The organism is Wolbachia endosymbiont (group B) of Aricia artaxerxes (assembly GCF_964026975.1).
In the GTDB taxonomy this organism is placed as follows: domain Bacteria; phylum Pseudomonadota; class Alphaproteobacteria; order Rickettsiales; family Anaplasmataceae; genus Wolbachia.
The window spans coordinates 1,038,086-1,153,428 of the sequence record NZ_OZ034718.1 but is presented as its reverse complement, the minus strand read 5'-3'; the positions used below and the strand labels follow the sequence as shown (position 1 = coordinate 1,153,428).

The 115,343-nt window shown below is 34.0% G+C and carries 89 protein-coding genes and 15 pseudogenes (2 of these 104 running past the window's edge); 63 read left to right on the top strand and 41 right to left on the bottom strand.

What is annotated here, in order from left to right; translation table 11 throughout:
- The 7 genes and pseudogenes from AAGE00_RS05195 to trxB form a co-directional block, all read left to right on the top strand.
- Positions 1-178, top strand: the 3' end of a protein-coding gene (locus AAGE00_RS05195; protein WP_213863722.1) for an AAA family ATPase. It extends 629 nt beyond the left edge of the window; only the last 178 of its 807 coding nucleotides appear in the window; the start codon falls outside the window, past its left edge; its stop codon occupies positions 176-178.
- 187 nt (positions 179-365) lie between these two features.
- Positions 366-518, top strand: a pseudogene (locus tag AAGE00_RS07970) (IS630 family transposase); the annotation flags it as partial.
- 561 nt (positions 519-1,079) lie between these two features.
- On the top strand, positions 1,080-1,598 hold the full coding sequence (locus AAGE00_RS05185; RefSeq protein WP_341815184.1) for a hypothetical protein: 519 nt from the start codon (positions 1,080-1,082) through the stop codon (positions 1,596-1,598).
- Positions 1,599-1,684: 86 nt separating this feature from the next.
- Positions 1,685-2,644 carry an IS5 family transposase gene (locus AAGE00_RS05180; RefSeq protein WP_341815149.1) on the top strand — a complete coding sequence of 320 codons (960 nt, stop codon included), beginning with the start codon at positions 1,685-1,687 and terminating at the stop codon, positions 2,642-2,644.
- Positions 2,645-2,675: 31 nt separating this feature from the next.
- Entirely contained in the window at positions 2,676-3,392 is a 717-nt protein-coding gene (locus AAGE00_RS05175; RefSeq protein ID WP_341815183.1) for a hypothetical protein, read from the top strand.
- A 157-nt stretch (positions 3,393-3,549) separates the two neighbouring features.
- Positions 3,550-4,149, top strand: a complete 600-nt coding sequence (locus AAGE00_RS05170) for a peroxiredoxin (protein ID WP_007302702.1) — start codon at positions 3,550-3,552, stop codon at positions 4,147-4,149.
- Complete coding sequence (gene trxB / locus AAGE00_RS05165; protein ID WP_213863721.1) at positions 4,136-5,083, top strand: thioredoxin-disulfide reductase; 948 nt, start codon at positions 4,136-4,138, stop codon at positions 5,081-5,083. The genes AAGE00_RS05170 and trxB overlap by 14 nt, the downstream gene beginning before the upstream one ends.
- 190 nt (positions 5,084-5,273) lie before the next feature.
- On the opposite strand, the gene AAGE00_RS05160 is transcribed toward trxB, so the two are convergent.
- Positions 5,274-6,233, bottom strand: coding sequence for an IS5 family transposase (locus tag AAGE00_RS05160; RefSeq protein WP_341815149.1), 960 nt, complete (start codon positions 6,231-6,233; stop codon positions 5,274-5,276).
- Between the two features lie 102 nt (positions 6,234-6,335).
- On the opposite strand from AAGE00_RS05160, the gene AAGE00_RS05155 reads away from it, so the two are divergent.
- Complete coding sequence (locus AAGE00_RS05155) at positions 6,336-7,985, top strand: ankyrin repeat domain-containing protein (RefSeq protein WP_341815182.1); 1,650 nt, start codon at positions 6,336-6,338, stop codon at positions 7,983-7,985.
- A 144-nt stretch (positions 7,986-8,129) separates the two neighbouring features.
- Here the strand turns inward: AAGE00_RS05155 and ubiB are convergent, their stop codons facing one another.
- Positions 8,130-9,551: a 2-polyprenylphenol 6-hydroxylase gene (gene ubiB, locus AAGE00_RS05150; protein ID WP_213863719.1), complete on the bottom strand. Its 1,422-nt coding sequence runs from the start codon at positions 9,549-9,551 to the stop codon at positions 8,130-8,132.
- Positions 9,548-10,279, bottom strand: coding sequence for a metal ABC transporter ATP-binding protein (locus tag AAGE00_RS05145; RefSeq protein ID WP_341815181.1), 732 nt, complete (start codon positions 10,277-10,279; stop codon positions 9,548-9,550). Before AAGE00_RS05145 ends, ubiB begins: the two co-directional genes overlap by 4 nt.
- On the opposite strand from AAGE00_RS05145, the gene AAGE00_RS05140 reads away from it, so the two are divergent.
- Entirely contained in the window at positions 10,271-11,146 is an 876-nt protein-coding gene (locus AAGE00_RS05140) for a zinc ABC transporter substrate-binding protein (RefSeq protein WP_007302707.1), read from the top strand. The two genes, AAGE00_RS05145 and AAGE00_RS05140, sit on opposite strands and share 9 nt — an antisense overlap.
- 549 nt (positions 11,147-11,695) lie before the next feature.
- On the opposite strand, the gene rpmG is transcribed toward AAGE00_RS05140, so the two are convergent.
- Positions 11,696-11,896, bottom strand: a complete 201-nt coding sequence (gene rpmG / locus AAGE00_RS05135; RefSeq protein WP_012481745.1) for a 50S ribosomal protein L33 — start codon at positions 11,894-11,896, stop codon at positions 11,696-11,698.
- 149 nt (positions 11,897-12,045) lie between these two features.
- On the opposite strand from rpmG, the gene AAGE00_RS05130 reads away from it, so the two are divergent.
- From AAGE00_RS05130 to AAGE00_RS05110, 5 genes are all read left to right on the top strand, one after another.
- The gene (locus AAGE00_RS05130; protein WP_007302710.1) at positions 12,046-13,794 is read left to right on the top strand and encodes an Rne/Rng family ribonuclease; all 1,749 of its coding nucleotides are present in this window, start codon (positions 12,046-12,048) and stop codon (positions 13,792-13,794) included.
- A gap of 73 nt (positions 13,795-13,867) precedes the next feature.
- On the top strand, positions 13,868-15,781 hold the full coding sequence (gene dnaK, locus AAGE00_RS05125) for a molecular chaperone DnaK (RefSeq protein WP_019236356.1): 1,914 nt from the start codon (positions 13,868-13,870) through the stop codon (positions 15,779-15,781).
- A gap of 72 nt (positions 15,782-15,853) precedes the next feature.
- Positions 15,854-16,138 carry a BolA family protein gene (locus AAGE00_RS05120; RefSeq protein WP_012481743.1) on the top strand — a complete coding sequence of 95 codons (285 nt, stop codon included), beginning with the start codon at positions 15,854-15,856 and terminating at the stop codon, positions 16,136-16,138.
- 7 nt (positions 16,139-16,145) lie between these two features.
- On the top strand, positions 16,146-17,378 hold the full coding sequence (gene metC, locus AAGE00_RS05115) for a cystathionine beta-lyase (protein WP_012481742.1): 1,233 nt from the start codon (positions 16,146-16,148) through the stop codon (positions 17,376-17,378).
- Positions 17,347-18,909: a Mur ligase family protein gene (locus AAGE00_RS05110; RefSeq protein ID WP_007302714.1), complete on the top strand. Its 1,563-nt coding sequence runs from the start codon at positions 17,347-17,349 to the stop codon at positions 18,907-18,909. The genes metC and AAGE00_RS05110 overlap by 32 nt, the downstream gene beginning before the upstream one ends.
- A 358-nt stretch (positions 18,910-19,267) precedes the next feature.
- Here the strand turns inward: AAGE00_RS05110 and miaA are convergent, their stop codons facing one another.
- Positions 19,268-20,161, bottom strand: coding sequence for a tRNA (adenosine(37)-N6)-dimethylallyltransferase MiaA (gene miaA, locus AAGE00_RS05105; RefSeq protein ID WP_019236354.1), 894 nt, complete (start codon positions 20,159-20,161; stop codon positions 19,268-19,270).
- Positions 20,162-20,236: 75 nt separating this feature from the next.
- On the opposite strand from miaA, the gene AAGE00_RS05100 reads away from it, so the two are divergent.
- Entirely contained in the window at positions 20,237-20,707 is a 471-nt protein-coding gene (locus AAGE00_RS05100) for a hypothetical protein (protein ID WP_019236353.1), read from the top strand.
- Positions 20,708-20,834: 127 nt separating this feature from the next.
- On the top strand, positions 20,835-21,449 hold the full coding sequence (locus AAGE00_RS05095) for a RadC family protein (protein WP_213863718.1): 615 nt from the start codon (positions 20,835-20,837) through the stop codon (positions 21,447-21,449).
- On the opposite strand, the gene AAGE00_RS05090 is transcribed toward AAGE00_RS05095, so the two are convergent.
- The 4 genes from AAGE00_RS05090 to AAGE00_RS05075 form a co-directional block, all read right to left on the bottom strand.
- Positions 21,366-22,700 (bottom strand): recombinase family protein, encoded by a 1,335-nt coding sequence (locus AAGE00_RS05090; protein WP_341815179.1) that lies wholly within the window; start codon positions 22,698-22,700, stop codon positions 21,366-21,368. The two genes, AAGE00_RS05095 and AAGE00_RS05090, sit on opposite strands and share 84 nt — an antisense overlap.
- 31 nt (positions 22,701-22,731) lie before the next feature.
- On the bottom strand, positions 22,732-23,691 hold the full coding sequence (locus tag AAGE00_RS05085; protein ID WP_341815149.1) for an IS5 family transposase: 960 nt from the start codon (positions 23,689-23,691) through the stop codon (positions 22,732-22,734).
- 86 nt (positions 23,692-23,777) lie between these two features.
- Positions 23,778-24,176 carry a recombinase family protein gene (locus AAGE00_RS05080; protein ID WP_341815178.1) on the bottom strand — a complete coding sequence of 133 codons (399 nt, stop codon included), beginning with the start codon at positions 24,174-24,176 and terminating at the stop codon, positions 23,778-23,780.
- 268 nt (positions 24,177-24,444) lie between these two features.
- Complete coding sequence (locus tag AAGE00_RS05075) at positions 24,445-24,798, bottom strand: hypothetical protein (RefSeq protein ID WP_341815177.1); 354 nt, start codon at positions 24,796-24,798, stop codon at positions 24,445-24,447.
- A gap of 139 nt (positions 24,799-24,937) precedes the next feature.
- Here AAGE00_RS05075 and AAGE00_RS05070 point away from each other — a divergent pair, with 139 nt between their 5' ends.
- The gene (locus AAGE00_RS05070; RefSeq protein ID WP_341815149.1) at positions 24,938-25,897 is read left to right on the top strand and encodes an IS5 family transposase; all 960 of its coding nucleotides are present in this window, start codon (positions 24,938-24,940) and stop codon (positions 25,895-25,897) included.
- A gap of 29 nt (positions 25,898-25,926) precedes the next feature.
- Here AAGE00_RS05070 and AAGE00_RS05065 read toward each other — a convergent pair whose 3' ends face one another.
- From AAGE00_RS05065 to AAGE00_RS05050, 4 genes are all read right to left on the bottom strand, one after another.
- Positions 25,927-26,523 (bottom strand): hypothetical protein, encoded by a 597-nt coding sequence (locus AAGE00_RS05065; protein ID WP_341815176.1) that lies wholly within the window; start codon positions 26,521-26,523, stop codon positions 25,927-25,929.
- Between the two features lie 287 nt (positions 26,524-26,810).
- Positions 26,811-27,479, bottom strand: a complete 669-nt coding sequence (locus tag AAGE00_RS05060; RefSeq protein WP_265024777.1) for a RadC family protein — start codon at positions 27,477-27,479, stop codon at positions 26,811-26,813.
- A gap of 206 nt (positions 27,480-27,685) precedes the next feature.
- Complete coding sequence (locus AAGE00_RS05055; RefSeq protein WP_265032143.1) at positions 27,686-28,048, bottom strand: helix-turn-helix domain-containing protein; 363 nt, start codon at positions 28,046-28,048, stop codon at positions 27,686-27,688.
- Positions 28,032-28,586, bottom strand: coding sequence for a helix-turn-helix domain-containing protein (locus AAGE00_RS05050; RefSeq protein WP_341815175.1), 555 nt, complete (start codon positions 28,584-28,586; stop codon positions 28,032-28,034). Before AAGE00_RS05050 ends, AAGE00_RS05055 begins: the two co-directional genes overlap by 17 nt.
- 121 nt (positions 28,587-28,707) lie before the next feature.
- Here AAGE00_RS05050 and AAGE00_RS05045 point away from each other — a divergent pair, with 121 nt between their 5' ends.
- Entirely contained in the window at positions 28,708-29,673 is a 966-nt protein-coding gene (locus tag AAGE00_RS05045) for an Rpn family recombination-promoting nuclease/putative transposase (protein WP_264706885.1), read from the top strand.
- 176 nt (positions 29,674-29,849) lie between these two features.
- Positions 29,850-30,809, top strand: a complete 960-nt coding sequence (locus tag AAGE00_RS05040) for an IS5 family transposase (protein WP_341815149.1) — start codon at positions 29,850-29,852, stop codon at positions 30,807-30,809.
- Between the two features lie 315 nt (positions 30,810-31,124).
- On the opposite strand, the gene AAGE00_RS05035 is transcribed toward AAGE00_RS05040, so the two are convergent.
- Together AAGE00_RS05035 and AAGE00_RS05030 are read right to left on the bottom strand one after the other, a co-directional pair.
- Positions 31,125-42,977: an ankyrin repeat domain-containing protein gene (locus tag AAGE00_RS05035; protein ID WP_264686029.1), complete on the bottom strand. Its 11,853-nt coding sequence runs from the start codon at positions 42,975-42,977 to the stop codon at positions 31,125-31,127.
- Between the two features lie 202 nt (positions 42,978-43,179).
- The gene (locus AAGE00_RS05030) at positions 43,180-44,427 is read right to left on the bottom strand and encodes a hypothetical protein (protein WP_264686030.1); all 1,248 of its coding nucleotides are present in this window, start codon (positions 44,425-44,427) and stop codon (positions 43,180-43,182) included.
- Between the two features lie 752 nt (positions 44,428-45,179).
- Between AAGE00_RS05030 and AAGE00_RS05025 the strand changes: the two genes are divergently transcribed.
- The 5 genes and pseudogenes from AAGE00_RS05025 (at position 45,180) to AAGE00_RS05005 (ending at position 54,173) form a co-directional block, all read left to right on the top strand.
- Entirely contained in the window at positions 45,180-46,517 is a 1,338-nt protein-coding gene (locus tag AAGE00_RS05025; protein ID WP_096097233.1) for a hypothetical protein, read from the top strand.
- Between the two features lie 7 nt (positions 46,518-46,524).
- Positions 46,525-48,723 carry a hypothetical protein gene (locus AAGE00_RS05020; protein ID WP_096097234.1) on the top strand — a complete coding sequence of 733 codons (2,199 nt, stop codon included), beginning with the start codon at positions 46,525-46,527 and terminating at the stop codon, positions 48,721-48,723.
- 649 nt (positions 48,724-49,372) lie between these two features.
- Positions 49,373-51,316, top strand: a complete 1,944-nt coding sequence (locus tag AAGE00_RS05015) for an ankyrin repeat domain-containing protein (protein ID WP_341815174.1) — start codon at positions 49,373-49,375, stop codon at positions 51,314-51,316.
- A 356-nt stretch (positions 51,317-51,672) separates the two neighbouring features.
- Entirely contained in the window at positions 51,673-52,980 is a 1,308-nt protein-coding gene (locus tag AAGE00_RS05010; protein WP_019236482.1) for a hypothetical protein, read from the top strand.
- Between the two features lie 365 nt (positions 52,981-53,345).
- A pseudogene (locus AAGE00_RS05005) lies at positions 53,346-54,173 on the top strand (IS982 family transposase).
- Positions 54,174-54,225: 52 nt separating this feature from the next.
- Here AAGE00_RS05005 and AAGE00_RS05000 read toward each other — a convergent pair.
- The 6 genes and pseudogenes from AAGE00_RS05000 to AAGE00_RS04975 all read right to left on the bottom strand — a co-directional run bounded on the left by AAGE00_RS05000 (position 54,226) and on the right by AAGE00_RS04975 (position 59,835).
- Positions 54,226-55,185, bottom strand: coding sequence for an IS5 family transposase (locus AAGE00_RS05000; RefSeq protein ID WP_341815149.1), 960 nt, complete (start codon positions 55,183-55,185; stop codon positions 54,226-54,228).
- 283 nt (positions 55,186-55,468) lie between these two features.
- The gene (locus AAGE00_RS04995) at positions 55,469-57,025 is read right to left on the bottom strand and encodes a recombinase family protein (protein WP_096097267.1); all 1,557 of its coding nucleotides are present in this window, start codon (positions 57,023-57,025) and stop codon (positions 55,469-55,471) included.
- Positions 57,026-57,027: 2 nt separating this feature from the next.
- Positions 57,028-57,450, bottom strand: coding sequence for a DUF2924 domain-containing protein (locus tag AAGE00_RS04990; protein WP_019236408.1), 423 nt, complete (start codon positions 57,448-57,450; stop codon positions 57,028-57,030).
- A 17-nt stretch (positions 57,451-57,467) separates the two neighbouring features.
- Positions 57,468-58,037, bottom strand: coding sequence for an ankyrin repeat domain-containing protein (locus AAGE00_RS04985; RefSeq protein ID WP_019236409.1), 570 nt, complete (start codon positions 58,035-58,037; stop codon positions 57,468-57,470).
- Positions 58,038-58,745 carry an ankyrin repeat domain-containing protein gene (locus AAGE00_RS04980; protein ID WP_230609168.1) on the bottom strand — a complete coding sequence of 236 codons (708 nt, stop codon included), beginning with the start codon at positions 58,743-58,745 and terminating at the stop codon, positions 58,038-58,040. It abuts the gene before it with no gap.
- A gap of 276 nt (positions 58,746-59,021) precedes the next feature.
- Positions 59,022-59,835 (bottom strand): annotated as a pseudogene (locus tag AAGE00_RS04975) (IS982 family transposase).
- 227 nt (positions 59,836-60,062) lie between these two features.
- Here AAGE00_RS04975 and AAGE00_RS04970 point away from each other — a divergent pair.
- Positions 60,063-60,392: pseudogene (locus AAGE00_RS04970) on the top strand (IS481 family transposase); the annotation flags it as partial.
- 225 nt (positions 60,393-60,617) lie between these two features.
- On the opposite strand, the gene AAGE00_RS04965 reads toward AAGE00_RS04970, so the two are convergent.
- Complete coding sequence (locus tag AAGE00_RS04965) at positions 60,618-62,378, bottom strand: hypothetical protein (RefSeq protein WP_230609167.1); 1,761 nt, start codon at positions 62,376-62,378, stop codon at positions 60,618-60,620.
- A gap of 395 nt (positions 62,379-62,773) precedes the next feature.
- On the opposite strand from AAGE00_RS04965, the pseudogene AAGE00_RS04960 reads away from it, so the two are divergent.
- From AAGE00_RS04960 to AAGE00_RS07965, 4 genes and pseudogenes are all read left to right on the top strand, one after another.
- Positions 62,774-62,971, top strand: a pseudogene (locus tag AAGE00_RS04960) (IS5/IS1182 family transposase); the annotation flags it as partial.
- 201 nt (positions 62,972-63,172) lie between these two features.
- Positions 63,173-63,472, top strand: coding sequence for a transposase (locus AAGE00_RS04955; RefSeq protein WP_064085359.1), 300 nt, complete (start codon positions 63,173-63,175; stop codon positions 63,470-63,472).
- Positions 63,473-63,887: 415 nt separating this feature from the next.
- Complete coding sequence (locus AAGE00_RS04950; protein ID WP_230609163.1) at positions 63,888-64,061, top strand: DDE-type integrase/transposase/recombinase; 174 nt, start codon at positions 63,888-63,890, stop codon at positions 64,059-64,061.
- Between the two features lie 104 nt (positions 64,062-64,165).
- Positions 64,166-64,303 (top strand): IS3 family transposase, encoded by a 138-nt coding sequence (locus AAGE00_RS07965; protein ID WP_353272237.1) that lies wholly within the window; start codon positions 64,166-64,168, stop codon positions 64,301-64,303.
- A gap of 43 nt (positions 64,304-64,346) precedes the next feature.
- Here AAGE00_RS07965 and AAGE00_RS04945 read toward each other — a convergent pair.
- From AAGE00_RS04945 to AAGE00_RS04930, 4 genes and pseudogenes are all read right to left on the bottom strand, one after another.
- A pseudogene (locus AAGE00_RS04945) lies at positions 64,347-64,695 on the bottom strand (ankyrin repeat domain-containing protein); the annotation flags it as partial.
- Positions 64,696-64,698: 3 nt separating this feature from the next.
- Positions 64,699-65,175: a hypothetical protein gene (locus tag AAGE00_RS04940; RefSeq protein WP_230609162.1), complete on the bottom strand. Its 477-nt coding sequence runs from the start codon at positions 65,173-65,175 to the stop codon at positions 64,699-64,701.
- Between the two features lie 7 nt (positions 65,176-65,182).
- Complete coding sequence (locus AAGE00_RS04935) at positions 65,183-66,394, bottom strand: DNA modification methylase (RefSeq protein ID WP_230609160.1); 1,212 nt, start codon at positions 66,392-66,394, stop codon at positions 65,183-65,185.
- A 70-nt stretch (positions 66,395-66,464) separates the two neighbouring features.
- Positions 66,465-66,965 (bottom strand): crossover junction endodeoxyribonuclease RuvC, encoded by a 501-nt coding sequence (locus AAGE00_RS04930; RefSeq protein ID WP_265024759.1) that lies wholly within the window; start codon positions 66,963-66,965, stop codon positions 66,465-66,467.
- Between the two features lie 648 nt (positions 66,966-67,613).
- On the opposite strand from AAGE00_RS04930, the pseudogene rhuM reads away from it, so the two are divergent.
- Positions 67,614-68,575 (top strand): annotated as a pseudogene (rhuM, locus tag AAGE00_RS07960) (RhuM family protein).
- Positions 68,576-69,588: 1,013 nt separating this feature from the next.
- Here rhuM and AAGE00_RS04900 read toward each other — a convergent pair.
- Positions 69,589-71,721, bottom strand: a pseudogene (locus AAGE00_RS04900) (AAA family ATPase).
- Positions 71,722-72,024: 303 nt separating this feature from the next.
- Entirely contained in the window at positions 72,025-72,984 is a 960-nt protein-coding gene (locus tag AAGE00_RS04895; RefSeq protein WP_341815149.1) for an IS5 family transposase, read from the bottom strand.
- Positions 72,985-73,086: 102 nt separating this feature from the next.
- Between AAGE00_RS04895 and AAGE00_RS04890 the strand changes: the two genes are divergently transcribed.
- From AAGE00_RS04890 to AAGE00_RS04850, 9 genes and pseudogenes are all read left to right on the top strand, one after another.
- Positions 73,087-73,575 carry a sigma-70 family RNA polymerase sigma factor gene (locus tag AAGE00_RS04890; RefSeq protein WP_341815173.1) on the top strand — a complete coding sequence of 163 codons (489 nt, stop codon included), beginning with the start codon at positions 73,087-73,089 and terminating at the stop codon, positions 73,573-73,575.
- A gap of 52 nt (positions 73,576-73,627) precedes the next feature.
- Positions 73,628-73,870: pseudogene (locus AAGE00_RS04885) on the top strand (AAA family ATPase); the annotation flags it as partial.
- A 116-nt stretch (positions 73,871-73,986) separates the two neighbouring features.
- The gene (locus AAGE00_RS04880; RefSeq protein ID WP_341815149.1) at positions 73,987-74,946 is read left to right on the top strand and encodes an IS5 family transposase; all 960 of its coding nucleotides are present in this window, start codon (positions 73,987-73,989) and stop codon (positions 74,944-74,946) included.
- A 43-nt stretch (positions 74,947-74,989) separates the two neighbouring features.
- A pseudogene (locus AAGE00_RS04875) lies at positions 74,990-75,565 on the top strand (AAA family ATPase); the annotation flags it as partial.
- A 23-nt stretch (positions 75,566-75,588) separates the two neighbouring features.
- Positions 75,589-76,146, top strand: a pseudogene (locus AAGE00_RS04870) (AAA family ATPase); the annotation flags it as partial.
- A gap of 116 nt (positions 76,147-76,262) precedes the next feature.
- Positions 76,263-77,222, top strand: a complete 960-nt coding sequence (locus AAGE00_RS04865; protein WP_341815149.1) for an IS5 family transposase — start codon at positions 76,263-76,265, stop codon at positions 77,220-77,222.
- A 43-nt stretch (positions 77,223-77,265) separates the two neighbouring features.
- A pseudogene (locus AAGE00_RS04860) lies at positions 77,266-77,523 on the top strand (hypothetical protein); the annotation flags it as partial.
- A 31-nt stretch (positions 77,524-77,554) separates the two neighbouring features.
- Positions 77,555-78,055: a hypothetical protein gene (locus tag AAGE00_RS04855; protein WP_265024762.1), complete on the top strand. Its 501-nt coding sequence runs from the start codon at positions 77,555-77,557 to the stop codon at positions 78,053-78,055.
- A 103-nt stretch (positions 78,056-78,158) separates the two neighbouring features.
- Entirely contained in the window at positions 78,159-78,386 is a 228-nt protein-coding gene (locus AAGE00_RS04850) for a hypothetical protein (RefSeq protein ID WP_341814055.1), read from the top strand.
- A gap of 135 nt (positions 78,387-78,521) precedes the next feature.
- Here the strand turns inward: AAGE00_RS04850 and AAGE00_RS04845 are convergent, their stop codons facing one another.
- Positions 78,522-79,592 (bottom strand): hypothetical protein, encoded by a 1,071-nt coding sequence (locus tag AAGE00_RS04845; protein ID WP_265024763.1) that lies wholly within the window; start codon positions 79,590-79,592, stop codon positions 78,522-78,524.
- Positions 79,552-80,787 carry a hypothetical protein gene (locus AAGE00_RS04840; RefSeq protein WP_265024764.1) on the bottom strand — a complete coding sequence of 412 codons (1,236 nt, stop codon included), beginning with the start codon at positions 80,785-80,787 and terminating at the stop codon, positions 79,552-79,554. Before AAGE00_RS04840 ends, AAGE00_RS04845 begins: the two co-directional genes overlap by 41 nt.
- A 146-nt stretch (positions 80,788-80,933) precedes the next feature.
- Here AAGE00_RS04840 and AAGE00_RS04835 point away from each other — a divergent pair, with 146 nt between their 5' ends.
- From AAGE00_RS04835 to AAGE00_RS04765, 15 genes are all read left to right on the top strand, one after another.
- Positions 80,934-81,617: a hypothetical protein gene (locus AAGE00_RS04835; RefSeq protein ID WP_265024765.1), complete on the top strand. Its 684-nt coding sequence runs from the start codon at positions 80,934-80,936 to the stop codon at positions 81,615-81,617.
- A 13-nt stretch (positions 81,618-81,630) separates the two neighbouring features.
- Entirely contained in the window at positions 81,631-83,556 is a 1,926-nt protein-coding gene (locus AAGE00_RS04830; protein WP_265024766.1) for a DUF4815 domain-containing protein, read from the top strand.
- Positions 83,557-83,573: 17 nt separating this feature from the next.
- Positions 83,574-84,752 carry a hypothetical protein gene (locus AAGE00_RS04825; RefSeq protein ID WP_265024767.1) on the top strand — a complete coding sequence of 393 codons (1,179 nt, stop codon included), beginning with the start codon at positions 83,574-83,576 and terminating at the stop codon, positions 84,750-84,752.
- A 4-nt stretch (positions 84,753-84,756) separates the two neighbouring features.
- On the top strand, positions 84,757-84,960 hold the full coding sequence (locus AAGE00_RS04820; protein ID WP_114516972.1) for a hypothetical protein: 204 nt from the start codon (positions 84,757-84,759) through the stop codon (positions 84,958-84,960).
- Positions 84,947-86,380 carry a hypothetical protein gene (locus AAGE00_RS04815; RefSeq protein ID WP_265024768.1) on the top strand — a complete coding sequence of 478 codons (1,434 nt, stop codon included), beginning with the start codon at positions 84,947-84,949 and terminating at the stop codon, positions 86,378-86,380. The genes AAGE00_RS04820 and AAGE00_RS04815 overlap by 14 nt, the downstream gene beginning before the upstream one ends.
- A gap of 10 nt (positions 86,381-86,390) precedes the next feature.
- A complete protein-coding gene (locus tag AAGE00_RS04810) occupies positions 86,391-86,942 on the top strand; it encodes a hypothetical protein (RefSeq protein WP_341815172.1) in 552 nt (183 codons plus the stop codon).
- Positions 86,935-88,101: a phage tail sheath subtilisin-like domain-containing protein gene (locus AAGE00_RS04805; protein WP_341814054.1), complete on the top strand. Its 1,167-nt coding sequence runs from the start codon at positions 86,935-86,937 to the stop codon at positions 88,099-88,101. The genes AAGE00_RS04810 and AAGE00_RS04805 overlap by 8 nt, the downstream gene beginning before the upstream one ends.
- A gap of 11 nt (positions 88,102-88,112) precedes the next feature.
- Positions 88,113-88,619, top strand: a complete 507-nt coding sequence (locus tag AAGE00_RS04800; RefSeq protein ID WP_341815171.1) for a phage major tail tube protein — start codon at positions 88,113-88,115, stop codon at positions 88,617-88,619.
- Between the two features lie 82 nt (positions 88,620-88,701).
- A complete protein-coding gene (locus AAGE00_RS04795; protein ID WP_262986551.1) occupies positions 88,702-88,956 on the top strand; it encodes a phage tail assembly protein in 255 nt (84 codons plus the stop codon).
- Positions 88,957-89,071: 115 nt separating this feature from the next.
- Positions 89,072-91,351, top strand: a complete 2,280-nt coding sequence (locus tag AAGE00_RS04790) for a phage tail tape measure protein (RefSeq protein ID WP_264954164.1) — start codon at positions 89,072-89,074, stop codon at positions 91,349-91,351.
- Complete coding sequence (locus tag AAGE00_RS04785) at positions 91,351-91,707, top strand: phage tail protein (protein ID WP_213863735.1); 357 nt, start codon at positions 91,351-91,353, stop codon at positions 91,705-91,707. The genes AAGE00_RS04790 and AAGE00_RS04785 overlap by 1 nt, the downstream gene beginning before the upstream one ends.
- Entirely contained in the window at positions 91,704-91,844 is a 141-nt protein-coding gene (locus tag AAGE00_RS04780; protein WP_410542144.1) for a tail protein X, read from the top strand. The genes AAGE00_RS04785 and AAGE00_RS04780 overlap by 4 nt, the downstream gene beginning before the upstream one ends.
- Before the next feature lie 86 nt (positions 91,845-91,930).
- Positions 91,931-92,890: an IS5 family transposase gene (locus AAGE00_RS04775; protein ID WP_341815149.1), complete on the top strand. Its 960-nt coding sequence runs from the start codon at positions 91,931-91,933 to the stop codon at positions 92,888-92,890.
- Between the two features lie 31 nt (positions 92,891-92,921).
- Positions 92,922-93,041, top strand: a complete 120-nt coding sequence (locus tag AAGE00_RS04770; protein ID WP_341815170.1) for a tail protein X — start codon at positions 92,922-92,924, stop codon at positions 93,039-93,041.
- Complete coding sequence (locus AAGE00_RS04765; protein ID WP_341815169.1) at positions 93,042-93,788, top strand: phage tail protein; 747 nt, start codon at positions 93,042-93,044, stop codon at positions 93,786-93,788.
- A 12-nt stretch (positions 93,789-93,800) separates the two neighbouring features.
- Here AAGE00_RS04765 and AAGE00_RS04760 read toward each other — a convergent pair whose 3' ends face one another.
- Complete coding sequence (locus tag AAGE00_RS04760) at positions 93,801-94,760, bottom strand: IS5 family transposase (RefSeq protein WP_341815149.1); 960 nt, start codon at positions 94,758-94,760, stop codon at positions 93,801-93,803.
- Positions 94,761-95,262: 502 nt separating this feature from the next.
- Between AAGE00_RS04760 and AAGE00_RS04755 the strand changes: the two are divergent.
- A pseudogene (locus AAGE00_RS04755) lies at positions 95,263-95,963 on the top strand (IS6 family transposase).
- Positions 95,964-96,046: 83 nt separating this feature from the next.
- Here AAGE00_RS04755 and AAGE00_RS04750 read toward each other — a convergent pair.
- From AAGE00_RS04750 to AAGE00_RS04730, 5 genes and pseudogenes are all read right to left on the bottom strand, one after another.
- Positions 96,047-97,450 carry a phage portal protein gene (locus tag AAGE00_RS04750; protein ID WP_213863747.1) on the bottom strand — a complete coding sequence of 468 codons (1,404 nt, stop codon included), beginning with the start codon at positions 97,448-97,450 and terminating at the stop codon, positions 96,047-96,049.
- Between the two features lie 128 nt (positions 97,451-97,578).
- Positions 97,579-97,776, bottom strand: coding sequence for a type II toxin-antitoxin system RelE family toxin (locus AAGE00_RS04745; RefSeq protein WP_019078751.1), 198 nt, complete (start codon positions 97,774-97,776; stop codon positions 97,579-97,581).
- A 93-nt stretch (positions 97,777-97,869) separates the two neighbouring features.
- A complete protein-coding gene (locus AAGE00_RS04740) occupies positions 97,870-98,157 on the bottom strand; it encodes a hypothetical protein (RefSeq protein ID WP_007302904.1) in 288 nt (95 codons plus the stop codon).
- A 39-nt stretch (positions 98,158-98,196) separates the two neighbouring features.
- Positions 98,197-98,430, bottom strand: coding sequence for a gpW family head-tail joining protein (locus AAGE00_RS04735; protein ID WP_213863749.1), 234 nt, complete (start codon positions 98,428-98,430; stop codon positions 98,197-98,199).
- A 1-nt stretch (position 98,431) separates the two neighbouring features.
- A pseudogene (locus AAGE00_RS04730) lies at positions 98,432-99,088 on the bottom strand (terminase gpA endonuclease subunit); the annotation flags it as partial.
- An 89-nt stretch (positions 99,089-99,177) separates the two neighbouring features.
- Here AAGE00_RS04730 and AAGE00_RS04725 point away from each other — a divergent pair.
- Positions 99,178-99,878: pseudogene (locus AAGE00_RS04725) on the top strand (IS6 family transposase).
- Here AAGE00_RS04725 and AAGE00_RS04720 read toward each other — a convergent pair.
- Positions 99,873-100,043 carry a hypothetical protein gene (locus AAGE00_RS04720; protein WP_264953188.1) on the bottom strand — a complete coding sequence of 57 codons (171 nt, stop codon included), beginning with the start codon at positions 100,041-100,043 and terminating at the stop codon, positions 99,873-99,875. The pseudogene AAGE00_RS04725 and the gene AAGE00_RS04720 sit on opposite strands and share 6 nt — an antisense overlap.
- 580 nt (positions 100,044-100,623) lie before the next feature.
- Here AAGE00_RS04720 and AAGE00_RS04715 point away from each other — a divergent pair.
- The 3 genes from AAGE00_RS04715 to AAGE00_RS04705 all read left to right on the top strand — a co-directional run bounded on the left by AAGE00_RS04715 (position 100,624) and on the right by AAGE00_RS04705 (position 110,042).
- The gene (locus AAGE00_RS04715) at positions 100,624-106,164 is read left to right on the top strand and encodes an ankyrin repeat domain-containing protein (RefSeq protein WP_341815168.1); all 5,541 of its coding nucleotides are present in this window, start codon (positions 100,624-100,626) and stop codon (positions 106,162-106,164) included.
- Positions 106,165-106,323: 159 nt separating this feature from the next.
- Positions 106,324-107,271, top strand: a complete 948-nt coding sequence (locus AAGE00_RS04710) for an IS5 family transposase (RefSeq protein ID WP_341815167.1) — start codon at positions 106,324-106,326, stop codon at positions 107,269-107,271.
- A 26-nt stretch (positions 107,272-107,297) separates the two neighbouring features.
- A complete protein-coding gene (locus AAGE00_RS04705; RefSeq protein ID WP_341815166.1) occupies positions 107,298-110,042 on the top strand; it encodes an ankyrin repeat domain-containing protein in 2,745 nt (914 codons plus the stop codon).
- A gap of 319 nt (positions 110,043-110,361) precedes the next feature.
- On the opposite strand, the gene AAGE00_RS04700 is transcribed toward AAGE00_RS04705, so the two are convergent.
- Positions 110,362-111,321, bottom strand: coding sequence for an IS5 family transposase (locus AAGE00_RS04700; RefSeq protein WP_341815149.1), 960 nt, complete (start codon positions 111,319-111,321; stop codon positions 110,362-110,364).
- A 102-nt stretch (positions 111,322-111,423) separates the two neighbouring features.
- Between AAGE00_RS04700 and AAGE00_RS04695 the strand changes: the two genes are divergently transcribed.
- The 4 genes from AAGE00_RS04695 to AAGE00_RS04680 all read left to right on the top strand — a co-directional run bounded on the left by AAGE00_RS04695 (position 111,424) and on the right by AAGE00_RS04680 (position 113,461).
- Positions 111,424-111,666: a hypothetical protein gene (locus AAGE00_RS04695; RefSeq protein WP_341815165.1), complete on the top strand. Its 243-nt coding sequence runs from the start codon at positions 111,424-111,426 to the stop codon at positions 111,664-111,666.
- 52 nt (positions 111,667-111,718) lie between these two features.
- Positions 111,719-112,249, top strand: a complete 531-nt coding sequence (locus AAGE00_RS04690) for an ankyrin repeat domain-containing protein (protein WP_265024771.1) — start codon at positions 111,719-111,721, stop codon at positions 112,247-112,249.
- Positions 112,250-112,315: 66 nt separating this feature from the next.
- Entirely contained in the window at positions 112,316-112,537 is a 222-nt protein-coding gene (locus AAGE00_RS04685; protein WP_341815164.1) for a hypothetical protein, read from the top strand.
- 15 nt (positions 112,538-112,552) lie between these two features.
- On the top strand, positions 112,553-113,461 hold the full coding sequence (locus tag AAGE00_RS04680) for a patatin-like phospholipase family protein (RefSeq protein WP_265024773.1): 909 nt from the start codon (positions 112,553-112,555) through the stop codon (positions 113,459-113,461).
- A gap of 123 nt (positions 113,462-113,584) precedes the next feature.
- On the opposite strand, the gene AAGE00_RS04675 is transcribed toward AAGE00_RS04680, so the two are convergent.
- The 3 genes from AAGE00_RS04675 to AAGE00_RS04665 all read right to left on the bottom strand — a co-directional run.
- Entirely contained in the window at positions 113,585-114,508 is a 924-nt protein-coding gene (locus tag AAGE00_RS04675; protein WP_341815163.1) for a helix-turn-helix transcriptional regulator, read from the bottom strand.
- 91 nt (positions 114,509-114,599) lie between these two features.
- Positions 114,600-114,827 (bottom strand): hypothetical protein, encoded by a 228-nt coding sequence (locus AAGE00_RS04670; protein WP_341815162.1) that lies wholly within the window; start codon positions 114,825-114,827, stop codon positions 114,600-114,602.
- Between the two features lie 82 nt (positions 114,828-114,909).
- Positions 114,910-115,343: the 3' end of a recombinase family protein gene (locus AAGE00_RS04665; protein ID WP_264704331.1), read on the bottom strand. It continues 1,234 nt past the right edge of the window; the window shows 434 of its 1,668 coding nt (coding positions 1,235-1,668); its start codon lies off the right edge, out of view; its stop codon occupies positions 114,910-114,912.

The following is a 115,343-nucleotide window of genomic DNA, read 5'->3' as shown; positions in this document are numbered from 1 at the left end:
ATCTGTTTATGAGGAAGCCTTATCTACTGTTAGAAAATCAGAGCCAGCACAGTCAGTGTTAAGGTTGCCACCTAGTTTACATCAAAAATTGAGGGAAATAGCCTTTATAACAAAAGATACAGTTTCTAACATTGGATTCAGGGCTTTAACGGAATACATTAAAACTTTAGAGAAATAAGAAACCAATCAAAATGAAGAAGAGAGGTTTGTTTCCTTGATTGTCTTTCAACTATTTTTCTGAAGTTGGAGGTTCGATAGGTTGCTGTGTAAAAGATTAGGAAGTAGTTTTGTTAGTGTTGAAAATTATAGCTCTTTTCCTAATAGTCGGAACATGATGGAATAGGTAAAGTAGTGAGGAGATGTGAATGCCAGCAGCATATAGTTATGATTTAAGGAAAAAAGCATTGGATGTAGGGGAAAGTAGAGCATTTGTAGCCAAGAGGTTTAAAGTTAACATTCTATGAATGGCAAAAAGGTGCAAGAAAATAGGCGATTTTAAATCAAAATGTAGATCCAATAGAGCGTGATTGATATCTTGCTAGTAATAGTGTAACAGCTTTTATTAAGATATTTTTTGCCATATGGCAGCAATAACAAAGTTAGAAAATTGATGGCTGAATATGTTGGCATTGATAAACAGTATATTATGCTTCAAGCAATATTTACTTTAGTAGCTTCTACAACTTTTTTTAGTATATTGGTGCTATGTACCAACAGCAGTATTTGCACTTGCTACGTGTTTCTTTGTTAAAAATGATGTACATGCTGCATTTTCTGCAAAAGAACTTTCTCCTGAGTTTGCCGAAATTATTACTGAAAAAGTAGTAAATAATGTTGAGCTCAATGCAGAAGACAACTCTCAATCGAGAAGCTACTTGTATGAGACTGTGTTATATAGCGAAACTAGATTTCACTTTTACACACCTAGATAAGGGGTAAAAGCAGATACTAGAATGACGAAATCGTTATTCTGCTACGCATTATCGCCGTATAACTATAGCTATATATGAACTAAAAAAGTAATATTCACTAGATCTTAATATTTTAGATCTATATTTCAATAAAATATTACAATTAGTATGAATGATCCATTTAAAAGTGAGGATTATAAAAAAAATCTCGATTCTCTGATCAAAGCTATAAAGCTAGGGAATTCAGAGAAACAATATGGTAAAACAGTAACAGATTTATCTCATGCTTTAGAGGGTTTTACAGATAAGGCAGAAGATGTAGCTAAACTTGTTATACGTGATGACTTGAATAATTGTGTAAAGAAGGCAAATAAAAAGCCATTAATTCTTAGGATATTCAATAGAATATTAGGAAGAGATGTTTCGATTAGGAATATAAGTAATTTTATAAAAGATAAATTGCCTCCTTCAACTGCTAGAACAGCAATCGAATATACAGATGTTATTCAAAAAATTTCAGATTTAGAGCGAATAGAAAGAAGTCAAGATAAATATAGGTCATATGGAATAAATTTAGAAAATAGACAGCAAAAGAAAAATCTCTTATATGAGCGAGAAGATTCAGGTTATGGAGGTTCATTAAACGAAGATCCTGAGTGGCTTTGTTGCATAGCTAGTGTTGGTTGAGGTTATTGTAAGAAGAAAAGCTTTTTAATATATGGCTACTAACGAATTTTGTTGTAAAATAGGCATTTTTCAAACAAGTACAACTTATGCCACAAAAAATGAGAGTAAGTAACCAAAGAGAATATAACGAGTTTCTCAAAAAAAGAGGAAATGTTTTTCATTTTGTTAATCAAGCCATAGAAAATTGGTATGAAAATAGTCCAAAAGTTGCAGGTGGCAATAACACTTATAGTGATAAAGTTGTAATTTTAATACACATAATAGTTCATCTTTTTAGAATTGGCTTGAGACAAGCTGTAGGTTTTGTAAAAGGTTATATGGTACAAATAGGCAAAAAACTTAAGATTATCAGCTATACACAAGCTTCCAGAAGATTTAAAAAGCTTAATTTGAAGATTGATGACCATAGAAGCAATAAAGATGATCTGGAAAATGTTGAAATTGCCGTAGATAGCACTAGAGTTAGTATCTACAATAATAACGGTGGGCATAGTAAGCTTAATATTCGAAAAAGAAAATACAGTGGTTATGGTCAAGTAAGAAAATTACATGTTGTTTTAAACATAAATGATAAGAAAGCAATAAGCATGAACTACACTAGTGGTGTTGCTGTAGACTATTTGCCGGTCTGCGATATGTTAGAAGAAGTCAGTGATAAATATAACATTTGTTCTATTCGAGCAGATGCGGCTTATGATATAAAAAGTGTGTATAAAGAATGCAGAAAATACAATATTGTGCCTATTATTCGCCCTAGGAAGGATACTAAAATTTGTTTAGCTGACTACTTATCAGAAAGAAACAAGTATATTAGTAGAATTAGGTCATATGAGAATTATGAAGATGGTATTAATGAATGGAAGAAAAAAGTTAAGTATGGAGCACGGTCTTATATTGAAGTCTTTTTCTATAGGTTGAAGCAAATATTTGGGTTTGGCTTGAAAAATAAATCAGAGGTAAATCGTGAAAAAGAGCTGTTAATTAAGTGCTACTTATTGAACAAATTTACTGATATAGGTATGGCTGAATTTAAATTAGCTGCGTAAATTCACTGTGATTTACATGCCTATCAGTGCTATGCAACAAAGCCATCCTGAGTATGAAGAAATATCAAATTATCAAGAGGAAAAGAGCAAATCTTTAACAAAAGATTTGCGTAATCTACAATCAATTAAAGAGGAGCCGATTTATGCAACAATTCCTAAAGAACATATAGAAGCAAAAAGAGAAAATAGGAAGAAACAACAACTTCAATCTCTTGCACCACCAAAACCACCAAGAGTACCACCAGTACCAGAGAAAATGTTTACTATCAATCAAAAAATTAGACAAGAACCGAAAAAAGATAAACCTGCAGTACCACCAAAGCCTAAAGATTTAGGCGAAAAAGTAAGCACAGAGCAAAAAATAGTAGTGGAAAAATCAGCTGAGAGTAACCCTACACTACCACTAAAATCTGAAAATCAAGATGGTAAAGAATCAGCAAAAAAAGCTGATGGACCAAAAGTACTAGTAGTTGCTATGAAAAAAGAAGTGACTCGCGAGAGTAGTAAAGTAAAGGCATTAAAAGAAAGATTTGAGCGAAATCAAGTAAAGAACGTGTTGCCTGCTGAAAACAAAACTGCTTCAGTAACACAAACGGATATCAGTGTGAAGAGAAAACAATCTCGTTCATTTCCAGTAGGGAATAAAAAATCTTCGATCAACCATCTTGCCAGCAAAAATTTACCTTCCACGAATGTAAGTGTAAAAGAAATGGTTAAAAAATTTGAAGGGAGAAAAGGTGAAAGATAGTAATATTTGGGTATTTCCCTACTCATGAAAATTAGCTCTTATCATAACATTTTCACAGCCATAAGAGGAAGTTTTTATAAGATTGGGGCTAAAGAAAACTTGCATGTAAATGTATCAAGGTATAAAATTATAAATATTAAGAATGAATAGGTTAGTTATGAATCTTGTAACAAAATCCGCTATCGATTTTACTGCTTCGGCTGTTCTTGCTAGTGGAAAAATAGTTGATGATTTCTGTTTAAGTAAACATATAAAGGATAAGTATGCTGTCCTTTTTTTCTATCCACTTGATTTTACTTTTGTCTGTCCAACTGAGTTGATATCATTTAGCAACAAAATAGAAGATTTTTCAAAACGTGATGTTGAAGTGATAGGAATAAGTATAGATTCAAAATTTTCACACTATAAATGGCGAAACACTCCAGTTAATGATGGTGGTATTGGAGAGGTTAGCTACAATTTAGTGTCTGATATCAAAAAGTCTATATCAAGAGACTATGGGGTCTTATATGATGACTCAATTGCACTAAGAGCAACTTTTGTTATTGATGATAAATTTGTTGTACGTCATCAATCGATAAATGATTTTCCTTTAGGGCGTAATATCGATGAATTCATTAGAATCATTGATGCAATAAAACATAATGAAGAGCATGGTGAAGTATGTCCAGCAGGGTGGAAAAAAGGCAAGCCTGCGATGCAGGCAAGCGATGAAGGAGTGGCTGATTATCTAAACTCACACAGTGCAGAATTATAAATTGAGTACAAAAGTTCTTATTATTGGATCTGGAGCAGCGGGTTATGCTGCTGCTATATATGCAGCACGTGCAAATTTAGAGCCAATTGTAGTAACAGGAATGCAACCTGGTGGTCAGCTTACAATTACTACGGATGTTGAAAACTATCCAGGTTTTATTTCTATACAAGGTCCAGAACTCATGGAACAAAAGAGGTTGCATGCAGAGAAGGCGGGAGCAAGAATAATAGACGATGAGATAAAAAGTGTAGAACAACTTGAGGATTCTAATGAGTATAGATTTAGATCTTGTGGTAATGCTAGTGACTACTATTCGAATGCAATTATAATCGCAGCTGGTGCGCAAGCGAAGTGGCTTGGCCTGGAGAGTGAAAAGAAATTTCAAGGTTACGGAGTTTCGGCATGCGCAACTTGTGATGGTGCATTTTTTAGAAATAAAGTTGTAGCTGTGGTTGGTGGTGGAAATACTGCTGTTGAAGAAGCAATATTTTTAACTCGATTTGCTAAGGAAGTTATACTGATACACAGGCGTGATAACTTAAGAGCAGAGAAAGTAATGCAAGACAGGCTCTTTAAAAATGATAAGATAAAGGTAATATGGAATCATACCGTAGAACAGGTTCTTGGAGAAGAAAATCCAAAAAAAGTTACTGGCATTACAATTAAATCGACGAAAACCAATACAGTTCAGGAATTAAAAGTGGATGGAGTGTTCATTGCAATTGGGCATGCGCCAAATACAGGTATTTTTAAGGGCTTTGTTGAAATGGATCAGCAAGGTTATATAATTACGAAACCTGGAACAACTCTAACCAGTAGGGCAGGGGTGTTTGCCGCTGGCGATGTTCAAGATAAGGTATATCGCCAGGCAGTAGTTGCAGCAGGTACAGGGTGCATGGCTGCACTTGATGCAGAAAAATTTTTGGAATCATAATTAGTTCTAAAATTTTTAACTAAATTACTTGCAATTTTCTTTGTTTTTTTTATAATTATGTTAATAAATTATAGGTTGAGGAGAATTTAGTATGCTTTCGGGAAGTAATGTAGATTTTAGAAGAAGGGTTGTTAGTGATGTAGGATGGCTTTGTTGCATAGCACTGATAGGCATGTAAATCACAGTGAATTTACGCAGCTAATTTAAATTCAGCCATACCTATATCAGTAAATTTGTTCAATAAGTAGCACTTAATTAACAGCTCTTTTTCACGATTTACCTCTGATTTATTTTTCAAGCCAAACCCAAATATTTGCTTCAACCTATAGAAAAAGACTTCAATATAAGACCGTGCTCCATACTTAACTTTTTTCTTCCATTCATTAATACCATCTTCATAATTCTCATATGACCTAATTCTACTAATATACTTGTTTCTTTCTGATAAGTAGTCAGCTAAACAAATTTTAGTATCCTTCCTAGGGCGAATAATAGGCACAATATTGTATTTTCTGCATTCTTTATACACACTTTTTATATCATAAGCCGCATCTGCTCGAATAGAACAAATGTTATATTTATCACTGACTTCTTCTAACATATCGCAGACCGGCAAATAGTCTACAGCAACACCACTAGTGTAGTTCATGCTTATTGCTTTCTTATCATTTATGTTTAAAACAACATGTAATTTTCTTACTTGACCATAACCACTGTATTTTCTTTTTCGAATATTAAGCTTACTATGCCCACCGTTATTATTGTAGATACTAACTCTAGTGCTATCTACGGCAATTTCAACATTTTCCAGATCATCTTTATTGCTTCTATGGTCATCAATCTTCAAATTAAGCTTTTTAAATCTTCTGGAAGCTTGTGTATAGCTGATAATCTTAAGTTTTTTGCCTATTTGTACCATATAACCTTTTACAAAACCTACAGCTTGTCTCAAGCCAATTCTAAAAAGATGAACTATTATGTGTATTAAAATTACAACTTTATCACTATAAGTGTTATTGCCACCTGCAACTTTTGGACTATTTTCATACCAATTTTCTATGGCTTGATTAACAAAATGAAAAACATTTCCTCTTTTTTTGAGAAACTCGTTATATTCTCTTTGGTTACTTACTCTCATTTTTTGTGGCATAAGTTGTACTTGTTTGAAAAATGCCTATTTTACAACAAAATTCGTTAGTAGCCATATATTAAAAAGCTTTTCTTCTTACAATAACCTCAACCAACACTAGCTATGCAACAAAGCCATGTAGGATTACGAACTCAAAATCAAACAACTTCAGGACAATCAACAAAAAAATTATTTAAAGCTATTGATGATGAAAATCTAGGAGATTTTGAGCGAGCTCTAGCAGAAGGTGCGAATGTTAATGCGTTTGATAAGGGATATACACCATTAATGACTATTATCATGAATGGTGATGATAGTCCTACACACTTGAAAATGATGACGTTGCTTTTGCAACATCAAAGTTTAAAGATTAATGCTCAAGAAACTAAAGAAAACAATACAGCTCTACATCTAGCCTTGCGCATGGAAAATAGAAATTTTGTACAGATTTTACTTAGACATACTGGTTTGAATGTGAATATTAAAAATATTCATCGTATAGATTTTCAAGGTAATTTCTCTCATACTCCTGAAGAATATATTAGAAAAATTGGACAAGTACAGGATAAAAATTTTTCGCACCTTACGATAGAAATACAAAAAGCACAAACAGGAAAAGAATTATTAGATGTTCTTTCTAACAGAAATATTGACCGAGCAAAAAGACTATTAAATCAAGAACTCAACCCTAATTGTTGGAAAAGAAATTCAAATGAAGAAATAGAAACACCACTTAGCCTGATTATCAAATCATGTTTACAAGGAATAACAGAAGATAACGAGGAAGTATTGACTAAACTTTTAAAACATAAAGAGCTAGATTTTAGTCAAATAAAACCAATACCAGCTATAGAGCAAAATTCAAGATTGAAGCAAATCATTGAACAAGCTATGAAAGAGCGATTAACTGATGCTATTAATAGAAAAGATTTGGGTGATGTAAAAGAATTAGTAGAAGATCACTGCTTCATAAATCGTGCAATTGTCAACGCTGTGTTGGGGAATGTTAATAATCCAAGTGAATCTATTAAAAATTATCTCAATGAGAAATTTCCTGCAAGTGCAGAGCAACCTGTAGCAAATACACATAATGTTCAATCAGAAATAAACGATGAGTTTATTGCTCAAGAATTGCAGCGACTTGAAAACCTGGAAGGTGAACTTGAAAGAACAAAGGCTCAACTTGCAGAAAAAGAGCAAGAGTTGAATAGGACCGTAGATGAAAGAACAAGAGACACTGACAAAATTTCACAGTTAGAAAAGGAGTTGAGACAAGTAAGGCAGGGTAATCAGGAAAGAATTCACACTCTCACTGATCAAGTAGCTCGACTTACTAGAGAAAAAAGTCAACTTAAAAACCTTAGAGATGAGCTTGAAAGAACAAAAACTCAACTTAGAAAAAAAGAGCAAGAGTTGGATAGGGTTGTAAGTGAAAGAGACACTAACAAAATTTCACAGTTAAAAAGGGATTTTAGGCAAGAGAGATTAGAACTTCAAGCTCAAAATCAAGACTTAAAGAACAAAAACAGAAAACTTTCAGAAGCAAACATTTATAATAGAAGGCAAAGTAACTATGCCTCTGCCTCTTTTGTGTTATCTGGAGCGTTTGCTATTGGTGCATGTTTAACAATATCGAATTTAGAAATATGTATTTCACTTGCTGTAGCTGCATTTGTCTTCCTTACAATTGGATGCTACTGTTCATATAAAGCAAGTACAGTACTGAGTGATGTGATAAGCACTGAATTTGGTAATGTTATCAGTTTAAGATAGAGTTAAGGTTTTTACTTCTTGTCTAAACTCTTCTGAAAATTTTTGTACATCCTGAAAATACCTTGATAATTCGAGTGAATGTGAACCTGAGTGGTTTCAAGACTTAAATAGTTGATTGTAAACTTGCTTTTATTATCTTTTAGTTCAAGAAATTAAAAGTTTAACGATGAGAATTATAATTACAGACCAAAGTAAAAAGTAGGCTTTTCCATTTGATTTATTTTTTACCTGTAATTTTTTGTCAGCTATTAGGTTTAATTTTTCTATAAGGCTAAATATTCCCTGAATTGCTTTTATGGGATAAGAGCTTTTAATTTTTTCCCTATACCCTATTTTACTTTCATGTTGATTGTTTATCCATGTTTCAACTACTTTCCACATATTGATTTCTGGATAGACTTTCCTACATGTTCCTTCTAATAAAATCATAGTTTTCTGCAGCAATAACAATTGTGTTTGAACTTTCATATCAAAATCACCAGTTATTTTTAGTAGCTGAGTAAGTAATCGAGCAAATGAAATCTTCTGTATAGGCTGTCCAACAATGGGCTCACCTATTGCTCTGCAAGCTGTAACAAAATTTCTATGCTGTGATGGAACATAACCGGCTCTAAAGTGCATTTTTGCAACGTGATCATAATCCCTATTTAAAAAGCCTTTGAGTATCTCTATAACGTAATAGCATGTCTCACGATCTATTCTACCCATGATTCCACAATCCAGGGCAATAATATTGTTATTACTATCGATCATTAAATTTCCAGGATGCATATCAGCATGAAAAAAACAATCCCTATATACCTGATTACAAAAAGATTCTATAAGATTGATAGCTATTTGCTTTCGGTTATTCAGCTTTTCAACTTCGTATATTGGTATAGCTTCCATCCATTCTAATGTTAAAACCTTTTTTGAAGTTCTACTCCAATCTATTTCAGGTACGTAGAAACCTCTGTCATGTTTAGTATTTTCCTTCAGTTCCGAAGAGTGGGCAGCCTCAAAACGTAGATCTAACTCTAATCGGCAAATTTCAGCAAAAGTTTTGACTAATTCAATTGGCTTCAGCCTTTTTGATTGTTCACTAAATTTTTCTGCAATTTCTGCAAGCCAAGAAAGCATTTTTATATCCCTTGAGAATGTTTTCTCAATATTTGGCCTTAAAACCTTTACAGCAACTTCCTTACCCGCAGTTGTAACTGCTCTATGAACTTGAGAAATTGATGCTGCTGCAATTGGCTTTTCAGAAAAGCTTGAAAAAATATCGCTTAATTTACAATTAAACTCACTTTCTATAGTTTTAACTGCTATTTTATACGAAAATGATGGCAATCTATCACATATCAATAGCAAGTTATTTGTTATGTCCTCATTTAAAATATCAGTGCGTGATGAAATGGATTGACCAAATTTAATGAACACCGGACCTAATCTTTCAAGAGCACGCTTTAGTTTATGACCTTGTATTTTATTTATTGATTTTTTTGATGGTGGAAGTAAATAAGGTAACACATTGTAACGTGTTAGCACTGTAGTTATTTGCAGAAGACGTAGAATATTTTGAATCATTTCGCTGCGTAACTGCCAAATATTTCATTTATCTCCATAATTTCATCAGGTTTACCTTGATAATAGATAGTATTATTTATGCAAATTATGTAATCTGAGGATGGTAGAGCAGAGTTAAGGTCATGAGAAGTCATGAGAATCGACACTGATCGTTCTTTTGCGATTTTATTTATAATATCATAAAATTTAGATCGTGCGTTAATATCCATTGCACTGACTGGCTCATCTAAAATGATCAAATCAGATTCTGAAATTAAACAGCGTGCAAGCAGCAGTAATTGTGTTTGTCCTGCAGAGATTTCTAATACTTGATTTTTTAGGATGTTACCGATACCAACCAATTCTATTGCTTCTGTAACAATGGGTTGATTTTTCTTCAATTTCTTCGAGGAGCTATTGAAAAGGAAAGACTCAACTGTTATTGGCATCAAATTACCAATACTAAAATTTTGTGGCATATAGCTAATTTTTATATTGTCAGCGAATACAATACTGCCAATAAAACCTTTATTTATACCAGCAACTGCTTTCACTAAAGAGGTTTTACCTCCGCCATTTGGACCAAGTATTGTAACTATATCTCCTCTTTGTACTGATATGTTGATATTATCAAGAACTTTTTTATTATCGTATGAAAGAGTAAGGTTTTCTATTTTTAGAATGCAGTTATTGACACTACTTAATTTTTTGGCAAGAATTGACTTCTTCTCAACATTTATATGAGACATTTACTGTTTTTTTTTCTATTACTTTCATTTACATTATACTACAATAGTGCCTTTTCATCCAATTTAAAAATTGTAGCTACAATCAAACCTATACACTCACTTGTAGCTTCTGTTACAGATGGAATTTCAAAGCCAGAACTACTAATGTACGAAGTAGTGTCTGAACATAACTACATGCTCAGGCCTTCAGACGCAAGTAAATTAGAATCTAGCAATATTATATTTTATATCGATGATTCTTTGGAAACATTCATTAAAACTTTCGCTAAAGAAAATAAGAAGTTAATACCGCTATCAAGTGCAATCGATCTACTTCCTGCTCGAACACATTCATTTTCTAGTCACATTCAAGATGAAAAAGATTTGCATATTTGGCTGAGTCCTGAAAATGCAAAAAGTATGATACTTTCTATCAGTGCAACATTATCTAATATAGATAAAGAAAATGCCTATCGATACAATACTAACGCAGAGGAGGCTATAAGAAAGATAGACCAAGAAGTAGAAAAAATTACGAAAGAATTGGATGAGTTAAAAAATCAAAAATACATAGTTACTCACGATGCTTATCAATATTTCGAAAAATATTTTGATTTAAGTTACCCAAGCGCCATTCTTTCTATAGAAGAAGATTCTTACATAGGTATGAAGAGTTTAATGAAATTAAAAAAGGTAATGAAAGAGGAAAACGTTAAATGTATTGTTTCTCATTCACGAGAGGATAGCATAAAGCCTAATGTCTTTTCTAGTGACGTAAAAATGGTGATTCTTGATCCTATTGGATCAGATGTAGAGCCTGGAAAGGATGCATATCTAGATATAATCAGCAGCATTGCACAAAATTTCAAGTCTTGTTTCACTGAGTAATGAGTTCTTTTATCTATTCAGGTAGCATTGCAAACTTAGTGCTTTCTATTCCAATCACAACTATACCGACATTATCTACCAGAAGTATATCATCCCAGTATCAAGTACTGGGATGACACCTTCTACTACGCAAATTACCACAATGTCCGCACGGCTATACACGTGATGCTGGAATTCTTAGCACACCTTTTGATTTATGAAAAATCAGTGTCTGCATTTACTTCTATTTTTTTATCTATTTTATTTTGCCATTTTACTGCTTACTCTGTATTCAAATTACATGAACCTTTTTATATTAGGCAAGCTCAGGTTATTTTTACGTTTATATATTGATCCGATCTAGTCCAATAAACCCTCTAAGGAAAACCCTTAGATTTTTGACCTACTAACGTGTGACACTTTAGGTTTTAGAGCGTTTTCTGTGTTTTATACTTTATGTTTATTAATTGTGTAATGATCAACACTATGAGTTTCACCTTCCCTTCCATTATATCTCTGAGCTCTATTATTAGAGTATAACTTGATTATAAACTATATATAACAATAAACTTACTTTAATTTTTCTTCTTTAAATAATACGTGTCTTCTGACCACTGGGTCATACTTCCTAAACTCGAGCTTTTTGGGAAGGTTCTTAGGATTACGTTTTTTTACACAAAAATAGCCTGTTAGTTTCTCTTCTCCAGTTTTTGTTGTTTTAGTTGCAGTGCTAACTAGCTTGACAAGCAAAGAAGCATTTTTTTTCGCCATAATTGTTAGTGATATAATAAACTCTATGCAAGTTTAGAACGCAAAACACTGAAAGTCAACCCAATAATGCAGGTCGCAAAATTCTTGACAATCAATAATATATTAAGTAGTATAAGAACATTTCAGAATGGAAAGTAGACGGTAAATAAGTGGTGAGTGATGGCAAAAGGTTATTGTTGATAGAAAGTACTACCTGTTCTAACGAGGTAAGGGTTGCCCTACTAGTTAATGGTAGGGTTGTAGAGTTTGAACAAGAATTCAAGGAAAAAAAACAATTAAGAGGTAATATATACGTTGCTTATGTAAAGCGTATAGAGCCTGCTTTGCAGGCCGTGTTCATTGAGTATGGAAAAAATAAGCAAGGTTTTTTGTCTTTTTCTGAGATATCTCTAAATTACTTTAATATTCCAGAAAAAGAGAAGGAAATTTTCCCTGATGAAGACTATTCGAGCGGTGTGGACTGTTCAAATGATAATTGCACAGAAGAAGGCCTAGATTCTACAGCTAGTAATGAATCCAGCAGTGGTTTTGTGAGGGGGGTACCTTTACATAGAAAATATAAGTTACAAGATGTGATTTCAGTAAATCAAAAGTTATTAGTTCAATTAACTAAGGAAGAACGAGGAAATAAAGGAGCTTCATTTACAACATACGTAACTTTGGTCGGTAGATACTGTGTTTTCATGCCCAATTCCATAAGTAGGGGTGGAGTATCTCGCAGAATTGAAGATACCAACGTTAGAAAACAGTTAAAGGATATATTAAATTCAATAAATTTACCAAAAGGCTCAGGTTTAATAGTAAGAACTGTTGGTGCAGGAAAAAGTAAGAAAGAAATTGAGCAAGATTACAATAATTTGACCTTATTATGGCAAAATATTCAGCAAAACTTCTCTTCTTTAAATGTTCCATCATTAATTTACAACGAAGCAGATGTAGTTATGAGATCTGTACGTGACTTTTGTAGTAATGATACAGAAATTATAGTATCTGATAGAGAAGTTTGTGAAGCGGTAAGAAAATACACTAAAAATGTGTTACAAGGAAAATTGCGTCCTAGATTATATAGAGGTTCTGTTCCAATCTTTACTTACTATCGAGTCGAAGATCAAATTTCTGAATTATATAGCAATAGAGTAGAATTGCCATCTGGTGGGTCTTTGGTGATAACCTTAACTGAGGCATTTGTTTCAATAGACGTAAATTCAGGGAAAATGACAGGAGAAGATAACATAGAAGAAACAGCTTATAGAACTAATATGGAGGCATTATCTGAAATATCAAGGCAAGCGAATCTCAGGGGCTTATCAGGGTTAATAGTTGTTGATTTTATTGACATGTTGAAACTTGAGTATTGTAAAAATGTTGAATTTGCTATCAAGCAGGCGTTTAAAGATGATAAAGCTAAAGTTCAATTTAGCTTTATCAATGACTTTGGTTTAATGGTCTTTTCAAGACAAAGAATTAAACCAAATATACAGGAAATTAATACTACAGAGTGCTTACACTGTAAAGGTATTGGAAGAGTGAAATCAAACGAAGTGGTTGTTGCATCGATACTAAGGGATTTGCAACATATTGCTAATAAAAATCAAAATAAGTCCTTTGATTTAATAGCACGCAGTGCAGTTATAGCGCACATTTTTAATAATAAGCGTGATATGGTTTCTACAATCGAAAAAGAGTTCAATATTACATTAAATGTTAGTATTGATAATAGTTTAGATGCAGATACATTTATTTTAAAGCAAGGAGACCATATTAATTTTAATGATTATAAGCCATTGCAGAATTCTGGATGTCAAATTGTGAATAGCAGGGATAAAGAAGCTGGTAAACTACCGGGCAACTTTTGGTTAACTAAATGGCTTTCGCGCCTTTTGGGCTCTAACAACTAAACGGGACTTGTAATTAACGAGTTTTATACTTATATATTTTACATCAGATAATATTTAAAAGGGAGTATTCATTATGGGAAGAGCAATAGGTATAGATCTTGGAACAACAAATTCTTGTGTTGCAATAATGCAAGGCAAGGATGCAAAAGTAATCGAGAATAAAGAAGGAGCAAGAACTACTCCGTCTATAGTTGCATTTACTTCGTCTGGAGAAAGGTTGATTGGTGCTCCAGCAAAAAGGCAAGCAACTACCAATGCAAATAATACTTTTTTTGCAACTAAGAGATTGATAGGTCGCCAATATAGCGATCCTGAAATGAAGAATCTAGGTGTACCGTATAAGGTATTTGCAGCAAAAAATGGTGATGCATGGGTTAAAACAACTGATGGTAAAGAATACTCTCCTAGTCAAATTGGTGCATTTATACTACAAAACCTGAAAGAAGCAGCTGAGGCTTATCTTGGGGAAGAAGTAAAGGATGCTGTGATAACAGTGCCGGCGTACTTCAATGATTCTCAACGTCAAGCAACAAAAGATGCAGGAAAAATTGCTGGATTAAATGTCCTCAGAATAATTAACGAACCAACTGCTGCAGCACTTGCTTATGGTCTTGATAAAAAGCACGGACACACAATAGTAGTGTATGATCTTGGTGGTGGTACATTTGATGTTTCAGTTCTTGAAATAGGTGACGGAGTTTTTGAAGTAAAGGCTACAAATGGTGATACTCACCTTGGAGGGGAAGACTTCGATAATGCAGTAGTAAATTATTTACTGGGTGAATTCAAGAAAAGTAATGGCATTGATTTGAAAAACGATCCAATGGCTATGCAAAGAATCAAAGAAGCTGCAGAAAAAGCAAAGGTAGAATTGTCAAGTGCAATGGAAACAGAAGTAAATCTACCGTTTGTTACAGCTGATGCAAGTGGCCCAAAACACTTAAATATGAAGCTAACAAGAGCAAAGCTTGAAAGTTTAGTGAATGATTTAATTGAAAGGACTATAATTCCTTGCAAAAAAGCTCTTGAAGATGCTGGTTTGTCTGCTAGTCAAATTGGTGAAGTAGTTCTTGTTGGTGGCATGACTCGTATGCCAAAAGTCATAGAGAAAGTTAAAGAATTCTTTGGCAAAGATCCACACAGAGGGGTTAACCCTGATGAAGTTGTAGCAATTGGAGCTGCAATACAGGCGGGAATCATTCAAGGTGATGTAAGAGATGTATTACTACTTGACGTAACTCCACTTTCTCTTGGTATTGAAACTCTAGGGGGAGTGTTCACTCCACTTATTGAACGTAATACTACTATTCCCACAAAAAAATCTCAGGTGTTTTCAACTGCAGAAGATAACCAAACAGCCGTTACAATTAAGGTACATCAAGGTGAAAGAAAATTGGCGATTGATAATAAACTGCTTGGTCAGTTTAGTTTAGAAGGAATACCACCTGCTCCTCGCGGGGTTCCTCAAATTGAGGTGACATTTGATATAGATGCAAATGGAATAGCGCATGTTTCTGCAAAGGATAAAGCTACTGGAAAAGAGCAAAAAATACGTATTCAGTCTTCAGGTGGTTTATCGGAGGATGAAATAAATCGGATGGTGAGAGAAGCTGAGGAAAAAGCACAAGAAGATGAAAAGCGTAAGAAATTTATTGAAGTGAAGAATCAAGCGGATAGTTTAGTTCATTCTACAGAAAAATCTTTGACAGAATATGGTGATAAAATTTCTCCAGAAGATAAATCTGCTATTGAGAATGCAGTTAATGAATTAAAGGAAGTTAGTAAGTCTGATAATATTGATGATGCTGATTCAATACAACAGAAGGTTACTAATCTTTCTCAACTTTCTATGAAGCTTGGAGAAGCTATGTATAAGGAATCTCAACAACAACAAGGTGGAGAAAGCTCATCCACAACAAATAATGAGGAAGAAAAAGTAGTAGATTCTGATTATCAAGACATGGATAATAAAGAAGAGAATAAGTAATTCGATTGTCATCCCAGTGCCCAGATACTGTGGGATGACAAGAGGAGCGTATTGTTGCTTAAAGGAACTATTGTGGATATTATTAAGACAATAGAAGAAAAATTACGCGATTCAATAGGTGTAATTGATATTAATATTATCGATGAATCAGCAAAGCATGTAGATCATTATTTTGTTTCTTCTTCGACACTACCTTCACATATCAAATTAGTATTAATATCTAACGACTTTTCTGGAATGAGCTCTTTAAAGAGGCATAAATTGATCTATGAATTATTAAAGAGTGAAATAGAGCGATTACATGCGATTTCTCTTCACTTGTATACGCAAAGCGAATACAATCTAAAAAATAAATAGTAGAAACGTGAGAGAAGAGTCTTTATTAGTTAAAGCAGGAAGAAAATTTAATGATTATAAAGGGTCGATGAACCCACCAGTTTATCATTCTTCTACTATATTATTTCCTACTTACAAGGACTACTTAAATGCAGCAAATGGAGAAAGTATATACGATGTAATCAATGATGGTGTTGCAAGGGATTACAGTTACAGTAATGTTGGTACGCCTACTGTTCATTATTTTTCAAATGCACTGGCTGAAATTGAGGGTAGGGGACAAGCACTCATCTACCCTTCTGGATTATTTGCACTTACTTTTGCTATTTTGACTTTCACTAAAGCAGGTTCACATGTCCTGATACAAGATAATAGTTATTATAGGCTAAAGAGATTTGCCGAAAATGAGCTACCAAAAAGAGGAGTAGAAGTAACTTTTTATAATCCGACACAGGATATAACTGATTTAGTTCAGAGTAATACTTCACTCATCATGATTGAGACTCCTGGTTCTATAACGTTTGAGATTTCAAATATAGAGCATATAGTAAAAGTTGCTAAAGCACGTGGAATCGTAACCGTTTGTGACAATTCATGGGCCACTCCTTTGTTGTTTAAGCCGCTTGATTATGGAATTGATGTTGCACTATACGCGGTGACAAAGTATCTAGCCGGTCACTCAGATTTAGTGATGGGAGCTATGGTTGCTGAAGGTAAAATTTTTAAATTGCTTTATGAGAGCTATAAAAATTATGGAGTCACCATTCAATCGCATGACTGTTACCTTGCACACAGGGGACTTAGAACACTGCAAACACGCATGAGGAAGCATCAAAGTACAGCAATGCAAGTAGCAAAGTGGCTGGAAAAACATCCAAAAATCAAAAAAGTCTTATACCCCGCACTTTTTTCCTATTCTCAGCATGATTTATGGAAAAGTTATTTCAAAGGGGCAAGTAGCGTATTTAGTATAGTACTCGATAGAGAATATTCATGTGAGGAACTAAGCTGCATGGTTGATCACATGAAAATTTTTGGCATCGGTGCTTCTTGGGGAGGATGTGACAGTTTGATATTACCAATAGAACATAGATCTATGTCAAGATCTGTAATGAATTCAGATTATGGTGGAAGTTTTGTGCGAATATTTTGCGGACTAGAAGATCCTGAAGATTTGATTTTTGACTTGAATACTGCATTAATAAGACTGCCATGTTCAAGTGTTAAAGATGATTGTGAGACTGAAAGAGCTACTGCATAACATTGTAAATGCTGACTTTGATATTGAAATCAAAGGCGTCACATGTAATCCTAAGAGAGTTAAAGAAGGTTACCTTTTTGTTTGTGTGTCAGAAAGGAGTAAAGAACACGTAACATGTCTTCCTAATGGATGTGTACACAACTGTGTAGACGTTGTAATACAAGGGGCCAAGAAAGATGTCATCCCAGTGCTCAGACACTGGGATCCAGAAAATTTAATTGTAAACAAGCATACTAGACAATTGTATAATGAAAACTGGATTCCAGTGTCCGCTACTCGAATGACAAGTACTCCAAGTTTTGCAGTGCTTTACCACTCGGACCCTCAAGGAATATACAGTGAAATAGTCAGCAGGTTTTATCAATTCAAACAACCTAAATATGTTGCTGCTGTAACTGGTACGAATGGTAAAACTTCAGTGGTGGAATTTTGTCGCCAGATTTGGCAAGATAATGTAGCGTCTATAGGAACACTGGGAACATGTGTCAATAATAATAGAAAAGATAATAGCCTTACAACGCCAAGTGCAGATGATCTTTATTCCACATTGCGTGACATAAATAATAAGAACGTAGAACACTTAGCATTAGAAGCTTCAAGCCATGGAATCGATCAATACAGAATCCATGGACTCAGGCTCAATGCTGCAGCTTTTACTAATTTCTCTCAAGATCATTTGGACTATCACAAAAGTATCGATGAGTATTTTGAGGCCAAGAAAAGGTTGTTTGATGAGGTATTGCCAAAAGAAAAAACAGCGATTTTAAATGCAGATATAGGCGAATATGGAGAGTTGCTCAACATAGCTGAAAAGCGTGGCAACAAAGTTATAACCTATGGAAAAAAAAACTCTGACATTACTTTATTAAAGCAGATACCCACTGCCAATGGTCAATACCTGACAATTCAAATCGGTGATGAAATTTATAACGCATTTTTTCCGATTTTTGGGCAATTTCAAGCATATAATTTGTTGTGTGCAATCGGTATAGTTATTTCATCTGGTATGGACTATCAAAGAATGTGTATAGATAAACTCGCTTCTCCATCTGGAAGAATGGAAAAAGTGAACACTTTTGCATTTGTCGATTACGCTCATACTCCAAGTGCACTCAAACAAGCTCTGTTGTCTTTAAAATGGCACTTCAATAAAAAGATAGTTCTAGTGTTCGGTTGTGGCGGGAATCGTGATCAAACAAAACGTGCAGAGATGGGTAAAATAGCACAAATGCTTGCAGGTAAAGTTATAGTCACAGATGACAATCCGCGCGATGAAGATCCGGGGAAAATTCGTCACGATATTTTGTTACATTGCCCTGATGCACTGGAGATAGGAGATAGAAAAAAAGCTATAGAGAAAGGTATAAATATAGCACATGATGAAAATATGATTCTGCTAGTTGCAGGAAAAGGACATGAAAGATTCCAAATAATAGAAGGCCAATCCCTTGAATTTAGTGATGTTGAAGTTATTAGAGAGGGCCAAAAATTTGCTACTGCTGTTTTGCTCTCTCCTTCATCCAACGCCTGAATGGCTTTTTTCCTTAAGTCATAACTGTACGCTGCTGGCATTTTTACCTTCTTGTTACACTAAATCACTATCTTATCTTGTTCCTACTATTATGAGAAGAGCTATACAAGGATATGAAAGTGGAGATTGTGGTTACAAGATTAGTGAGAGAATATAGAAAAATTTAGGATGAAATATTGCGTGATATAGTTCATTTAGTGATAAAGGCTCTTACAGGTATAGTAGCGCTTCATAAGTAAGAATATTTTTACAAAGAATTTAATAATCACAATTTAGGCAATGATGAAAGTTCTTTAAGAAAAAAGTTTAATACTATCAAGAAAAGTTTGCATAGGCATAGCAATATAATACATAATAATCAAAATATTCCAAATTCTGTCAATTTATTTGCACAGTCAATCACTTGAGAATTCGGAAATTGATTTTTAAACCAAGTGTACTGGCGTTTTGCATAATGCCTTGTGTTTGTTTGAGCAATCTGTATTGCTTCGTCTAAAGTAATCTCCCCTTTTAAGTATCTTATAATTTCTGGTACTCCATGTGCTTTCATAGCTGGCAAATGTGGAGATGGGTTCATGCTAAGTAGGTTTTTTACTTCATCAATTGCTCCATTTTCAACCATTTCAATAAAACGAGAATTTATTTTTCGGTATATATCCTCACGTTTAGGTAGAATTGTATATACCTTAAAATTATTGAACAAAGGAGGCTGTCTATTTTCTTGCCATACAAAGATTGTCTTGCCAGTTTCAGTGATAACTTCAAGTGCTCTTGAGAGGCGATGTGAGTCATTAATAAATATTTTACCTTGAATCCTTGGATCTTTGCTTAGCACTAATTTGTAGAATTCCTCTTTACTTAAATTTTTTCTAAGTTCATTTACGTTTTCTCTCACTTCCTGGCTTATTTGTGGAATCGATGATAATCCCTTGATTAAGCTGCTAATGTAAAGCCCACTTCCTCCAGTGATGATCGGTATTCGTGAATTTTTCAGCGCGTTGTTAACTTCCCTATTTAAATCCTCTATCCATAAACCTACGGAATAATTTTCTCTTGCTGAAACATAACCGTATAGCCTATAAAATTCTTTCTGCTTTGGTGGTTGAGCAGTAATTACGGGAATCTCTTTGTATACCTGCTTTGAGTCACAGTTTATTATGCTAATGTTTTTATGCTTTTTTATCAAGTTATCGCATAATTCTGATTTACCTGAGGCTGTAATTCCTGTAATAATTACTATATTATCTTTCATTTATATTAATTTAACTAACCTATGATAGGGTGTAGTAAAAATTTGGATTCTACAATCTAAAATTTGGAGACTTTTATGGCAGAAAATGATAACGATAACTCGTTTACTAAGCGTTTTACAAATAGGACTTCTAATGAGACAAGAGGAGGTTTTTCCAGTAAGTATTCATCTCAAAATACCAAAGAACATGCACTAGGAGCAAAAGGAAAAATTTCTGAATTGGCAAACAAAAAAGCTGAAGCCAAGGAAGCTTTTTCTGAAAGTGGCGGCATAAAGAGTAAAAGCAGAACTATCAATGAAAGATCCTTTGCTGATGCAACAAGAAGAAGTAGATCAGATCTCATATATCTAGTTCGTGGTAAAGATCGAGGAAGATCAGCTTGGCACTATGTATTAGTTGATAAAGATAAAAGAGAAATGTTTCTGGCAAAAAGTAGAACTGGCTCTATAGATGTTGCAGATTATGGAGAGATTTTATATTCAGGATGGGGAGATGATCCACCACAGACGATAGTCGATAAAATCAATGAGGAGTTCGGATTGTAGTAAATCTGTTGTAAAAGCAACAAGGACAACATTGCAAATTTAGAGTTCAAAAGGGTTATTCCTCGAGAACTACTGCGTCAGAAAGCTGGCGTTGAATTTGTATATAATGTTGACCTTGGAGGTTTTTATGAATAATAGTGAGAGAAAAGAAAAATTGGAAACTCGTATTCTATCAAGCAGAGGCAGGTCTTTATTGGATCACGAGCTACTAGAACGTACTCTGTCTGGATATGCAGAAGGAAGAGAAGTGGCAAAAAGGCTAATTGAGCTCTTTAGTAGTTTAGGAAGGGTAATTAATGCTGATTTTCATGAGCTAAAAAACGTTACAGGAATGAATGATGGAGCAATAGCAAATATCTTTTGTCTGAAAGAGATTTTTGATAGGATACTGAAAGGTAAGTTAAAAAAATTGTCAATTCTTGATAATAGAGAAGAGCTACTAAAATACTTTAAAGCAGCAATAGGGCAGTCACGAAAGGAAAGCTTACGAGTGGTATACTTAGATCGAAGTGGTCATTTAATATATGAGTATATTCAAGACTGTGGAACTATAGACAGAGTACCTCTGTATGTGAGGGAAATAATAAAACAGGGATTACTGATTGATGCAGCATCTGTTGCAATTTCACATAATCATCCAAGTGGAGATATAGAACCATCAAAAGAGGATGAGGATAATACACCTACGACAATGTTGCAAATTTTTATTTTCCTTTCCATTATGTCCAGAAGAGTTCGGTAGCTCTTTTACGCGAAATACCACATTTACGTCCTCAAGGTTAATTTCAATTCTCTTGACCAATGTTCTGATAATATCACGTTTAGTTAACCAGTCTGCGTTATCAAGGTTTAACGTAATATTGGAAGAAAAGTCTTCTAAATTGGCCACAACCAGAGTTACCTCCTGTTCTAATTCCTTTTGATAAAATATCTTTTTCTTCTCTTCTTTAATTGTTTTTAAGCTTTGTTTCATTGCTTTAATTCGTGGTTCAAATTCCTCTTGATTGATATATTCTTGAGCATAACTATCGATAAGTCTAGCAATACCACGTTTTAATTTATTTTCTTGTTTCTCTAGCAGGTCACTTTTTTGATCCAATGATGATTTTTTTAGTTCTGAAAGCCTACGCTTGTATTCTTCTAAAATCCTGTTTGGATTTTTCAATAACTGCTTAACCTCTTCCCACACAGCTGTTTCTAATGCATCTGAGCGAATGGGTTTATTGTCACAAATCTTATTACCACCAAAACGGTAAGAATCTTTACCACTACAACGGTAATATGCATAATGACCACCTTCTTCTTCTCGTCTACTTCTCATGCAAGTTCCGTAACATCCGTAATTACAACGCTTACATATGACTAAACCTTGTAGTAAGTACTTTGCTCCTCTTTTTCTTGTCCTTGCTACTTTTCTATTTTCAGCTAATTGTTCTTGAACAATATCAAATATATCTTCATCTACTATATTTGGCACTTTAATATAAATCCAATTTGCTTTTTCAACAGGATAGACAGAGTGGTTACTTTTTGGCTGCTCACAAGAGCCTTTCTGTGGTCTTACTTGCTTTAATCTTACTCCTAACCTTCTTCTACCAAAAGCTGCTTGTCCTTTGTAAGCAGGGTTTTTCAACATACTCCAAATTGTACCTTTATTCCAGCGTTCTTTTCCTTTTTGTGTCTTAATGGACATAGTATTTAGCCGACGACATACTTCCCCAATACTTGTTCTTTCTCTGCCTATCCACAAAAATACTTTACGAACGACATCAGCTTCTTTTTCGTTAATCTCAAATAAAGCTTGTCCTCCTCCCATATGCTTATCTATATAACGATAACCATAAGGAGCTCCTCCCATTACATTTACATAGCCTTTGTTAGCTGCATAGATTTTACCACGACGACTTCGTTCCATAATTTTCGCACGTTCATATTCTGCTATCATACCTTGCATTTGTAACAGTAATTGAGATTCTGGGTGGCTTTGTTGCATAGCACTGATAGGCATGTAAATCACAGTGAATTTACGCAGCTAATTTAAATTCAGCCATACCTATATCAGTAAATTTGTTCAATAAGTAGCACTTAATTAACAGCTCTTTTTCACGATTTACCTCTGATTTATTTTTCAAGCCAAACCCAAATATTTGCTTCAACCTATAGAAAAAGACTTCAATATAAGACCGTGCTCCATACTTAACTTTTTTCTTCCATTCATTAATACCATCTTCATAATTCTCATATGACCTAATTCTACTAATATACTTGTTTCTTTCTGATAAGTAGTCAGCTAAACAAATTTTAGTATCCTTCCTAGGGCGAATAATAGGCACAATATTGTATTTTCTGCATTCTTTATACACACTTTTTATATCATAAGCCGCATCTGCTCGAATAGAACAAATGTTATATTTATCACTGACTTCTTCTAACATATCGCAGACCGGCAAATAGTCTACAGCAACACCACTAGTGTAGTTCATGCTTATTGCTTTCTTATCATTTATGTTTAAAACAACATGTAATTTTCTTACTTGACCATAACCACTGTATTTTCTTTTTCGAATATTAAGCTTACTATGCCCACCGTTATTATTGTAGATACTAACTCTAGTGCTATCTACGGCAATTTCAACATTTTCCAGATCATCTTTATTGCTTCTATGGTCATCAATCTTCAAATTAAGCTTTTTAAATCTTCTGGAAGCTTGTGTATAGCTGATAATCTTAAGTTTTTTGCCTATTTGTACCATATAACCTTTTACAAAACCTACAGCTTGTCTCAAGCCAATTCTAAAAAGATGAACTATTATGTGTATTAAAATTACAACTTTATCACTATAAGTGTTATTGCCACCTGCAACTTTTGGACTATTTTCATACCAATTTTCTATGGCTTGATTAACAAAATGAAAAACATTTCCTCTTTTTTTGAGAAACTCGTTATATTCTCTTTGGTTACTTACTCTCATTTTTTGTGGCATAAGTTGTACTTGTTTGAAAAATGCCTATTTTACAACAAAATTCGTTAGTAGCCATATATTAAAAAGCTTTTCTTCTTACAATAACCTCAACCAACACTAGCTATGCAACAAAGCCATTCTGGGTTACCGTTAATCTCATAATTTAAAAAAACCACTTTTGCTCCTGCTTTTTCAAATTCTTCAATCAGCACCATTTGATATGCATATTTTCTAGATAAACGATCAGGAGAATGAATGTAAATCTTATCAATTTTACCTTCTGTTACTTTATCACGTAATTTTTCTAAATCAGGGCGGACTAAATGAGATCCACTGTAGCCGTTATCAATAAATTTATACTCACTTAACAATCTGTATCCGTCCAGATTAATTTGCTTCTCTAAAGCTGCAATTTGACTTTCTATCGTATTTCCTTCTACTTGTTTCCCCGAAGAAACTCTCGCATATAAACATACTGTTACCATTTGACCCTCCTTGAATCCCATTTTTATGTTTTAAGTTTTTTTGACTTATTTCCTTTGACACTACCTTTTCATAAGCATCTGATAAGCATTGTTCTGCTAACCGATTAGGTTCATAGCTACAGCTAATTTGGATAGCTAATCTCTTGTTTCTCATGACTTTTCCTTGAAATAATATGTTCATATCATTCCTTAAAGCCGATGGTTAATTGATTATTAGCGCTATAAGTAAATCGGACTCTTGGTTCTGGACACAGAAGTTTTCGAGAAATGGTTTTCTCTAGTTTTATTTTTATGTTTTTTGCAACATTGTCGGTAGTGTAAAAGCACTATTATCAGACACATCAACGTAATTCCTTTCACCTTCTTTTCCAATTCTAACTTCAACCTTACTATTTCCTATTTCTATAACATCACCTCCTAATTTTACCTCTCCTGTGGTTAATCCTAAATTTTTTGTACCTTCCAATATTCTTGCAATATTTACCTTACTACTCTCAGAAAATTTCATAAAAAACGTCTGATTATCCATTTCCACGTCTTCTATGATTCCTTCATTTTCAATAGCACTTTCACCGATTTCTCTCAGTTCTTTAAGCCACTCATCTATCTGTGGACGAACCTCTTGATAGAGTTTGTTATGCATCTCACTTATTCCCTTATCCTGCAAGGCTTTGTTGCATAGCTAGTGTTGGTTGAGGTTATTGTAAGAAGAAAAGCTTTTTAATATATGGCTACTAACGAATTTTGTTGTAAAATAGGCATTTTTCAAACAAGTACAACTTATGCCACAAAAAATGAGAGTAAGTAACCAAAGAGAATATAACGAGTTTCTCAAAAAAAGAGGAAATGTTTTTCATTTTGTTAATCAAGCCATAGAAAATTGGTATGAAAATAGTCCAAAAGTTGCAGGTGGCAATAACACTTATAGTGATAAAGTTGTAATTTTAATACACATAATAGTTCATCTTTTTAGAATTGGCTTGAGACAAGCTGTAGGTTTTGTAAAAGGTTATATGGTACAAATAGGCAAAAAACTTAAGATTATCAGCTATACACAAGCTTCCAGAAGATTTAAAAAGCTTAATTTGAAGATTGATGACCATAGAAGCAATAAAGATGATCTGGAAAATGTTGAAATTGCCGTAGATAGCACTAGAGTTAGTATCTACAATAATAACGGTGGGCATAGTAAGCTTAATATTCGAAAAAGAAAATACAGTGGTTATGGTCAAGTAAGAAAATTACATGTTGTTTTAAACATAAATGATAAGAAAGCAATAAGCATGAACTACACTAGTGGTGTTGCTGTAGACTATTTGCCGGTCTGCGATATGTTAGAAGAAGTCAGTGATAAATATAACATTTGTTCTATTCGAGCAGATGCGGCTTATGATATAAAAAGTGTGTATAAAGAATGCAGAAAATACAATATTGTGCCTATTATTCGCCCTAGGAAGGATACTAAAATTTGTTTAGCTGACTACTTATCAGAAAGAAACAAGTATATTAGTAGAATTAGGTCATATGAGAATTATGAAGATGGTATTAATGAATGGAAGAAAAAAGTTAAGTATGGAGCACGGTCTTATATTGAAGTCTTTTTCTATAGGTTGAAGCAAATATTTGGGTTTGGCTTGAAAAATAAATCAGAGGTAAATCGTGAAAAAGAGCTGTTAATTAAGTGCTACTTATTGAACAAATTTACTGATATAGGTATGGCTGAATTTAAATTAGCTGCGTAAATTCACTGTGATTTACATGCCTATCAGTGCTATGCAACAAAGCCATCCTGCAATAGATCGTAACTGAATATTGCTCCATTTAGCATCAATTCACATATTATGTCTTCCTTCTCATTTTTTTTGCATTTGATCAAAGGCATTTTCGATATTACTGTATCAGCAAAACTCTTCTGCCCTTCGCTATACGCATTTATCCTGATTCCAGCACTTAGTGCTTGGTCTATAGTCTTGTTCAGTTCTTCTACGCTTTTTGCCTTTACTACTCTACTTTTAAACCATCTTAATTCTGCATTTTCACTTGCACTTGGCTCTATCTTGCTTAAGGCTGGAATAAACGGATTTTGACGATTTGAAGATTTTTTGTTATAAACCTCACGTCCTTCTCCAAGATTGATTGATTTTTCAGAAACATCGCTAGGGGAAGGCACACCTTCAGGCTTCTCAAACCTGCTTTTATCATCAAATATTTTCGGATCAGTCTCATCTACAAGTATAAGCTGCTGATTTTTTTTGCTAGTACGCCTAATAGCACTATATAGTCCTTTTGGTAATTTTTTAGAATCAATGATTAACTCATAAGTATTTCCATCCATATCATCAAATGATACTGTTTTTTTAGTAGTCATATACCCTCCTATATTAAGCATATTATTCAAGTCTATAGAGCAATTTATTGCTTTACGATTAACTTAATACGCAAATTATAAAAAGATCTTGTATATTCTGCAACTATTTATAATAAAAGAATAGCTTTTTCAGGACTTTTATTCTTTAACTACAACTTAATATACAAACTATACAAAGATCTTTTATATTTTGTAATTCTCCAATACAGATTCTTGACTAAGTCTTTTTGCTACTTGATTTTATATTTCATTGTGTAGCCAAACTTCTCAAGCAATTGAAATTTGGTTTATAACAGCTCTCTTTCCTTAAAACTGCAATATCCTTTGTCTGTCATAATAATGTGATCCTCTAGTTCAATTCCCACTCCTTGACATGCTGATACTAATTCTCTAGTCATTACTTTATCATCTTCTGATGGTTCTAAACTCCCTCCTGGATGGTTATGAGCTAATATTATTGACGCTGCTTCCATTGATAACGCCTTTTTTACCACTTTCCTTTCAGATAAGTGTACTTCATCTATTGTACCAAAATACACTTCATCTCTTATCAAACGGTTCTGCTTATCCAAATATATTATCAGGACAGCTTCTTTTGCTGAAAAGCCTATGTTTACCCTTACATACTCTATCAGCTTTTCTTGGCTATCCATTACAGGGCCTCTTTTTAACCCTTCTCTGAGTGCTCTTTTATAAGCTTCTTTAACACATTCAATTGCTGCAGCTGCATGTTCGGTCATTCCTTCTATCATTTTCAGATCATCGATTTCTCGTCCTAAAATTTCTCCTATTCCTGGGCAGTTATCCATTAGAGTTTTAGTAACATCTTGTGCTTGCTTTCTGTCGTGAACTGCTCCTAGAAGCACTGACACTATCTCACGATCAAATAGAGCACTTCCTCCTCCACTCTGTAATACTCTCTCTATTTCTTCTGTAAGTTTTTTACCATTATTCATAAAATATACTCCTCGTTAATAACAAATTGTTTTTAATTATTTACTGCTGTTTTTTATCAGCATTGGCATAAAGCCATAGCTTCCGAGTGAAGTCAAATCAATTTTTCAATCTTTTTTACTTATTTTTTTATGAATAGGTTAAAATCTTAATAGATATTTATTTTTATCTAATTGAAAATTAATTCTTCATGTAAAAAAAATTGTTATTAATCAATTATTTTAGAAATAGCATCAGTAGAAAAACCTAACTGAAGTAAATTATTTGCAACTTTCATTTCCTCTATTTTATTAATCTTCTCTTTGTAAATTTGCTTTCTTTGCAAGAAAAATTCTACCCATATATTTAGCTCATCTCGTGATTCTTGGTTGTCAATTTTTCTATATTCTCTTGCCAAACTTAATAATTCATTTTCTCCTTCACAATCACTTTCTTTGTATTCCTTTATTAGATCTTCAGCATCTACTGACAATTCTTTTGCTATTTCCCATAACCTTTCACTTAAAATGGTGACACTACCTTGTTCATAGTGATGTATCTGTGAGGGTCCTATATTAAGCTTTTTTGCCAATTCTTCTTGTGTATATCCTCTTCCATTTTTTTATCTCTTGTCCTCCGTTTTGGCTTGTACAGCCGATATTCTCTCTATCAGCATATTCTTCAATTGGTAAGCCTGTTGCTCGATAGATAATGTCATTATCAAACCCTGCTTTAACTAGATTCTTTGCAATTTTTATTCTTGCTGCTTTTATATTACTTTCTTCCTCAGCTCGGATAGATTTGGTTAATGCATAAATTGCTTTGTGTCCTCCTGTTTTTTCTATAAAATTAGACATTTCCTGGGTCTTAGCTTTGTCGAAACAACTACTTTCTTTTAGTACTTTTCGTCTAGGAAAGAGATTTCCAACAGGAATTGATAATGCCCCTGCTAATATTTTTAACTTTTCAATTGGAATGCCACATGTTCCTTGTTCATATCTTAGCAGTGTATGATAGTTTATGTTTGCTTTGCCTGCTAAGTTTTTCAGGGTATATTTTCTTTTTAACCTCCAGCTCCTTACTTTTTGCGCTATTTGGTACCTTATGGAAACAGTAGTATGCTTTGCCATACAGAAATAGATATTATACAGGTTAATACTACCAAATAAAGATATACAAAATGTTTGCATTTTAGTTGAATATTTCTTCACAACTGTGTATAATTATTAATGCTTTTTATCTTACTTTCTCATGGCTCTTTCGAAGTTTCTCGATCCCAAGAATGATATATCGTTCAAGCGCATCTTTGGTACTGAAAAAAATAAGGACATTCTTATTCACTTCCTTAATGATATCCTTGGCTTCACCGGCAAAAGTACAATAAGGGATATAGAGTTCTTAAGTACTATTCAAGACCCTGATATTGCTTCTAAAAAACAAAGCATTGTTGATGTTCTTTGTAGGGATGAAAATGGGCTGCAAGTCATAGTCGAAATGCAGGTCGCTAAAACTAAGGGCTTTGAAAAACGTGCTCAATACTATGCTGCTAAAGCCTATTCAAGACAGGCTGATAAAGGCGATCAATATCATGACCTTAAGGAAATTATCTTTATTGCTATAGCAGACTGTATTTTATTTCCTGATAAGTCTGAGTACAAATCAAAGCATACTATTCGCGATGAAGATACTAATGAGCATGATCTAAAAGATTTTTACTTTATATTTATTGAGTTACCTAAATTTCCAAAAACCAAAGAAGATCAGCTTTCAAGTATAGTTGAAAAATGGGTCTACTTCTTTAGATATGCAGATGAAACTAGTGAAGAAGAGCTAGAGAGAATAATAGGAAGTGATCTAATAATTGAAAGAGCATATGAAGAACTAAATAGGTTCAACTGGTCAGAAAAAGAATTTATAGCCTACGAACAAGAGATCAAACGTATTCGTGATGAACAGGCTGTCCTTGCTCAAAAGCTCGATGATGCTAAACATGAAGGCATCCAAATTGGAGAAGAGAAGGGCAAGAAAGAAGGCATCCAAATCGGCCATGAAAAAGGTAGAGCTGAAGGTAAGGAAGAGGGTATAGCAGAGGGTGAACAACAGACTAAAATAGCTGTGGCCAAAAACTCACTCAAGGCCGGTGTCTCTATAGATGTTATCGCTCAAATTACCGGTCTCTCTCATTCTGAAATTTTACAACTCAAGGAAAAAACATAATTATTCACTTCAACATTTATGAAAACCTTCTCTAAGTTCGACATATCACCTAATTAAGAATGGCTTTGTTGCATAGCTAGTGTTGGTTGAGGTTATTGTAAGAAGAAAAGCTTTTTAATATATGGCTACTAACGAATTTTGTTGTAAAATAGGCATTTTTCAAACAAGTACAACTTATGCCACAAAAAATGAGAGTAAGTAACCAAAGAGAATATAACGAGTTTCTCAAAAAAAGAGGAAATGTTTTTCATTTTGTTAATCAAGCCATAGAAAATTGGTATGAAAATAGTCCAAAAGTTGCAGGTGGCAATAACACTTATAGTGATAAAGTTGTAATTTTAATACACATAATAGTTCATCTTTTTAGAATTGGCTTGAGACAAGCTGTAGGTTTTGTAAAAGGTTATATGGTACAAATAGGCAAAAAACTTAAGATTATCAGCTATACACAAGCTTCCAGAAGATTTAAAAAGCTTAATTTGAAGATTGATGACCATAGAAGCAATAAAGATGATCTGGAAAATGTTGAAATTGCCGTAGATAGCACTAGAGTTAGTATCTACAATAATAACGGTGGGCATAGTAAGCTTAATATTCGAAAAAGAAAATACAGTGGTTATGGTCAAGTAAGAAAATTACATGTTGTTTTAAACATAAATGATAAGAAAGCAATAAGCATGAACTACACTAGTGGTGTTGCTGTAGACTATTTGCCGGTCTGCGATATGTTAGAAGAAGTCAGTGATAAATATAACATTTGTTCTATTCGAGCAGATGCGGCTTATGATATAAAAAGTGTGTATAAAGAATGCAGAAAATACAATATTGTGCCTATTATTCGCCCTAGGAAGGATACTAAAATTTGTTTAGCTGACTACTTATCAGAAAGAAACAAGTATATTAGTAGAATTAGGTCATATGAGAATTATGAAGATGGTATTAATGAATGGAAGAAAAAAGTTAAGTATGGAGCACGGTCTTATATTGAAGTCTTTTTCTATAGGTTGAAGCAAATATTTGGGTTTGGCTTGAAAAATAAATCAGAGGTAAATCGTGAAAAAGAGCTGTTAATTAAGTGCTACTTATTGAACAAATTTACTGATATAGGTATGGCTGAATTTAAATTAGCTGCGTAAATTCACTGTGATTTACATGCCTATCAGTGCTATGCAACAAAGCCATTAAGAATCTGGTGAACTATCTAAAACAGCTATGAAGATTGCACAAAGAATTATATAAATTACTATCATAACGTTACCCAAACTTCTATATCAAAACTACGTGCTGTAAGTTCAATATGGAAAATACATTAATCACTTAGCATTTAATGTCTACTTCATCCATTTTAGCATTAAGACTATCAAACTTGCTACTGGTTGTTTCCCTAATTATTTTGGCTACCTTCACTTTAAATTTCCCACTACTTGGCATATTAACTCTTATATTATAACCTACCTATTGAGATTACCTACAAGCTTGGTTACTCCTATCTCAGAAAGACAAGTTGATACTTTGTCCTTTGAATGGCCTTGAACGGAAGCATTACTTAAATAACTTTGAGGCTCTAAATTCATTTGCTTTGCACCATCAACTTCTAATCTACCATCTCTGTTGTGTAATATCCGTTGTATTGATCGATTTAGTACAACATTTAGCCTGCTATTAAACTCTACCATAAACTTGTCAAACTTCTTCGAACTTAACTTACCAGGACATCCTGCTTCTCTACTAGGACATGCTTTCTCTAAATACGAACTTAAAACTCCTGAGATCTCATCAAATTTACCACTCATGATTTTTCCTGTAACTTCTTTCTGTATTTCCACAAAATCAATATTTAATCGATGCATTGATACACCACTTTTTAATCCAGCTTGCTCTATTACTTTCTTAAATACCTCTGTAATATTGAGTGCATAGCCCTGTGCTTCTAGTTGAGATATAGACTGATCTGCTGTAGAAATATACTTTTGACCCGTGACGTTTCTAACCAGCACATCAAGTAACATTATTGCACCATTTACATCCATCTTTGCATCAATTTGTGAGATTGGACTTTTAGTACCTGATACTACTTCAGGCAACTCAGAAGCTAATAACCCACTCACAGAGCTTTTTACCCAACCAAATAAATCATTTATCCATGAAGATGGTCTTGTGCTACTACTTGCTGCTATTCCAGGTTGATTACTTGAATCTACAGAAAGGAATTTATGTGATGAGTGATTATGATTGCGATTGTGATCCCCGTGGTGATGACGGCGTCTGCGTTGCACAGGTTTTTCTCCTTTTTCATTGAGTTTTTTCTCTAAATATTCTGCAATACTACTATCTCTAGCAATATCTAGCGGTGCCTTGCCGTAATCACCTCTAGCATCAAGATTAGCATGAGCATCGACAAGAACTTTTACTATATCAAGACTGTTGGTATCAGCAGCATAATGTAAAGGTGTCCAATTGTCTTTGTCTTCAGCGTTAACGTTTGCACCACGATTAAGAAGCAATTTGACCACATTTAGTCTTTCATTTAACACAGCTCCATGCAAAGGAGTTGCTTGATATTCCCCATTTTTAGTTTCAATATTAGCACCATTATCAAGAAGGAATTTTATTCTATCTAAATCACCGATTTCAGCAGCTGAATACAGTAGTGTACTGCCATCTTTGTCTTTGGTATCAATATTAGCACCTTGAGCAATAAGACCTCTAACTTTATTAAAATCACTATTTCCTATTGCGCTTAATAACTGTTTATCTAGGATTAATTGTGTTTGTTGTAAGTACTGTACAAGATTATTATGTCCCTTATCTCTAGCAATATCTAGTGGTGTGTTGCCACTACTATCTTTAGTACTAATATTAGCTCCATTATTTATAAGATGCTGCAATGTATCTAAATGACCACCCCAAGAAGCCAAGTGTAGTGGCGTCTCACCATTTTTATCAGCCTCATTAATACTTGCTCCTCTCATGAGAAAAAGTTGTATAACCTCTTCATCACTGCTCTCAGCAGTAGTGTATGTAGAACCTCTACCATATACATCTTGAATATCCTTGTGATTATTCATAACAGCAAAGTGAATAGGAGTCCTGCCAAGTATATCCTTAGCATTCACATTAGCTTCCTTATCAACTAAAAACTTAGCAATATCTGAATGACCTTTCAATGCAGCCCAGTGTAGTAATGTGCAGCCATATTTATCAGTCGCATTAACACTCACATCTTTACTAACAAGAAACTCTACTGTACCTAAATTACCACTCCAAGTATAATAAAACCCACCATGCGTTCTGTCGTCAATATCTTTCGCAATAAGATCACTAATTGTCTTTAGATCTTTTTCATTTTTTACAGTAAGTAACAATTCTTTATCTAAGTGTGCTTGCATAAAAACTTGCCTCATTGTATCAGAATTAGTATAACGTTCCTCATCTTCAGGAGTTCTACCACTGTTATCTTTAACATCAATATCAGCACCTTTACTTATAAGATACTTCACCATACCTAAATGATGAACAGAACATGAAGCATAATGTAGAGGGGTTTTACCATCTTTATCTTTAGCATTAACGTTAGCACCTCGATTTACAAGGCCTTGAACTTCATTAAAATCACTATCTTTTACTGCAGCCAGTAATTGCTCATTTAATTGAGCTTGTTTTAAGTATTTTACGATGCTATCATGCTTTCGGTCGATGGCGATATCTAGCGGTGTCTTACCATCCTTATCTTTAGCTTTGATATCTGCTCCCTTACTTGCAAGATACCCCACTACATCCAGATGGCCGCCACCAGAAGCCATGTGCAATGCTGTCTGCCCATCACTATCTTTTAGATTAACATCAACTTCCCCTTCATCTACAAAATACTTTACCACATCTAGCTTACCATTGTAAGCAGCATAGTGCAGGGGAACTCTACCGCCATTATCTTTAATTTCTAAGCTATTTTTTGCATCTGCTACAAAATATTTTACTATATCCAGATTACCACCATAAGCAGCAGAATGCATAACAGTCATCCCATTACTATACTTAGCATTCAAGCTAGCCCCTTGACTTACAAGATCTCTAACTTCATCAAAATTACCATATTGTGCTGCAATAAGTAATTCTTGATTTAGCTGCACTTGTTTTAAATAGTCTACAACATCGCTGCGCTCTTGATGAGTAGCAATATCTAGTAATGTTTTACCACCTTTGTCTTGAGTATAAACGTCAGCTCCCTTTTCTACAAGGTACTTTACTACACCCAAGTGACCATTCCAAGAAGCACAGTATAGTGGTGTTCGACCATATCTATCAACATCATCGATGCTCATTCCCTTGCTGAGAAAAAATTCTATAATGTTTGTATTATTATTTTCAGCAGCAACATGTATAGGTTTCCTGCCAAAAATGTTCTCAACGTTAATATTAGCACCCTTTTCTATTAAAAAGTTAGCGACTTCTAAGTAGCCTCTCCATGCAGCAAAATGTAGCGGTGTCCAACCATTATTATCAGACTCATTAATATCAACGCCTTTCCCAATAAGGTACTTTAGTATATCCAAATTACCACTATAAGAAGCATCACATATAGAGGGGCGACAACGATGATCTTTACCCTCTAAACTAACGCCATTTTCAACAAGGTATTTAAATATACCAAAGTGACCTTTTAATACAGCATTGCGTGCAGGGGTATTACCATCTCTGTCTTCAGTATTAACATTAGCTCCTCGATTGACAGAATCTCTTACTTTGCTCATATCTCCAACTTTTACAGCATCTAGCAATTCTTGATCTAATTCTCCCTTAGCATTACTAACAATATCTCTAACTTTTCTTACATTAGACCCACAATCTTCTATCTTCCATACACCTTGCATAACCTTGCCCCCTGGAATCCAAGTAAATACTCTTCTCCTATCTTTGTCATATTTAGCATAATCAGCAGCATACAAATACTCATTATGCTTAACATTCCTTATATTACATTTATCACCGTTAGGCTCAATCTTCCACACACCTTGTGTAACCTGTTCACCTGGAATCCAAGTAAATGCCATTCGTCTATCATTATCATAATTAAAATAGTTACTAGCAGCATACAAAGTTTCATTAAATGCAACATTCACTATATAAAAGTTGTCACCATCAGGTTTAATATTCCACCTAAACTTATCATTTTTTTCATTCTTTGGAGTCCAAGTAAATGCCATTCGTCTGTCGGTATCATAATTGAAACATTTGTTAGCAGCATATAAATATTCACCTTGATAAATATTCTTAATACATACTTTCGATGAAAATACTGCATTCCTTACTGATTCTGGCAATCTGCTTTTTAGTTTCTCAAGGTTAGATCTTTCTTCTTGATGAACATCAGGATAGTTCTTCATCTCGATTGCTTCTTTAACATAGTAAGCTAACTTAAATACTGCACTATTATTTAAATCATTATTTCTTTGCATTGCGTTAAATACAGCCACATAACCCAATATACGCTGACTAACATCATTATGGCTTTCTACACAACTTAATATTTTTTTCGTATCTACTTTCCTATATACGTCATTTATAACTCCCTTAATTGTATTATTAAACAACCTTTGATCGAAATTATAAATGTCATTAGCAAGTGTATTAACCGAACCATAACGATCATGTAACATACCATCCTTTAGCTTCTCTTTTACTACATTTTTTATTGAATATTTTAACTTTTCTACAAAAAACTCTGCCCATCTTTTTACGTTAGGCACGGTTTCTGCTTGATTAATAATCTCCTTCTTTAAAACCTTAACCGTTTCCATCATCTTATATGGATCGTTGTTTCTATCCTCAATACTTGTTGCATCCTTACTAAGGAAGAATTTGACCACATCTAAATTACCATTGCAACCAGCTATACGAAGAGGTGTTCTACTATCTTTATCTTCAGCTTTATCTTTAATATCATAACCTTTATCGATAAGGAACTCAGCTATATTTAATTTACCCTCCTGAGCAGCTAAGTGCAGAGGAAGGGCGTCCTTATTTTCAACACTAAAATCCTTTCTATCAAAAAGAACTTTTACTACATCCAACCTACCTCCTTGAATAGCCATATTTAAAGGTGTTAATTCATGCTCATTTCCAATATCTATACTTTTAATCTTTTTTATCAAATCCTCAGCTTTACTATTATTTCTTTGCAATGTTGCATTAAATACCTGCTCTTTTAATAAATCTACTGTTTCCTTATAAAAATCCTCTATAATATCTTCTGAATTACAAGTAGAGACTATGCATTTCAAATTAGAAACCATCGTATCATTAAAAGCAAACATCATTTCCCTTGCTGGTTGATAGGTATTCCAATTTTCTACTTTTGCTAAGGTATTATTCTTATGTGATAACACTAAACTATCATCAGCAATCTCTGTATCAAAATCCAATATAGACTTATCTCTAAAGTCAACTAAACCAACATCATTCTTATTAGTAGGTTGATTATGATAAATTTGTAATCCTTGTTCCTCTGGTTGATAGTATCTGAAAGAGCTAGGATTGATCTCTAGATGCTCAAGCCTTAAGTTTGTACTATCAATTTTATAAAGCTCATTGTTTATTCGTAATACAATTTGTTGATTCTCTGGATTTTGAAAATAATCAACTAAACCAATGGATAAAGACCATTTAGTACCTACACTATCAAATATTGTAATATCTTGTATCTTTAAACTATCCTCTGTAAGGTCAGAGATTGATTTGCCATAACATTCATTTATATAATCCCTTTTACCTTCTTCTATGCTTATACCATCAACATCTGTTACACTTAACTCAGCAAAATCAATGATACTATAAGGTATGTTTTGATAAGACACCACTTTGTTTTTTATTTTTAAATTGAGCCTTATTGGCGACAATGAAGTTTTGCTATTTAATGTATCTGGTAGTTTGATAATATACTGGTGTTGCCCTTTCTCTCCTTCTATTGTAATGTCCTGATAGTAATTACACAGCATCAGATAGTCATCATAACCATAGTTCCGTCCACCATTAAGGTATTTCTGATAACTACTTGTAACGTCAGAGCTACTATAGCTAAAATCAACAATGACTTGACCTGAGTACATGCCAGCAATTATCACTTTTTCACTAGGTACTCCCATATGGTTTTTAATAACTTCTACTTGAGATACTGGTATGTCAAAATTATTGTTATTGACAATATCTTTTGCAATTTGGTAAGTATCAAGTAATTGTTGGTCTAGAATACTTGCTTGTATAAATGCTTTTAACTTTTTTGCACTATTTTGTATTACCTCTCTACTAATATCACTTCCTGAACTTTTCAGCTCTTGATATCTAATATCTTCTATTGTATCAGACAAAGACTTATCTTGTATTGCAACAGACTCTGTTATTCCATTGCTATTTACTTGAATTACTAGATTTTTAAAATCATTGATTTTAGTACTTGAAACAATACTTTGTGTATTATTAGCTAAAACATCTAAGCTATAGCCGACCTTTTCTATATCTTCACTTATTCCCCACTGTGTGATATTAGCAACTTGAACCTTTATTATGTCAATATTTCCTTTTATTTTTCCTGTACTGCCCAAATCACTTACTATCTTAGCATTATCACTATCTTCATTAACAACAAATATTGTTTGTTTTAATCCCCTGTTATGCACATTTTCTTTGTTAACTACTCTAACTTCATAATCTTTGTCTGTGCAGTTAAATGAATTCTGCCAGACTTCTGCATTTTTTACATTAATCAATCTTGTTTTACAGTGAGTAGTAATATTTTGCTTGCTGTCAGAATTAGACACATAGTTATATGTGTTAACCAATCTTATGTTATTACTATTACCATAACGTATAGTTCTACCATGCAAATTTGCAACGACATTATTAGCCTTAACATTCATTACTAGAGTATTTTCTTTTCCTGGTCCACCTTCAAGAGTACCAGACGTATAGTCATTAATAATAAAAATAGTTTCATTATTTTTTGAGCCAACATAACGTATATTACTACCCTCTGGAATATGCATTACTGCTGGATAATTTGCTGCTGCTGTTAATGTTTTAGGTCCTGAAATATATAATACTGATCCTCTAGGAAATGTTTGCTTTTTTGTATTACTATGCTCTTTTCTTGTTGGATTAGTAAAGATAAAAGGTCCGCCTGAGAGAGTAAAGCTCTCTTGACAATTTCTATAAATTTTGCCACTGTTACATGGAGCGAACGCATCGTCACCTGTGTGCTTTGTATTGATTGTTTTGCTGCATTGAGATTTTTGTATCGGATTTGTTAATGGTGCATCTACAATTCTTAAGCCAAGATTTTCATACTCGTATTTTGTTAGATGAGGGATATGTTTTGCATCCGTATTAACAACATAAACTTTCTTTTCTTCAATCTCTTGATAGCATTGAGGACTATTCTTTATACCACAGATAAACCTTTCCCAACCTTCACTCATAACCAAAGTATAAGGTGTCATAGTCAATATCTTAGAGATATCAATAGAAGACAAATCTCTTTTTACACTAGAGGCTATATTGATCTTGTCAAAAGAGATATCTTTATATTTTTTTTCTAAATCACATGTCCACTTCATCTGCGTCGCACACTCAGGACCATACGGTGATGGCATAATACATATAGCCTGTGCACCCATATTTTTAATCACCTCACTATATTTCTCTTCAATGGAGATTACGTATTGTACAACCGCATCTATGTCATAATTGTCATTTAACAGTTTAATAGCTGCTTCTTTTACGTAAGTTAAATAACCTTTTATTCTAATTGTGTCTTCATATTCTTTTTCTACATCTCTTCCTGTAAAAAACTTGATTACCCCTGCAAAAAATACTTCCGCTTGTTCACCACCAGGTAATAGAGGTACTTGTTCTGCTATTGCTTTTGTATACTCTATTCTCTCATGAACTTCTACACCAATTGTTATTAATACATCAGCAACCATAGTAACTACTGCTACCCTACCTAAAACTTTACCTGCAGCAGATAACCCTCTTAAAATCTTAGTAGTAGCACTTACACTTTTTACTGTAAAGCTAACACTTGCACTTATAGGCCTTATGCTCATACTTGCTAGTTTTACACCACTACTAGCTGTCCAATAATAATTTAATGGATGATGATTACCTTGAGCTATTTCATTTATACTATACCCAAATTGATAAGCAATAGTTGCAAATGTAATACTTTGAACTATGGGGTTACTGATAATCTTAACAAACGTTTGACGTACAGGTTGTGGTACTTTACTAATCAATTTTCCTACTTTACTATTAGAAGAAATACTTACACTCGTCCTAACATCATCCATAGCATCTAGTATACCATTGATACCAAATACTTGCTTTAAAGCATTATTATCATGTCGTCCAAGTGTTGCTGTATCACCTATACTATCAAGCAAGTCATATATAGCCATCATGGAAAAAAACTTTCCACCTTTTGCTCCTTTTATTTTCGCTGAATCAAATTTATCACGATCAAATGCAATTCCTTTTTCTTGAAGGCTGCTTTCTACATTACTAATATAATCTGCAAAAACTTTTTCACCAAGATCATCAAAATGATTTTTAAACGTATCAAAAGTATCTTCCCTAACACCTTTTGCTAGCAAGTTCTGTTTAATTTCCTCTACAATATTAGAGTAATCTTGATTAGTTTGAACATCACCTATATCTTCAATGTATTTTTTATTCTCTAACAACTGCTTATCATTTGATAGTTGATGTAATTTATTATGAATTTTCTCTCTTTCTGCATCTGTAGTAAAATTTTTAATTATATCATCGAATTTTACTTCATAGCCATCGATGCTTAAATAATACTCAATATTTTGTCCTTTTATTTTTTCTTTTATAACGCGATCCTTATCTCTGCCTACTTTTACTAAGATCTCAATACCATCACTATAATCATCTACAAAATATCTTTCTGCATTCTTCATTTCTATAATATCACCTATTATCAATTTTTTATCATTACCATTGTTATCTTTTACTTTTACATCAGTCCTATCAGCATTGCCTATCATATCAAACACTTGCTCACGACCTATATCTACAATTTCATTAGTTAAATCCTTAGCATTATCAATATCAAATAGCTCTTTAACACGTTGCTTTTTTTCTTCCTTTGTAATCTTTTCTTCATCAAACGAATCTATGCAGGCCATACTTACACTTCTTTCTCTTCTTGGCTTTTTACTTGGTGGATACTCCGGCGATGAAGATTTTCTTTTAGAACACTGCCCTACAGTAGGCAACATATGATGTGAACTATGAACTACTCCAACAGGAATAAATCCTTCCTTGGTTGTCCTACTTGTTAAAATAAGTTTATTCGGATTATTAGATCCTTTATCGAAAACAACACCGATAAATTTTACCTCATCACCATCTGTAAGTGTTTTATAGGTAACACCTTCTTTGTACTCTTCATTTATTTGATCATTTGCTTCCCTCAATAAAGCTTGAGCCCCTTTACCCTGCCTTGATGCCTTAAGTTCTAACCCTATTGGAGTGTACTCCTCAGCATTTCCACCTTGAGCCACAAACTTAATACCATGAACTAGCATGTCAATACGTTCCCCTCTACCAGTTTGAAACTCAGTTAAAACTAATGCTCTAGTTTCTGGTGATTCCTGTAATTTTAAGTCACTATAATAACTAAACACTCCATTCAATATTCCCTGGAAATGAGCTTCTTTATTAACGAGACTCTTAAAAGGAAAGATTCCTTCTCCAATTTTTTCTAATAATCTACTATATCCTCTTATTGATAAGGATTGGATATCTAGTGCTTTATCAAATGTTTCTTTTAACTCATTAGGATAAGTAACTTCTTTAAAAGTACCTTGAAATCTATTATCTCCGTTGTTGTACTCTTGTAAAGAATTGTATTTTTCAGTCCAAATAGTAAGATATCTTTTAAAATCTGACTTGTACCTAGTATCAAAATTAAGATTTAATTCGATTATTTCCCTATTCCCTATTTCTCTATTTAATCTATCAAGAGGGAGCACTTCATCCAGCCCGTTCAGAACATCCTTTCTGTTAGCTTCAACAATATTTATTACATAAACCAACTTCTCTGTATTTTCTGGAATGAGCACCATTGTCACAACTGCATGACTCGCATCAAGATTAGCTGACAATCTCTCCCTGGCTCTTTCAGCTGCTAAACGTCCAGACCCACGAAGATTAGGACGTACCTCGGTAGGTATATTGTCTCCATAGATAAAAATGTATTTTTTAAAACCAGTTTTTAAATCTTCAACTCTATTTAGCAATAGTGATTGCCCTAGTAAAAATCTACTAAAATAATGTTTATCTCCCTTCTCAGGTGTACCAGGAAACGTATGATAAATACGTTCTAGATTATCTTTCACCTGTCCCTTTAATTCTATTGTTCCAATCCTTTGCGTATCCCAGTCATCAGCAGATTTTAGCATATCTTGAAAAAGAGGAATTATTTCTTCCCCACGATTTGATACTTTAATATCAGAGATAGGAGATGGATTATCAAGATTGACACCAACACATAAAATGTCATCTGCAGTGGTTAGAACTCGCTGAATATTTGGTTGAAAGCCTTGTGCATACTTTTCTGCTTGCTGCAAAGCCTTATCTGGAGTAGCATTAGAACCTGCTCCCGCTTTTAATTCAATAATAATGGGAATAGAATCCAATGCACGATCAGGACCACGAGCCAGCAAGATAATATCTGCATAACCCCTTCCTGCAAATTGCTCTGGGTAGACTCTAAAATTATACCTGTAGTGGAAATTCATGAAAACGCCTACCGCAAACCCATGATGTGCTGCTTCACGTGCTCTGCTAGCATAGATTAGTGAGTCTGCATATTCGGAGTGAATTGTGTAAATCTTATCAAGAATTCTCCTTAAAGATGCTTTAACTGTTCGCTGATTGGAAATAGCTAGCTTCGCTATATCGACTTCGGGATCCCTCCATAACCCTTTTCTCACTTTTTTAAATTGAACTTCAGAATTATGTTCTATGTCTACTCCTTTATCTTTCACATCAACAACTATTTCTCCCTGATGACCGGCATCTTTAATGATTTTTATTGATTTAACTTTAATTTTATCTAGGTTATTTTCGATAAGAGAGTAAAGCTTGCCTAATACCTCCTTCAATTCACCTTGATCAAACTCTTGAGTGTAAGAATGAGAACCACTTTCTGATATAACAAATAATTTTACTTTATCGATCACATCTTTTTGACTCTTCATTTCACCATTTTTTATAATAGCTACCTTCAAAGTCTTTGCACCGTCAAAGCTAAAATAAATCTCCTTGATGTCTAGCTTTTTTGCCATCTCTGTATCCAACAAAGTAGAAAAACTACCTAGGAAGAAGTGTGTAAAAAACCCTGCTTTTTCTACAGAGTGTAAATAAGATGGAATCTGATCCACAAATGACTGAAATCTCGGTTCAAAAGATTTAAAATCCTCATCTTGCCGGCTTATACCAACTTCTTTATCTGCTTCCTCTATCAATAACTGTATTAACTCAAAGTCTTGTGGTCTTACTTTACCCATGACTCTTTTTAAGCCTTTTGCAAGCTCTTTATCATTATCAATAATATTCCTTTCAAGACCAAAATTATAATGGTTTCGTTTACCTGGTGCACCAACATGAAATAATTGTATTTGAATATCCCCATTACCATATTGAGTCTCAACTTCACCAGAAACACTAATCGTTGCGCTAAGCATTCCACTCATTGCTCTTATTTCAGGTTCACCTCCCCAAGTATCAGGGTTCCTCATGTTTTCCAAGTAACGCTCAAAATCACCTTCAACAAAATCTCTGAACTCATTTCTATAAGAACTTATGTGATCAACTACTCGATTACGAAATAAGTTTCTTACTAAATTTGCAAATGTATCATCATAATTCGCAGCACCTAAATTCCGAACCAAACCTCTAATATGATCTAAATTTTGGGTTACAGTTCCATCATTTCCAAATAGTACTTCATACCTTTGTCGAAATAAAGCATCGTCGTTTCTGACGGGTATTAAGTAAGCCATAGTAACAGACCAAAACAAGCAACTACCGTCTCCTGGAACATCGATTCTCTTAATCTGACTTCCACTTTCGGAATCAACATCAGATCTCCGATAACGCTTAAGTTGAGAAAATTCTCTAGCTTGCTCTATATATTGCACTTCATCCGATAATTCAGTAATCTTTGAATTAACATCTTCTTTTTTTAGATGATCTGTTGGATATTGTATCTTGAACACAAACCCCCTTCATTATATTATACTAAACCCACTATACCAAGCTTATTGTATAACCATCAGAGATATCAATAATAAAAGCTATTTTTGCCTACATGCTGACTTGTGTATATAACATTTGTATTACAATGCAACATCTTTTTGACAGAAGCTAAAGTAGTAACAAGAAACCACCACCTACTTTATAGAATTGCCTTATAATACCTTAATTGCCTAACCCTAATTGCTCACATGCTTTGCTTAATTCAACTTCAGTTAAGCTAGTGAACTCTTCATCTGTAGACTTTCTATATGCTAGAAACTTATTCAATGAATCAGCATCTCTTTTTTCCAATATAGATCGTATGTAGCCTGCCTGTTTAGAACACATAAACTCTTTAACCTGATCAGAATTAGCTTTATTTAATAACGCCCATACTGGTTCCATACAGCCCTTTTCTACTAAAGGTGTTAATAAAACTGTACAGAAAAGAGGTGATTTATCCTCTAGTTCCTCTCTTATCACTAAAGCACGATGGCTATCAAATCCTTCCTTCATCCACATATGCATAAAAAGCTTTACACTTTCACTTACATAAGGCTCTGAATGTTTTTTGATTTCCATGTCTAACCAGATATTATAATCATCTTCTGGAACATCATTTGGCTTTAAACAATCAAATAATTCCTGAAATTTATCAAAGCGAAGTGCACCCTGTAGTGTATTCAAACTACCATAATAACCATTTTCAGCTAAGTCTCTTTTTAGAAGTTCTGGATATTTATCAGGACTTATTTGACTAAAACAAAACTCGAATATTTCAGGATAACTATTACAACGGTTCCCTGCTACATATACTGCTGTCTTCATCAAGATTTCATCCTTTTTCTGTTCACTCATCTCACTTTCAGGTAATGATTTTATTTTATTCCAAAAGAATTCCACTGCCTGCTCCTGCTTAAGGCTCACAGCACACTTAAGTCCATATTCATATGGATGACAGCCATCTAAATTTAATTTAGAGATATAACCGCTAATAAAATGTGACCAAAACTGCGCTAAAAGACCCGACCCGCAACACCTAACTAAGTGCTCATACTCCAATAGACTACTCTTACCTTGAGCTGATAATTCCTCTTTTCTTTCCTCAAACAAAGCAATAATATCTTCTTCTAGACAGCAACTACAGGCAATGGCATACTTATCAAAGAGATTACCTGAATCTGGCGCAATTAACTTTTTGCCTACGACTTGCCTATCAAGCTTAACTCCATGTAAATTGTCTACTTTTTTCCAACAATCCTCACTAGACAATACCTGTGCAAGAAAATTACGTCCTTTTTTGCCACTTTTTTGGTGCAGACGCCAATTTGCATAGCACCAGCGTTCAATTTGAAAAAGCTTAGATGCTCTATGGGGATCATCCTCTTTAATAGACGAAAACAAAACTTTTGGAATATCTGAACGCAACATAGCCACTACCTTAATTAATTAGATTATCAATTACATTTTAAGTATAGTATTCTATCTTTAAAACTTGTCAATCATTATTGTAGAAAATTTTCTAACCCAAAGTAGTTTTAGGCAAAAGTCTCTTAAGAAGGTCGGTACGGGATTTTTCTTTACCTTCAAATTCTGTTTTCATTATGAGTTTGCCTTAAATTCCTCCTTAAGAAAATTAGTATTAATCTAACAACGTATTTTACTAATAGCTTAAATAATATAGCCATTTTCAGTGCTCAAAACCAGGGACGGTGAGAACAATTTTTCTTGGAATCAGTTGGACTACCAAACGATACATACGAACTTTTCTAGATAATAATTTCATTATACGCTGAAATCAGCTATATTGGCTCACTTTTACTAAACCTACGTACGAACTGTTTTGCCTAAGCTTATGAAAATAATTTAAACCTTCTATTTTTATAACCTTATTTCTATGCGGCTTGTTCTCGCAAATATACGACCTTTTTTGCAATTTTAGAAAGAGTCAATAATTCAAATTTTTGCAGCACTAAAATAGACGTTTCTTTAGTTACAACAAGGTCTATTTTTTCGTAAATAAAAATGTTTTATAATAATTAATTATTAGAATGAAAATATCATACTTGGCTCTCAAGAAATTTCCTGTTGTGCAGTGGTAAGGTTTGGAGAAAAAGATTGACTTGGCAACGATAATTTACTAGACTAAAGTTTATATTAAAATACAAAATGGGGTTGCGGGTATGGAATCTGGTTTGGATCACAATTACAATAAAATACTTGATATATTAAAAGGTGCTATTAAAGGCGACGATAATCAAGTTAAAGCAAGAAAACACCTTAGAGTAGAAAGATGGTTGAGGGCTTATATTCAATTAATTGAAGATTTTGATGAGGAAAAACTAATTTTTTTTTCTGATATATTCTCTGATAATTCTTGTTGGGATGGAATAAAATTAAAGAATAAAGCTGTTGGTGAAAGGCTAACTGAAGAAAAAAATAAAAATGGAAAAGAAAATCCGCTTGATCTTGCAGATAGATATTACTTGGCATGTAAATATTGTCTAGAAGATAAGATTCCTGGATTATTTGAACAAGTATTTATGAGATTTAAGAGAAGTGCCTTTGAAGAAGATGGATCTGATGATGATCTGAGAAGAGAATTATTGGAAAATATCGAAGAAACTAGCCCTATAGAAGCTTTCTGGTCTTTTCTTATTGATAAGCAGATTGGAAAACTAAACGAATATAAATCAGTTGAAGGTTTGCAAAAATCCATACAGATAAATTCTAATAAAAACTGGGAAGAAGGTATAGAGTTCTTCTATAATAAATTACACAATGATTCCAGTATTTCTAGTCAAGATAAAGATGATCTGTTAATTGAAGCAGCTTTATCTGCAGTAAAGGGTTACAAAGAAGTAGACACCATAGAGTTTTGCCTGTCTAAAATGGATGATGAGCAAAAGAAAAAATTACTAGATAGAGATTATAAGGAAAATACTTATTATGCAGTGTTGAATGTGCTAGTAGGTCAGTATTACTTTGATTCTTTTATGGAATTAATCCGATTGTGTAGTCAGATTGAATGTGAACGTTACACAACTTTTTTATCTTCATTATCAGATCAAGTACTGAAGAATCCAGATCTGTCTGAAGAAACAAAAAAATGTATGATGAATGTTTGGGAACGTATAATAAAATTAAAAACTCAAGACCGCGGGGAGCAATCTATTTCCTCTATTTTTGTAGACTATTCAGTTACATATACAATAGCAAATTTAATTGTGGATCCAAGTAGACAAGGGGTAAGTAAAGAAGAAATATTAGGGAAGATATTAAAGCACGTAAAAGAAATGAGTGGTGAAGAGATGATAAAGGTTAAAGATTCTGTATTAAGTAAAATTCAGTTATTTCATGGGGGTAAAAAATTGCAGTTAGGAGAACAAGTATTTTCTAAATTAGCTCAAGAAGCTTCTAAAGAATCAATTTTGCGTGAAGCTGGTGATACTTTGCCACAGTCAAGTCTCAGTACGACTGATACCCCATATAATATAAAATCTTTAAGCCATAGCAAATAGGAGTAATATGCCAAGTAATGTCAAGCCGCTTGAGTTGGTACAGCTTCTGTTAATGAGAAATAAATCAAAAGACGAGTTCCTAGATTTTCAAAAAAGGTTCCAATCGTTTATCAATCAATCTCCTTCTTTTTTGCATTCAGTTGGAAAGCCAGGCTTTTTCCCTAGTTTCTTTTTTGGTATGTTTGCTACTGTATTAGACACAGAACTTGCTACTAAAATTGGTATTAAAAAACTTCATTTTCGTTTTGATGATAATAGAACTTTAAAAATAGCTATATTAACTAATGAGGGACTTAAGTGTATAACGATGTCTGATCAAGTTGATGGTAACATGCATCTAAAGTTCTCTCAAGGAGAGTTAGAAAAAATAGCACAGAAATGGAAAATGGGAGCAGAGTTTGATAAACTAGAAAAAGAAGAGCATGAAATAACAATTACAGGAAAAGAAGTAAAGTACGGAAAGGTTGATCCAGCTTTTAGTAAAAAGACTGATTATTCACAAAAAGGTTTTACAGAAATAGAAAAAGATCGTGACCAACAAGACCTAGAGAGCTTAATTTCAAAATTGAGTAATCAAGATTTCGAAGAAGTAAAAAAGAACGCTAGAAGAATGTTTAATTATATTACAAATGTCTATAAGAAATATGAAAAAGAAACTCTATTTAGCGGTAAAGAATCAAGTCATCATGGGTTTTTAGCTGGGTTTTTGATAAATTTTAAGTATCGTTTTCACCTAAAACTTTATCTCGAATTATTTGCTGGAAAAGGTTACGCAGACATTATTTTACTTGTGCGCGGTTCTGATAAGTCGCTAAGCTCTATTCCTATTATTATTGAGCTTAAAGCAGGTACTGGTGAGATAAGTACAGTGATAAAAGCATTGAAGCAAGCACAAGATTATGTTAAGGGCTCTTTTTCTAACTCTATAAGAATGATTACTATAGCTAATGAAGCTATTTGTGTAGGATTAAATTTTGACATGGTTCATCACGAAAATGTTAAAATTGATGTAGAAAATTTTCTTAGTCGAGAAGGTAATTCTGTAATAGAAAAGTTACTTGGCACTGAAGCAGCGAATGCTGAGGTGATAAGAACACAGCTAGAGTATCTTTACTATGGAATTGTTTGGAGCAATGGTGGAAGTGATAATATTAATTATGTCAGCAGAATGATCTTAGGTCAGCTAGTACTTATTTCTAATATTATTAAGCGTGAAAAGTTAGGTAAACATATTTTTATTTATGATCAAAATGATAAAATGGTTACTGGATCACAGAAACGCCCAGAAGCAGCAAAAGAAAGTATTGAGGATTGTGTTACAACTATAGTGCTAACTTTAGGTAAGAAGGTGCTTATACTCAACATAAATGAAAAAAATGAATTTGCATTGAGAGTGCCAGATAATAAAGGAATTCCTATTGAAAATATTAGGAGAATTCAAAACGTCAATGACATAAAGATACAAGAAATAACCTGTAACTTATACAGTACGCCTAGTAATAAGAATCCATTTGATCAGTACTGTAATAAGAATAAGGGAATTACAGTAAATACGTATGACTCATTGGACAAATACAAAAGAGGTAAAGAAATTTTACAAGGTAATTTTACTCGAATTGTGGAAAATAAAAAATTTAAAGCAGCTTTGAGCAAAGCTATAGAATCTGGTAAATATGATGATTACAAAAAACTATTTGAAGAAATTTCTCATATACTACATCCTTTCAAATCATTAATAAGCAATGAGGCTACATTTCAAGCTGTATTGCATGGTTTATTTAGTAGCTACGGAGAAGATAATATAAAAGTTATTACTGAATTTCAAATAGGTGGTGGAGAGAAGTTGGATGTTATTTTGGTTATAAATGCTACTGATCAAAAAAAAGAATACCCCCCAGTTGGAATAGAGCTAAAATTTGCTAAGAAAGGAGAATTGGATAAAAAAGAAAAAGATGCTAAGGACCAGTTGAAAAGATATAAAGAAGGTGAAGCGTATAAGGTAATTACTGATGCTGGCAAAGTGAAACTGATATATGCTGTTTTTAATAAAGGTGCAACAGATGAAGGTTCCCTTATAAAAATTGGTAATGAGTTTGTAGAGGTAGATGTAAGACATAGCTCTGTGGTTGCTTTTGGTCAACAGCCAGGTAGTCTCCAACAACCTTATGTTAAACAAGCAGGTCTATCTCGAGCAGTTAATCAGTGATCTAGTCTTAAGAAATAGTCATCTTAAGTAGGTTATGCTGTCGGGAAGTTTTGTGACAAAGTTATAGAAGGAAAACAAAATGATCCTGATACGAGTACATGGAGTGCTGTTAAAAGTTCGTTTTCCGATACATTTATTACTAAGCATAATATGAATTACATTTATAGTAATCAATCTCCAGTGAATTCCTTAGATAGCTAAGAGCTAAAAGTATGTATTGTGTAAATAGTTACCAAGGCTGGAAGGTTTTGAACTTTTTTTCACAACACTGATGTTCTTGCTAAAATATTTTTGAAAAAGTTAGTTGACTTATAAATAATTCTCTACTAATACTGGCATGTGTTTGTTTATTCTGCTGAAGTGGCTCCGCAGGTTACTGTATAAGCTTCAGCAGTTTCCGTGCTCCTTTAAAGCATCATGCTCTTATAGTAGTGATATCAAGTATAGGTCTTAACCATGTTGATTTATAGTAAAATTAGCTCAAATTTGGAGTCATAAGCAACTTTTAACCTCTCTATATACTCCATTGTTACTCACCATAAAAACTTAACAAAAGCTTAACGACGTGAGCAGTAAAAAGATTATGGTTATTGACTTAATGTTACATATCGCATACAATATATCATATATCTTAGCTTAAGGGGTAAGTATGAGTGAGTCTACTGGGATGGTAAAATCTATCATCAATCTACTAAAGCCAAAATCCAAATCAGAACTATATGATTTCGAATATGAGTCCATTATAGAACATCTATCATCTAAAGAGCATTTATTAAATGAGCTGATGAATGATATGTGGTACTCAGGAGACTTACCATCAGTCAGAAACTATAATGAACCATTATCTTTGATAGATAGCAAACTTGGATTAAGTGAACAAATTTGTGTTTGGTTTGCTCTGGACCATGATCTTACGCCAAGTCAAAAAATTTTAAACAAAAAGTTACTTAGTGCTCTAAAATGTTTAGCTTCTAACTGTGGTTCATTTGATAATACTGAGCCCCTTGAAGAATTTTTACATGATAATAAAAACAATAAAGATTTAAAAGTGATTCTTAACCTAAGAAGAGGAGAATCTCAATCAACAGTATTGCATGCGATTGCAGGAGCAAATATTGGTGGATTTCGTCGCATAGGAAATCAGGCTATAGATTTACTCTTAGAAGCAGGCGCAGATCCTAACATACAAGATAATAAAGGAAAAACACCATTATGCCTTGCTGCTGCCAAAGGTCATTACGATAATACAAACTCTCTCCTCTCAAAAGGAGCTAACCCTAATATAACAAGTAGAAAGGGTAAAACTCCACAACAAATAGCAACTAATAAACTCTGCTATAATATAGCAGAATTATTTTTAACTGATAAACAGAAAAAGATGAATAAGGAATTGTATGACTTACTTGCACTAGATTCAGACTGCACTAAAAATTTAAAGGAGTTTTTAAGTAAGCATAAAAGAGACTCAGACCTAAAAGTGGTGCTAAATATTCGGCACGGAATGGGTGAGTCAAAAGTGTTCTCATATGTTGAACGTTTTGCTTGGGACAATGAAGATCTTGCTCAAGAGTTAAGAAAAATATTTCTAGAAGCAGGAGCATTAGATTATGATAAAAATATTATTTATCGTCAGCAAAAGAAAGGACAGGTCAGTAAATTACTCGTTAATTTAACCTCAAATCAAAAGGAAAAGTTAAATGAGTTTTCTGATAAGGTGTTTCAGGCTCAAAACATGGCTGAACTTGAAGAGATTGTAAACGATGCTATAAAGTCTGGTGTACGATTAAACTATTCTCTTTCACAAGATTTCTTTTCAGGTAATGAGTACACTTTTACCGATTATGTGATGAAAAAAATCAGTGAGTTGGAAAAAAATCCTAAAGTTGCTAGTAATATAATATGTCAATTAGTATCAAAAGGGGCAGTGTTTGGTAATACAGTTGATGCTAACACACTGACATCAGAATTTAAAGAGCATAAAACTAACCTAAAAAAAGCTTATAGAGATTATATTAGCAATTCTCATAAGTTTATTGAAATCGCAAAAAGTGCAACCAATAGCGAGCTAAAAGATGCAAGAGTAGACAACTCCGTTTTTTACTTAGAATATTCTAAAGATAGTAAAATAGACATTATAAAGATAACAGATGGGGCAAGGGATTTAGGTCTAACAGATGGAGATGTAAAGTGTGGAAGAAATATAGTAAAGATCGGTAATAGTGAAGTAGAAATTAAAACTGAAGATGGCATAAGGAATTATACAGATCTTACAGAAGGCAGCAGTATAGTATTAACTTTCTATACTAGTTTGGGAGAATTGGAAGTTAGATTATATCCTGATGAGAACAATAAAAAATTGATAAGAGTAGAAGTGAGCGATGAAGATCTATTTGAAGAAATAGCAAGTCATGAAGAAATAGGGCAAAATTGCTTATTGGGAGGTTTATCGGTTATTGAAGCTATAGATCAAGGTGTTTTTGCTAGATCTGGTGGATTAATGCATCCTGAAGTAATAAGCGAGTCTAACAACAAATGGACAGAACGTGAAGAGTTAAGAAGAGTTTCTGACTCTAGGGGAGAAATTGCTAGGTAAATTATGCAGCTAACCACTTTTGCATCTAGAGTGATTATGCTTTAGTATATAATCAAGTTCTGTAACACTGTTCTAACCCCAACTATGAATTAGATTGTAGGTAAATTATTGAAAATCACTACTTTTTTAGTTAAGTTTGATCAAATTTAAAAGTAGCGTATGCATCATGCAGCTAATACCAACACTCATTGTTGGGAACGCAAATGATAAATTTGTTTAACTTCTCAATTATAGGCAAAAACAGCTCTTTTTCATGTGTTTCATAACTAACGGAAATTGGTATTAGAAAAATTATACTTGCATTAGCTTTTATTCATGCTAATTATGTACATAATATATCTATAGATTGAGGGATTATGATATTAGAATATATTTTAGGAACTAAGCAAGTTCATGCAAATGGTGGATTAGCTACTGAAGAACAGCACATGGAACGTTTTGGTCAGCAAACTCTGGAGCCTAGTCCATCATTGTTAGATCAAGAACAAACTGATGACTGGCATGAGTCCGTTGTTGAAGACAACAATACTGTTGTTGAAAGTTCTTTTATTCCAGAGAACTCAATTTTAATGAATTTAGCAAATCTGTTAACTGAAAGCGAAAAAGTTTCGATTGATGAATTTCATGACAAGATGGAAAGTATAATGAAAGAGTTTCATGAAAATAGATACGAAAGTTCTGCAAAGGTCACTCTAGAAAAGATGGAACGTTTAATAGATGAACATTTGAAAAGAAAAATAAAGCTAAATTTACGCTGTGATCACTATGAACGTAGTGTGTCGAATTTTATATTTAAAAAAATAATTGACATTGCTAATGCTAGCAGTGTTATGCGTATAACTCCTACTACTATATCACGTTATAAGGACAATGGGGAAGAGGCAATAGATGAGTGGGAAGAGGCTTTAGAACCTTTATTCAATATTGTCAATAAGCTGCTATTAGCAGGTGCAAAAATAGAGTCTGATTTTTACAATGATAGAATGATAGGTGAAACTATGTGGGGAAGTGATGAGCCTATTTTTACAGAGTGTAAAAAAATTAAGGACAAACTGAAAAGTATCGCATATGAAGGTTTAATAAATAAGAATGAACAAGTTCAAGATGATGATCTGCAAGTAGAAGTAGATAACAATCTTGTTCTTTTTAGGTGGCCAAAAAACAGTATTGTTGAAGTTGGAAAGGTTATGAATAGTAAGGTGAATGAAAACTTTAGTATAGAAAGTAGCATCCTACAGATTGGAGAGAGTATAGTAAGAGTTGAAAATATAGGAGGAAAAAGAAATTATACAGATGTCTTAGGAGATAGCATTGAAATGTCCTTTACCACTGAAGTAGGCGAGATTAGTATTCATCTGTATCCTAGTGATAGTAATATAATAAAAGTAAAGCTTGATGGAGAGAACCAGGAGAAGTTTAACAAATTAAAAGATAAATCAAGTCTAGGAGAAAGCTGCTTTTTAGGAGGAAAAAGTGTTCTACAAGCTGTTAACGATAAAGGTTTTGAAAGAAACGGTAGAATACTTATAGAGTCAGCTGAAACTATTAAACAATCAAATTTTGTAGTGAAAGAATCAGGTGTCCCATCTACTCTTATGAGGCCAATCGATAGTTTAGACCAGCTGCAAAAGGTGGGAGCTTCGAAAGAAATAGTAGTGTGTTAATGAAGTCAACTAAAATTAGTAAACAAAAGAAAGGTCTTGGAGGGTAAAAAAATTGATGTATCTTCAAAGTAAGATTTTCTTAGGTATAAACTATACTCTCAAGGTGAGAAGAAATAGTAGGGGGATAAGTGTTGACTTAATAATTTAGAGATTCTTCTAAAGAAATTATTTTTCTCTCTTGATGTTTATTCTTTTATAGGTATAGCCTTTTGTGTTTGATTGAATTGACTTTTGTGATACCTACAGAATTTCCTTTATCACCCCAACTATGGATTAAATAAAGAGATAAAAGTGCAGCTAAGAAGAGGAAAACAGGGTAAGCTCAAGTATTTTATCAATAATTAAGAGGTTACCCATGAAGAAAGATATTTTACTGTTGCGTCGAGGATTTTTGTCGCACAGTCGATGATAATTTTGCTAATATGCTCCTATCAAAAGGAAGAAAACCCACTAGAATAACGGACTTCGGAAATTCTCACCATAATTCTATTATATCATCAATCCCCTTGCAAAAGTTTCAAAGCTTTTTACCTACTTTATCTGCCACTTTATAAATCTGAGTTTTCTAAATTGCCAACATATGACCGATTTATCGCTCTTAAATCACGGGTTTTATGGATTACTTTTGCAATGGTTCTGCAAACAAGCAAAAATGACAGGTATTGCCTACATAGACACTTCTACAATCGCTGTTTGCCACAAAAAAAGAATCTCCAAGAACAAAGTTTTTGATGGTTTGGCAGAAATTAGTAAGAGCACATATGGTTGGTTTTTTGGCTTTAAATTGCACTTGGTAATTAATGAAATTGGAATCACTTACTCTAACCAAAGGTAACGTTGATGACAGAAAACCTGTGCCAACTCTCACTAAAAGACTGACCGGACTTTTGTTTGGAGATAAGGGCTATATAAAGAAAGAGCTCTTTGAGAAACTCTTTGATAGAGGCCTAAAACTCGTCACTAAAGTAAAAAAAGGTATGAAAAACGTACTCATTTCACTTAAAGAGAAGATTTTACTAAGGAAAAGATCGATTGTTGAGACTGTTTTCGACTCCTTGAAAAACAAATTTGAGATTGAGCACACAAGACACAGATCGCCAACAAATTTCCTAATTCATGTTTTTTCTGTTCTGATTTCCTATTCCATGCAGTCGAAAAAGCCCTCTATTTCTATGCCTTTCTTTGCTGGCTAATCCATAGTGGCTTTGTTGCATAGCACTGATAGGCATGTAAATCACAGTGAATTTACGCAGCTAATTTAAATTCAGCCATACCTATATCAGTAAATTTGTTCAATAAGTAGCACTTAATTAACAGCTCTTTTTCACGATTTACCTCTGATTTATTTTTCAAGCCAAACCCAAATATTTGCTTCAACCTATAGAAAAAGACTTCAATATAAGACCGTGCTCCATACTTAACTTTTTTCTTCCATTCATTAATACCATCTTCATAATTCTCATATGACCTAATTCTACTAATATACTTGTTTCTTTCTGATAAGTAGTCAGCTAAACAAATTTTAGTATCCTTCCTAGGGCGAATAATAGGCACAATATTGTATTTTCTGCATTCTTTATACACACTTTTTATATCATAAGCCGCATCTGCTCGAATAGAACAAATGTTATATTTATCACTGACTTCTTCTAACATATCGCAGACCGGCAAATAGTCTACAGCAACACCACTAGTGTAGTTCATGCTTATTGCTTTCTTATCATTTATGTTTAAAACAACATGTAATTTTCTTACTTGACCATAACCACTGTATTTTCTTTTTCGAATATTAAGCTTACTATGCCCACCGTTATTATTGTAGATACTAACTCTAGTGCTATCTACGGCAATTTCAACATTTTCCAGATCATCTTTATTGCTTCTATGGTCATCAATCTTCAAATTAAGCTTTTTAAATCTTCTGGAAGCTTGTGTATAGCTGATAATCTTAAGTTTTTTGCCTATTTGTACCATATAACCTTTTACAAAACCTACAGCTTGTCTCAAGCCAATTCTAAAAAGATGAACTATTATGTGTATTAAAATTACAACTTTATCACTATAAGTGTTATTGCCACCTGCAACTTTTGGACTATTTTCATACCAATTTTCTATGGCTTGATTAACAAAATGAAAAACATTTCCTCTTTTTTTGAGAAACTCGTTATATTCTCTTTGGTTACTTACTCTCATTTTTTGTGGCATAAGTTGTACTTGTTTGAAAAATGCCTATTTTACAACAAAATTCGTTAGTAGCCATATATTAAAAAGCTTTTCTTCTTACAATAACCTCAACCAACACTAGCTATGCAACAAAGCCATCCATAGTTGGGGTTTTATCAGACCCACCACATGATTCAGCGGGAGAAGGGCTATCAGGTTCTTACGCAATAACTTTGGAGTTCTGGAATCGTTTCATATGTATGTTTAAGATTATCACTATTTTTATTACATAGTTAAGTATCAGTTCCTGTAAAACTAGTTTACCTTAATTCTTTGTTTTAAAGTATTGGTTTTCTGGCACATAGTCTTTTCCATTGCCTATTGCTTTTGTAAATTGAGATTCTAAGCCGTAAAACTTCTCCAATTGGTCACTCCATAACATTGGTACTTCTCTTAAATAAGCTAGCTTCAAATCTCTTGGCTGTCTCCCATTTACTATGTCTTCCTTTATTTTTGGAGCTAAATAATTTAATCTCAAAATTTGCTGTATACGTCTTGTACCTATATTAATTTTGGCACTCATCTCTTTAACACTTCTATACTTTCCCTCTTCTAGCTGACGTTTCCATAGGTGAGCTCTCACCACTGCTTTCAGTAGTGCATTATTTGTTTTCCCTTCTGGCTCTACTACTGTGCATTTATTTCCTTTCTTTTTTATTGGTATAAATGTTTCCTCTGACTCAGAATGTACCTCTATTCCATCTTCTCTTATCATTACTCCCTTTATTAACTTTTTCACTACTTCTTTCTGCTTTCCAAAACTTAAATTTTCCCATTTTTCTTCGGTCTTTTCTCTCCAATTTTCATATATCTGCTCCGCTTTCCTCATCACTTCTTTTTCTACTTCTCCTGCTATTACATTTCGGTTTTCTGATTCACAACCTTTTCCCCTTAAATGATTGTTGCATACGTAATATCGATATCTCTTATTCTCCTTTTTTGCATATGTCAGTGTCATATTCACATCACAGCTCTTGCACTTAATTATTCCCCTAAGCAGTGCTTCCTCATATTTTGCTTTTCTATATGGTTGATTCCTTATCAATTCCTGCGCTTTTTGCCACTTTTCTTCTTCTATTATTGCTTCATGCTTTCCCTCATACTCTTTTTCATAATGTTTGATTTTTCCCATATATATTGGATTTGTTATTATTCTCCTTACCGTCGCTTTTTTAAAGATATCTGATTTTGTCCGGTATCCTTGACTATTTAACTCCCTTGCCAATTCTGCCATTGATTTTAGCTCCAAATATCTTTCAAATATGTGCCCTACTATTTTTGCTTCTTTTTCATTTATTATTAATTCTTTATCTTTTACATCATACCCAAGCGGTAAAGTTCCACCCATCCATAATCCCTGCTCTTTTGATGTTGCTATTTTATTTTTTACCCTTTCTACAATCATCTCTCTTTCTAGCTGTGCTGCTCCTGATAACACTGTTTGTACAAACTTTCCCATTGGCGTATTATTATCAAATATCTGCGTTACTGCTACAAAATTTACTCGGTGCCTTCTAAAAAATGATGTTACTTCAATGCTGTCTTTTGTCTCCCTTGATAGCCTATCCAGAGTATACACTACCACACAATCTACTTCTCCTCCTTTAACATCTTCAAATAATTCCTTTATTGCTGGTCTTTCTAAATTCTTTCCTGAGAAACCTCCATCATCGTACCTTTTGGCCAATACTACCCAACCCTCTCTGCTCTTTATGTACTTTTCACATGCTACTCGCTGCGCATCTAAACTGTTAAACTTTTGTTCTAGACCGTCTTCATTTGACTTTCTCGTATATATCGTGCATCTTACTTCTTTTAGCATTTTCAACTTCCATTTTTATCACGCATTCCAAATAATAAAGGTCCGTTGTAACTCATTCCCATTATTTTTCCGGCTACTGCTGACAATGATGTGAAAAATTCTTCTCGGTAGATTAAACCCTTGTCTGTTACCATTACCGCATGCGTTTCTTCCCCTCTCTCTAATATTAGCTCTGTTCCTGCTACTGGCAATTTGTCACTACTTATTCTTTTTCCCTTCTCTAGTCGATCTGCCAGATACTCTAGTCTTTTTGACCCTTTTCTTGACATTTTTCCATATGCTTCCTCCTGCATTCTATATGATAGTCTTGGTATCAGATATTTCTTTGAATGTTTAGGTGCCTCTTCCCCATATACCTTCTTCCATATTTTTCTCAGTTCTGATAACGATTTTCTCTCTAATAACAACACTTCCTTTTCTACCATTTTCTTCCTTTTCTCAATCAACTTCCATAACCTTCTACTAATTCTCTCATGATCTCTTCGCTATTTCCCATATATGCCAAATCTATCGGTGTATATCCTTTATCATCTTTCTCATTTACATCTCCCCTGGCTTCTAATATTGCTCTTACGTTCTTTATCTCCCTCATAAATACTGCTCCGTGTAGTGGCGTCCTTCCTATATAATTTCTAGTATTTACATCTGATCCTGCTTTTATTAGCTCCCTTACCGTTTTTTCACAGCTCATCATGCTTGCACAATGTAATGCCGTATATCCTCCATCATTTTTAGCATTTACTTCTCCTCCTCCTTTTATCAGTGCCTTAATATTTTCTACCTTTCCCAGAAATGCTGCTAGGTGTAACGGTGTATCTCCGCTATTATTTTCTATATTTATTTCTGCTCCCCTTTCTATCAGTAACTTGACTACTTTTTCATCAGAGAATTGTGCTGCTAGATGCAATACTGTATTACCACCTTCGTCTTTTTCATTTATTACATAAAATGAATTCTTCTTTAATTTTTCCAATCTCTTATTTAAATTGAACATCTTAGTTACCCCACCCATTTACCACCTTAAGTCTGTCTCATTAATCATTTCATTCACTTGGCTTATTATCTTGCTTGCTAAATTTTGACATTCCTCCTTTATTAGTGATTTGTCTCTTTTCCTTATTTCTCCTATCTCTATTATTTTTAGCTCCGGCATGTAGCTTCCATTCAACATGTCTGCTATTTCTCCCACTAGCCCCTCTATTCCATAGCAGGTCAGTTCTCTACTTTTTGTTATTCCTCCTTTTTCTCTCAAAAATTTACTCGCCTTTTCACTCTCTTTGCTATCACATAGACGATACTTTTCACTTTCCCATATGTAATACATTGGCGTTGCTCCGTACTTATTCAGTTGATTAACTTCAGCTCCAGCCTTTACCAGCTCTTTTATTATTTCAACTCCTGCTCCTCCTATTTTGCACGCAGAGTGCAGTGGCGTACATCCAGTGACATATTGAGTGGCATTTACTTCTGCTCCCGACCTTAGCAGCACTTTTACATTTTCTAAACTTTTTGCGAATACTGCACAGTGCAGAGGTGTATAACCATTTTTGTCTCTTGCATTAACCTCTGCTCCTTTTTTTATTAATAACCTTACTGTTTTGTAATCAGAGATTTCTACTGCTTGATGCAAGATCGTCTCTCCTTCTTCATTTCTTTTATTAATGTTTTTAAACCCGTTACTTGATACTTCTTTAAAAAACTTACTCTTGCTAAAACTCATTTCATACCTCACAAAATTAGCTTTTCTAGCGCCAGACAAATTTCTTATATTTACCTGCTGCTATTCAAGTCATGTCCTTTTTAGCATGAGAAAGCAAGTCCTTTTCTTTTTATTTCATACATTTTAACCTATTATTAATATAATATATGAGGATCTAAATATAAGTACTTAACTTATTATAGATACAACTTGACTACTTTTCCAACTTCTGTGCAAATGTCGATGTTCGTGCCATTTCAGTACTCCTGGGTAAAATACTAAAACCCCAGTTATGGATTAACCAAGGCAATAAAACTTAGAAATAGAAGGCTTTTTTGACTGCATGGAATATGAAATTAATGTAGAAAAAATATGTACCAGAAAATTTATTGGCGATCTGTGCCGAAGCTCAAATTTATTTTTTAAACAACCAAAGACTGTCTCAATAATCGACCTTTTTCTCAATAAAATCTTCTCTTTTAGTGAGACTAGTGCGTTTTTCATGCCTTTTTTCACTTTAGTGACAAGCTTTAAACCTCTATCGAAGAGTTCCTCAAAGAGCTCCTTCTTGATATAGCCTTTATCTCCGAACAAAAGTCCTGTCAGTCTTTTAGTTATAGTTGGCACAGGTTTTCTGTCATCAACGTTACCTTTGGTTAGAGTAAGTGATTCCAATTTCGTTAATCACCAAGTGCAATTTAAAGCCAAAAAACCAACCACACGTGCTCTTACCAATTTCTGCTAAACCATCAAAAACTTTGTTCCTAGAGATTCTTTTTTTGTGGCAAACGGCAATCGTAGAAGTGTCAATGTAGGAAGATTTTCGCTTGTTCGCAGAACCATTGAAGAAGTAATCCGTAAAACTCTCGGCTTTAAGGCAATAAATCTGTGATATGAAGGCATCTTTGAAAATTCTGATCTATAGAGTAACTTAAGGTAACAAAGATAAAAAGCCTTGAAGTTTTTACATGGCGATTGGTGGTATAACAGGATTATGGTTAGTATTTCTGAGTGCGCTATTTCTGGTTGGTTTTTTGCCATTTGATAAGAACTTATTTGCAAAATTTTCATCTACTACACGACAAAAATCCTCGACGCAGCAGTAAAATATCTTTCTTCATGGGTAACCTCTTAAATTATTGCTAAAATACTTGAGTTTACCCTATTTCCCTCTTTATTAATTCTACTTTTATCTGTTTTCTAATCCATAACTGGGGTTCTTAGAGCAATACAAGATAGTATAGCAAAACTCTCTAAACACTATAACCTCAACTCCAAAACTATTGTTAAGTGGAAAAAACGCTCATTCACTAAAGATGCTCAAACCATTCAATGCACCATAATTATGCTTTCAAACATATATTTGATCATGTTTATGAAGAAAATAATATCGAACATCGCTTAACAAAAGTCAGCCACCAGTCAACTAATGGGCAGGTTGAGCTTATTGAATAGAACACAATTCAACAGTCAAGAAATATTACTATAAGTCACATCAACAACTTAAAGAGCATCTCTATAACTTCGTTATAGCCTATCACTATGCGAAAAGACTTAAAACTCTCAAGGGTTTAAACACCTTTTGAATTCATATGTACAAAGTGGACAAAATCTCCAGAGTTGTTTATAGTTAATCCATGCCATCATATTCTGGGGCCATACATCTAAAAGGTTTAATATATTTTGCTCTATGGTTATCTTTTTAGATTCCTTGTCTATCCTATTCTGCCAATCTCCTGAACGGATACAAAAATAGTAATATCCTACATGCCTTGAAGCAGTTAATACATGTAAAGAGGCAAGCTCATCATGCAACTCAACCCACATAGACAAGGTTAACTGAAAAAATCAAGAACAGAAACAACAAGACCTCTCTTCACAATAAGTGATATTTTACCGCGCAAGATCCTTCTTAGATTCTTGACAACATTGTGCGTCCTGTAACATACCAGAGGGAACGTTATCAGAAAGAGAGGATATAGAATCAACATTACTTACACTAGCAACAGGTGATACATTTTCATCAGAATCAATATTACTTATACTAGTAGTAGAGCTAGCAAGAGGGGATACATTTCTAGAGCAAGAACTACTACCGTACAAGAAAGAAGTACTACCATGAACAATATCTGAAACAGGAGGAGAAGTAGGAAAAACATTAGGACGTCTAGAAAGATTAGGCATGCTATGGTAACTAGGCAAGAACTGGTGACGTGACATGGGAAATGGGAAGCCTTGAAAAGGTGGACGAAAACGATTAGGAAAGGGGTGAAAGGGCCTAAAAAATGGATGTAATGCAGGTGGACGGTTGAAATAAAGCGGGGGCTGGTACACTGAAAAGTGATCTCTATCCGCAAAACCTTGACGGCCACTTCTGCCTCCTACTCTATCATATGGCTTGCCAACATCAGAAAAACTCTCACATCTTTTATTTCTCACCTTTCCACGACTTTCATTACCACTCGAAGAGTCTTGTCGTGTAAAAAGCACTGTCCCATGTTCATCACTATCAGCCGCTCTGGACGAAGATGATTTACTTTCTGAACTTGGTTTCTCTTCGGAAATAGCACCCACACCATTAGAGACTGCCTTACAGTTTTCAGAACCCAACCTTTCACGATAGCTCTCACTCCTACTTGAAGAGTCTTGTCGTGTAAGAGACGCTGTCCTATATTTATCGCTATCAGCTGTTCTAGAGGAAGATGGCCTGCCTTCTGAACTTAGTTTCTCCCTAGAAATAGCACCTGTGTCCTTAGAGACTGACTTATGGTTTTCAGAATCCAACCTTTTACGGTAACTTTTACTCCTACTTGAAGAGTCTTGTCGTGTAAGAGAGGCTGTCCTACATTTATCGCTATCAGCTGTTCTAGACGAAGATAGTCTGCCTTCTGATCTTAGTTTCTCCCTAGAAATAGCACCTGTGTCCTTAGAGACTGACTTATAGTTTTCAGAATCCAACCTTTTACGGTAACTTTCACTCCTACTTGAAGAGTCTTGTCGTGTAAAACGTACTGTCCTATATTCATCGCTACCAGCTGTTTTGGAAGAGAATGGTCTACTTTCTGAACTTGATTTCTCTCTAGAAGTAGCACCCATGTCCCTAGGTACTTTTCTTCCTTCCATCTCCAGGAAACACAGATCAATTGCACGACGAAAGACTTGTTCCTTACTTTCCGATTTGGCAAATCTGAGCAGATTAGAAACATCTGACGAAGCATCACGGACAGAATGGATTAGCTTTTTGAAGGAAGAGTACAAGCGATCCCCTTTCTCAATGGAAGTCTCCAAACCCTCTACCATAGAAGAAAAAGTACTGATAGATTGAGAAAAGCTTTCCAAAAGACTAACAAAATCCTGCTTATTAGAATCAAATCGTGGTATTGATCCTAATGCTTCACCAGAGGAAACAAGCCTATAAAAATCCTCAGCATTGAAAGACACAAGCCCGGAGGATTCTTTCAGATTGTAGCACAAACTCCATAAAGCTCTAAAATCATTATCACTGGAACACTTTTGAATAAATTCATCTTTTGTCGCTAGCGCTACAGATTGCAATTGATCCACCTGTTCATTCAAACTTCTACTAACATCGAACAACGACTTAAGCTTGTTCTTCAAACAATTTAACAAGAAGAGAACTATACTATTGTCCATTTCTTTATACCTAATAACATACGTGCTCAGCTCATTGTAAGCCAATATCATAAGTACTTCAACAATTATTTTAAATTAACAATGTTTTATACCAAACATTCACTATTGGAAAAAAATGGAACAAGTTATAAATTTGCTTAACTCTCCAAATTAGAGGGAAAAAGAGCTCTTTTTCATTTGTTCTACTACCAATGAAACTTGGTATGAAACAGCTATATGCAGGTTTGCTGTAAAACTTCAGCAGTTTTCCACTCCTTTAAAGCATCATGCTCTTATAATAGTGATATCAAATATAGGTCTTAACTATTTTCATCTCAAGACCTTCTGCAAAAGGTGATTGAAAAAGTGATGTAAGAGAGGTAGAAGAAGAATAAGCAGATCAAGTAAGGTAAAAAATGAGCTTTAGTTACTATAAAATGAAGAAGCACCCAAGAAACTTTCGTAATATAACAGGTTTAACTATAGAGGAGTTTGAAAAGGTGGTGGAAAAAGTGAGGTCTGAGTGGAAAAAACTTGAAAAACAGAAAAAGTGCCATGGTAGAAGATCACAACTACCAACTCTGGAAGATAAGTTATTTTGCGTAATTTTGTACTGACCTTACCCAGAAAAAGTAGACAGGTAGTTAAGACGTTTTTTTCATGAAAATGATGAATCAAATTTTTCAGGAATGCAATAGTTAATAGTAGAATGTCTACGTTGTTTGTTATAAAAAATTGACCTTACCCAGAAAAAGTAGACAGGTAGTTAAGACGTTTTTGAAGTAAAATAAAACGTTTTTTCAAAGAGGTGTAGTATGACAAAAAGAAAAGAATATACAGCAGAATTCAAAATTGAAGCTATAAGACTAGTAAAAGAAACAGGTCAATCATCAGCAAAAATAGCAAGAGATTTGGGTATTAGCGGTGATTCATTAAGCAGATGGGTAAAAACATACAATGATAGAATGTCTGGAGTAGATGCGTTTCCAGGAAAAGGGAAAGTAGCTCATTGCGACAAAGAAAAGTTTGATTTAAAGAAAGAACTGGCAAGAGTAACTAGAGAAAGAGATATTTTAAAAAAAGCCCTGGGATATTTTGCAAACCAAAAAGAGTGAAATATTCTTTTATAAAAGAGCATGAAAACTGCTGTAAAATAAGAGAGCTATGCAGGTTTTTGAACGTATCTGCTTGTGGTTATTATAAATGGATTTCTAAGGAAAAAAGTAATAAAAAATCAACAAGAGAAGAGCTCATAAAAGATATTCAAAAGATATATCAAGCGTCACAATGCAGATACGGAGCTCCACGCTGAATTAAAGGTTTTAGGTAAAAATTATAACATCAAAACAGTGCAAAATGTTATGCAGGAAAATGGCATTCAAGCCCAACTTAGACGAAGGTTTAAGACTAAGAAACTTCAAACAGACAATAGAGTTATAACTCCTAACATATTGGATCAGAATTTCACCACTGATCAGCCAAACAAGATATGGGATTACATACATAAACACCAACGAAGGATGGCTATATTTGGCAGCAATAATAGATTTATATTCACGCATGGTAGTTGGTTGGTCAATGAGTAATTCAATAAATAAGCAATTAGTTATAGATGCTTTATTGATGGCTGTTGATAGGCGCAAACCCGTTAAAAATCTACTATTTCATAGCGATCAAGGATCACAGTACACCTCTAAAAATTAGAGATTTTTACTGAATACAAAAAGTATTATTTCTAGCATGAGTCACAAAGTTACGATAATGCTGTTTCGGAGAGCTTTTTTAGTTCACTAAAGAGGGAATTACTCATTGATACCTCACAACACTCCGCACAACAAGCTAGAACCGCAATATTTGAATACATAGAAATTTTTTATAACAAACAACGTAGACATTCTACTATTAACTATTGCATTCCTGAAAAATTTGATTCATCATTTTCATGAAAAAAACGTCTTAACTACCTGTCTACTTTTTCTGGGTAAGGTCAATTTCTTCATGTCCAGCTCCTGATGCTAAGTGTAACGGTGTATGTAGTAAAGCATTCTGCTCATTAACATTAACTCCTTTGTTGAGTAAAAACCTTACAGCATTTGCTTCATTCAACATCGCAGCTAAATGAAGTAAGCTATCTTTTCTTGCACAAGAGAGCGCACTTTTACCATCATCATCAGTGATCAGTGGATTAATATTTTTCCTATTGAGTAAGAGCGCAACCATACTAAGCTCGTTAATTTCTACTGCATAATGTAGCGGTGTCTTTCCATTTAATCCTCTGACATTAACATCTAATCCAGGTTAGACACTTTATTAATTCTAAACTTAAGTTAGCAGACATTATTTAAAACTTAATATTAGATAATTCTTGTAATGAGTTTGTAATCTCTTCGGTTAGCGCCATATGAATCTTTTCAGTGTCACTCAGTGATGCAAGTAGTGCTGACACTCTATTTGGAATATTAAGCAGATTATTACGGACAACTCTTGCTACATTAAATGCTTCAGTTTTTACTTCCTCTACTGCTACAAGTTCACCAATCTCAGCCCTAGCTTTTGCCTCAAGCAGTTTACCACGTTCCATTTCATTTTTTATTCTAGTTTTTAGCAACATCGTGGAAAGGTTACTTGTATTTTCGTTTTCTGGATTTTTCCTCCTCAGTGGCTGACTTGGATCTCTTATTGCCGCTACTGCTTCATTTGCTTGTTCTCTATTGATCAAACCATCCTCCAACTCAACTATTCCTTTCTTTACTAAATAACAGACATATTGCTTTGATACTCCTATCTCTCTTGCCCATTCTGTTTGTGTAATTTTCACTTTTTTCCTACTGTTTTTCTCCTTGAATTTCTGCAAAAGTTTTACCAGTACCGGCTAAAATGGCATCTCTTCCGGTATATATTTGCCAACGTTTTATGGTTACATCTACAAATTTTGAATCTAGCTCTATTGTTCTGCAAATTCTTCCTGTTCTCTCACATGCAATCAGTGTACTTCCAGAACCGCTAAATGGATCAAGTACTATGTCTCCTGGTCTGCTGCTGTTTACTATTGCTCTCTCCATTAGCTCTACTGGCTTCATCGTTGGATGTAGTGTATTATGCGTTGGCTTATCATAAAACCACAGATCACTTTGATTTCTACCACCATGCCACTCACGTTTATTGCCGCTTTTCCATCCATAGAGCATTGCTTCGTATTGTCTTTGATAATCAGACCTGCCTAGCGTAAAATGATTCTTTGCCCAAATGATAAATGTTGACCATTTTCCTCCTGCCTCTTCAAATGCTTTTTGCAACGTTGAAAACTCTGATGATGATATGCAGATGTAAATTGCACCTTTCGTATATGCTAAAATATGGGAACAGATGTCATAGAGAAAAAGTTCGTACTTTTCACCTTGATTATCATTTAATATCTTTTTGTCTTGGCTATTACCATAATCAACGTTATATGGAGGATCACAAACAGTAATGTCTGCCATTTTATCATCTAACAGCGCTTTATATGATTCAACTACAGAGCTATCACCACAATAGATTCGATGATCACCTAAAATCCATAAATCACCTGGTTTTGTTATTTCTACCTTTTTGTCATCAACAACTAAGTCAGAAAGATCTTCTTTTTCACTATCTAAATCATCAAGGAAATGTTGAACTTTTTCTAATTCAAACCCTGTCATTTTTAAGTCAAACTGTAAATCTTCTAACTCTTGAATTTCTACTTTCAAAAGCTCATCATCCCACTTTGCCCAATTAGCTGATTGATTTGCCAGCAATCGAAAAGCTTTGGTTTGTGGTTCATTTAGATTATCACTGAGGACTACTGGAATACTTTCCATACCAAGTTTTCTTGCTGCTTTAAGTCTTAAATGACCATCAACCACAGTTCCATCGCTTTTTGCAACTATTGGTATACGAAAGCCGAATTCCCTGATTGAAGCACACATTCTATTTACTACGTCATCATTTTTACGAGGATTACGCTTATATTCGACGAGGTTTTCAACAGGATAGTAGTGGATTGCTAAATTCATATAATTTAAATTCTTAATAATTAAAAGGTTAATATTCAAAATATGTCTGACGCTAAAGAAGGCCTGAGGTCTAACCCACCAAACCCGCCATTATGGCCGAAAGGACCCACTTTTTATGGGTTTTTGTCTTATTAATATCTTTACTAATATAGAACATTAATGCCAAAGCATCGGCCTCATTATCATCTCTAGGTGAAAAACTTTTTTCACGTATCGCTTCAATAACTTCACTCTTACTTGCATTGCCTTTGCCTGTTATAAAGCGTTTTATAGTTTTAACATTAACACCTTGGTAAGGAATATTGTTCTCTTCACACCAAGCAGACAGCACTGCAAGAAAACCACCATAGCAATGAGCTGCATCAGTTCCTAGATGTCTTCTCACTTCTTCAAAATACACTGCAGTGAACTCATGTTTCAAAGAATTAAGCCAATTACGAAAGTTTAAGAAACACATTCCACCTCCACTGAAACGGCTACCATGAAAGCTTTTGCTGCCACTTTCAATTACTCCATCTGTTAGAATTGCCCAGCCTGTCTGTTTACCGAGGTCCAGTGTTAGGATTGACATTATTTAAAACTATAAGTAGCACTGATTCCAAAATATCGTTTGGTTCCTCGAACGTACTATCAAAAAGCGGTTTATAGTTTTTTTGTTGGCCAACAACGGAAATTCGAGAATCATGTGCTACTGCAGAAAGTTGTTTTCTTGTTATATATATTCACCAAAATTACGAAAACTGTTCACTTTTTTTTTGCAAAGGATAAAAATCGTGTTAGACTTAAACGGAGATTTGTTCTGCAGTAGTAAGATTACCGACAATGCCATTTAATTAAATTTTAGAGGGTACTACGTGCGTTCTTTGGTGAATTGCTGTTGTTAATTATCTATAAAATCACATCTAGCTTTAAAACGAAGTTTTTACCTTATCTAAAAAAATACAAATCTACTCAATGTTTGTTTGCCGAGTTTCGGATTGACACTTAAAGTTTTTGTATTTGAAGCGCATCCACAAACTGCATCAATGCCCTTCTATAATATATATATACCGGATTTCTTACTACTTTTTCCGGGATTTTTTGAAAAAAAGTTAAAATAATTTCAAAACTGCTTACCAGCTAAAGAATAAAGTAGATAGTTCTCTATTTTTAGAGTTTTACAGTTGCTTGTCTTTTTTACAAATAACCTATATGCTATTTGAAGTAAGGTAGAGTAGATATGATAATAAATGAAAACGAAATTTTATTATATACAACTCCAGATGGAGATGTGAGAATTGATGTTTTGTATCGAGATGAAAACATTTGGCTTACACAAAAAAGAATGGCGGAGTTGTTTGATGTTAATATTAGAACAATTAGTGAGCATTTACAGAACATATTTGCTAGTCAAGAGTTAGATAAAGATTCAGTTATCCGGATTTTCCGGAATACTGCTGAGGATGGTAAACAGTACCCTACACAATTTTATAATTTGGATAGCTATTGGTTATCGAGTTAATTCTAAAAAGGCTACATCTTTTAGAGTATGGGCTACGAAAATTTTAAAGATCAAAGGATTTGCATTAGATAGCGAACGGCTAAAAAACGGCCCAAAGTTTGGTAAAGACTACTTCAATGAATTACTTGAAAAAATCAGGAGCATCCGAACGTAGGTTTTACCAGAAGATTACTGACATTTATGCTGAATGCTCTGCAGACTATGATCCAAATTCAGAAATAACAAAACAATTTTATGCAAAAGTACAGAATAAATTATATTGATGGCCTAACTGCAGCAGAGCTCTCGAGTTGACCACAAAAAACCAAATATTGGGCTAACTACATGGAAAGATGGTTCTGGCAACAAAATTCATAAGAGTGATGTGAGTACTGCAAAAAACTACTTGACTGAAAAAGAGTTGAGTGCATATTGTTTCCTAGATTATGCGGAACTTCAAGCAAGAAAGCATCGGCTAATAAAAATGCAGAATTGGGTTGAAAAGTTGGATGCATTTCTATTGTTCAATGATTATGAAGTACTTAAAGATGCTGAGTGCTGAAGTTGCAAAAGCTCTAGCTGAAGGAGAATACGAAAAGTATAGAGTTATACAAGATAAATTACATGAATCTGACTTTGATGAATTAATTAAAGCAAGTAAAGAAAGTGAGAAAATAACTACAACAAAAACCAGCTTGTAGTTGAGCTATCTGTGTTTGACATCTTGCTTTTGTTTTAATTTCAAGGGGGGTGAACCACCCTTTAGAAAGCCCTATCTGCCAATAAATAGTGAAAACATAAATCTTTGTCTCCATTATACTAGATAAACCTGGAGACGTAAATAAATAAATTTTGATCTTTGTCTCCATTTTAAGGTAGCTTCTGTTTCTTCTTTTATAGCAGCAACTCCAAACTTTTTTCCTTTAGATTCATCTACAAATTATTTATAGAGATTACCTAAAAATTCAACTTAAGAGTTTTAGATGAAAATAGTTATATTTCAATAAGACCTCCAAAATAACCAGCTCTGGTGATATATATTCACCGAAATTACAAAAACTGTTCACTTTTTTGAAAAAGTATTTTACAATAAATAAGAAATATGATAGAATAAGCTGAGGTTTTTTGTAGCAAGTAAAAGTTTAAGGTAAAAGATAATTTAGAAATGCCTCATAATCGAGTTTTAAGCTGCCTTACATAAGTAACTTAGTTCTTGGTAGTATAATTGTACCCTGGAGTCGTATAATCACTTTAAATTCGCACTAAATGCAATTGCCTCAAGGTTGTATTTTTTTCATTAAATTTAAGTAATGTTTTGTGGTAATCTCTCTAGGTCTTCTTCATTTCTATTTATCCAATATATTTTATATTTATTATTACTGTTATTATTTATTACTATTATATATATATAATATATAAGGGTTTTAGGAAGCTAGAATCCGCCTCACTGGCTGACTTTAGACATGTGGTTTCTAGGAACGCTTTTAGGAACGTAGGCAAAAAAGCTAGCTCTCACGCAGAATTTAGATTCCTGATTTCTAATTACTGATTTAGGAACCTAGGAATTAGGAATGTAATACAATCATTGATGGTGCTATTTCTTAAGTGCTAAGTTCTAGTTGAGTGGATGTAAATTGATAGTAGCTATATAGATTGAAATGGCAATAGAGAAAACTGGGTAAACTCTAAAATATTTTTACCCATAAAAAAAGACTTATCCTAACATTAAATTTTCCCTATAGCTAAAATCTTCAGCTCCAAGAGTGAATTTTCCTATACCACAAGCAAATGGTCCAGTTGGAATGTCAAGCCACTTATCCTCTCTTGAACCTGTAGACATCACTTTAACTAACTGCTTTACCTGCAAAAGTTCCTGTACCATACGCTCTAGTCTATCCCTTCCCATGCTGTGAAAAACTTCAGGTAGTCTATGGCGTTGCTTATATACTCCTGTGCTTCCTGTGTGAGTAAATGGATGCCCTGAAGCAGCAGATCGTGTAACTGCATCGATAAGACATATTTTAAGGTCTTTTTCACTAGTATTTTTAACTGTTAGTTGTATTGTTATATCTTCTAGTAGCCCTGTTTCCTGATTTCTTAGGTAAGTTCTTACAGTACGATCAGCTAACCCATTGGCCTTCACAACTGCCCCATGAAATAAAGCATTCTGTCTTGGTGTTTCTCCTACTGCCTTAAAGATCTCTAGCCTAGCTGTATTTTCTATTGGCCAAAAAGCGTATGAGCATCTAACACCATTAACAAGAGCAGAGGTACCTCTTATTGCATCTCTTGCTTGTTCAACAGTTAGTATAGGTTTTTCTCCTTTTGGTTTTCTCATGTGGTGAGCAGTAACAATTGAAGCTCCAGTACTATTTGCTAGATCAGACAATAGACACATCAGATAATCCCCTACAGCTGGGTCAGCATTTATATCTGCATGGATAAATTAAGCAAGTGGATCAAATACTATCAATTTCAGATCTTTAATTTTCTCGAGCTGTTTTATTATAGATTCGAATTCAGGAGAAACTTCGACAACTTTACCACGAACGTTTCTTAGTATTGTAAGTGATCCTCTGACGTTTGGCAGTGGTACAATAAATAGTTTGTCTTTATATTTTAATCTTTCACATTTAGGGTCAAGTCGTTCTAAGCGGCGATGTACTTCACCTGCATCATCTTCTGCTAAAAAGACTACCACTGATCCATGTTCAGTCACAAGCGAACCAAAACCACATATTTGATCTGTATCATTTACAACTTTGAGAGCCAAATCAAGTAGCAGCATTCCTTTTCCTGTGTCTCCCATAGCAGCAACTATTGAAGTAACGCCCAAAGGAAATATCCCTTCAACAAGAAATTTTTGCTCTGGTACTGGACCTACAAAGCGCTCTGCACTCCAATCTAAAATATTAAGTGGCTGTTTTATGGGTCTTTCTAAACTTTTCATATTTGAAGTATCAGTAGTTGGAATATCAGTAGCAGGTAAATTTATACATGGAGTTGAAGTTAAAAACTCTTTGACATCTATACCTTCCTCTACACAATCAGCAGCATCCCAGCCTTTTGTTTTATTTTGTGGAATATTAAGAACAACAAGTGATTCAACTCCGATTTCTAAAAGCTTTTTTTCAGCATTTTTAGCATATTTCTTACCTGCTTCATCATTATCTGGCCATATAATAATGTGTTTACCTTTTAGCGGAGTCCAATCAGTTTTCTCAATAGGTGCATTTGCTCCAGACATCGCTGTTGTTGCAGTTATTCCCTTCTCTATCAGCGCTTCTGCACATTTTTCCCCTTCCACCAGAACAATTTTATCAGACTTTAAGATTTCTGGAATATTATATAGAGGCCTTATTTCTGGTGATGCAAACTTAGATTGTTTGATATCAAAAGGCTTGTATACTTTTTTCTTTCCAGGAGGATCAGAACGATAAACTTTTACAATCACCTGACCATTTTCATCATAATAATTCCAACTTTGGGTAATGAATTTCTCAAAGTCTTCATCAACATATTGTTTCTCTCTGTATTTTTTATTATTTCCGAGCCATTCACTTATTGAAGCTATTACCTCAGGAAACTCTGTCCTTGCATTCTTTCTATGTACAGCTGCCCAAAGGTCGATAATGTCACCACCTTCTCCAGTTGCAAAATCATTCCATAACCCGGCTCTACTGCCACTTAGTTCTACTCTTAAACTTTTTCCTTTATTACCCCATATATCACCTACTTGAAACTCATTTTTGTGAAAAGTTCCGTTAGGTAGCAAGTACAAAAGACAAGATCTTAAGTTTAATAGAAGTTGTGCTTTAAGTTCTTGAACATTGTATGAATCACTCATGAAATTACCTGTAAGTTGAAAGTCTTGTTCTATATATTCACTGGATTTACAAAAACTGTTCAGTTCGTAGGTGCATTGTCTGATCAAAGTTTTGAGTGTCTGAGGTTTGAAAAAAGATTCCAGGTTTTCAGAGGGTAAAAAACTCACGATTGTCTGAGGTATTTTTTTCATGTCCTACAATATTTACTAAGAAAGTTTCATCCTTAAGTCTTTCATTTAAGGACACATCTTATGAAATCTCGAAACTCTTATTCAGGTAGGCTTTGTTGCATAGCACTGATAGGCATGTAAATCACAGTGAATTTACGCAGCTAATTTAAATTCAGCCATACCTATATCAGTAAATTTGTTCAATAAGTAGCACTTAATTAACAGCTCTTTTTCACGATTTACCTCTGATTTATTTTTCAAGCCAAACCCAAATATTTGCTTCAACCTATAGAAAAAGACTTCAATATAAGACCGTGCTCCATACTTAACTTTTTTCTTCCATTCATTAATACCATCTTCATAATTCTCATATGACCTAATTCTACTAATATACTTGTTTCTTTCTGATAAGTAGTCAGCTAAACAAATTTTAGTATCCTTCCTAGGGCGAATAATAGGCACAATATTGTATTTTCTGCATTCTTTATACACACTTTTTATATCATAAGCCGCATCTGCTCGAATAGAACAAATGTTATATTTATCACTGACTTCTTCTAACATATCGCAGACCGGCAAATAGTCTACAGCAACACCACTAGTGTAGTTCATGCTTATTGCTTTCTTATCATTTATGTTTAAAACAACATGTAATTTTCTTACTTGACCATAACCACTGTATTTTCTTTTTCGAATATTAAGCTTACTATGCCCACCGTTATTATTGTAGATACTAACTCTAGTGCTATCTACGGCAATTTCAACATTTTCCAGATCATCTTTATTGCTTCTATGGTCATCAATCTTCAAATTAAGCTTTTTAAATCTTCTGGAAGCTTGTGTATAGCTGATAATCTTAAGTTTTTTGCCTATTTGTACCATATAACCTTTTACAAAACCTACAGCTTGTCTCAAGCCAATTCTAAAAAGATGAACTATTATGTGTATTAAAATTACAACTTTATCACTATAAGTGTTATTGCCACCTGCAACTTTTGGACTATTTTCATACCAATTTTCTATGGCTTGATTAACAAAATGAAAAACATTTCCTCTTTTTTTGAGAAACTCGTTATATTCTCTTTGGTTACTTACTCTCATTTTTTGTGGCATAAGTTGTACTTGTTTGAAAAATGCCTATTTTACAACAAAATTCGTTAGTAGCCATATATTAAAAAGCTTTTCTTCTTACAATAACCTCAACCAACACTAGCTATGCAACAAAGCCATTCAGGTATTGATCCTAAAGTTGTTAATTTAATAAAATTTTACGCAAAATATTATAAATCGCTTACTGATCAAGATATTGAAGACATAGAACAAGACCTCTTCTGTGAGTTTCTTTCATGCATAGATCAGTATGATAAAACTAAGGGCAGTCTTTCAACCTTTGCTAAGCAAGTTGTTAAAAATCGTATTAATAATCTAGTCCGTAAACACTCACGTACTACTCCTAAGCTTGAAAATAATGTGCAACAAGAAAGTTACTGCTTTGAAGATGAAACGATACTACGTATTGATGTTGAGCAAATTATTTCAAAATTACCAAAGAAGTGGCAAGTTTTATGTGAACAACTTAAACATCACAGCATTGCTGAAGTTGCAGACATGAACAATATGTCACGGACTACTTTGTACAACATTTTCAAGAAAATGCGATCTAAATTTGCACCTGTTTACGGAAAAAAGCATAAGAAAAATTGAACAGTTTTTTGAAATTTGGTGAATTTATATATAAGTGCATATAGGTAAAAACATGAAAATAATAAACAGCGAAGAAAGAGCAAAAATAGTCACAGGTGTGAAGATAGTAATCTTTGGCCCTTATGGAATTGGTAAAACTAGCTTACTCAAAACTCTCGATGAATCAACAACACTTTGCCTTGATTTTGAAGCAGGACTTCTAGCTGTACAAGACTGGAAAGGAGATTCAATCAATATGCGCACTTGGAATGAGGCCAGAGACATTGCTTGTCTTATTGGTGGTCCTAATCCTGCATGGCTTTGTTGCATAGCTAGTGTTGGTTGAGGTTATTGTAAGAAGAAAAGCTTTTTAATATATGGCTACTAACGAATTTTGTTGTAAAATAGGCATTTTTCAAACAAGTACAACTTATGCCACAAAAAATGAGAGTAAGTAACCAAAGAGAATATAACGAGTTTCTCAAAAAAAGAGGAAATGTTTTTCATTTTGTTAATCAAGCCATAGAAAATTGGTATGAAAATAGTCCAAAAGTTGCAGGTGGCAATAACACTTATAGTGATAAAGTTGTAATTTTAATACACATAATAGTTCATCTTTTTAGAATTGGCTTGAGACAAGCTGTAGGTTTTGTAAAAGGTTATATGGTACAAATAGGCAAAAAACTTAAGATTATCAGCTATACACAAGCTTCCAGAAGATTTAAAAAGCTTAATTTGAAGATTGATGACCATAGAAGCAATAAAGATGATCTGGAAAATGTTGAAATTGCCGTAGATAGCACTAGAGTTAGTATCTACAATAATAACGGTGGGCATAGTAAGCTTAATATTCGAAAAAGAAAATACAGTGGTTATGGTCAAGTAAGAAAATTACATGTTGTTTTAAACATAAATGATAAGAAAGCAATAAGCATGAACTACACTAGTGGTGTTGCTGTAGACTATTTGCCGGTCTGCGATATGTTAGAAGAAGTCAGTGATAAATATAACATTTGTTCTATTCGAGCAGATGCGGCTTATGATATAAAAAGTGTGTATAAAGAATGCAGAAAATACAATATTGTGCCTATTATTCGCCCTAGGAAGGATACTAAAATTTGTTTAGCTGACTACTTATCAGAAAGAAACAAGTATATTAGTAGAATTAGGTCATATGAGAATTATGAAGATGGTATTAATGAATGGAAGAAAAAAGTTAAGTATGGAGCACGGTCTTATATTGAAGTCTTTTTCTATAGGTTGAAGCAAATATTTGGGTTTGGCTTGAAAAATAAATCAGAGGTAAATCGTGAAAAAGAGCTGTTAATTAAGTGCTACTTATTGAACAAATTTACTGATATAGGTATGGCTGAATTTAAATTAGCTGCGTAAATTCACTGTGATTTACATGCCTATCAGTGCTATGCAACAAAGCCATCCTGCATTAAGGTCTGATCAAGCGTATAGTCAAAAACACTATGAGCATGTCTGTAGCAAGCACAAAGATCTTCTTTCTAAAGTTTCTAAATACCGATGCATCTTTGTGGATAGTATAACCGTTGCCTCACGTTTATGTCTATTATGGGCAAGAATGCAACCTGAAGCTTTTTCAGATAGATCAGGGAGAGAAGATAAAAGAGCTGCTTATGGTACACTTGCTCAAGAGATGATGGCTTGGCTCAATCAATTTCAACACATCAGAGATAAAGACATTATCATAGTTGGCACATTAGGTCAATATCTTGATGACTGCAATCGTCCAACTTGGTTACCTCAATGTGAAGGGGCTAAAACTGCTAGTGAAATTCCAGGTATTGTTGATGAAGTAATTAGTATGGTTGGAATCAAGAAAGATGATGGCACAGAGAAACGTTCATTTGTCTGTCAGACTATTAACTCTTGGGGATATCCAGCTAAAGACCGCAGTGGCTGCCTGAATATGGTTGAAGAACCGCATCTGGGTAAATTACTTGCGAAAATTAAAGCCAAAACTTTGGCTCCTATTGCTTAATTAAAAATTGGAGAATAATTATTATGGAACAAAGCTTTTTCAATATCGGTCAAAAAGTTCCCTTTTTCAGTGTGAAAGAATATTTGGATGATCAATCACCGATACCAGAAGATATAATCTCACCAAGGATTCTGACAAAAAGAGGTCTATTAGTACTGGGTGGCCCTCCTAAAATTGGCAAAAGCGATTTTCTAATTTCATGGCTCGTCCACATGGCTGCTGGTAGATCATTTCTCGGTATGACACCAAATAAACCTTTGAAAATTTTCTACATGCAAACTGAAATTGAATATGAATATATGAAAGAACGGTTGCAACAACTTCAACTGAATAAAGAGCTTTTGGACATAGCTGCCAATAACTTAATTATCACGCCAAGAGTGCAATTATCATTTAGCAGTGAAGAAATAGATGAAATCAAAAATGTTGTCAAAGAGCGTTTTAAACCTGATATTATTGCGATTGACCCTCTTCGTAACATTTTTAACTCAAGTGAATATGGCAATGAAAACGACAATAGCGCTATGTTATTCTTCTTGCAAAAAACACTTGAAAGACTGAGAAATGTTATCAATCCAGATTGGCTTTGTTGCATAGCTAGTGTTGGTTGAGGTTATTGTAAGAAGAAAAGCTTTTTAATATATGGCTACTAACGAATTTTGTTGTAAAATAGGCATTTTTCAAACAAGTACAACTTATGCCACAAAAAATGAGAGTAAGTAACCAAAGAGAATATAACGAGTTTCTCAAAAAAAGAGGAAATGTTTTTCATTTTGTTAATCAAGCCATAGAAAATTGGTATGAAAATAGTCCAAAAGTTGCAGGTGGCAATAACACTTATAGTGATAAAGTTGTAATTTTAATACACATAATAGTTCATCTTTTTAGAATTGGCTTGAGACAAGCTGTAGGTTTTGTAAAAGGTTATATGGTACAAATAGGCAAAAAACTTAAGATTATCAGCTATACACAAGCTTCCAGAAGATTTAAAAAGCTTAATTTGAAGATTGATGACCATAGAAGCAATAAAGATGATCTGGAAAATGTTGAAATTGCCGTAGATAGCACTAGAGTTAGTATCTACAATAATAACGGTGGGCATAGTAAGCTTAATATTCGAAAAAGAAAATACAGTGGTTATGGTCAAGTAAGAAAATTACATGTTGTTTTAAACATAAATGATAAGAAAGCAATAAGCATGAACTACACTAGTGGTGTTGCTGTAGACTATTTGCCGGTCTGCGATATGTTAGAAGAAGTCAGTGATAAATATAACATTTGTTCTATTCGAGCAGATGCGGCTTATGATATAAAAAGTGTGTATAAAGAATGCAGAAAATACAATATTGTGCCTATTATTCGCCCTAGGAAGGATACTAAAATTTGTTTAGCTGACTACTTATCAGAAAGAAACAAGTATATTAGTAGAATTAGGTCATATGAGAATTATGAAGATGGTATTAATGAATGGAAGAAAAAAGTTAAGTATGGAGCACGGTCTTATATTGAAGTCTTTTTCTATAGGTTGAAGCAAATATTTGGGTTTGGCTTGAAAAATAAATCAGAGGTAAATCGTGAAAAAGAGCTGTTAATTAAGTGCTACTTATTGAACAAATTTACTGATATAGGTATGGCTGAATTTAAATTAGCTGCGTAAATTCACTGTGATTTACATGCCTATCAGTGCTATGCAACAAAGCCATCCAGATTCAGGCATAATACTCACCCACCATACAAAAAAACTATCCAAAAAAATGTTAGAAGAAGATCCATTTCAGGGTTTAAGCGGTGCTGGATCTTTAAGAGGATTCTACAGTACTGGCATGGTGATGTTTTCTCATGATGAAGAAAGCACTACCCGTCAAATAGTATTTGAGCTTCGTAATGGTGAACGTGTACCAAACAAACTTGTCGATAAGATAAATGGCAATTGGCAACTCGTAGACCAATGGAGTTGATTCTTTTTTTACTTAATTTATAGGAGACAATATGCTAGCAGATTTTTTAACTGATTTTAATAACGCAAAACTGCAAAGCAGTTTAATACCGAAAGGTACAATAGTCAAGGTAAAAATGGCAATAAAGCCTGGAGGTTATGAGAATTGGTTCACGAAAAGCTACACTACTGGTAGCATCTATTTAAACGCTGAATTTACTGTCACTGAAGGTCCATATGCAAAACGTAAGATTTATCAAGTAATTGGTATTAAAAGTGGCAAAGCAAGCGTTGAAGGAGAAGATACTTGGGGAGAAATGGGTCGTTCTATGCTTAGAAGTATTTTAGAGTCAGCACGGAACATTCATTCAAATGACACTTCAGAAAAAGCAGTTATTGCTAGAAAAGTCAACTCTATAGCTGATTTTAATGGGTTAGAGTTTACTGCAAAAGTTGGTATTGAGGCTGATCGATATGGAGAGAAAAACAAGATTGCTACGGTTATTACTCAAGAGCAACATCAAAATACTGAGCGTGATTGGATACCTTTCTAAAGCTGCTGTGTTTATTTGAAACAATTTTTATAGATGAATAAATCCCAAAAAACACTATTGATTTAAAGAATGTCTGTCTTATTTATCGCCTGGTATTAGTGATATGAATGCTGAACAACAGGTTTCTAAAGATAAAAACGGGGATATAGCTGAATTTTTGAGTTCAATTATAAGTGACATAAACCTTGTTAAAGAATTACTTACTAAACATAAAGGAACCATACGCTGGAAGAGAGAATATGATACTGTTTTACAGTTAATTAATGAGGAAGCGAGTAAGGGACGCTTTTTTACTAAAACCCAATTTTGCTATTTTTTTGAATGGTCTTAAGAGTCATCATTCTATTCTTAGATATATTAATGCCTTAGTTACTGAAGGTTATATAAAATTTCGTGAAAAAGAAGTACCAAGAAATAACAGACGCGTTAAAGTTATGTTACCATTAGACTGTTTTTAGCAATAGGGCTAGCTAGCACTTAAGTTAATGGTAGATGGATTAAGCCGATAGCCTGACCAGTTACACGCTTGTATCACATCATCGCGTTTTATATTTAGTCCCAAGGTGCTAGCTAGCTTTTCTGCTATTGTTTTTTGCATTCTGTTAAGAGGTCTGCGTACTTGCTGTTCTGGGTCTTCAATACCTAAACTATCTGCTATTTGAATGATACTAAGAAATTTATATTCTTTAACTGCTTCCAAGTCACGCAAAAATTGTTTAAGTAATACTCTAAAGATGCGGATGCTCGAAATTGCTTGTTTGCCTATAATTTCAATGTCATTAACATAAATAGTATTATCTTCAACTTTTAATCGCAGTATCTTTTTTTCTGGAAGAGTTGTTTCTTGCAGTGGAACATAAGGGAATGCTTGAAAAGAAACATTAGGTAATAGCTCTGGTACTCCTTTTTCAACTGCTTCGCTTAGTATTTGATTTAGAGTTTGATGTTTACAAATTAAATCAGCCATGGAAACAGTGTATAGGCTTAACAATATTTTTAAGTCTGCCTTTCCAAAAGTTATAAGAACAGCAACATTAGTTCTTAACCTATCTACAGTTAAATATGACTTATCAGTACATAAAGTTGGTATAATAACGCTTACTATTTTACTTTTAAAGCTTATATGATATATCCCATTTGCCGCCTTTTCCCATATGAGCCCTATTAATAGTTTTTCAAACCAACTTATAATTTTTTCCGTATTAAGTTTAATTGAAAGCACAAGATAACGCTGTTTTTTATAAGTATCAGGAAAAATATCACGACCACAATCCTCGCAAGCTAGATCATCACACTCTTCATCAAAATCATGAGAAATGATAACCTCGTTTTTGCAATAAGGATTTTGTATATTTGGAAAATCAAGATCTAAATCATTAGCGCAAATAACGAAGTAATGCTTCTCAAGTTTAACAAAATCAATCTGGTTGAGATACTCTGCAGCATCTATATAGTTCTCATCAGGATCTACCCAGGACCTATTTACTAACATAGTATCAATATCTTGAGAGTGTTTTCGACAAAACGGTAATTCCATAGCTATCTCTAATTAAAGACTTAAAATCATCTCGTTCTTTTCTATTGAGAACATATTCTGAGTAATCAATTTCTATATAATTTGCGTATTGCGTGTCTGTCTGAAAGGATAAAGTAACTTTTTTACTTTTGAACAATACTTTGATATGCTGAACAAGCGAAACATCATGCAGTACACTACCAACCGAAGGCTCTATCTTCTGCAACCACTCTTCAATATTATCCGTGTTTAACGTAAGATTAGTTTTAGATTTAGATGGACCAAATTTCAATTCAAATAGGCGAATATCAGGTACATGTTGTTTTACACAGTCATTCAAAAAAGTACTCACTTGTGCTGTTGTATTTTGGTGGCGCATGTTAGTAAATGAACATTCTCGTTGAAAATAACAGCTTACTATTTTATTTGCTATTTTTAATCCTTGATCAAAACTTTGAATAGATAGATTTACTTGGTTAGCATTTAAAGCAAAGTCAATAATAATTCTACTAGGTTTATAACCGTGTATTACCTTATTTGAACTCATTACCAAATCTTCATCTTTACTAGCACGTCGTATAAATAAGTAAATACTATTTTGGTAGTAAAAGAGTTCTTGAAACTGACTTTCAAAACTATCATTTTCGAATAGATCATGCTGTTTTAATATTTCCTGTATCGTACTTTTTGATAAAAAATCCTTAAATGAAGTGGACTTTTGTCTTGGAGGATTTTTTAATACGAAAGGTAAAAAACCTTTTTTCTGCACTTGATTAAAGCAGAAAATTTGTTTCAGTAAGTTATGATTAATTATAAAGAGAGTAAACAACAAGGACTTTTTGTCATATTTGTTATTTTGCAACAGAAATGATTTCAGAAGATCTTGGCTTAATACAGACTGTGCTACTTCAGCTATAGTTGTTTCTGATTTTGCACGACTAAAACGATTGACTAAGTAATAATCAAACAGAGATTCAGAAATTTTAATAAGCATCTTACGCTTTTGCTGAGTTGAAATATCATCGGATTTTTCGTAGTCTTTAAATAATTGCCTATTTTGCTTATTCTGAAAATAGTGGTTAAAAATCACACTTAATTGTCTACCAGAAAGAGAATTAAGCCAACTTTCACGTAAACTTGGATTTTGAAAGTCCTTAAGCAAAAAGGATACTGGCATTTCTAAATTATTTTCCCAAAATTCCTCACTAGCTATCATATATCTAAAAGTAAATATATTATGTCTAAAATAGATTAAAGATTAGTCAACAAAAATTTATTATGAAATAAAAGAAGAATTTTCCTAAAAAAACTGAACAGTTTTTGTAATTTTGGTGAATATATATACAGGAGTCAAATTTTCAAATGTCAATTCTTACACAGTCAGGAAGAGCAGCAATAGCAGCAAGCATAAAAGAGCAACCAATACATCTTGCTTGGGGCAGTGGTGATGCCAATTGGGAAAGTAGTCATCAAGTCGAAAAAGTTTTTGTTGAGGATGAAATAGCTCTAGATCACCATACTATTAAAGATGTAAGGGTTTTTACAGGACAAACAGTGTATCAATCCAGTATTGACTATATAGTTGAGAGCAGTAGTGGTATAATAAAACGTACGAAAAACAGCTCTATTGTAGAGAATAGTACAGTAACTATAGAATACATTCAAGACACACCACCAGAGTCCATTACATCTCAAAAACTGCTCAATGAGCTTGGCAGACGTACTGCAGATGAAGTGCTATTCTGCACAGGTGATGAAAACGGCGAACTTATAACTCCTTCTGGAAGGTTTAGGCCCTCAAATGTACCAACTAATAATCTTTTTCTCAAATTTACTTTCGATTTCACGGACGCAGCAAATCAAGTTATCAGGGAACTCGGGGTTATGGTTGGTACAAAGGTAAAGGAGAAAGCACCTCCTGGACAGAGATATTTTGAGCCAAAAGACGTGGAAAATCCTGGAATTTTGTTAGTTTTAGAACACACAGTACCACTGATCAGAACCGCAGCAACCCGGGAAACTTTTGCCTTTGTCGTTACATTCTGAAGAGGGGAAAAGAATGACTTTGAATAGCTATTATAATCGCTTTAATCCTGACAAAGAATACGAAAAAAGCTTATTTCTTGCAGGAAGAGGTCTACAGTCTGCAGAACTAAACGAGACTCAGGAATATGCTCTCTCTAAGCTTAAAGGTATAGGCGATGCAATATTTCGTGATGGCGATGTTATAACAAGAAGCAATTGTATTATAGATGGGGAAGCTGGTAAAGTTACACTTGAGTCAGGAAAAATCTATCTTCGTGGAGCAGTTAGAAAAGTAGAAGCAAAAGAGTTTGTTATTCCACTGAGTACCACAGTGCGTATCGGTGTTTATTATCTAGAATCTACGATTACAGAACTTGAGGACGAAAATCTTCGTGATCCTGCTGTTGGTACACGTAATTATCAAGAAGTAGGGGCAGCAAGGCTTAAAGTTTCCACCATTTGGGGATACCAAGTAGAAAGTGTTACTGTTAACTCTACAAATGGCGAATTTTACCCAATTTACAATATTGAAAATGGAGTATTGATAGAACATTCACCACCACCACAAGCAAATATAGTAACTACTGCTCTTGCTCGTTATGACAAAGAGGCAAATGGTTCCTACGTCGTAAATGGTCTTGAAGTAATGTTCCTGCAAAAGGAAGAGGGAGAAGGAGGAAAAAAAATATTTGTGATTAATGAGGGTAAAGCTCATGTTGATGGCTATGAGATTGAACTTCCTCACAGTATTCGTGTTTCTTTTGATGAAGATCCGGATATAAAATCAGTTGAATCAGAACCACATACTTTTCAGCCAAATAGCCAAAGAGTAATGGAACTTAAAGTTAATGATTTTCCAATAAGTGAAATCAAAAAAGTAGATATAACCGTTCAAAAAACCATTACCATTACTCATGGTTCATATTCAGGAGCTGTTGATCCAATACCTGACTCTGCGGTACTTGAGATTATTCAAATTAAACAAGGCAATGTTATTTATGAAAATAGTACAGACTATAAGTTAAATGCAGGAAACGTTGATTGGTCATTACCCAGCAAAGAACCAGCTCCTGGAAGTAGTTACCTAATAACCTATCGCTGTCGCACTCATGTAAGCCCTGAAGATATAAGTGAAGAGGGATGTAAAGTAAAAGGAGCAGTTGATAACAGTCTGGTTTTGATTGATTACACCTGGAAAATGCCCCGCTTTGATTTAATTACTATCGATAGCAAAGGAGTGGTAAGAAGAATAAAAGGAATTTCTCACCCTTGGCGACCATCAATGCCTAGAGCGCCTAGTGGACAACTTTTGCTCTGCTACATTCATCAGACGTGGAAAAAAGGCGAAGGGGTAAAAATAGTGAATAATGCTATTCATGCTGTACCGATGAATGAGCTTGAAGCAATGAAAAAAGGAATAAATGATCTTTATGCTCTTGTTGCACAGGAACGTTTACGCAGTGATGCAAATTCAAGAGAACCTACTACCAAAAAAGGAGTATTTGTTGATTCGTTTTTTGACGATGATATGCGTGATCAAGGAATTTCGCAGTCTGCAGCAATAGTAAATAGAGAGCTAGTTCTGCCAATAGATGTAGAAGTTGCAGATATTGAAAAAGGTGGGGAAAGATATCTTTTGCCTTATAAACTTGAACCGGTACTGGAGCAGCTTTTACAGACTAAAGGAGAAAAGATCAATCCATACCAAGCTTTTGATCCAGTCCCGGCACAAATTACTCTAAATAAAAACATTGACCACTGGACAGAGGTTATCACTCATTGGAAAAGTCCAGTAACTAGAGTATTTAATGTTAAAGAAACAACAGAATTGCTGTCAAGTACTTCATACGAAGCTGAATTTATGAGAGAAGCAGTACAAGATTTTGAAATTGAAGGTTTTGAGCTAGGTGAAAGGCTTAAAGAAGTAAAATTTGACGGCATCATTATCCAACCTATGTAAAAATAAAAAGAAAAAAAGTGGAAAATCAAGGACAAATAAGTGGAAAAATAAAAATCCCAGCAAATATTCCAGCAGGTACTAAATTAGTACAGTTTTACGGGGATAAAGGAAGCTATGGAGAAGCAACTTATACTGGTAAAAAAACTATTACCATAGAAGAGAGAAGAAGAGTTATCGCAGCAAGACGAGTTGATCCTTTAGCGCAAACATTTACTCTAAATGAAAGCAGACACATAGGAGGTCTAGACTTATGGTTTATAAATAAAGGCAAAAAACGTGTTGTTGTGCAGATTAGAGAAACGGCAGTAGGAATGCCCTCACAAACTGTCATTGCTGAAAGCTATATTGAGCCAAAAGATATAAAGATAGATGGCACGGCAACACGTATTACTTGGTCACCAGTGTTTTGCCATGCAGGAGAAGAGTATGCAATAGTTTTACTTACCGATGATTCAGAGACAACAGTCAAAATAGCAGAGCTTGGCAAGTATGATGCAGTAAATAGCCGTTGGGTAACAAGTCAACCATATCAAGTAGGAGTATTACTGTCATCTAGCAATGCAAGTACCTGGACACCGCATCAGAATTTAGATTTAACGTTTCGATTACTAGCTGCAAAATTTAGCGAAAGTTCTCACGTTATTGATCTGGGCAAAGTTACTGTAAATAATGTATCAGATTTAATTGTTTTGACGAACGTCGAAAAAGTAGCATTTGATACCAATGTAGAATTTATTCTGATAGATGAAGAGGGAAAAGAAAATTTTCTATCTGATAACTTGTCGCTCGCGCTGCGTGAAAGACTATCTGGAGAGTTAACAGTAAAGGCAAATTTAAAAGGGTCAAAAGAAAAAAGTCCAGTGCTATATCCTGGGTTACAGCTAGTTATGGGTAATATAGGGGAAAAAGGAGATTATGTTACAAGAAGCATTACAGCAGGAGCTAACACTAAAATTACCATAACATATGATGCGCTAATACCTGGCACTGCAGACGTAAAAGCATATGTGCAGAAAAGCGTCAAAGAATGGCAGCTAGTAAATTTAACCTCGGGAAAACCAATAGGGGAAAATTGGGTAGAGAGAACTCATGTGCTAACAAACTTTAATGGTAATGAGACAAGGATAAAATTAGTTTTAAGTGGAACAGTTGTCTATCGTCCTAAAGTCAAAAATCTACGAATCATTATCACTTAGCAGAATGTCAGATGATAAAACAAGCAGAGGGTATCCACTGCCTCATCCAGAGAATATTGCTGTGCAGGATGTTGTTCGTATCCGTACTACAATTAAGAAAATAGATGAAGATATCGCTAAAAGAGAGAATGAGCACAATAAGCTTAAAAAAGCATTTGAACGACTGAATTTTGAGACTTTTTTGAATTTTTGGAATGACCATTGCTAACGAAGCCATAGATGCATTGCATCAAAGAATTAAAGATTTAGCAGCAAATAGCACACCTGATCAATTAGCGTACCTTGCTAAATCATTAGAATCGATGATAGGTAAAAAAGCTATTTCTGATATTGCGCAAATGACTAAAGTAAAAGAAATAATTGATGCACTACAAGAAAGGCTTAGGGATTTAGCAGCAAATAGTACGCCAGATCAATTAGCATATCTTGCTAAAGCACTGGAATCAATAATCGACAAAAGTGCAGTTTCTGAAATTGTGCAGATGACTGATGGTAAGCTAAAAGAACTTCTTGATAGTGCAAAAAAACACTTAACTGATCTGGATAATAAAAAAGCTAGTTCTTTAGCAGTGATCTCTGAATCAGAGAAGCAGTTATTAAAGAGAATTGATGAAAAAGGGACAACAAATTTATCGCTACTTGATACGAGAAAGAATGCCAATATTGCAGCAATAAATAGCATTAGTAACAGTCATAAAGATGGTCTTAAGGGTTTAGTAGATAACTTTCGTGCTGTGAATGATGTGCCAAGTGGTTCGTCAATTATGAAAGAGATCAGGAGCAGAGAACCAACCAAGCTTAACTCCATAAATGATGTACCAAGTGGCTCATCAATCATGAAAGAAGTAAGAAAGCGTCACATGATTGAACCTGGAGCATTACCTTTCTTATTTGGTGTACTTGGCAGAAAAAATAATTATTTTGGCCACGGAACTTTTACGACAGAGCTTGGAAGGTGGAGTAGTGATATAACAAAAACCGACTATATGTTGCAATTACTAGCAGGTAGCCATACGTACAATACAGATTACGTTAGTTTTTATCGGCCAAGACAACTAAGTTTTATAGAGGGAAGTAAAGGAACATTTATTTACGGAGAGTTATGCACAAAAAGTTTTTCGGGTAGTTATGATGAGATATACTATTATCCGTATGCTGCACTTGGAGTAGTATTTGTAAAAAATACAACCAATGTGAACATAAATAAGACAATGGAATTTGTTGGATCATCGTATTCGAGTACGGAGTATGGGGGAGCAGGATTATTTGTGGGAACTCCTGATAACACTAATTCTAATAAATCAAGTATTTCAAAAATAGTATGGAAAAATGTTTACCAATACACGAGTTCTGATAGCAAGTTAGCCGGATCTGGTAATGTGGAGATTCCAGCAGGAAAAACAGTTGCAATATTACTTTACACATCATCTTATCTGTATTCCAGAACACAAGTTAGTCAAGGTATGCTTGCATCAAATTATGTACACAACTATGGTCAATTTATTCAGTGGGGGATTTATAACATACGTAGCAATGTTCTAACTACAGGACTTGAAGTAGATGTGGAGAGAACGCTAAAAGCTTGGCAATGTCCAGGATTAGAACGAACTAATCAAATATGGCAATGAGGAGGAATTTATGACTATTTATATACGTTTTGAAAACCACAAGCAGATTGAAACAACAACACTTGAAAACAAGCCAACTGGAAATGATTGGTATGAAGCACCAGAAGATTTTGATTGGCAAAAAAGCTATTGTTTAACAGAAGGAGGCAAAATTGCTCAGCGAAATCAAGAAGACATTGAATTGGAGTTACTGCAAAATGCGAAGTTTTCTGCACTTTCTAGTCTCCGTACTTATTATAATAACTATACTCACCAATACGCAGGATATTCTCATCAGAAGCTTAAGTCGTACGAAATACAAGCAAAAGCCGCAGAAAACATTCTAGCAGCACCAGAATCTATAGACGAAAAAGATGCAGAAATTATAGAGCCATTAGCAAAAGTACGTGGTATTACAGTTACTGAAATGGCAAGAATCATTGAAGAAAAAGTAAAAAAAGCAGTAAAAGAAATAATGAAATGTGAAGAGTTGGAAGACATTACCAAGAAGAAAATTGCAGAAGCCAAAAGTGTAGAGAACTTACTAAACGATTTTAAACAAAAGATGCAAAGAAATGGCTGAAGAATTTTTGCACGGAGTAAATGTTATTGAGGTAACCTCAGGGGCAAAAACAGTACGTGCAGCTAAATCATCAGTGATAGGTGTAATCGGTACTGCACCTGAAGCTGATGAGCAAAAATTTCCGCTAAATAAACCAGTGTTAGTTGCAGGAAGCTTAAAGGAAGCAGCAAAGCTCGGAAAGAGTGGCAGTTTACCTTCTGCAGTAAATGGAATATTTTCCCAAATCGGTGCAACAGTAGTAGTTATTCGAGTTGAAGAAAGTGAAAACAGCGATCCAAAATTAAAAGAAGAAGAGACGCTGAAGAATATAATTGGAGGAGTTGATAAAGAGACTGGAGAGTATCAAGGGATAGAGGCATTCCTCAGTAGTGAAAGCATAGTTCATGTTGCTCCAAGAATATTAATTGCACCTCAATTTACTCACCAACTACCAGAAGATGCAGTGGTTGCAGCATTAATTCCTATAGCAGAAAAGCTGAGAAGCATAATAGTAGCAGATGGACCAAATACTAATGATGAAGAAGCAATAAAATGGCGAAAGAGCATCGGCAGCTCAAGAGTTTACGTCGTTGATCCATGGATTAAGTTATTTATTGAAGGAAAAGAAGAAATCTTGCCAGCAAGCCCATTTGTAGCTGGTTTAATAGCGAAAGTAGATAGCGAACAAGGATTCTGGCACTCACCTTCAAATAAAGAGATAAATGGTATTGTTGGAACAAGCAGGCCTATTGATTTTACGCTCGGTAATACAAATTGTAGAGCAAACCATTTAAATGAAAATGAAGTAACAACGATAATTCATCAAAATGGCTATAGGCTTTGGGGCAATAGAACATGTTCAAATGACTCGAAATGGGCTTTTCTGTCAGTGAGAAGAACGGCTGATTTAATTAACGATAGTTTACTTAGGGCTCATTTATGGGCAGTTGATCGCAATATCACTAAAACTTATATAGATGATGTGATTGAGGGGGTGAATTCTTATTTGGCCAATTTAAAAGCCCAAGGAGCGATTATCAGTGGAAAATGCTATGCAACTCCCGAACTCAATACACCGGCGAATATTGCAAGCGGAAAAGTATACTTTGACTTTGAGTTTACACCACCATATCCGGCTGAGCAAATAATATTCAGATCCCATCTTGTAAATATAAGTTAGGAGAAAGCAAAGTGTTACCGAAAATACTGAGAAATTTTAACGTATTTGTAGATGGTCGTGGTTATGCAGGAAAAATAGATGAAATAACCTTACCGAAGCTTACCATAAAAACTGAAGAATATAGAGCTGGTGGTATGGATATTCCAATAAATATTGACATGGGCATGGAAAAGCTTGAAGCAGATTTTACTTTTGCAGAATATGATTCAGAACTTTTTAGACTTTTTGGTTTGATAGATGGAAATTCAGTAGCTTTGACGCTCCGTGGTGGAATGCAAGGGAGTGGTAGTAACGATATTGAAGCTGTAGTAATCAATCTCAGGGGAATATTCAAAGAATTTGACTTTGGTAGCTGGAAACCTGCTGAAAAAGCCACTCTCAAATGCACTGTCGCTGCTCATTACTATAAACTTACTATAGGTGGTAATGAGTTAATAGAAATCGATGCTGAAAATATGATTAGAAAGATAAATGGTGTTGATCAGATGGCACTACTTCAAACGGTGCTTGGAATATGAAGATTTTTAGAATTCTATTTTTTAGATGTTGATCAAATAGTTACAACATTTTACAAGATTTTATTTTTTATAGGAGAATTTTATGCAAACTATAACACTAAACAACCCAATAACAGTTGATGGTATTTCTGTCTCAGAGTTATCGATGCGTGAACCTAAAGTAAGAGATTTACTTACTATAGAACGCATAGAAGGCGAAGCTTTGAAAGAGGTAGCTTTAATTGCTAATCTAGCATCTGTGCCAAAAGAAGTAGTTGAAGATTTATGTATTAAAGATTATGTAGAAATACAAAAGGTACTAAAAGATTTTTTGTCGCCGCTGGAACAGAGGAGTTAAGATTCAATATTTTAAAACTTAGCTCAACAACAGGAAGTGGAATTGAGCAAATTATTAATATGAGTATAAAAGAGTTTCTAAAGTGGTTAGAAGTAAGTGAAGGAGTAACAAAAAAATGTCAATGCTTTCAATAAAGATCGGTGCAACGTTAGATGGCAGTTTTAATAGTGCAATGACAGGTAGTACAGCAAAGCTTTCTAAGTTGGGTGATAGTATAAAGCAGCTTGATTCGTCAATGAAATCTGTTTCCAAATTTAAGCAACTAAATCATGATGCCCTTGAAGCCATGAAGAATTGGAAGGAAGCGGAGAAGAAAGCAAAAGAATCAGCTGCAGTAATTGCTAAAGAGAAGAAGGAAAAAAAAGAACCAAGCAAAGCACTGAGAAATGAATTCGAAAAATTGAAAGCATCGGCATCAAAGGCAAAAGAGGCTTATATCAAAAAGAGAGATACACTTCACACATTAAATGAAGAAATAAGGAAAAGTGGAAAGGATATTAAATCTTTAGTGAGGGATCAAACTAAACTTGGTTCATCTATTGAAGTACTTAAAGGGAAATACAGTAAATTAGGATCTGTAATACAAAAACAGCAAAATGCTCTGGCAAAAAAAGCTTATTATAGGTCACAAGTAATGGAAACTATAGGACTAGGACTTTCACTTGCAGCACCAATTAAAGTTGCGATTGACTTTGAAAGTGCTATGGCTGATGTTAAAAAAGTAGTGAGATTTGCTGAAGATGAGGCAGCTCACAATCAAGGAGCCGCAGAATTTGGTCAGACATTGAAGGAACTGTCCCATACGATACCACTGTCGGCTGCTGAGTTAGCTCAAATTGCTGCAAGTGGTGGCCAGCTTGGTATCGACAAAGATAAGCTACTTGGATTTACCACAACAGTAGCTAAAATGGCCACGGCATTCGATATGTCCGCTGAACAAGCTGGTGATTCTATAGCTAAACTTTCTAACGTTTATGGAATTGATGTTAGCAAAATGGAACACGTTGGTAATGTAATCAATCACTTATCAGATAATACTGCTGCCAAAGCAAAAGATATGGTTGAAACTCTAGCAATAGTTGGTGGTACTGCAAAACAATTTGGTCTTGACATCAAGGAAACAAGTAGTTTAGTAAATGCCTTCGTTAGTTTAGGTAAACAACCAGCAAAAGCAGGAACTGCCATAAATGCTTTACTTTCTAAGCTCCAAACTGCTGAAGGGCAAGGCAAAGAATTTAAAGCAGCATTGGAATCCATAGGCATAACTGCAGAAGAGATGTCACAAAAAATTGCTCAAAATGGTCAAGAAGCATTACTATACTTTTTTAAAACTTTAGAGAAAACAGATAAACAAGAACGTTCGCAAATTCTTCTCAACCTCTTCGGTCAAGAATATCAGGATGATATTGCACTACTAGTTGGAAGCTTAAAGAATTATAAAGATGCCATAAATCATTTAGCTGACGAGAAAAAATTTAAAAAGTCCATGCAAGAAGAGTTTAATAATCGTGCAGCAACTACAGCAAATAACTTGCGATTATTGAAGAATGCGATAGCAGAGTTAGGAATGAACCTGGGCTCAGTAATGCTACCTCCTTTAAAGTGGATAAGTAATATTCTAAGAGAGATAACTAACCTCATAGCTTGGTTTGCAGAGAAGTGTCCAATTTTGACTACAGGAGTTATGAGCATAATTTCAGCTCTTATTATTGGTAAGATTGCAGTGGTAGGTTTTGGTTATGCATTTGCATTGGCTGGAGGTGGAATATTAACTTTTAAGGCTATTTTGCAGGGAACACTTTTGCCAGTATTAACTTCGTTATCAGCTCGAGTAATTCCAGCAGTGATCATGGGACTGAAAGCTTTAACGCTAACCAATCCTATAGGAGCTGCTATTGCTGGACTATCAATTGGTGCAGCGCTTGTAATCGCTAATTGGCAAAAGGTAAAGAACTTTTTCTCAAGTATCTGGAAATCAGTGACAAAACCTATAGAAAATTGGATTAGTGTAGAAAAATTGTTTAATGATAGTCCAATAAAAGCATTAAAGAAACCAGTAGAAGCAAAAATAGGCAGTGCAACTAGTGAAAATAGAAATGTTTTTAGTAAAGGAAATCCTTTATTAAATAATAATGCTTTTAGTGGAATTTCGAATAGTAGAACGAATATTGAAAGTGTGATTACAGAAAAAAGTTCTGCAGGAGATAATTCAGAGAAAGTTTTAAAAGACTGTGAAAAGTGTGAACAAAAAATTTTCAATCAAACTTTTACATTTAATATAAGTATAAAAGCAGAACCTAACCAAGATGTACGTAGTCTTGCTGATGCAGTAATAAAAAGAATAAGAGAAAAATCGCGAGACGTTCTATTTGATTCAATAGAACCAATTTACTAATGCTATCACTTGGTCAACATAAGTTTTCTCCAACAAGTGTAAGGTATAGTAAAGAAAATCGTTGGAGTACAATTGAGTCTATTGGTAAAATACCTTCATTACAAAATATTGGCCAAGGTACAGAAAATATAGACTTAGAAGGAATAATTTATTTCCATAATCTCAATGATTTAAATCAATTAAAAAGTATGAAAGAAGCTGAGAAAAATCAGGAACCAAGTATCTTAGTAGATAGTTTAGGAAATGTTTTGGGAAGATTTGTTATTGTGCGGTTAGAAGAAAAGCAAATGTCGTATTTTCCCTGTGGATTACCAAAAAAGGTTGAATTTAGCTTAAGTTTAAGGAGTTATGTATGACAGTACATTATATAGCACGAGAAAATGAAATGTTAGATTACATATGTTTTAAGCACTATGGATATAGCTCTGGAGCAGTAGAAATAGTATTGGAGGCTAATCCTGGTCGGCTTTGTTGCATAGCTAGTGTTGGTTGAGGTTATTGTAAGAAGAAAAGCTTTTTAATATATGGCTACTAACGAATTTTGTTGTAAAATAGGCATTTTTCAAACAAGTACAACTTATGCCACAAAAAATGAGAGTAAGTAACCAAAGAGAATATAACGAGTTTCTCAAAAAAAGAGGAAATGTTTTTCATTTTGTTAATCAAGCCATAGAAAATTGGTATGAAAATAGTCCAAAAGTTGCAGGTGGCAATAACACTTATAGTGATAAAGTTGTAATTTTAATACACATAATAGTTCATCTTTTTAGAATTGGCTTGAGACAAGCTGTAGGTTTTGTAAAAGGTTATATGGTACAAATAGGCAAAAAACTTAAGATTATCAGCTATACACAAGCTTCCAGAAGATTTAAAAAGCTTAATTTGAAGATTGATGACCATAGAAGCAATAAAGATGATCTGGAAAATGTTGAAATTGCCGTAGATAGCACTAGAGTTAGTATCTACAATAATAACGGTGGGCATAGTAAGCTTAATATTCGAAAAAGAAAATACAGTGGTTATGGTCAAGTAAGAAAATTACATGTTGTTTTAAACATAAATGATAAGAAAGCAATAAGCATGAACTACACTAGTGGTGTTGCTGTAGACTATTTGCCGGTCTGCGATATGTTAGAAGAAGTCAGTGATAAATATAACATTTGTTCTATTCGAGCAGATGCGGCTTATGATATAAAAAGTGTGTATAAAGAATGCAGAAAATACAATATTGTGCCTATTATTCGCCCTAGGAAGGATACTAAAATTTGTTTAGCTGACTACTTATCAGAAAGAAACAAGTATATTAGTAGAATTAGGTCATATGAGAATTATGAAGATGGTATTAATGAATGGAAGAAAAAAGTTAAGTATGGAGCACGGTCTTATATTGAAGTCTTTTTCTATAGGTTGAAGCAAATATTTGGGTTTGGCTTGAAAAATAAATCAGAGGTAAATCGTGAAAAAGAGCTGTTAATTAAGTGCTACTTATTGAACAAATTTACTGATATAGGTATGGCTGAATTTAAATTAGCTGCGTAAATTCACTGTGATTTACATGCCTATCAGTGCTATGCAACAAAGCCATCCTGGTCTTGCAGAGTATGGAAGTTTTTTGCCTGCAGGATTAAAGATCAGGTTACCTAGAATACAAGAGCAATTAAAAAAATCGAAGTTAAAAGTGTGGGGATAAATGAAACCTGAATTTAGCATTGAAGGAATAAAAGATCATGTAATATCGGTGCATCTTACTGATGAATCTGGTACTATAGATGATATCGCAGAGGTATGTGTTGATTATGGCAATGAAAATGTAGAAGTTCCAAATGAATTGAACATAGCACTAGGTTATAAGGAAACGGGAATCTTTCCAATGGGTGTATATACAGTCAATGAAGTTACGATACAAGGCCCACCTAAGACCCTACTAATAAAAGCTCATGCAACAAATTTAAGAATATCTTTGAAGGCAAAAGTATCAAAAGAATGGCGCCAAATTACCATAGAAAACTTAGTAAAAGAAATAGCTCAAAAACATGGATATGGATACAAAGTCGCTGAGGAATTTAAGAATGTATTGATACCCCATATTAATCAGGCAGATGAAAGTGATATAAGTCTGTTAACAAAGATCGCAACAGAGCGTGAAGCAATGGCAAAATTAGCTGGTGGGTATATATTGTTTATTTCAAAAAATATGGCAAAATCAGCCACAGGAAAAGCTTTAGGAACAACGACTATTAGAACTCAAGACACAATTAATTGGAAAGTGCATTTTACCGTACGTGATAAGTATAATTCAGTAGTAGCAAAATGGCACAGCTATGAAAAGGGCGAAACTATTAAAGAAACAGTTGGTAGTAGCGAGCCAAGTTATATTATGCTGGAACTTTACTCTAATGCAGAGTGGCTTTGTTGCATAGCACTGATAGGCATGTAAATCACAGTGAATTTACGCAGCTAATTTAAATTCAGCCATACCTATATCAGTAAATTTGTTCAATAAGTAGCACTTAATTAACAGCTCTTTTTCACGATTTACCTCTGATTTATTTTTCAAGCCAAACCCAAATATTTGCTTCAACCTATAGAAAAAGACTTCAATATAAGACCGTGCTCCATACTTAACTTTTTTCTTCCATTCATTAATACCATCTTCATAATTCTCATATGACCTAATTCTACTAATATACTTGTTTCTTTCTGATAAGTAGTCAGCTAAACAAATTTTAGTATCCTTCCTAGGGCGAATAATAGGCACAATATTGTATTTTCTGCATTCTTTATACACACTTTTTATATCATAAGCCGCATCTGCTCGAATAGAACAAATGTTATATTTATCACTGACTTCTTCTAACATATCGCAGACCGGCAAATAGTCTACAGCAACACCACTAGTGTAGTTCATGCTTATTGCTTTCTTATCATTTATGTTTAAAACAACATGTAATTTTCTTACTTGACCATAACCACTGTATTTTCTTTTTCGAATATTAAGCTTACTATGCCCACCGTTATTATTGTAGATACTAACTCTAGTGCTATCTACGGCAATTTCAACATTTTCCAGATCATCTTTATTGCTTCTATGGTCATCAATCTTCAAATTAAGCTTTTTAAATCTTCTGGAAGCTTGTGTATAGCTGATAATCTTAAGTTTTTTGCCTATTTGTACCATATAACCTTTTACAAAACCTACAGCTTGTCTCAAGCCAATTCTAAAAAGATGAACTATTATGTGTATTAAAATTACAACTTTATCACTATAAGTGTTATTGCCACCTGCAACTTTTGGACTATTTTCATACCAATTTTCTATGGCTTGATTAACAAAATGAAAAACATTTCCTCTTTTTTTGAGAAACTCGTTATATTCTCTTTGGTTACTTACTCTCATTTTTTGTGGCATAAGTTGTACTTGTTTGAAAAATGCCTATTTTACAACAAAATTCGTTAGTAGCCATATATTAAAAAGCTTTTCTTCTTACAATAACCTCAACCAACACTAGCTATGCAACAAAGCCACTCTTAATTGGGGGTATGTTCGACTTAGGAAAGGTTTTCATAAATGTTGGAGTGAATAAGTAGGAATATTATGTTTTTTCTTTGAGTTGTGAAATTTCAGAATGAGAGAGGCCAGTTGTCTGGGAAATAACATCAATGGGGATATGTGTGATTCATATAGGTTATTACAATAAAAATGTAAGATCAAATAGAAATTTGTACTTGTGATAGTTTATATACCTTATTACAATTATGGTGGGAAGTATATCAACAATAAAAGCCGCAAGTAAATGGACTCTAAAGTTAAGCTACGCCTGAATGGTTCTGTCGCATCTATAAATCCTGGTATGTAACATTTGTAGGAAAGTAGAAAAGAAGTGATATGATCATCTAAAAAAAAAGCAAAGATGTTTCGTATTAGTTCAAAATTATTGCCATATTTCAAAGGATTTAGCTTTTCAGCAGAGATAATAATGTTATCTGTATATATGAAATGTAGATTCTCTTTGAGCTATTGAGATTTGGAAGAAATGCTGAGTATAAGGGGAGCAAAAATTGATCATGCTACGTTACAAAGGTGGGTTATCAGATTTGTGCCACTGATAGATGAAGCGGTAAGGAAAAGGAAGAAGCAGGTTGGCAGTAGCTGGAGAATGGACGAGACCTACGTTAAATTAAACGGCAAATGGGTTTATCTATACAGAGCACTATTGGTAATACTGTAGACTTTCTGTTGTGTGCTCGTAGAGACAAGTCTGCGGCACTTGCGTTCTTTCGTAAAGCCTTTAGAGAGAATAACCTTCCTGAGAAAGTAGTAATTGATAAAAGCGGCAGTAATACTGCTGCTCTTGATGATTTGAATACAGAAATTTCTGAAGATTGTAGAATCATGGTTTTTCAAATAAAATATCTAAATAATATTGTCGAACAAGATCATAGATTTATCAAAAAACGAATAAAGCCAATGCTTGGTTTTAAGAGCTTCCACTCCGCAAAGATTACCATTACCGGCATAGAAAATATTCGTATGATTCAAAAAAGACAAATTATCGGGGCTAATGATAATGTTTCTACTTTTGAGAATTTTGCTATGCTAATTGCTCTATAACTCCCATAATCCCAGTTTAACGATCTTCTTGTACCACAATTTATAGATGCGACAGAATCAAATTTTCATAATGTAAATGAGATTTATTTTGTTTGTGTCCTGACATCAGAATCAAAGAGAAGGTTGAAAGAATCAGCACGCTTTTGATCTTCTGCTATTTCTTGATCAATTTCTTCTACATCGTAACCCAATTCTGAAACAACTTCTGAGCGACTCTTAAATCCATTTCTTACTGCCATCTGTTGTGCTTGTTGGTCTTTCAGTGGATCCACCCAATCAAACCCTTGAGATATCCATTTTACTTCTTTCAGCGTTTGATCATCTGTTGTAGAAAGTTTTCCAGATAAAAGAGCAAGCTCTAGCCATCTATTCCATATAGGTCTGCAAAACTGATATACCATAATATTATGCTGCAACATTGAGCATCTTCTTCTGAACTCTATTAACCCTGCACGAATAGATGAATAATTAACACCTGTTAAATCTCCTGTTAGTTGCTCATATGTTATTCCTGTGCCTATTGCAATAGCTCTCAGCTGCTGTCTCATGAACGCTTCATAACTTCCACCAACATCAGATGGTTCTGAAAATTTTATGTCTTCTCCTGGGTCTAAAAGCTGCATTGTTCCTGGCTCTAAACCTGATAGTGCTACTCCTTGCTCATTTGCTTCGCCTTCTCCTAAAATATTTGCTTCAGGATCGAGTCTCGTAATAAATCCAGCAAACATTGCTGCAGTTTTCTTTCTCACCAGCTCTGCATCATCATATTGATCAAGCTCATAAAGTTTCAGAAGTATACTCGAAAGCCATGGCTCTCCTCTAATTTGCCCAGGTCTTAATGGTCTATAGATATGTAAAACATCATTTGCTGGCACTCTCACTGATTCTCCAAATGAGCCTTCTCCTGGATGTTCTCTAAATAAGTAATATGCTTCTCTTTGCCCAAGTCTATTGAACTCAATCCCGTTTCTTATTACATTACCATTTCCTAAAGTTTGATTTGTTTTATTATCTAAATGTTCAGACTCAAGTACTTGCAGTTGTAATGGTACAGAAAATTTATCTTCCAGCTTTCTCGTTCTTAAACGTACAAAACACTCTCCTCCCTCTATCATACTTCTGCATACTAGAGCTTGTAATCCATAAAAATCACTTATTCCACAGCTATCTGCTTCATCTGTCCATTTCAGCCACAATCCTTGTACTTTCTTTCGAAATTCTCCATCTCTTGCTTTTGATTGTGGTTTTATTCCTGTTCCAATAGAGTTACTTACTATCGTATCAATTATATTTGCAGCGTAAGGATTTTTTCTCACCATATCACGTGATCTACTACGTAAAGTTTCAAGGCTTTGAGACAGCAAATTGTTTATACTTCCTAACTCTGGTTGAAAGTGAAAAAATCTTCTTCCTGAGTCTGCTGCATCCCACGCTGAGCCTTTTATCTTTGGCTTACTAAATAGTTGTTTGAACGATTTTAATAGCATTTTGCCTCTTTGATTATGCAGCAGTTTGTTGCGCAATTTGACATTAAAAAATTACAGCAAGCTGCTGGAGAGTCTGGCTGTTAACACTTTATAAATTATGCATGAGGCTCTTGCACAAATACCAACGCTTATTCTGGGCTGCGTTCATAAATGTCCTTCCGATGTCCCATTGCAGTAATAGTTACTGTGTGTTTTAAGTAGTTTATCCTATAAATTACACGATAATCACTTACTCGTATCCTAAAATACCCTTTGAATTCATGCGATAATGCTTTACCTATTGCTTTAGGGTTGGTTGCAAGACGACTATCTACAGCTCTTCTCACTCTAGATCTTATCGTTTGTGGTAATGCAAGAAAGTCCTCCTCAAGAACTCTTTTTGAATAGATAATATCGTATCCCAGCTTGTATCTCCACCTTTAGACTGTTTTTGCAGATAATATTCTATTCCAATCTACATCCTCACTTCTAATTTCTTCATCACCTCTAGCATCACGCTCAAGAGAAAGCTTAGCCAACTTTATATCTACTTCATCTATTTCATCATCTTCTTCAGATAATTTGCTTGCTTCAATTTCTTCTTCCACTAGGTCCTTTACAACTTCTCCTATAGTTCTATTTTGAACTTTTGCCATTTCTATAAGGTAGTGAGCAAATTCCCCCTCAAAATTTACATTAACATTAAGCCTTTCTTGACTTTGATCCATATTTTAACTAGAAAATACCAATTTTAAACTATAACATTTTTACACAATTTTGTCAATCCCCTTACTTGTCGCAATCACAATTCTTCTCTTCGGTCTCACACCTGCAACTTTCAGTTCAGCTTTAATACGTTGTCTTAAGCTTAGCAGGTCATTTATCTGAACTTCAGCATATCTCACAACATGGTCACCATATGCAATTGATACTACTCGCTCTCCGTTTTGCAGCTTCTTTATCGCTTCTTCGACTTGACTTAAATATTCTTGATTGTACATTTTACTTCTCATTCAACCATTTACTTTGCCTCACTTTTTTAGGCTTTTTGCTTTCCATTTTTCCACTTAAACTATTCCATTTACTCTCTGGCCATCTGTCTACTCCCAGTGCTATCGATGCTGCTCTTGCGTAAATTCGGCAATCTAGTACTTCATTTCTTTCTCTTACCTTCTGCCACTCTTGTTTAGTGTATCCTTTTACTACTTTGCTGACTAATTGCTCTGCCGTTAGTTGCTTAAAATATTCAGGTGCATACTCAGGAAAATGACAATATCCTGCTGGCACTTTTTCTTTTTCCCCGTTTTTTAAAACATTAAGTAATTGAAAAAGCTCTGACTTTAATATCGATACTCCTACTGGCCAGAGCTTTATTCCTCTCTTTAGCTTTTGACCACCAACTGTTATATCAACTCTACTTGGGCTACTCAGCGGCACTAGTGCTTTATTTACACCTTTCACTGCCATTACTCTTCCAGACCCTTGATGACTTCTCACCCAGTTGTAAACTTCCTGCGTTGCATACCCTGCATCAACTGCCATCATGCTTATCATATATTCAAGATCATTTTCACCGATAAAATGATGATTGAGTAACTCTGAAAGCTTTCCCCATACTTCTCCTACTCCTGTATCTCCTTCAAATACTCGGTAGTCTATTGGGTTCTGTCGCATCTATAAATCCTGGTATGTAACATTTGTAGGAAAGTAGAAAAGAAGTGATATGATCATCTAAAAAAAAAGCAAAGATGTTTCGTATTAGTTCAAAATTATTGCCATATTTCAAAGGATTTAGCTTTTCAGCAGAGATAATAATGTTATCTGTATATATGAAATGTAGATTCTCTTTGAGCTATTGAGATTTGGAAGAAATGCTGAGTATAAGGGGAGCAAAAATTGATCATGCTACGTTACAAAGGTGGGTTATCAGATTTGTGCCACTGATAGATGAAGCGGTAAGGAAAAGGAAGAAGCAGGTTGGCAGTAGCTGGAGAATGGACGAGACCTACGTTAAATTAAACGGCAAATGGGTTTATCTATACAGAGCACTATTGGTAATACTGTAGACTTTCTGTTGTGTGCTCGTAGAGACAAGTCTGCGGCACTTGCGTTCTTTCGTAAAGCCTTTAGAGAGAATAACCTTCCTGAGAAAGTAGTAATTGATAAAAGCGGCAGTAATACTGCTGCTCTTGATGATTTGAATACAGAAATTTCTGAAGATTGTAGAATCATGGTTTTTCAAATAAAATATCTAAATAATATTGTCGAACAAGATCATAGATTTATCAAAAAACGAATAAAGCCAATGCTTGGTTTTAAGAGCTTCCACTCCGCAAAGATTACCATTACCGGCATAGAAAATATTCGTATGATTCAAAAAAGACAAATTATCGGGGCTAATGATAATGTTTCTACTTTTGAGAATTTTGCTATGCTAATTGCTCTATAACTCCCATAATCCCAGTTTAACGATCTTCTTGTACCACAATTTATAGATGCGACAGAACCTCTCAAATACCTCTTCAGGAAAATCTTCAAATTCACAAGATGAATTGCCTTCAAGGTCGTTACTACCAAATAAATTATATTGTACTACCTGCTTAAAACTAAACATACCTATACCCCCTACTAAAATAAACAAGTAATATATTGTATGCGCTATATATCATAAATACAATCAATTTGAATATAATCTATTTACTAATTCGTATTGTGAATTTTTATAGAGTAGGTTTAGGTGTAAAATATTATAATACCATTAAAGCAGGTGAATAAAGCATAGTCTTTTTGAAAGGATAAATTTAATGAAAAGACCATACTAATTAGTGTTATAAGGAATTGAATTATTTACTTTCTCCAAAAAACATAAAAAGATCGTATATTTGTGAGAACAATTTAAGCAAAAGCTGCGTTATGAAAATAGAAGCTTGAAATTTTTGCAACAAAGCCAAGTAAATTGGTTCGCATGTAAATATGGCTGAAGTAGGCTAATATAGCTGCTTTTACTATATAATAAATTGATATAAAGAAAAGTTCGCACGGATCTAGCGGTAGACCAAACCATCCCAAAACAAACACTTCTCACAACAGTTGGTTTTGAGTTCTAAAAATGATTATATTATTAAAGATAGTAGAAATAGAGTATTATCTTATTATTGAATTTAAGATTGAAGAGCCTCTTAAGGGAGTGGGTAATGTTAATGCTAAAAGACGGTAAAGGCTACACTTTCCTGCATATAGCTGCAAGGTATGGTGATTTAGATATGGTAGAAAAGCTTCTAGATATGGGAGCTGATATTAATGCTAAGGATAATGATGGTTGTACTTCTCTGCATTTATCTGCAAGATATGGTCGTTTAGGAATATTAGAAAAGCTTTTAGATAGGGGAGCCGAGGTTGATGCTAAAAATAACAGAGGCTCTGCTCCTCTGCATATGGCTGCAGAGCATGGTCATTTAGAAGTATTAGAAAAGCTTTTAGATATGGGAGCTGAGGTTGATGCTAAAAATAACAGAGGCTCTGCTCCTCTTCATATGGCTGCAGAGCATGGTCATTTAGAAGTAGTAGAAAAGCTTTTAGATAGAGAAGCTAAGGTTGATGCTAAAAACAATGATGGTTTAACGCCCTTAGAATTGGCAAACAACGAAAATAAGTCAGAAGTAGTAAATTTTCTTTTAGGTTACAAAGATAAGTACGGTTATACGTTGTTGCATTATACTGCTTTAGATAATGACCCAAGTCTCATAGGCTTTTTATTAGAAAAAGAGATTGATGTTAATGCTAAAGACAATTATGGCTGTACTCCTCTGCATGTAGCTTCTTTCAAAGATCATCTAAATGTAGCAGAGGAACTTTTAGATAGAGGGGCTGATATTAATGCTAAAGACAATTATGGCTATACTCCTCTGCATGTAGCTTCTTTCAAAGATCATCTAAATGTAGTAGAGAAGCTTTTAGATAGAGGGACTGATATTAATGCTAAAGACAATTATGGCTATACTCCTCTGCATGTAGCTGCAAGATATGGTTATTTAAATATAGTAGAAAAACTTTTAGACAAGGGAGCTAAAATTGATGTTAAGAATAACATCGGTTATCCTATACACGAAGCTGCTCTAAATGGTCATTTAGATGTAGTAAGAAAGCTTTTAGAAAAAGGGGCTAATATTGATGCTAAAAATAGTGATGGTTTAACACCTGTAGAATTAGCAAACAACAAAAATAAGTCAGAAGTAGTAAATTTTCTTTTAGGTTACAAGGATAAGAATGGTTATATGTTGCTGCATTATGCTGCTAAGAATAATAACTCGGATTTAGTAGACCTTTTATTAGAGAAAAGGGCTAATATTAATGCTAAAGACAATAAAGGTTGTACTCCTCTACATGTAGCTGCAAGATATGGTCATTTAAATGTAGTAGAAAAGCTTTTAGATAAGGGAGCTAAAATTGATGCTAAAAATAATGATGGTTTAACACCTTTGGAATTAGCAAACAATGAAGGTAGATCAGAGATAGTAGTTTTTCTTATAAGCTACAAAAATGAGTACGGTTATACATTACTACATTATGCTGCTTTAGCTAATGATCCAAATTTTATAGACTTTTTATTGACAAAAGGGGCTGATATTAATGCTAAGGATAACGATAATTCTACTCCTCTGCATCTGGTTACAAGGTATGGTCATTTAGATATGGTAAGAAAGCTTTTAGATCAGGGAGCTAAAATTGATGCTAAAGACAACGATGGTTTAACGCCTTTAGAACTAGCAAACAATGAAGATAGGTCGGAGATAGTAGTTTTTCTTATAAGCTACAAAGATAAGAACGGTTATACGTTGCTGCATTATGCTGCTGAGAATAATAATTCAGATTTAGTAGACCTTTTATTAGAGAAAAGGGCTAATATTAATGCTAAAGACAATAAAGGTTGTACTCCTCTACATGTAGCTGCAAGATATGGTCATTTAAATGTAGTAGAAAAGCTTTTAGATAAGGGAGCTAAAATTGATGCTAAAAATAATGATGGTTTAACACCTGTAGAATTAGCAAACAACAAAAATAAGTCAGAAATAGTAAGTTTTCTTTTAGGTTGCAAAGATAAGTACGGTTATACGTTGCTGCATTATGCTGCTAAGAATAATAACTCAGATTTAGTAGACCTTTTATTAGAGAAAGGGGCTGATATTGATGCTAGAAACAATTATGGCTCTACTCCTTTATACATTGCTATTCTGAGTGGTCATTTAAATATGGTAAAAAAGTTTTTAGACAAGGGAGCTGAGATTGATATTAAAAATAATGATGGTTTAACATCTTTAGAACTTGCAAATAATGAAAATAAGTCAGAAGTAGTAAATTTTCTTTTAGGTTACAAAGATAAAAATGGTTATACGTTGCTGCATTATGCTGCTAAGAATAATAACTCAGATTTAGTAGACCTTTTATTAAAGAAAAGGGCTGATATTGATGCTAAAGACAATAAAGGTTGTACTCCTCTACATGTAGCTGCAAGATATGGTCATTTAAATGTAGTAAAAAAGCTTCTAGAGAAAGGGGCTGATATTAATGCTAAAAACAATGATGGTTTAACACCTTTGGAATTAGCAAACAATGAAGGTAGATCAGAGATAGTAGTTTTTCTTATAAGCTACAAAAATGAGTACGGTTATACATTACTACATTATGCTGCTTTAGCTAATGATCCAAATTTTATAGACTTTTTACTAACGAAAAGGGCTAATATTAATGCTAAAGACAATAAAGGTTGTACTCCTCTACATGTAGCTGCAGGGCATGGTCATTTAAATGTAGTAAAAAAGCTTCTAGAGAAAGGGGCTGATATTGATGCTAAAAACAGTGACGGTTTAACGCCCTTAGAATTAGCAAACAATGAAGGTAGATCAGAGATAGTAGTTTTTCTTATAAGCTACAAAAATGAGTACGGTTATATGTTGCTGCATTATGCTGCTTTTGCTGATGGCCAAGATTTGATAGGCTTGTTATTAGATAAAGGGGCTGATATTGATGCTAAGAATAATGATGGTTCTACTCCTCTGCATGTAGCTGCAAGTTATGGTAAGTTAAATGCAGTAAAAAAGCTTCTAGAGAAAGGGGCTGATATTGATGCTAAGGATAATGATGGTTACACTTCTCTACATATGGCTGCAGGGCATGGTCATTTAAATGTAGTAAAAAAGCTTCTAGAGAAAGGGGCTGATATTGATGCTAAAAACAGTGATGATTTAACACCTTTGGAATTAGCAGACAACGAAGATAAGTCAGAAGTAGTGAATTTTCTTGTAAGCTACAAGGGTATGTACGGTTATACGTTGCTGCATTATGCTGCTGAAAATAATAACTCAGATTTAGTAGACTTTTTATTAGACAAAGGAGCTGATATTGATGCTAAGGATAATGATGGTTACACTTCTCTACATATGGCTGCAGGGCATGGTCATTTAAATGTAGTAAAAAAGCTTCTAGAGAAAGGGGCTGATATTGATGCTAAAAACAATGATGGTTTAACGCCCTTAGAATTAGCAAACAATGAAGGTAGATCAGAGATAGTAGTTTTTCTTATAAGCTACAAAAATGAGTACGGTTATATGTTGCTGCATTATGCTGCTTATGCTGATGGCCAAGATTTGATAGGCTTGTTATTAGATAAAGGGGCTGATATTGATGCTAAGAATAATGATGGTTCTACTCCTCTGCATGTAGCTGTAAGTTATGGTAAGTTAAATGCAGTAAAAAAGCTTCTAGAGAAAGGGGCTGATATTGATGCTAAGGATAATGATGGTTACACTTCTCTACATATGGCTGCAGGGCATGGTCATTTAAATGTAGTAAAAAAGCTTCTAAAGAAAGGGGCTGATATTGATGCTAAAAACAGTGATGGTTTAACACCTTTGGAATTAGCAAACAACGAAAATAAGTCAGAAGTAGTAAATTTTCTTTTAGGTTACAAGGATAAGAACGGTTATACGTTTCTGCATTATGCTGCTAAGAATAATAACTCAGATTTAGTAGATCTTTTATTGACAAAAGGGGCTGATATTAATGCTAAAGATAATAGTGGAAATACTCCTCTGCATACGGCTGCTCTAAATGGTAAATTACAGGTATTAGAAAAGCTTTTAGATAGGAAAGCTAAGGTTGATGCTAAAAACAATGATGGTTTAACGCCCTTAGAATTGGCAAACAACGAAAATGAGTCAGAAGTAGTGAATTTTCTTGTAAGCTACAAAGGTATGTACGGTTATACGTTGCTGCATTATGCTGCTAAGAATAATAACTCAGATTTAGTAGATCTTTTATTGACAAAAGGGGCTGATATTAATGCTAAAGATAATAAAGGTTGTACTCCTCTACATGTAGCTGCAAGATACGGTCATTTAAATGTATTAGAAAAGCTTTTAGATAGGGAAGCTGATGTTAATGCTAAAGACAATAAAGGTAATACTCCTCTACATACGGCTGCTCTAAATGGTAAATTACAGGTATTAGAAAAGCTTTTAGATAGGGAAGCTAAGGTTGATGCTAAAAATAACAGAGGCTCTACTCCTCTTCATATGGCTGCAAAGTATGATCGTTTAAATGTGCTGGAAAAGCTTTTAGATAGGGGAGCTGAGGTTGATGCTAAAAATAACAGAGGCTCTGCTCCTCTTCATATGGCTGCAGAGCATGGTCATTTAGAAGTAGTAGAAAAGCTTTTAGATAGAGAAGCTAAGGTTGATGCTAAAAATAACAGAGGCTCTACTCCTCTTCATATGGCTGCAGAGCATGGTCATTTAGAAGTATTAGAAAAGCTTTTAGATATGGGAGCTAAGGTTGATGCTAAAAATAACAGAGGCTCTGCTCCTCTGCATATGGCTGCAGAGCATGGTCATTTAGAAGTATTAGAAAAGCTTTTAGATATGGGAGCTGAGGTTGATGCTAAAAATAACAGAGGCTCTGCTCCTCTTCATATGGCTGCAGAGCATGGTCATTTAGAAGTAGTAGAAAAGCTTTTAGATAGAGAAGCTAAGGTTGATGCTAAAAACAATGATGGTTTAACGCCCTTAGAATTGGCAAACAACGAAAATAAGTCAGAAGTAGTAAATTTTCTTTTAGGTTACAAAGATAAGTACGGTTATACGTTGTTGCATTATACTGCTTTAGATAATGACCCAAGTCTCATAGGCTTTTTATTAGAAAAAGAGATTGATGTTAATGCTAAAGACAATTATGGCTGTACTCCTCTGCATGTAGCTTCTTTCAAAGATCATCTAAATGTAGCAGAGGAACTTTTAGATAGAGGGGCTGATATTAATGCTAAAGCCAATTATGGCTATACTCCTCTGCATGTAGCTTCTTTCAAAGATCATCTAAATGTAGTAGAGAAGCTTTTAGATAGAGGGACTGATATTAATGCTAAAGACAATTATGGCTATACTCCTCTGCATGTAGCTGCAAGATATGGTTATTTAAATATAGTAGAAAAACTTTTAGACAAGGGAGCTAAAATTGATGTTAAGAATAACATCGGTTATCCTATACACGAAGCTGCTCTAAATGGTCATTTAGATGTAGTAAGAAAGCTTTTAGAAAAAGGGGCTAATATTGATGCTAAAAATAGTGATGGTTTAACACCTGTAGAATTAGCAAACAACAAAAATAAGTCAGAAGTAGTAAATTTTCTTTTAGGTTACAAGGATAAGAATGGTTATATGTTGCTGCATGGCTTTGTTGCATAGCTAGTGTTGGTTGAGGTTATTGTAAGAAGAAAAGCTTTTTAATATATGGCTACTAACGAATTTTGTTGTAAAATAGGCATTTTTCAAACAAGTACAACTTATGCCACCTATAGAAAAAGACTTCAATATAAGACCGTGCTCCATACTTAACTTTAAAAAATGAGAGTAAGTAACCAAAGAGAATATAACGAGTTTCTCAAAAAAAGAGGAAATGTTTTTCATTTTGTTAATCAAGCCATAGAAAATTGGTATGAAAATAGTCCAAAAGTTGCAGGTGGCAATAACACTTATAGTGATAAAGTTGTAATTTTAATACACATAATAGTTCATCTTTTTAGAATTGGCTTGAGACAAGCTGTAGGTTTTGTAAAAGGTTATATGGTACAAATAGGCAAAAAACTTAAGATTATCAGCTATACACAAGCTTCCAGAAGATTTAAAAAGCTTAATTTGAAGATTGATGACCATAGAAGCAATAAAGATGATCTGGAAAATGTTGAAATTGCCGTAGATAGCACTAGAGTTAGTATCTACAATAATAACGGTGGGCATAGTAAGCTTAATATTCGAAAAAGAAAATACAGTGGTTATGGTCAAGTAAGAAAATTACATGTTGTTTTAAACATAAATGATAAGAAAGCAATAAGCATGAACTACACTAGTGGTGTTGCTGTAGACTATTTGCCGGTCTGCGATATGTTAGAAGAAGTCAGTGATAAATATAACATTTGTTCTATTCGAGCAGATGCGGCTTATGATATAAAAAGTGTGTATAAAGAATGCAGAAAATACAATATTGTGCCTATTATTCGCCCTAGGAAGGATACTAAAATTTGTTTAGCTGACTACTTATCAGAAAGAAACAAGTATATTAGTAGAATTAGGTCATATGAGAATTATGAAGATGGTATTAATGAATGGAAGAAAAAAGTTAAGTATGGAGCACGGTCTTATATTGAAGTCTTTTTCTATAGGTTGAAGCAAATATTTGGGTTTGGCTTGAAAAATAAATCAGAGGTAAATCGTGAAAAAGAGCTGTTAATTAAGTGCTACTTATTGAACAAATTTACTGATATAGGTATGGCTGAATTTAAATTAGCTGCGTAAATTCACTGTGATTTACATGCCTATCAGTGCTATGCAACAAAGCCTTGCTGCATTATGCTGCTAAGAATAATAACTCGGATTTAGTAGACCTTTTATTAGATAAGGGGGCTGATACTAATGCTAAGGATAATGATGGTTACACTTCTCTGCATATGGCTGCAGAGCATGGTCATTTAAATGTAGTAAAAAAGCTTCTAAAGAAAGGGGCTGATATTGATGCTAAAAACAGTGATGGTTTAACACCTTTGGAATTAGCAAACAACGAAAATAAGTCAGAAGTAGTAAATTTTCTTTTAGGTTACAAGGATAAGAACGGTTATACGTTGCTGCATTATGCTGCTAAGAATAATAACTCAGATTTAGTAGATCTTTTATTGACAAAAGGGGCTGATATTAATGCTAAAGATAATAGTGGAAATACTCCTCTGCATACGGCTGCTCTAAATGGTAAATTACAGGTATTAGAAAAGCTTTTAGATAGGAAAGCTAAGGTTGATGCTAAAGACAATAAAGGTAATACTCCTCTACATACGGCTGCTCTAAATGGTAAATTACAGGTATTAGAAAAGCTTTTAGATAGGAAAGCTAAGGTTGATGCTAGAAATAACAGAGGCTCTACTCCTCTGCATATGGCTGCAAAGTATGATCGTTTAAATGTGTTGGAAAAGCTTCTAGAGAAAGGAGCTAAGATTGATGCTAAGAATAATGCTGGTTATACTTCTCTGCACTTGGCTGCTTTCACAGGTCATTTAGATATAGTAAAAGAACTTTTAGATATGGGAGCTAAGGTTGATGCTAGAAACAATGATGGTTTAACGCCTTTGGTATTAGCAGATAATGAAAATAAGTTGGAAATAGTAAATTTCCTTTTAAGTTACAAAAATAAGAACGGTTATACGTTGTTGCATTATACTACTTTAGATAATGACCCAAGTCTCATAGGCTTTTTATTAGAAAAAGGAATTGATATTAATGCTAAAGATAATAGTGGAAATACTCCTCTGCACTTGGCTACTTTAAATGGTAAATTACAGGTAGTAAAAAAGCTTCTAGAGAAAGGAGCTGATATTAATGCTAAAGATAATAGTGGAGATACTCCTCTGCATGTACCTTCAAGGTATGGTCATTTAGAAGTATTAGAAAAGCTTTTAGATAGGGGGAGTAAGATTAATGCTAAAAATAACAGAGGTTATACTCCTCTGCATGTAGCTGCAAGGTATGGTCATTTAGAAGTATTAGAAAAGCTTTTAGATATGGGAGCTGATATTAATGCTAAAAATAACAGAGGCTCTACTCCTCTGCATATGGCTGCAGAGCATGGTCATTTAGAAGTAGTAGAAAAGCTTTTAGATGAACGAGCTAAAATTTATGCTAAAAACAATGATGGTTTAACGCCCTTAGAATTGGCAAACAACGAAAATAAGTCAGAAGTAGTAAATTTTCTTTTAGGTTACAAAGATAAGAGTGGTTATATGTTACTACATTATGCTGCTCAGGATAATAACTCAGGTCTGATAGGCTTTTTATTAGAAAAAGGAGCTAGGATTGATGCCCAAAACAATGATGACTCCACTCCTCTACATCTGGCTGCTCTGAATGGTCATTTGAGCGCAGTAAAAAAACTCTTAGACAAAGGAGCTAGGATCAATGCTAAAAACAATGATGATTGTACTCCTCTACACTTGGCTGCGAGCTATGGTCAGTTAAAAGTAGTAAAAGAGCTTTTAGACAGAGGAGCCAATGTTGATGCTAAGAGTAATGATAGTTATACTTCTTTGCATTTTGCTGCTAAATTTGATCACTTGAATATAGTAAAATATCTCATAAAAGAAGGAGCTGATGTTAATGTTAAAAACAGTGATGGCGACACTCCTCTGAACATAGCTACTAAGCTTAATCGTTTAGATATAATAAAATACTTTAAGTCAGAAGGTGCTCTTCGTAGCCGTCGTAGTATCGAATCTAAAGAATTACCAAAAGAGATTGAAGATTTGCACTACTATTATAATGAGCTTGTATCAGATAATTCATTACAGAGTAATAAGATAGACTATAACAGGGAAAATAATAATCAAGCTGCAAGTGGGGCAAGTAAGCCATCTTCGTGGATAAACTGTTTATTTAGTTGGGTGAAAAGCTCTATGAGTGGGTTATTAGGTTCGAGAGCTACTCTGTCTGAGGAAAAATTAAATACTAAAAGTTCAATATCACAACCGATGGATGTAGATGGTACAATACTATTACTTGATGTGCTGGTTAGAAAGGTCACGGGTCAAAAGTATATTTCCACGGTAGGTCAGTCTATACCACCATTAGAAGCACAGGGCTATGCATTAAATATTACAGAGGGATTTGAGAAAGTAGTAAATCAAGCTGCATTAAGAAGTGGCATATCAATGCATCGATTAAATATTGATTTTGTGGAAATACAGCAAGAAGTTAAAAGAAAAATCATAAGAGGTAAATATAATGAGATTTCAGGAATTTTAAACTCACATATAGAGAAAGCATGTCCTGGCGGAGAAGCTGGTAAATTAAGTCCGAAGAAATTTGACAAACTTATAGCGCAATTTGATAAGGGCCTGCTAAATCAATCAATAGAGCAGATATTACACAACAGAGATGGTAGATTAGAAGTTGATGATACAAAGCAAATGAGTTTAGAGCCTCAAAGTTATTTAAGTAATGCTTCAGTTCACAGCCATTCAAAAGTATCAACTTGTCTTTCTGAGATAGGAGTAACCAAACTTGGAGGTAATATCAATAGGTAGGTTATAATATAAGAGGTGCAGCTATAATATGCCAAGTAGTGGAAAATTTAAAGTGAAGGTAGCCAAAATAATTAGGGATACCAGACCAAGTTTGATGGTCCTAATACTAAAATGGATGAAGTAGACATAAAATGCTAAGTGGTTAATGTGTTTTCCATATTGAACTTACAGCACGTAGCTTTGATATAGAAGTTTGGGTAACGTTATGATATTAATTTATATAATTCTATGTGCAATCTTTATAGCTATTTTACACAGTTCATTAGACTCTTAATGGCTTTGTTGCATAGCACTGATAGGCATGTAAATCACAGTGAATTTACGCAGCTAATTTAAATTCAGCCATACCTATATCAGTAAATTTGTTCAATAAGTAGCACTTAATTAACAGCTCTTTTTCACGATTTACCTCTGATTTATTTTTCAAGCCAAACCCAAATATTTGCTTCAACCTATAGAAAAAGACTTCAATATAAGACCGTGCTCCATACTTAACTTTTTTCTTCCATTCATTAATACCATCTTCATAATTCTCATATGACCTAATTCTACTAATATACTTGTTTCTTTCTGATAAGTAGTCAGCTAAACAAATTTTAGTATCCTTCCTAGGGCGAATAATAGGCACAATATTGTATTTTCTGCATTCTTTATACACACTTTTTATATCATAAGCCGCATCTGCTCGAATAGAACAAATGTTATATTTATCACTGACTTCTTCTAACATATCGCAGACCGGCAAATAGTCTACAGCAACACCACTAGTGTAGTTCATGCTTATTGCTTTCTTATCATTTATGTTTAAAACAACATGTAATTTTCTTACTTGACCATAACCACTGTATTTTCTTTTTCGAATATTAAGCTTACTATGCCCACCGTTATTATTGTAGATACTAACTCTAGTGCTATCTACGGCAATTTCAACATTTTCCAGATCATCTTTATTGCTTCTATGGTCATCAATCTTCAAATTAAGCTTTTTAAATCTTCTGGAAGCTTGTGTATAGCTGATAATCTTAAGTTTTTTGCCTATTTGTACCATATAACCTTTTACAAAACCTACAGCTTGTCTCAAGCCAATTCTAAAAAGATGAACTATTATGTGTATTAAAATTACAACTTTATCACTATAAGTGTTATTGCCACCTGCAACTTTTGGACTATTTTCATACCAATTTTCTATGGCTTGATTAACAAAATGAAAAACATTTCCTCTTTTTTTGAGAAACTCGTTATATTCTCTTTGGTTACTTACTCTCATTTTTTGTGGCATAAGTTGTACTTGTTTGAAAAATGCCTATTTTACAACAAAATTCGTTAGTAGCCATATATTAAAAAGCTTTTCTTCTTACAATAACCTCAACCAACACTAGCTATGCAACAAAGCCATGCAGAGTCAGCGCTGAGTGCAGCAAATGCCAAGTTGAAACAATTGAAGCGTAACAATGAAACTTTAGATATAACTATGCCTGGTAATCCTCAAATTTTTGCAGAAGCTAAACTTAATCTTATAGACTTTAACCAAGCGGTAGATGGTGAATGGATAGTTAATAGAGCGGAGCATACTCTAAATAGCTCAGGCTACCTTACTATGTTATCAGCATCTTTGAGTAAGTAACGTTAAGGAAAAATAAGTATATAGTCTATTCAATGTAAAGAAACTACTGAATATGAGTCAACTGAAATGTAATGAAAAGGAAAAAATACATTTTGTATGGTTTATAATATTAATGGTATGTGTTGTTATTACTTATTGCTACCAAAGATCTAAAGCTGCAGATAATTATAACAAAACATTACAAGTGGCTACTAATAATTGCAACTTAGAAATAGTAAAACTTTTAGTAAAAGACATGGCTCCAAACTTGAGTGGAACAACGTTACATTTTGCAGCAAGAAAAGGATGTTTAGACATTATCAGATTTTTAATAGAAGAGGAAAAAGTAAATATAAACGCACTTGATAGAAATGCATTTAAAAGAATAGCTTTACATCACGCTGCAGGTGAAGGACACCTAGAAGTTATTAAGTTTTTATTAGACAAAGGTGCAGACCCTACCATTAGAGACACAGATGGGAAAAACCCAAGAGATGTAGCTGTACTAAGATCAAGGCACAATAAAGATAAACCTTACAGAGAAATCATTAAGCTACTTGCAGAAGCAGAGGATCGATACGAATCAACAAAGAGTAATCACTGAAGCTATAAGTTTCTATAATCTGTATATAAACTTCCAAAACTATCCATAATGGATTAATATTCTTACATGAAAAAGCAAAAAATCCCAATAGCGGTAATAATAACAACAGCTGTACAGACTATAGGGTTCATATGGTGGTTGGCAAAACTCGACTTACGTGTACAAATCAATGATAAATTTATAGAAAAAAACCAAGGACTAATAGAAATAGTCTATCGACTTGAAGAGAGAGTGAAAAACCTCACTGAAGAAGTCAACGAACTTGAAGCTATTCACAAACACAAATAACGACTGAATTTTACAATGACTAGATATATCTTGTCTGTTGATGGCGGAGGCATAAGGGGCATAATACCAGCCATTATTCTAGCAGAAATAGAAAAGATGGCAAAGAAACCGATAGCTGAAATCTTTGATCTGATCGCAGGAACCTCAACTGGTGGAATTGTTGTAGCAGGATTATGTAAAAAAGATAAACCTCAATATTCTGCTAATGATTTAGTCGAGTTCTATCGGGAATATGGACCATATATTTTTAAGTCTTCATTTTTTAGGCGATCAATACTATCTTGGTTTCACTGCGCACAATATCCACATAAAAATATTGAATCTGTACTGGATAAATATTTTGGAGAGGATATTCTAAAAAAGACATTAAGTAATTTGCTAATCACAAGTTACGATATTAACAATAATTGTCCATTTTTCTTCAAAAGCTGGAAAGAAGGTAATATTAAGCTGAAAGATGCACTCAGAGCTACAACAGCTGCACCTACTTATTTCATACCAAAACATCTAAAAATCAACCAGATAGACAGAGTATTAGTGGATGGAGGGGTTTTTGCCAATAATCCAGCGGCTTGTGCATATGCAAGTGGTAAGAGGTTATTTCCAAATGATGATATTCTACTGTTATCGATAGGTACTGGCAGAACAGATAGAAGCATAGCCAATTCAAAGAGATTGGGAAAAATAGGCTGGATAAAACCACTACTACATGTGATGTTTGCCTCAAGTTTAGATGCAGTAAATTACCAACTTGATCAAGTTATAGGTGATAAATATATACGCATACAATCGCAACTAAAAATAGCATCACCTGACATGGATAATATTACATCAAAAAATATCAAATCTCTTCAGCAAGAGGCAAAGGCAATGATAGAGGACAATCAGGAACTGATAGATAAATTCTGTGATGTTATATCTTGATAAGTAGAGATGCCAAATTCTGCAGAGCTAAACAAGAGTTTAGAGTAGATATATTAACTACTTTTATTTATATCTTAATATATTATTTCTGAGTCAATAAACTATCGCTGTTTTTAACCCAGGCTAAGTTTTGAAAGCATAATTTTCAAGCTCCTCAATAGATAAATCTGCTATTTTAGAAATAGCATCAATAGAAACGTCCAACATACGTAAATTATTCGCAACTTTTATTGCCTCTGCTTTATAAATCTTTTCTTTGTAAACTTGCTTTCTTTGCGATAAAAATTCTACCCATATATCCAGTTCATCTCGTGATTCTTGATTGTCAATTTTTTTAGACTCTCTCACCCAACTTAATAGCTCGTTTTCTGCTTTGCAATTATCTTCTTCATACTTCTTCATCAGATCTTCAGCATTCACTGATAACTTCTCTGCTATTTCCCATAATCTTTCGCTTAAAATAGTAACACTACCTTGTTCATAGTGATGTATCTGTGATGGTCCTATATCTAGCTCTCTTGCTAAATCCTCTTGAGTATATCCCCTTATTATTCTCCATTTTTTTATCTCTTGTCCTTCGTTTGAATGCTCAGAGCCTTTTTTCTCATCATATTCTTCAGTTGATAAACCAGTTGCCCGATAGATAATATCATTATCAAACCCTACTTTCGCTAAGTTCTTGGCCATGCTTACCCTTGCAGCTTTTACATTATTTTCCTCTTCAGCTTGAATAAACCCAGTTAAGTCGCGAATCAACTTGCATGATTCTTGTCCCTTTATTTTTGCTATCATCCATTCTTTGTTAAAAGAACAATTTTCTCTCAGTACTTTTTGTCTAGGAAATAAGCTGCCAACATGAACTGATAATGCTTCCGCTATTACTTTTAATTTTTTAGTTGGAATGCCACATGCTCCTTGCTCATATCTTAGCAATGTATGATATTTTATGCCGGTTTTATCTACTAAATCTTTTAGGGTATACTTTTGTTTTAGCCTCCAGCTTCTTACTTTTTGTGCTATTTTGTATCTTATAGAGATATTTGCCATATCGTAACAATTTTACCGAAATAAACATCTGTTAGAAAGCCTTTTTCAATTTTATGGTTGTAAGTAAGAAGGGAAGAAAACCTCCCTTCGTTTAAAGTTTCCGAGAAGTTTCTTTACTACCTCCACATACCTTATCAACCCACGATAATGTTTCGCTATTACTAATTGTCTTTTCAACCTTATCTTTACTCCACTTGCCACTCCTAGGAAAACTTCCTTTTTCTACCGCTTCTGTGACCGTCATTCCTCCAAAAAAACACCCTTTTCCTATATTTTCCCCTCTCTTTTGTAGTTCAGACCACATTTCTTTATCTGCCACTCTGACCTCTACTTGACTGTCATTTTCCGCATTATGGTATACTACAATTTTTAGGCTACCAATACTTGTAGGAAATGTTATTTCAAATACACCTACGACAATGTTGCAAATTTTTATTTTCCTTTCCATTATGTCCAGAAGAGTTCGGTAGCTCTTTTACGCGAAATACCACATTTACGTCCTCAAGGTTAATTTCAATTCTCTTGACCAATGTTCTGATAATATCACGTTTAGTTAACCAGTCTGCGTTATCAAGGTTTAACGTAATATTGGAAGAAAAGTCTTCTAAATTGGCCACAACCAGAGTTACCTCCTGTTCTAATTCCTTTTGATAAAATATCTTTTTCTTCTCTTCTTTAATTGTTTTTAAGCTTTGTTTCATTGCTTTAATTCGTGGTTCAAATTCCTCTTGATTGATATATTCTTGAGCATAACTATCGATAAGTCTAGCAATACCACGTTTTAATTTATTTTCTTGTTTCTCTAGCAGGTCACTTTTTTGATCCAATGATGATT

Excerpts from the sequence above, each read along its gene's own strand:
- AAGE00_RS05185 (WP_341815184.1), top strand. The coding sequence starts at position 1,080 with ATGAATGATCCATTTAAAAGTGAGGATTATAAAAAAAATCTCGATTCT.
- AAGE00_RS05180 (WP_341815149.1), top strand. The coding sequence starts at position 1,685 with ATGCCACAAAAAATGAGAGTAAGTAACCAAAGAGAATATAACGAGTTT.
- AAGE00_RS05175 (WP_341815183.1), top strand. The coding sequence starts at position 2,676 with ATGCAACAAAGCCATCCTGAGTATGAAGAAATATCAAATTATCAAGAG.
- AAGE00_RS05170 (WP_007302702.1), top strand. The coding sequence starts at position 3,550 with ATGAATCTTGTAACAAAATCCGCTATCGATTTTACTGCTTCGGCTGTT.
- AAGE00_RS05160 (WP_341815149.1), bottom strand. The coding sequence starts at position 6,233 with ATGCCACAAAAAATGAGAGTAAGTAACCAAAGAGAATATAACGAGTTT.
- AAGE00_RS05155 (WP_341815182.1), top strand. The coding sequence starts at position 6,336 with ATGCAACAAAGCCATGTAGGATTACGAACTCAAAATCAAACAACTTCA.
- ubiB (WP_213863719.1), bottom strand. The coding sequence starts at position 9,551 with ATGATTCAAAATATTCTACGTCTTCTGCAAATAACTACAGTGCTAACA.
- AAGE00_RS05140 (WP_007302707.1), top strand. The coding sequence starts at position 10,271 with ATGAGACATTTACTGTTTTTTTTTCTATTACTTTCATTTACATTATAC.
- AAGE00_RS05145 (WP_341815181.1), bottom strand. The coding sequence starts at position 10,279 with ATGTCTCATATAAATGTTGAGAAGAAGTCAATTCTTGCCAAAAAATTA.
- rpmG (WP_012481745.1), bottom strand. The coding sequence starts at position 11,896 with ATGGCGAAAAAAAATGCTTCTTTGCTTGTCAAGCTAGTTAGCACTGCA.
- dnaK (WP_019236356.1), top strand. The coding sequence starts at position 13,868 with ATGGGAAGAGCAATAGGTATAGATCTTGGAACAACAAATTCTTGTGTT.
- AAGE00_RS05110 (WP_007302714.1), top strand. The coding sequence starts at position 17,347 with ATGATTGTGAGACTGAAAGAGCTACTGCATAACATTGTAAATGCTGAC.
- miaA (WP_019236354.1), bottom strand. The coding sequence starts at position 20,161 with ATGAAAGATAATATAGTAATTATTACAGGAATTACAGCCTCAGGTAAA.
- AAGE00_RS05100 (WP_019236353.1), top strand. The coding sequence starts at position 20,237 with ATGGCAGAAAATGATAACGATAACTCGTTTACTAAGCGTTTTACAAAT.
- AAGE00_RS05095 (WP_213863718.1), top strand. The coding sequence starts at position 20,835 with ATGAATAATAGTGAGAGAAAAGAAAAATTGGAAACTCGTATTCTATCA.
- AAGE00_RS05090 (WP_341815179.1), bottom strand. The coding sequence starts at position 22,700 with ATGCAACAAAGCCACCCAGAATCTCAATTACTGTTACAAATGCAAGGT.
- AAGE00_RS05085 (WP_341815149.1), bottom strand. The coding sequence starts at position 23,691 with ATGCCACAAAAAATGAGAGTAAGTAACCAAAGAGAATATAACGAGTTT.
- AAGE00_RS05080 (WP_341815178.1), bottom strand. The coding sequence starts at position 24,176 with ATGGGATTCAAGGAGGGTCAAATGGTAACAGTATGTTTATATGCGAGA.
- AAGE00_RS05075 (WP_341815177.1), bottom strand. The coding sequence starts at position 24,798 with ATGCATAACAAACTCTATCAAGAGGTTCGTCCACAGATAGATGAGTGG.
- AAGE00_RS05070 (WP_341815149.1), top strand. The coding sequence starts at position 24,938 with ATGCCACAAAAAATGAGAGTAAGTAACCAAAGAGAATATAACGAGTTT.
- AAGE00_RS05065 (WP_341815176.1), bottom strand. The coding sequence starts at position 26,523 with ATGACTACTAAAAAAACAGTATCATTTGATGATATGGATGGAAATACT.
- AAGE00_RS05060 (WP_265024777.1), bottom strand. The coding sequence starts at position 27,479 with ATGAATAATGGTAAAAAACTTACAGAAGAAATAGAGAGAGTATTACAG.
- AAGE00_RS05050 (WP_341815175.1), bottom strand. The coding sequence starts at position 28,586 with ATGGCAAAGCATACTACTGTTTCCATAAGGTACCAAATAGCGCAAAAA.
- AAGE00_RS05045 (WP_264706885.1), top strand. The coding sequence starts at position 28,708 with ATGGCTCTTTCGAAGTTTCTCGATCCCAAGAATGATATATCGTTCAAG.
- AAGE00_RS05040 (WP_341815149.1), top strand. The coding sequence starts at position 29,850 with ATGCCACAAAAAATGAGAGTAAGTAACCAAAGAGAATATAACGAGTTT.
- AAGE00_RS05030 (WP_264686030.1), bottom strand. The coding sequence starts at position 44,427 with ATGTTGCGTTCAGATATTCCAAAAGTTTTGTTTTCGTCTATTAAAGAG.
- AAGE00_RS05025 (WP_096097233.1), top strand. The coding sequence starts at position 45,180 with ATGGAATCTGGTTTGGATCACAATTACAATAAAATACTTGATATATTA.
- AAGE00_RS05020 (WP_096097234.1), top strand. The coding sequence starts at position 46,525 with ATGCCAAGTAATGTCAAGCCGCTTGAGTTGGTACAGCTTCTGTTAATG.
- AAGE00_RS05015 (WP_341815174.1), top strand. The coding sequence starts at position 49,373 with ATGAGTGAGTCTACTGGGATGGTAAAATCTATCATCAATCTACTAAAG.
- AAGE00_RS05010 (WP_019236482.1), top strand. The coding sequence starts at position 51,673 with ATGATATTAGAATATATTTTAGGAACTAAGCAAGTTCATGCAAATGGT.
- AAGE00_RS05000 (WP_341815149.1), bottom strand. The coding sequence starts at position 55,185 with ATGCCACAAAAAATGAGAGTAAGTAACCAAAGAGAATATAACGAGTTT.
- AAGE00_RS04995 (WP_096097267.1), bottom strand. The coding sequence starts at position 57,025 with ATGCTAAAAGAAGTAAGATGCACGATATATACGAGAAAGTCAAATGAA.
- AAGE00_RS04990 (WP_019236408.1), bottom strand. The coding sequence starts at position 57,450 with ATGGTAGAAAAGGAAGTGTTGTTATTAGAGAGAAAATCGTTATCAGAA.
- AAGE00_RS04985 (WP_019236409.1), bottom strand. The coding sequence starts at position 58,037 with ATGGGTGGGGTAACTAAGATGTTCAATTTAAATAAGAGATTGGAAAAA.
- AAGE00_RS04980 (WP_230609168.1), bottom strand. The coding sequence starts at position 58,745 with ATGAGTTTTAGCAAGAGTAAGTTTTTTAAAGAAGTATCAAGTAACGGG.
- AAGE00_RS04965 (WP_230609167.1), bottom strand. The coding sequence starts at position 62,378 with ATGGACAATAGTATAGTTCTCTTCTTGTTAAATTGTTTGAAGAACAAG.
- AAGE00_RS04955 (WP_064085359.1), top strand. The coding sequence starts at position 63,173 with ATGACAAAAAGAAAAGAATATACAGCAGAATTCAAAATTGAAGCTATA.
- AAGE00_RS04935 (WP_230609160.1), bottom strand. The coding sequence starts at position 66,394 with ATGAATTTAGCAATCCACTACTATCCTGTTGAAAACCTCGTCGAATAT.
- AAGE00_RS04930 (WP_265024759.1), bottom strand. The coding sequence starts at position 66,965 with ATGTCAATCCTAACACTGGACCTCGGTAAACAGACAGGCTGGGCAATT.
- AAGE00_RS04895 (WP_341815149.1), bottom strand. The coding sequence starts at position 72,984 with ATGCCACAAAAAATGAGAGTAAGTAACCAAAGAGAATATAACGAGTTT.
- AAGE00_RS04890 (WP_341815173.1), top strand. The coding sequence starts at position 73,087 with ATGCAACAAAGCCATTCAGGTATTGATCCTAAAGTTGTTAATTTAATA.
- AAGE00_RS04880 (WP_341815149.1), top strand. The coding sequence starts at position 73,987 with ATGCCACAAAAAATGAGAGTAAGTAACCAAAGAGAATATAACGAGTTT.
- AAGE00_RS04865 (WP_341815149.1), top strand. The coding sequence starts at position 76,263 with ATGCCACAAAAAATGAGAGTAAGTAACCAAAGAGAATATAACGAGTTT.
- AAGE00_RS04855 (WP_265024762.1), top strand. The coding sequence starts at position 77,555 with ATGCTAGCAGATTTTTTAACTGATTTTAATAACGCAAAACTGCAAAGC.
- AAGE00_RS04850 (WP_341814055.1), top strand. The coding sequence starts at position 78,159 with ATGAATGCTGAACAACAGGTTTCTAAAGATAAAAACGGGGATATAGCT.
- AAGE00_RS04845 (WP_265024763.1), bottom strand. The coding sequence starts at position 79,592 with ATGGAATTACCGTTTTGTCGAAAACACTCTCAAGATATTGATACTATG.
- AAGE00_RS04840 (WP_265024764.1), bottom strand. The coding sequence starts at position 80,787 with ATGATAGCTAGTGAGGAATTTTGGGAAAATAATTTAGAAATGCCAGTA.
- AAGE00_RS04835 (WP_265024765.1), top strand. The coding sequence starts at position 80,934 with ATGTCAATTCTTACACAGTCAGGAAGAGCAGCAATAGCAGCAAGCATA.
- AAGE00_RS04830 (WP_265024766.1), top strand. The coding sequence starts at position 81,631 with ATGACTTTGAATAGCTATTATAATCGCTTTAATCCTGACAAAGAATAC.
- AAGE00_RS04820 (WP_114516972.1), top strand. The coding sequence starts at position 84,757 with ATGTCAGATGATAAAACAAGCAGAGGGTATCCACTGCCTCATCCAGAG.
- AAGE00_RS04815 (WP_265024768.1), top strand. The coding sequence starts at position 84,947 with ATGACCATTGCTAACGAAGCCATAGATGCATTGCATCAAAGAATTAAA.
- AAGE00_RS04810 (WP_341815172.1), top strand. The coding sequence starts at position 86,391 with ATGACTATTTATATACGTTTTGAAAACCACAAGCAGATTGAAACAACA.
- AAGE00_RS04805 (WP_341814054.1), top strand. The coding sequence starts at position 86,935 with ATGGCTGAAGAATTTTTGCACGGAGTAAATGTTATTGAGGTAACCTCA.
- AAGE00_RS04795 (WP_262986551.1), top strand. The coding sequence starts at position 88,702 with ATGCAAACTATAACACTAAACAACCCAATAACAGTTGATGGTATTTCT.
- AAGE00_RS04790 (WP_264954164.1), top strand. The coding sequence starts at position 89,072 with ATGTCAATGCTTTCAATAAAGATCGGTGCAACGTTAGATGGCAGTTTT.
- AAGE00_RS04785 (WP_213863735.1), top strand. The coding sequence starts at position 91,351 with ATGCTATCACTTGGTCAACATAAGTTTTCTCCAACAAGTGTAAGGTAT.
- AAGE00_RS04780 (WP_410542144.1), top strand. The coding sequence starts at position 91,704 with ATGACAGTACATTATATAGCACGAGAAAATGAAATGTTAGATTACATA.
- AAGE00_RS04775 (WP_341815149.1), top strand. The coding sequence starts at position 91,931 with ATGCCACAAAAAATGAGAGTAAGTAACCAAAGAGAATATAACGAGTTT.
- AAGE00_RS04770 (WP_341815170.1), top strand. The coding sequence starts at position 92,922 with ATGCAACAAAGCCATCCTGGTCTTGCAGAGTATGGAAGTTTTTTGCCT.
- AAGE00_RS04765 (WP_341815169.1), top strand. The coding sequence starts at position 93,042 with ATGAAACCTGAATTTAGCATTGAAGGAATAAAAGATCATGTAATATCG.
- AAGE00_RS04760 (WP_341815149.1), bottom strand. The coding sequence starts at position 94,760 with ATGCCACAAAAAATGAGAGTAAGTAACCAAAGAGAATATAACGAGTTT.
- AAGE00_RS04750 (WP_213863747.1), bottom strand. The coding sequence starts at position 97,450 with ATGCTATTAAAATCGTTCAAACAACTATTTAGTAAGCCAAAGATAAAA.
- AAGE00_RS04740 (WP_007302904.1), bottom strand. The coding sequence starts at position 98,157 with ATGGATCAAAGTCAAGAAAGGCTTAATGTTAATGTAAATTTTGAGGGG.
- AAGE00_RS04735 (WP_213863749.1), bottom strand. The coding sequence starts at position 98,430 with ATGTACAATCAAGAATATTTAAGTCAAGTCGAAGAAGCGATAAAGAAG.
- AAGE00_RS04720 (WP_264953188.1), bottom strand. The coding sequence starts at position 100,043 with ATGTTTAGTTTTAAGCAGGTAGTACAATATAATTTATTTGGTAGTAAC.
- AAGE00_RS04715 (WP_341815168.1), top strand. The coding sequence starts at position 100,624 with ATGTTAATGCTAAAAGACGGTAAAGGCTACACTTTCCTGCATATAGCT.
- AAGE00_RS04710 (WP_341815167.1), top strand. The coding sequence starts at position 106,324 with ATGAGAGTAAGTAACCAAAGAGAATATAACGAGTTTCTCAAAAAAAGA.
- AAGE00_RS04700 (WP_341815149.1), bottom strand. The coding sequence starts at position 111,321 with ATGCCACAAAAAATGAGAGTAAGTAACCAAAGAGAATATAACGAGTTT.
- AAGE00_RS04695 (WP_341815165.1), top strand. The coding sequence starts at position 111,424 with ATGCAACAAAGCCATGCAGAGTCAGCGCTGAGTGCAGCAAATGCCAAG.
- AAGE00_RS04690 (WP_265024771.1), top strand. The coding sequence starts at position 111,719 with ATGAGTCAACTGAAATGTAATGAAAAGGAAAAAATACATTTTGTATGG.
- AAGE00_RS04685 (WP_341815164.1), top strand. The coding sequence starts at position 112,316 with ATGAAAAAGCAAAAAATCCCAATAGCGGTAATAATAACAACAGCTGTA.
- AAGE00_RS04680 (WP_265024773.1), top strand. The coding sequence starts at position 112,553 with ATGACTAGATATATCTTGTCTGTTGATGGCGGAGGCATAAGGGGCATA.
- AAGE00_RS04675 (WP_341815163.1), bottom strand. The coding sequence starts at position 114,508 with ATGGCAAATATCTCTATAAGATACAAAATAGCACAAAAAGTAAGAAGC.